A 114841-nucleotide genomic window follows, 5' to 3' on the forward strand; every position below is an offset into this window, starting at 1 on the left:
CGATCGGCGCCGACGATCGCCCGCGCGACCTCGGTGCGGCCGGCGCCCATGAGGCCGGCGAAGCCGAGGATCTCGCCGGCGTGGACGTCGAAGCTCACGTCGCGCAGCAGGTGCTTCGTCGAGAGGCCGCGCACCGAGAGCACCGGCTCGCCCTCGGGGGTGCGGGGCGCGGGGCGCTGCTCGCCCGAGATCTCACGGCCGACCATGAGCGAGATGATCTCGCTCGGCGCCGTCTCGGCCGTCACGCGCGTGCCGACGTACCGGCCGTCGCGCAGCACGCTGATGCGGTCGGAGATGCGCGCGAGCTCCTCCATGCGGTGGGAGATGTAGATGACGCCGGTCTCGGCCGTGCGGAACCGTTCGATCAGCTCGAACAGCACGTCGACCTCGGCGTCGTTCAGGGCCGCCGTCGGCTCGTCCATGATGAGGACCTTCGCGTCGAAGGACAGCGCCTTCGCGATCTCGACCATCTGCTGGCGGGCGACCGTCAGGTGCTCGACGCGCTCGGCGGGATCGAGCGCGAGCCCGAGCCGGTCGAAGAGCTCCTGCGCGCGCCGGTTGAGTGCCCGGTCGTCGAGGAACAGCCCGGCCTGGCGGTGCTCGCGGCCGATGAAGATGTTCTGCGCGACCGTGAGGTCGGGCATCAGGTTGAACTCCTGGTGGATGATCGAGATGCCGAGCTCCTGCGCGTGGCGCGGCCCCTCGATCGTCAGCTCGCGGCCGTTGAGGCGGAAGGTGCCGGCGTCGGGCGTGTAGATGCCGGCGAGCAGCTTCATGAGCGTCGACTTGCCCGCCCCGTTCTCGCCGACGAGCGCGAGCACCTCGCCGTGGCGGAGCTCGAGCTGCACGTCGGCGAGCGCCTGCACGCCCGGGAACCCCTTGCTGACGCCCTCGACCTCGAGGAGCGCCACGGTGCCGGCGGTCATCGCACGGCCCCGCTCGGCTCGTACTCGTTGACGACGCCCTTGCGGAGGATCAGATTGCCGTAGGGACGGAGCTCGCCGCTCCTGATGATCAGCCGGGCACCGGCCGCCCGGTCGTAGAACGCGAACCGCTCGAGCTCGTCGACGCGCTCGGCGGGCACGGCCGATGCCGCGATCAGCTCGTGCTGGACCGCGGGTCGCTCGTCGCCCTCCGCGGTCATGAGCAGCACCGAGGCCCCGTCGTAGGCGTCGGCGGGCACGACGGTGCGGACGGCCTCGACGACGCTCGCGGCGGAGAGGCCGGGTACCTCGACCACGACGGCGCCGAGCCGGTGCGCCGGGAAGTTCGCATCGGCGACGACGAGTTCGTCGCCGTGCCCGAGCCGATCGAGCGCGGCGAGCAGCTCGCCGTGGAGAATCGGGTGGATGCCGGTGAGCACGTGGTGCCTCTCTTCCTTGAGATGTGAATGAGTGTACTACTCATCCGATGTTTCAGCCCATATCAGGCGTGATCGTTGCGTTTTTGTGGCTGTCGGGGTCGATACATCAGATTACTCAAGGCGATACACCCGTTCCGCGGTGCCGCCGAGCACCGCGTCGCGATCCTTCGGCCCGAGATCGTCGAGGCACTCGCGCATGACGCGCCAGGTGGGCTGATAGCCCCCGTGCGGCACCGTCATCGGCCAGTCGCCACCGTACATGACGCGCTCGGGCGTGAATCGCTCGAGCGCGAGCTCCCAGAGCGGGCGCACCGAGTCGATCCCGAAGGTCGCGCCGGGCAGGTGGAGTCCCGAGAACTTGACGACCGTGTTCGGCAGCTCCGACAGCGCGACGAACTCGCGCGCCCACTCCGCGAACCCGTCGCGGCCGACCGGCGGCTTGGCGAGGTGGTCGATCACGACCGTGAGCTCGGGCAGCGACCCGGCGAGCCTGCGTGCCGCACCGAGGTGTCGCGGCCAGGCGTCGGGGACGTCGAACGCGAGTCCGCGCGCGGCGACCTCGGCGAGCGACGCCCGGACGGCGGGGAGATCGAGGAACTCGTCGCGCGGGTCGTCGTGCACGAGGTGGCGGATGCCGCGGAGCCGTCGCTCGCCGGCCAGCGCGTCGAGTGCGCCGAGCGCTGCGTGCGTGTCGTCGAGCGGCACCCAGCCGACGACGCCGAGCACCCAGTCGTTCGCCGCGGCCACGTCGAGCATGAAGCGCGTGTCGGCCGCCGAGTCCTCGGCCTGCACGAGGATCGCCCCGTCGATCCCGGCGGCGTCGAGCTCAGCGCGCGCCTCCTCGGGGCCGAAGTCGGCGTACAGCGGGCCGAGTTCCGGCGTGATCCACCGGTACTCGCCGACCGAGCGGTCCCAGAGGTGCAGGTGCGCATCGATGGTGCGCGGCCGGTCGCTCACGGAATGAGCCCCTGCTCGGCGAGGCTCGTCCAGAACGCCTCGGGCACCGTCTCCGCCATGCGGGCGAGGTTCTGCTCGACGCTCGCCGCGCGCGCCGAGCCGACGACGACCGAGCGCACGGCGGGGTGGCGCAGCGGGTACTGGATCGCGGCGACCGGGAGCTCGACGCCCTCGGCCGCGCAGGCCTCGGCCAGCCGCCGGGCGCGGGCCAGCACCTCGGCGGGTACCGCCGCGTAGTCGTAGCGCGCGCCCGCCTCGGGCGATGCGGTCGCGAGCAGGCCCGAGTTGAAGACCGCCGCGGCGACGACGCCGACGCCCCGCGCCTCGCACAGGGGCAGCAGCTCGGCGAGCGCCGGCTGCTCGAGCAGGGTGAAGCGGCCCGCGATCATGACGAGATCGAGGTCGCCCTCCCGCACCGCGCGCGCCGCGGCATCCGCGCTGTTCGTACCGATGCCGATCGCGCCGACGACGCCCTCGTCGCGCAGCTTCGCGAGCGCGGGCAGCCCCTCGGCGAGGCCGCGGTCGAGATCGTACGCGTCGGGGTCGTGGAGGTAGGCGATGTCGATGCGGTCGAGGCCGAGCCGCTCGAGCGAGTCCTCGATGCTCCGGCGCACGCCGGCCTCGCTCGGGTCGAACCGTCGCACCGTGCGGTTCGGCACGGCGTACTCGTGGGCCAGGTCGTCGCCGCCCGAGTAGTCGGGGTTCGGCTCGAGCACGCGGCCGACCTTGGTCGAGAGCACGTACTCGTCGCGCGGGCGGGTTCGGAGGAACTCCCCCATCCGCCGCTCGGACAGCCCGAGGCCGTAGTGGGGCGCGGTGTCGAAGTAGCGGATGCCGCCGGCCCAGGCCGCGTCGAGCGCCGCCTCCGCGTCGGCGTCCGCGACCTCCCGGTAGAGGTTGCCGATGGACGCCCCGCCGTAGCCCAGCCGGCCGAGGCCGGCCGGCGAGGCGGATCGCGCCGGGATGGTCACGCCGGCACCTCCGTGACGTGCGCGCCGCGCCAGGTGTAGCGGTCGATGGAGGCCTCGTGCATCTCGGTGCCGGCGCCGGGCGCGGTCGGCGTGAGATACCGGCCCCGCTCGACGACGGCCGGGGTGACGAAGTGCTCGTGGAGGTGATCGACGAACTCGACCATGCGGCCCTCCATCGTGCCGGACAGGGCGACGTAGTCGAACATCGAGAGGTGCTGCACCGCCTCGCAGAGCCCGACGCCGCCCGCGTGCGGGCAGACGGGCACGCCGTACTTGGCGGCGAGCACGAGGTTCGCGAGGTTCTCGTTGACGCCGCCGACGCGCGCGGCATCGATCTGCATGACGTGCATGCCGCCGGCCTGGAGCAGTTGCTTGAACACGATGCGATTCTGCACGTGCTCGCCGGTCGCGACGCGCACGGGCGCGACGCCCCGCGCGATGGCGGCGTGGCCGAGGATGTCGTCGGGGCTCGTCGGCTCCTCGATCCAGGCGAGGTCGAACCCGGCGAGCGCGCGCACCCACTCGATCGCCTCGTCGACGCCCCAGCGCTGGTTGGCGTCGATGGCGATCGGGAATCCCTCGCCGACGGCGGCCCGGGCGATGCCGAGCCGGCGCACGTCGTCGTCGAGCGAGGCGCCGACCTTGAGCTTGATCTGCGGGTAGCCGTCGGCGACGGCCTCGCGGCAGAGCCGCTCGAGCTTCGCGTCGGAGTAGCCGAGCCAGCCCGGGGTCGTCGTGTAGGCCGGGTAGCCGAGCTCGAGCAGCTTCGCCGTGCGCTCGGCGCGACCGGGCTCGGCGGCGCGGAACAGCTCGAGCGCCTCGGCCGGGGTCACGGCGTCGGAGATGTAGCGGAAGTCGATGAGCGAGACGAGCTCCTCGGGGCTGAGCCCGGCGAGCAGCTGCCAGAGGGGCAGGCCCGCGCGCTTGGCCTTGAGGTCCCAGAGGGCGTTGAGCGCTGCGCCGATCGCCATGTGCATGACGCCCTTCTCGGGGCCGAGCCAGCGCAGCTGCGAGTCGTGCGCGAGCAGCCGCCATGCCCCGCCCATGTCGTCGAGCAGCGCTTCGACGTCGCGGCCGACCAGGTGGGCGCGCAGCGCGTCGAGTGCGGCGACCTGCACGTCGTTGCCGCGACCGATGGTGAACACGAAGGCGTGCCCGGCGAGCCCGTCGGCGGCGTCCGTGCGGATGACGAGGTACGCGGCCGAGTAGTCGGGGTCGGGGTTCATGGCGTCCGACCCGTCGAGTTCGAGGGAGGTCGGGAACCGGATGTCCCGGGTATCAACGCTGACGATCGTGCTCATGACGTCCTTTCGTGGGGCGACACGAGCATAAACATCGGATGTCTCGACTGTCAACCGTGAACTTCTGTGCAAGAATCTCGGTGAAACCGGCCTGATCGCAGTGGATACTTCAGATGTTCACGCAGTGCCGCGAGTGGAAGGACCAGCGATGAGATTCGCCAGGCTCGGCGACCCCGGCTCCGAGATCCCCGTGCTCCTCGACGGGGCGCGCACCCTCGATCTCCGCGGCGTGACCCGCGACATCGACGCGGCGTTCCTCGCCGGCGACGGGCGCGAGCGCGCCGGCGCGGCCCTCGCGGCCGGCGAGCTGCCCGAGCTCGACGGCGCCGACGGACTGCGCATCGGGGCCCCCATCGCTCGGCCGGGCGCCGTGTACTGCATCGGCATGAACTACGCCGCGCACGCCGCCGAGTCGGGCTCGGCGCCGCCCGAGCACCTCGTGATGTTCATGAAGTCGCCGAACACGGTCGTCGGCCCGAACGACGACGTCGCGATCCCCCGCGGCAGCACCAGGACCGACTGGGAGGTCGAGCTCGGCATCGTGATCGGCCGTCGCGCGAGCGCGCTCGACTCCCCCGCCGACGCGCGGGCGCACATCGCCGGCTTCGTCACCGCCAACGACCTCTCGGAGCGCGACTGGCAGCTCGCCGTCTCGGGCGGCCAGTGGTCGAAGGGCAAGAGCGCACCGGGCTTCTGCCCCACCGGGCCCTGGCTCGCGACGCCCGACGAGCTCGACGCCGACGACGTGCGGCTGCGCAGCTTCGTCAACGGCGAACCCCGGCAGGACTCGCGCACGGGCGACCTCATCTTCGGCATCGACACGATCGTGTGGCAGCTGAGCCAGTACCTCGCCCTCGACCCCGGCGACCTCGTGCTGACCGGCACCCCCGAGGGCGTCGCCCTCTCGGGCCGCTTCCCCTACCTCGGCGCCGGCGACGTCGTCGAGATCGAGATCGACGGGCTCGGCCGCCAGCGCCAGCGCTACGTCGACGCCTGAACCCGCGATCGAGAGGAACACCATGAGCCAGCAACCCACCGGAACCGCCGAGTTCGACGGCCTCGTCGCCGTCGTCACGGGCGGCGCGTCGGGCATCGGCGCCGCCATCGCGGGGCGGCTCCGCAGCGGCGGGGCGCGCGTCGCCGTCTTCGACCTCGCCCCGGATGCCGCCCCGCACGCCGATCTCGCGGTCGCGGTCGACATCGCCGACGACGCGAGCGTGCGCGCGGGCGTGGATCGCGTCGTCGCGGAGTTCGGGCGGCTCGACGTCGTCGTCAACAACGCCGGCATCGGCGCCCAGGGCGACATCGCGGCGAACGACGACGACGAATGGCGCCGTGTGCTCGACGTCAACGTGCTCGGCACGGTGCGCGTGTCACGGGCCGCCCTGCCCCACCTCCGCGTCTCCCCCGCCGCGGCGATCGTGAACACCTCGTCGATCGCCGCGACGGCCGGCCTGCCCCAGCGGGCGCTCTACAGCGCGAGCAAGGGCGCGATCTCCGCGCTCACCCGGGCCATGGCCGCCGATCACCTGCGCGAGGGCATCCGCGTGAACGCCGTGAACCCCGGAACCGCCGACACCCCGTGGGTGGGGCGACTGCTCGACTCGGCCGACGACCCCGCGGCCGAACGCGCCGCGCTCGAGGCGCGCCAGCCGCACGGGCGCCTCGTCGACCCCGACGAGGTCGCCGGCGCCGTCGCGTATCTCGCGAGCCCGGCGTCGGGGTCGACGACCGGAGTCTCGCTCGCCGTCGACGGCGGCATGCAGGAGCTCCGGCTCCGCCCCGCGCCGTAGCGCGCTCGGTGCGCGGCCGGCGGTCGCTCCCCGGCCGCGCACCCTCCGGCCCCATCGCGGTCCCGCCGAGCTCGCACCGAGGCGCCCGTCGATTGTCGACACCGCGGCGTATGCGAACGCATTCGTTGTACATGCCGCACAGAGCGGTCGGAGACGGGCCCGCTAGCCTAGACAGGTGAAGTTCGCGCACCTGAGAGCCGAAGGCCAATCGACCCCTCGACTCGCGGTGGTCGTCGCGGAAGCCGCGCTCTTCCTCGACGAGATCATGGCCGAGGCGCCCCGCGACCTCCAGGACCTCATCGAGCAGGGCGACGAGGGGCTCGCCGCGGTCCGCCAGGCCGTCGACGCGGGTCTCGCCGCAGGCGCGGGCCTGACGCCCGTCTCCGAGCTCCGGCACTCCTCCGCCGTGCTCCGCCCGGCGCAGGTCATCGCCATCGGGGCGAACTACGCCGCGCACGCCTCCGAGCTGAAGCTCCGCTCCGAGACGGCGATGACGATCTTCTCGCTCTGGCCGAACTCGCTCGCGGCGCACGGCGCCACCACGACCTGGCCCGGCGACCTCGCCACCCAGGTCGACTACGAGGCCGAGCTCGGCGTCATCATCGGCAAGCCGGCCCGCGGCGTGCAGGCCCGCGACGCCCTCGACTACGTCTGGGGCTACACGGTCGTGAACGACATCACCGCCCGCGACATCCAGTTCAGCGAGGCGCAGTGGTCGCGCTGCAAGTCGTTCGACGGCTTCACGCCGACGGGCCCCGTCGTCGTCACCGCCGACGAAATCCCCGACCCGCAGGATCTCTGGCTCACCACGAACCTCGACGGCCGCATCCTGCAGGACGCGTCGACCAATGAGATGGTGCGCAGCGTGGCCGACATCATCGAGTACCTGTCGCGCTCGGCCACCGTGCCGCCCGGCACGCTCATCTCGACGGGCAGCCCCGGCGGCGCCGGCTACTCGCGCAACCCGCAGGTGTTCCTCCGCGACGGCTCGACCGTCACCGTGACGATCGAGGGCATCGGCTCGCTCACCACGCACTGCCGCGTGATCTGAGCCGGTCCTGCCGCGAACTGGCGAACCCCGCCCGCCGCGAGCGATGCCCCGGGGCGCCGCGCACCGCGACGCCCCGGGGCATCCGCCCTACTCGTGCGGTTCGGAGTGGAGCTCCTGCACCGGGATCACCGTCGTGATCGGCCGGATGCCCGAGAGCTTCGAGGGCTGCAGCTGGGCCATCACCTCGTCGCGGCTCATGAGCCCGGCCTCCACGACCAGGTCGGCGACCGGGCGGCCCGTGGCGAGGGCCAGCTTCGCGAGCTTCGCCGCCTCGGTGTAGCCGATGAACGGGATGAGCGCGGTGATCACGCCCACGCTCGACGCGACCATCTGCTCGAGCCGGTCGGTGTTCGCCGTGATGCCGTCGACGCAGTTGACCCGGAGGGTCCAGCAGGCCTGGCGCATCCAGGTGATCGACTGCAGCAGCGAGTGCGCAATCACCGGCTCGAAGGCGTTGAGCTGCAGCTGGCCGCTCTCCGCGGCCATCATGACGGTGACGTCGGCGCCGGCGACCGCGTAGGCCACCTGGCTCACGGCCTCGGGGATGACGGGGTTCACCTTGCCGGGCATGATCGACGAACCCGCCTGCATGGGCGGCAGGTTGATCTCGCCGAGTCCCGCCTGCGGGCCCGACGAGAGCAGGCGCAGGTCGTTGCAGATCTTCGAGAGCTTGATGGCGCTGCGCTTCAGCGCGCTCGAGAAGGTCATGAAGACGCCCGTGTCGCTCGTCGCCTCGATGAGGTCGGGCGCGGTCTCGAGGCGCAGCCCGGTGATGCCGCTCAGGTGCTCGACGACGGATGCCGCGTAGCCCGGGTCGGCCGTGATGCCGGTGCCGATCGCGGTCGCGCCGAGGTTCACCTCGCCGAGGAGCTTGATGGTCTCGCGCAGCCGGTCGATGTCCTCGCCGAGCGTCGTCGCGTAGCCGTGGAACTCCTGCCCGAGGGTCATCGGCACCGCGTCCTGCAGCTGCGTGCGGCCGACCTTCAGCACCTCGTGGAACTCGCGGCCCTTGCGGCTGAACGCGATGCGCAGCTGGTCGAGCTCGACGAGCATCGTGCGCAGCGAGAACGCCATCGCGATCTTGACCGCGGTCGGATAGGTGTCGTTCGTCGACTGGCTGCGGTTGACGTCGTCGATCGGATGGAGCACGTCGTAGCGGCCCTTGGGGTAGCCGGCGATCTCGAGCGAGAGGTTCGCGATGACCTCGTTCGCGTTCATGTTCGTCGACGTGCCCGCACCGCCCTGGATCACCCCGACGATGAACTGCTCGTGCAGCTCGCCGTCGATGATCCGCTGGCACGCCTCGTCGATCCACGCGGCCTTCTTCGGGTCGAGCACGCCGACCTCGCGGTTCGCCCGGGCGGCGGCCTGCTTCACCGAGGCGAGGGCGACCACGAGCTCGGGGTAGACCGAGATGGGCCGCTTCGAGATCGGGAAGTTCTCGAGCGCCCGCTTCGTGTGCACGCCCCAGTAGGCGTCGGCGGGCACCTCGACCGAGCCGAGCGAGTCGGTCTCGATCCGGGTCGCCGGGGTGGTCTCGGGCACGTGCATGTCGTTCCTCCACGGAGCCGTGCGGCGGCGTCATCGTTCGGACGCGCCGGAACCGGCCCCATCGCCTCAGTCGCGCGGGATCGCCGCGCGGTCGTCCCTTCGAGCCTATCCCGCGGGGCCGCCGCGAGGGCAGTCCGCGGGGCGGGCGAGGCGTCCGGTTCCCGCCCCCGGGCGGGACGCTCTGCACGGGACGGCGGCGGCGCACGACGAGCGGGGCCCGGGCCGTGCCCGGGCCCCCGCTCGGGGCGATCCCGCCGTGCCGCCTAGAGGAACGCGAAGGGCAGCAGCGCGAGGCCGAAGACCGCCGCGCCGAGCGCGACGAGCGTCGCCCCGGCGAGGATGACCGCGTTGAGCACGATGCCCCAGATCGCCATCGTGCGGGCGGCCGGCTCGCGCTTGAGCGCCATGATGCCGAGCACGAGGCCGACGATCGGCACGACGAAGCTGTAGCCCGCGACGATCGAGACGATGCCGAGCACGAGGCTCGCGATGCTGAACCCGCGCGACTCCGCGATCGGCGCGGCAGCGGGGTGCGGCTCCGCGTACGGCGCCCGGGTTGCGGTGTCGGTGACGGTGGTCATGAGATGGTCTCCTGTTCGTGAGTGCTGCCCGTTCGTGGGCATGAGACCACGCTACGGACGCGGCACGGCCTCCGACATGGGGCTATCCCCCCGGTACGATCTGAAGGATCCCACCCCTCGACTCCCGAACGGAGCAGCATGACCCTGCCCTGGACCCTGCACGGCGACGGCAAGAACGTCCGACCCGGTGAGGTCGTCGCCCCCGGCGAACGACTCAGCTGGCCCCGCACGATCGGCCTCGGCGCGCAGCACGTCGTCGCCATGTTCGGCGCGACCTTCCTCGTGCCGATCCTCACGGGCTTCCCGCCCGCGACGACCCTGTTCTTCTCGGGCCTCGGCACGATCCTCTTCCTCGTGATCACGAAGAACCGGGTGCCGAGCTACCTCGGCTCCTCGTTCGCGTTCATCGCCCCCATCACCGCCGCGATGGGCGCGGAGGGCATCGCCGACCCGATGGGCGCCGCGCTCTTCGGCATCGTCGTCGTCGGCGTGCTCCTCGCCCTCGTGGGCCTCCTCGTGCAGTGGGTCGGCACGCGCTGGATCGACGCGCTCATGCCGCCCGTCGTCGCCGGTGCGATCGTCGCCCTGATCGGGTTCAACCTGGCGCCCGCCGCGAAGAACAACTTCATGCTCGCGCCGCTGACCGCGCTCATCACCCTCGCCGCCGTGATCATCGCGAGCGTCGCCTTCCGCGGCATCCTCGGGCGCATGTCGATCCTCCTCGGCGTCGTGATCGGCTACGTCGCCGCAGCGATCCAGGGCGAGATCGACTTCGCCCGCATCGAGGATGCCGCGTGGATCGGCCTGCCGACCTTCCACCTCGCGGCGAACCCGTTCACGGATTCGGCGATCTGGGGCTTCCTCCCCGCGTTCCTGCCGGTCGTGCTCGTGCTCATCGCCGAGAACGTGGGCCACATCAAGGGCGTCGCCCAGATGACCGACCCCTCGGTGAACAGGTCGACCGGGCGCGCGCTCTTCGCCGACGGCCTCGCCACGACCGTCGCCGGCCTCTTCGGGGGTTCGGGCACGACGACCTACGGCGAGAACATCGGCGTGATGGCGGCGACCCGCGTCTACTCGACCGCCGCCTACTGGATCGCCGGCATCGTCGCGGTGCTCCTCGGCCTCTCGCCCAAGTTCGGCGAGGTCATCAACACGATCCCCCCGGGCGTGCTCGGCGGCGTCACCACGGCGCTGTACGGCCTCATCGGCATCATCGGCGTGAAGATCTGGCTCGACAACAAGGTCGACTTCTCGAAGCCGGTGAACCAGTTCACCGCCGCGACGGCCCTCATCATCGGCATCGCCGACTTCACCTTCGCCGTCGGCGGGGTCTCGTTCAACGGCATCGCGCTCGGCACGATCGCCGCCATCGTGATCTACCACCTCATGAACGGCATCGCGAAGGCGCGCGGCACGAACTGAGCGCCGCCACGAGAGACACGGATGCCCCTGGCTGCAGTCGCAGCCCGGGGCATCCCTCGTTCGCGCGGGATCAGGCGAAGAGCGCCTCGATCGGCCCGCGCGCGAAGTACAGCACGAAGCCGGCGGCGACGACCCACAGGAGCGGGTGGATGGTCTTGGCCTTGCCCGACAGCGCGTTGACGACGACCCAGCTCACGAAGCCCGCCCCGATGCCGTTCGCGATCGAGTAGGTCATCGGCATCACCGTGACGGTGAGGAAGACCGGCAGCAGCACGCGGTAGTCGGTGAAGTCGATGTGCTTGATCTGCGAGAGCATCATGGCCCCGACGAGCACGAGGGCGGCGCCGGCGATCGCACCGGGCACGAGCGAGGTGAGCGGCGTGAAGAACATCGCGAGCAGGAACAGGCCGCCCGTGACGACGTTGGCGAGGCCCGTGCGCGCGCCCTCGCCGATGCCCGAGCCCGACTCGACGAACACCGTCGCCGACGACGACGAGGTGCCGCCGCCCACGATGGCGCCGACGCCCTCGACGACGAGCGCCGACTTGATGCGCGGGAAGTCGCCCGTCGCGTCGGCGAGGTCGGCCTCCTTGGCGAGGCCGGTCATGGTGCCCATCGCGTCGAAGAAGTTCGAGAAGACGAGGGTGAAGACGATCATGACGAGCGCGAGGACCCCGACCTTCGAGAGGTCGAAGCCGAAGTCGACGGCGCCGATGAGGCTCAGGTCGGGCAGGCTCACGATGCCGCCGGCGAAGCCGAAGTCGAGCCCGAACGGCCAGATGGCGTTGGTCACCGCGGCGAGGACCGTGCCGCCGACGAGCGCGATGAGGATCGCCCCCTTCACACGGAGCGCGATCAGGATGCCGCCCGCGAGCAGCGTGATGACGAAGAGCAGGGTGGGCAGGCTCGCGACCGAGCCGCCGATGCCGAGGTCGACCGGCGGCGACGGGTTGCCGGTGGCCGTGACGAAGCCCGCGTTCACGAAGCCGATGAACGCGATGAAGAGCCCGATGCCGACGGTGATGGCGAGCTTCAGCTCCACCGGGACGGCGTCGAAGATCATCTTCCGAAGCCCCGTGGCCGCGAGCAGCACGATGACGATGCCGTTGATCACGACGAGCGCCATCGCCTCGGGCCAGGTGACCGAGCCCACGACCGAGAACGCGAGGAACGCGTTGATGCCGAGCCCGGCGGCGAAGGCGAACGGCAGGCGCGTGACGAGGCCGAAGAGCACCGTCATGACGCCCGCGGTGAGCGCCGTGGCCGCGGCGATCGCGGCGCCGTTCAGCGTGTTGCCGTCGACGTCGGGCGTCGACAGGATGATCGGGTTGAGGATGACGATGTACGCCATCGTCACGAAGGTGACGATGCCGCCGCGCACCTCGGTCGCGTAGTTGGAGCCGCGCTTCGTGATCTCGAAGAAGCGGTCGACGGCGCCGACCGGCTGCTTCTCGGCCGGGTCGGCGGGGTCGGTCGTCGGGGTGGTTGCAGTGGTCATCCGGGAACCTTCGATGAGGGACGAGCGCCGGGGGCGCACGACGGGTGGTCTGTCGAGTATGGAGTTGGGGTGGTGGAACGGGTGCGCGACGCGGTCAGCTGAACATCTTGATGATGTGGTCGCCGACGATCAGGTAGATGCCCACGAGCACGGCCACGCCGCTGAGCGCGAAGCAGGCCCACGCGCCGACGAGCGCGGCGCGCTTCTGGCCGTCGGTGAGGGGGCTCTTCTTGGCGGCCTTCTTCGCGCGCTTCTCGGCCTGCTTGATCTCGGCGGGCGTCACGATGGTGATCGCGTCGGTGAACTCGGCCGGCGTCACGATCGGGGTGCGCCCCGAGACGGTCAGCAGGCGGATGCCGAGCGAGTAGGCGGAGACGACGACGGCGGTGCCGATGAGCGCCGAGACGAACACGAGGAGGAATGCGAGCCAGTCGATCACGACGTCACCTTCTTCTTCGGCTTGGGGTTGCGCTTGATCTTCACGGCGCGGCCCGAGTGCGCGACCTCGCTGACGACGTTGTGGTGAGAGACCTCGCTGCGACGCGACCACAGGAAGATGCCGACGATGACGCCGACGCCGACGACGGTGTCGATGATGACGCCGACGACGCCCATGTGCGCGACGAGCGCGGCGAGCGCGCCGACGGCGCCCGCGGCCGGCAGGGTCAGCAGCCAGCCGACGCCGATGCGCCCTGCAGTGCGCCAGCGCACCTTGGAGCCGCGGCGCCCGAGGCCCGAGCCGATGACCGAGCCCGAGGCGACCTGCGTCGTCGAGAGCGCGAAGCCGACGTGGCTCGAGGCGAGGATGGTCGCGGCGGTCGCGGTCTCGGCCGCGAAGCCCTGCGCCGGCTTGACGTCGGTGAGGCCGGTGCCGAGCGTCTTGATGATGCGCCAGCCGCCCATGTAGGTGCCGAGCGCGATCGCGACCGCGCAGGTCACGATGACCCACGGGTACACGTCGCTGCCGGCGGGCTGGAGACCTGCGGCGACGAGGGTGAGGGTGATGACGCCCATGGTCTTCTGCGCGTCGTTCGTGCCGTGCGCGAGGGCGACGAGCGAGGAGGAGAAGATCTGCGCGTGGCGGAAGCCGTCGCGGCCGTCGGGCTTTCCGTCGTAGCGGCGCGTGATGGCGTACGCGAGCTTCGTCGCAGCGTAGGCGATGAGGCCCGCGGTCAGCGGGGCGAGGATCGCCGGCAGGATGACCTTCGACATGACGACGGAGAAGTCGATCGCGCTGACGCCGAAGCCGACGAGGGTGGCGCCGATGAGGCCGCCGAACAGGGCGTGGCTCGACGAGGAGGGCAGGCCCAGCAGCCAGGTGACCATGTTCCACACGATCGCTCCGATGAGGCCGGCGAAGATCAGCTCGGGCGTGATCAGCACGCCGCCGTCGCCCTCCTTGATGATGCCGCCCGAGATCGTCTTCGCCACCTCGGTGGAGAGGAACGCGCCGACGAGGTTCAGGAGGGCTGCGAGCGTGACCGCGGTCTTCGGCTTCAGCGCACCGGTGGCGATGGGCGTCGCCATCGCGTTGGCGGTGTCGTGGAAGCCGTTCGTGAAGTCGAAGAAGAGCGCCAGTGCGATGACCAGCACGACGATGAGGGTGAGATCCACCGGCGTCTTTCTTGCGAGAGGGAAGAGTTCACCTGGAGTTCAGGAACCCCGTCGATCCTACGCGACCGATCCGTGCTCCGTCACCACAGTGGCGAGATCCTCGCCGAACACGAAGGTGCGGCGCACCTCGCCGCCCGCGAGCACGCCGGGCAGCCACCGTTTCGCGTCGTCCCACATCTGCGCGTACGGCACCTCGGCGAGGGCGAACCACTCGGGGTCGAGCTCGTCGGATGCCACGGGGTCGCCCTGCCAGCGGCGGCCGACGAACACGGTCGACTCCTGGCTCCACGACTCGCGGTGCGGGAAGTGGTAGCTGAGGAGGCCGCGCGGCTCGAGGTCGCCGGCGACCACGACGAGGCCCGACTCCTCGAAGACCTCGCGCACCGCGGCATCCACCGCCTGTTCGCCGGGTTCGAGCTTGCCGCCGAGCCCGACGTAGTAGCCCTCGCCCAGGCCGTGCTTCTTGCGCCCGAGGAGCACCTCGGTGACCCCGTCGCGTTCGCGGAGGAGGTAGCAGACGCAGACCTGGTACATGGGTGGTTCCCGTCGACCGATCAGCCGAAGAGGATGCGCGCCTCGTCGTAGCGCGACTGCGGCACCCGGTTCAGGGTGCCGACGGCCTCGGCGATCGAGACGGTCTTGATGTCGGTGCCGCGGAGGGTGACCATCGAGCCCCACGCGTTGTCGTACACGGCGTCGATCGCGGCCATGCCGAGGCGGGTGGCGAGCACCCGGTCGTAGGCCGACGGCGCGCCGCCGCGCTGGATGTGGCCGAGCACGGTCGCGCGGGACTCGATGCCCGTGCGCTCCTCGATCATCGGGGCGAGGATGTCGGCGATGCCGCCGAGGCGCGGGCGGTTGAACGCGTCGAGGCCCTTGTGCGAGTGCGCCTCGTCCATGCCCTCGAGCGTGAAGCCCTCGGCGACGACCACGAGCGGGGAACGGCCGCGGTCGCGCACCGACTCGACCCACTCGCAGATCTGCTCGATCGACTGGGGCTGCTCGGGGATGAGGATCGCGTGCGCTCCCCCGGCCATGCCCGAGTGCAGGGCGATCCAGCCGACGTGGCGGCCCATGACCTCGAGCACCATGCAGCGGCCGTGCGAGTCGGCGGTCGTGCGGAGGCGGTCGATCGCCTCGGTCGCGATCTCGACCGCGGTGTCGAAGCCGAACGAGTAGTCGGTGGCGGCGAGGTCGTTGTCGATCGTCTTGGGGACGCCGACGACGTTGATGCCGCCCTCGTCGTGCAGCCGGCGGGCCGCGGTGAGCGTGCCCTCGCCGCCGATCGCGATGATCGCGTCGATGCCGTGCTCGTCGAGCATGCGCTGGATGTTCTCGGGGCCGCCGCCCTCGCCCTCGAAGGGGTTGGTGCGGCTCGAGCCCAGGATCGTGCCGCCCTGCTTCGAGAGGCCGCGCACGTCGTGGCGCGTGATGGGCATGATGTCGGCCTCGACGACGCCCTTCCAGCCCCAGCGGAAGCCGACGAACTCCGTCTCGTGCGAGATGACGCCCCGGAGGACGGCACCGCGGATGACGGCGTTCAACCCCGGGCAGTCGCCGCCGGAGGTGAGGATTCCGATCTTCATGACGCGTGGGACTCCTTGCACTGGGGGAAATCGTCGCTGGAGCCGCTTCATCGGGGCACGACGTTCGGAAGTCTAGCGAACCTCGACTCTGCTGAGACGGCTCGGGCGCCGCCGCGAATCAAGGTCGCCAGAAACCCGCAAGCATCGCGCCAGATGCAGGGCGTCCGAGACGATCCGCGCCTACAGCGCCCCGTCGAGCGCCTGCCGGAGCAGGTGCTGGAGGGCGTCGAGCTGCACCGAGTCAGCCGAGCCGGGCTCGACGTCCTGGCCGTCGAGCGCGCGGGCCGCGAGGCCCTGCTTCGAGTCGATGAGCTCGGCGATGCGAGCGTCGATCGTGTGGGCGGCGATGATGCGCCACGCGGTGACCGGCTCCTCCTGGCCGATGCGGTGCACGCGGTCGATCGCCTGGGTCTGCTCGGCGGCCGTCCAGCTGAGCTCGGCGAGCACGACGTTCGACGCGGCCTGGAGGTTCACGCCGACGCCCGCCGCGGTGAGCGAGCAGACGGCGACCGAGACCTCGGGGTCCTTGTTGAACGCGTCGATCGCGGCCTGGCGCTGCAGCGCGGTCTGGTCGCCGCGCAGCGACACGGTCCGCAGTTCGCGTGCGGCGAAGGCCGCCTCTGCCTGGTCCATGACGTCGATGTGCTTCGCGAAGAAGACGACCTTGCCGACCGAACGGGCGAGCTGGGCGGCGTAGTCGGCCGCGAGCCCGGCCTTCGCCTGGCCGATGCGGCGCACCATCGTGAAGACGTTCTCGCCCGACTTCGACGACTTCGACTCCTCGAGCTCGGCGCTCGCGACGGCCCGGATGAACTGGTCGCGGGTGTCCTCGTCGAGGTCGCCGACCTTCAGGTGGCGGGCCTCGACGAGCGCGCGGAACCGCGAGGCGAGGCGGTTGCCGAGCTCGCGCTCGGCGGCGCGCACCGAGCGGCCGAGCTCGTCGTCGAGCTCGACGGGCAGGTCGGCGATGCGCTTCGCAGGCAGGTCGGCCGCGACATCCACCTTGCGACGGCGCACGATGCCGAGATCGATGACGGTGCGCCGGGCCTCGGAGTAGAAGCCGGGCTCTGCGGGGGTGAGCCCGGTCTCCTCGAGCTTCGCGAGGAGCTCGGCCGAGGGCTTGTCGCCGTCGATCCAGCCGAGGAACTTCCAGATGGCGCGGAAGTCGTCGACGTCGTTGATGAGCGGCGTGCCCGTGAGGGCGAGCAGCAGCGGGTTGCCGCCGGGGGTCGACTTGCGGATGCGCTCGGCGAGCGCGAGCACGTTCTTCGAGCGCTGCGACTGCAGGTTCTTGATGAAGTGCGCCTCGTCGACGACCATGCCGCGGAAGCCGAGCGTCGACAGCCACGCCATGTGCCGGTCGAGCACGTCGTAGTTCACGATGACGACGTCGGCGAAGGCGTCGAGCGTGTCGCCGTCGCCGTGGATCACGGTGGCGCGGCGGTGCGGGGTCCACCGTTCGACCTCGCGCGCCCAGTTCATCTTCACGACGTTGGGCACGACCGCGAGCAGCGGGTAGGCGTTCGCGACGGATGCCGCGAGCACCGACTGGGCTGTCTTGCCGAGGCCCGGCTCGTCGGCGAGCAGGAACGCGCGGTGGCCCTCGCGGGCGCTCTCGATGAATCGGGCCTGGTGCTTCATGAGCTCGAGGCCGCGCGGCGAGAGGCGGTCGGCCTTGGGCGCCTCGGGCAGCTCCATCGAGGCGGCCTGGCCGCCCGAGCCCTGCTCGAACGACTTGAAGAGGGGGCCGAGCAGCTCCCAGTTGGCGAGCCGGCGCACGGGCACGAGCGGCGCGGCGGGCTTCGAGAAGTCGGGCGCGAGGAACGGGTTCGCGAGCTGGCGCGACTTCACCGAGGCGGGGATGACCTGGTTCTCGGAGACCTCGAGCTTCACCTCGGGCTCGCGCGTGATGATGAGCTCGTCGGGGCTCAGCTCGGCGCCCGACTCGAGCAGCCAGTCGCGGCGGAATCGCTGCGCGACCGTGGAGATCGAGGCGTCGGGCTCGAGCAGCTGGATGAGGCTCGTGTCGCGGGCGGCGGTCTTCGCGAGGATCTGCGCGATGCCGTCGAGCCGCTTCAGGAGCTCGGCGCGGGCCGCGTCGCCGATCTCGGCGTCGGCCTTGACCCGGGCGCGCTCCTCGCGCATGAGCAGCGCGATGACCTGGAACTTGGTGCGGTTCGTCGGGCCGAGCTTGCCCTTCTGCGCCTTCTGCTCGACCTCTCGCACCTTGCGGGCGAGGATCGGGATGATGGGTGCTTCGTCGTCGCGCGAACGCGTACGCTGCCGCTGCCTCGTCTGGGCCATGGTCCTCCCGTTTCCTTCGTGCCGTGCCCGGCACGCCCCCTCGGCACCACCTGGTGATCGAGCCCGCGCGCTGCGGCTCGGTGCCGCGCGGCGAGGTACGCCGAATCCCGAACCGAGCAGCGGCGAGCGGGGCTCGCACGGTCGGCCGAAGAACGGATTCGTCGGGCGCTTCCCCCATTCTAGCGGGCGAAGGGCCTCCGGCGTGAACCGCGTGTCACCCGACGACGTGCACGGCGTAGCTGAGCAGGAACCCCGCCGTCGCGAGCAGGCCCGTGAAGGCGTGCGCCGTGCGGAACGCCTCGGGGATCATCGTGTCGCAGATCATCGCGAGGATGGCGCCCGCCGCGATGGCCGTGATGAACGCCGTGAGCTCGCCCGGGGCGTCGTCGAGCAGCACGAACCCCGCGAGCGACGCGAGCGCGCTCGCGAGCGCGATGCCCGCCCAGAGCACGAAGACGTACGTGCGAGAACGCCCGCTCTCCTTCAGCGCCGCCGTCGAGGAGAGCCCCTCGGGGATGTTCGAGATCAGGATCGCGACGAACACCGGCACGCTCACTCCCCCGCCGCCGACCATGCTGAGCCCGAGCACCGCCGACTCGGGGATGCCGTCGAGGAGCGCCCCGACGGCGATGCCGGTGCCGGTGCCGGGGTCCTCCCCCGTACCGCGCGGGTTGCGCTTGTCGAGGCGGTCGAGCAGCTGGTTCGCGAACACGTAGACGATCGCTCCGACGGCGAACCCCCCGACCGTCGGCCAGAAGCCGCCCTCGTCCTGCGCCTCGAGCACGAGGTCGAAGGCGAGCGCCGAGACGAGCACGCCCGAGCCGAAGGCCATGATGGAGGCCACGACGCGCGTCGGCACCTTCACGTACCACGCGATGACGGCGCCGAGGAGGAGCGCGCCGCCGGCGAGGAGTCCGGCGATGCCCGCGAGGATCCAGTCGGCCATGCTGCGAGCATAGGGACCGGGGCTACCCGTTCGCCGCCGACGCGCCTACCCTTGAGACATGGACGAGCTCGCGGGGGCGGGCGCGGAGTTCGCGCCCGAGGACGACGATTTCACGGTCTCGCAGGACACCGAGTTCGACGAGGCCGACGAGGCGCACGACGACGACGAGCGCTCGCTCGACGACGTGCTCGACGAGGAGGTCGAGGGCCTCGACGCCGAGCGGAGGGTCGATCTCGGCGACGAGCGAGCGGCCGCGGCGAGCGAGGGCGGGTGACGGCTCGCCGGAGCGGGCGGCGCGGCCGCGACCATGCCTCGGCTCGCGACGAGGGCCGAGCCGAGCCGGGCCGGCCTAGACGCCCCCGCCGCCTCCGCCGCCGCCACCGCCGCCCGACGAGCCGCCGCCGCTCGAGCCGCTCGACGAGGAGCTCGCGCTCGACCCCGACCACGAGCTGTTCGACGAGCTCGAGAACGAGGCGACGCCCGCAGAGAAGTAGGCCGCATTGAACCCGCTGCTGCCCGAGTACCAGTCGGGCTGTCGGCCGAGCTGCTCGTAGAGCACCGCGAGCTCGCGGCTCCAGTCGCGCTCGAAGCCGAATAGCACGGCGTAGGGCAGCAGGCGCTCGTTGAGCTTCAGCACCTGGCCGAGATCGCTCGTGTCGATGCGGAGCGCGCCCTCCGGGCTCTGCAGCACCCGGATCCGGTCGGCCTCGGCGAGCCGGATGTACGTCCGCAGGCCCTCGAGGTGGTCTCGGAGCTCGCGGCCGCGCCCGGTGAGCGGACGCACCGACGCGACCGTCCCGATCGCGAGCAGCCCCGCGAGGATCGCCACGATGAAGCAGAGCGCGGGCCAGCCGCCGCCCATCACCGAGGTGAGCGCGATGACGCCGAGCACGAAGCTCGCGACCGCCGCGATGCCGGCCCCGATCGCGAGCAGGATGCGGAGGCCGTGGTCGGGGCTGCGCCGGAGCCCCGCCGCGACGACCCCGCTCGACACGCGCTGCCTGATCGCGAGCAGTCGCTTGCCGAGCGCGGTGTCGCTCGACTTCATCTCGCGCAGGGCGCCGGGCTGCGGCGGGCTGCCGAAGAGCGCCTCCATGACCGCCCGGGCGTGTTCGTCGCCCGCAGGCCCACCGCCGGTGAACTGGACGGCGTAGCGGCGGGACCCGGTCTCGACGACCCGGAGCTCCCCGGCGACGGCGCGCTCGAGCACGGTCGCGGTGACCCCCCGCGACATGCTGCCGACGAGCTCCGCGGCGACGAACGCGGAGACGCCCTCGGGCGGTTCGTACTGCGCGATGATCGTGCCCCGGCCGGGGTGGCTGCGCCACCGGCCGAGGCGCAGCGCGAGCGCGACGGCGGCGGCGACCACGGCGAGCGCCGCCGCGATCGCGCTGCCGACGGCGGCGGGCGACGACCAGAATGAGTCGTCGCGCGGCACGACCGTGCCCGGCTCGAACGCGACCGCGAAGCTGAGGTTCTCGTACGGCCCGAGCCCGGCGGCCTCGGCCACGACGACCGCCCCGCCGTCGACGGGCTCGCTCGTCATCGAGTCGCAGGGGTCGCTCGATCCCGACCACCCGCGGTAGCAGGCCATGTCGCCCGTCATCGCGTCGGCGAGCTCGGCCGAGAGGCGCAGCTCGCCGCGCACGACGCCGAAGGGCTGCGCCCACCCGGTGCCGTTGACGTCCCAGTAGATCTCGTCGATCGCCGCGTCGTCGGGCACGTGGGTGACGTTGCGCATGCGGTAGTGGAACACGTACGTCTGCTCGCCGTGCACGAAGCCGTCGGCACGGCTCGTGACGAGCAGGAACTCGTCGTCCTCGTCGGCCTCCGTCTCGAACGGCCGGGGCGCGCCCGAGGCATCCGTCACCGATTCGACGACCAGGTCGACCGGATGCCCGTCGTAGTTCAGCGGGATGGCCCGGCGGATGCCGTGGTTCTGGTCGAACTCGGGGAACACCGCGACGAGCGTCTCGGTGACCTCCATCACGGAGCGCCCCTCGTCGTCGAGCGAGAGCTCGTAGACCGCGTCGAAGGAGTCGAACACGAAGTCGTCGGGCCCGGCGCGCACGCCGAGCGGAGCGAGCGCCTCGGGCGCGGCGGCGGGCGGCCCGGCCGCCACGTCGAGCGGTCGGGATGCCCCGCGCTCCCCCGCGACGGCGGGCGCGGCACCGAGGGCGCCGACCAGGAGCAGGGCGGAGGATGCGGCCGCGAACGCGGCGGCGAGTCGTGCGACGACGGCGCGACGGGCGGGGCGACGGGGCATGCCCCAACGCTAGCCGCCGCCGCACCGGTTCGTCAGGTGCGTCGCGGGTCAGGCCCGACGCAGTCGGAGGCTGTTCAGCACGACGAAGATGCTCGAGAACGCCATCGCCGCACCCGCGATCATCGGGTTCAGGAACCCCGCCGCCGCGAGTGGGATCGCCGCGACGTTGTAGGCGAAGGCCCAGAAGAGGTTGCCGCGGATCGTGCCGAGCGTCGCCCTGGCGAGCGAGATCGCGTCGGGGATCGCCGCGGGCTCGTCGCGGGTGAGCGCGAGGTCGCTCGCGCTCGCCGCCGCGTCGGTGCCGCCGCCCATCGCGATGCCGAGGTCGGCCGCCGCGAGCGCTGCGGCGTCGTTGACCCCGTCGCCGACCATCGCGGTCTTGCGCCCCGCGGCCTGCAGCTCGGTGACGGCCGCGAGCTTGCCCTCGGGGCTGACCTCGGCGTGCACGCGCTCGATGCCGAGCTCGGCGGCGACGCGTTCGGCCGGGCGACGCGCGTCGCCCGTGAGCAGGATCGGCTCGAGTCCCTGGGCGCGCAGCCGGTCGACCGCCTCACGGGCACCGGGGCGGATCGAGTCGCCCACCTCGAGGAGCGCGCGCACCTCGCCGTCCCAGCCGACGGCGACAGCGGTGGCGTCGGAGGCGGCGGCCCGCTCGGCCAGCACCGCGGGCAGGGTCATGCCGAGCCCCTCGAGGAAGGCGGGACGCCCCACGGCCGCACGGACGCCGTCGACGCTCGCCGAGACGCCGAGTCCGGCATGCGCGCGGAACTCCTGCGCCTCGGGCACGACGACCCCGCGCTCGGCGGCGCCGTCGACGACGGCCCGTGCGATGGGGTGCTCGGAGCGCTGCTCGAGGGCGGCCGCGATGCGGAGCGCGGCGGCCGGCTCGGTGCCGTCGGTCGTGGTGACCTCGCCGAGGCGCATGCGCCCGGTCGTCAGGGTGCCGGTCTTGTCGAGCAGGATCGTGTCGATGCCGGCCGTGCGGTCGAGCGTCTCGGGCCCGGTGATCAGGATGCCCCGCTCGGCTCCGCGGCCCGTGCCGACGAGGATCGCCATCGGCGTCGCGAGCCCGAGCGCGCAGGGGCAGGCGATCACGAGCACGGCGACGGCCGCCGTGACGGCCTGCTCGACCGGGCTGCCGGTCGCGATCCAGACGATCGCGGTGCCGACGGCGATCGCGATGACGATCGGCACGAACACCGCCGAGATCCGGTCGGCGAGGCGCTGGGCCTTCGACTTGCCGAGCTGCGCGTCCTCGACGAGGCGCGCGATCTGCGCGAGCCGGGTGTCGGCGCCTACGCGGGCGGCGGTGACGACGATGCTGCCGCCGTGCACGATGGTCGCCGCGGTGACCGCGGTGCCCGCCGCGACGTCGACCGGCGCGGGCTCGCCCGTCAGCATCGACTCGTCGACGCTCGCCTCGCCGTCGGCGACCACGCCGTCGGCCGCGATGCGCTCGCCCGGCCGAACGACGAAGCGGTCGCCGGGCCGCAGCGCGCCGATCGCCACCCGCACCTCGGTCGGGGCCGCGCCGGCTCCGCCGACGGCGTTCGCTTCCCGCAGGACCGAGACCTCGCGCGGGGCGAGCTCGAGCAGGGTGCGCAGCGACCGGCCCGCGCGCCGCTTCGACTTGGCCTCGAGCACCCGCCCGAGCAGCAGGATCGTGATGACGCCCGCCGCGACCTCGAGGTAGATGTCGCCGCCCGGGGTGCCGCGCACCCCGAAGGACCACTCGTGGGTCATGCCCGGCATGCCGGCGTGCCCGAGGAAGAGCGCCCACAGCGACCACGCGAAGGCGGTGAGGGTGCCGAGCGAGACGAGCGTGTCCATCGTGAGGGCGCCGTGCCGCAGGTTCTGCCAGGCGGCGCGGTGGAACGGCCAGCCGCCCCAGACCACGACCGGGGCGGCGAGCGTGAGCGAGAGCCACTGCCAGTACGTGAACTGGAACGCCGGGATCATGGCGATGACCACCACCGGCACGGTGAGCACCGTCGAGACGACGAGCCGCGTCATGAGCGGGTCGGATGCCTCGCGGCGGGTGCCGGCCTCGAGCTCGGCCTGGTCTGACCGCACGGAGCTCTCGGCCGCGCCGGAGAATGCCGGCCGGTTGAGGTCGAGGTCGAGGTCGCGGTCGTCGGACGGCTCACCCGACACCCCGTCGAGGGCGTGGCCGGGCTCGGCGGGTCGCACCGGAGGTCCGACGACCGCAACCGGCGTCGCGGTGTAGCCCGCCTGCTTCACCGCCTCGACGAGCGCGTCGATCGAGGTCGACTGCGGGAAGGTGACCCGCGCTCGTTCGGTCGCGAGGTTGACCGCGGCCTCGACGCCGTCGAGGCGGCCGAGGCGTTGCTCGACGCGGCCCACGCAGCTCGCGCACGTCATGCCCTCGATGTCGAGGTCGATGGTGCGGACCGGTGTCGTCTCGAGCGTCGTCATGGGTTCGAGAGTACCCCCTAGGGGTATTCGGCGCAAACGGGGTATCCTGTGAGGGTGATCGAGGACATCAAGAAGCGCGCACTGCACCGCACGAAGATCATCGAGGGCCAACTGCGCGGCATCGAGAAGATGATCGAGAACGAGGACTACTGCGTCGACATCATCACGCTGTCGCTCGCCGTGCAGAAGTCGCTCGGCTCCCTGAACAAGCTCCTCGTCGAGAACCACCTGCGCACCCACGTCTCGCACATGTACGAGCAGGGCGGCGAGCAGCGCGACGAGGCGGTCGCCGAGCTCGTGCGCATCTTCGAGCTCTCGAACAACCGCAGCTGACCCTCGACGCGCTCAGGTGCCCGGCGAGGTCACCGCGAGCCAGGCGTCGAGCTCGCTCGGCTCGTCGGTGATGATGCCGTCGACGCCGAGCGCGTTCACCGCCTCCCAGTGCTCGTCGGTGTTGAGCGTGTAGCAGAGCACCGCGACGCCGGCCTCGTGCGCGAGGACGAGCGCGCCGGGCTCGGCCGTCACCGAGTCCACCGTCGTGCCGAAGCCGATGAGCCCGAGCCGCTCCGCGAGCGGCACCGGATCGGCCGGCAGCTCGCGGATGAGCATGATGCGCGGAAGGGTCGGGGCCACCGACTGCAGGGAGACGAGCGTCTCGAGGCTGAAGCTCTGCAGCACGACGCGCCCGCGGAGCCCGTGCCGGTCGACGAGGCCCGTCACCGCCTTCACCTCGTCGGGGGTCCAGTCGGCCTTCAGCTCGACGAGCGCACGGGCGTCGTCGCGTTCGGCGAGCGCGACGAAGAACTCCTCGAGCGTCGGGATGGGCGTGCCCGCGAACTCGGGGGCGTACCAGGCGCCCGCATCGAGCCGTGCCAGCTCGTCGAGCTCGAGCTCCCCCACCGTGCGGGGATCGCCGGTGACGCGCTCGAGGGTGACGTCGTGGAAGAGCACGGGCACGCCGTCGCGCGTGAGCTGCACGTCGGTCTCGACGAACGCGAGCTCATCCATCGCGAGCTCGAGCGAGGGCATGGTGTTCTCCGGCGCGGTCGCCCGGTCACCACGATGACCGACGGTGAAGGCGGGCTCGCCGGGTGCGCGGAGCGCGCCGAACACGTCGATGGCGTACACCGTCGGCGGCGTCTGCGCGACGAGCAGCACCGCGGCGAGGATCGCGACCGCGATCGCGGCGAGCGCCGCGCGGATCGCCCTGCGGGGCGGGATCGCGAGGGCGTCGAACAGTCGGGGGCGGGCGGGGGGCGTGGCTGCGACGGCACTCGGCCGCCGCCGCACGGTCTCGGGGTCGACCGTGCGGAAGGCGTGCTTCACGGGTTCGGGCCTTTCCACCGCGGGGCGCCGTTGCCCGCGCGGTGCACGCTACTCTAGCAACACCGTTACCGTTTCGTTACCGAATTCCGAGGAGAATCCTGCGCCCCCGACGGCACCGCCGACGCGCCGCGAAACCGCGGCACCGACGGCCCTGGCACGCTCGTCGCACCGACCCGACCGGCCGCCGTCAGCGCCGCTCGTTGCCGCGCCGGTAGTTGCCCGTCGCGCGGGCGAGCAGATGCTGCACCCGCTCGTCGTCGGCCGCCTGCAGCGCGGCGCCGAGCCGCGCGGCATCGCGGCCGCCGACCGTCGTCACGACCCGCCCGCCGCGCGACACGACCACCGCACCGTCCTTCGCGATGCGGTAGTCGAAGGGATCGGTGACGAGCCGGCCGCGCTCGTCGGAGGCGCCGTTGCGGCCCGCCACCGTCGCCCCTACCGCAGGCTCTTCGTGTGCCAGACGGTCTTCGTCTCGGTGAACGCCGAGATGCGACCGAGCGCCGGCGCCGCGGCGTCGGGCCCGTTCTCGGGGCGCAGCACCCGCTTGAGCGTGTCGGCCGCCGCGACCTCGAGCGAGATCCAGTCGAGCGCGCCGGCGCCGACCAGGTCGATCGCGTTGACGTCGGCGTGGCTCGCGAGCCAGGGCGCGATCTCGGCGGGCGACCCGGTCAGCACGTTCACGACGCCCCCCGGCACGTCGCTCGTCGCGAGCACCTCGGCGAGGCTGATCGCCGAGAGCGGAAAGGGCTCGCTCGCCACGACCACGACCGAGTTGCCGGCGACGAGCGCCGGCGCGATCGCCGAGACGAGGCCGAGGAGCGAGGTGTCCTGGGGGGCCACGATCGCGACGACGCCGGTCGGCTCGGGCACCGAGATGTTGAAGTACGGCCCCGCCACCGGGTTCGCGTTGCCCGCGACCTGGGCGAACTTGTCGGCCCAGCCTGCGTACCAGACCCAGCGATCGATCGCCTCGTCGACCTGGGCGGCGGCGACGGCCCGCGAGACGCCCTCGGAGTCCTCGATCTCGGCGACGAACTGCGCACGGCGACCCTCGAGGAGCTCGGCGATCCGGTACAGCACCTGGCCGCGGTTGTAGGCGGTCGCACCCGCCCAGCCCGGGACGGCGGCGCGCGCGGCGACGACCGCGTCGCGGGCGTCCTTGCGGGAGGCCAGCGCGGCGTTCGCGAGGAAGCGGCCGTCGGGCGCCGCGACCTCGTAGGTGCGCCCCGACTCGCTGCGCGGGAACTTGCCGCCGATGTAGAGCTTGTACGTCTTCGGCACGGCGAGGCGGGTCATCGCTTCGATCCCTTCGTGGTGGCCTTCTGCGATCGGCGGGGGCGCTTGGCGGTCGGCTCGGCCGCCGGGGCATCCGCCGCGATCGCCGACCTCGCGGCGGAACGCGTCACCGCTGCCTGCCCGATCGGCGCAGGGGCGAGGTACGCGGCGAGCCCGTGACGGCCGCCCTCGCGGCCGTATCCCGACTCCTTGAAGCCGCCGAACGGCGACGCCGGGTCGAAGCGGTTGAACGTGTTCGCCCAGATGACGCCGGCGCGCAGCTGGTCGGCGACCGCGAGGATGCGGCTGCCCTTGTCGGTCCAGATGCCGGCCGAGAGTCCGTACGGGGTGTTGTTCGCCTTCGCGATCGCCTCCTGCGGCGTGCGGAAGGTGAGCACCGAGAGCACCGGGCCGAAGATCTCCTCGCGGGCGATGCGGCTCGAGGTCTGCACGTTCGTGAAGATCGTCGGCGCGTACCAGAACCCGTTCTCGGGGATCTCGCACGGGGCGCTCCAGCGTTCGGCGCCCTCCTCGACACCGGCATCGCTCAGCATGCGGATGCGGTCGAGCTGCTCGCGCGAGTTGATCGCGCCGATGTCGGTGTTCTTGTCGAGCGGGTCGCCGAGGCGCAGCGTCGAGAGGCGGGTCTTCAGCCGCTCGACGACCTCGTCGTGGATGTTCTCCTGCACGAGGAGTCGCGAACCGGCGCAGCACACGTGCCCCTGGTTGAAGAAGATGCCGTTGACGATGCCCTCGATCGCCTGGTCGATGGGCGCGTCGTCGAAGACGATGTTCGCCGCCTTGCCGCCGAGCTCGAGCGTCGCCTTCTTGTCGGTGCCCGCGATCTGCTTGGCGATCGCCCGGCCGACGGCGGTCGAGCCCGTGAACGCGACCTTGTCGACGCCCTCGTGCGCGACGAGCGCCGCACCCGTGTCGCCCGCGCCCGTGACGATGTTCACGACGCCCGGCGGCAGCTCGGCCTGCTGCAGGATCTCGGCGAAGATGAGCGCCGTGAGCGGCGTCGTCTCTGCGGGCTTCAGCACGACCGTGTTGCCGGCGGCGAGCGCGGGCGCGATCTTCCACGCGAGCATGAGCAGCGGGAAGTTCCACGGGATCACCTGGGCGGCGACGCCGAGCGAGCGCGGGTCGGCGCCGAGGCCCGCGTGGTCGAGCTTGTCGGCCCAGCCCGCGTAGTAGAAGAACCACGCCGCGACGAGGGGCACGTCGACGTCGCGCGACTCCTTGATCGGCTTGCCGTTGTCGAGCGACTCGGCGACCGCGAGCTCGCGCGCCCGCTCCTGGACGAGGCGCGCGATTCGGAAGAGGTACTTGCCGCGATCGCGGCCGCTCATCTTGGACCACACGCGGTCGTACGCGCGGCGTGCCGCCGCGACGGCGTCGGCCACGTCGGCCTCGTTCGCGTTCGCGATCATCGCGATGCGCTCTTCGCTCGCGGGCGAGATGGTCTGGAACGGGGTGCCTCGGCCGTCGACGAACTCGCCGTCGATGAAGAGGCCGTAGCTGTCGCGGAGCGAGAGGATCGCGCGCGACTCGGGTGCGGGTGCGTAGTCGAGGAAGCTCATGTTCAGTCCAGTCAGTCGATCGTCACGTAGTCGGCGCCCGAGTAGTGCCCGCTCGTCAGCTTCTGGCGCTGGAGCAGCACGTCGTTGAGGAGGCTCGAGGCCCCGAACCGGAAGAGGTGGGGCACGAGCCACTCCTCCCCGACGGTCTCGGCGACGGTGACGAGGTACTTGATCGCGTCCTTCGACGAGCGGATGCCGCCCGCCGGCTTCACGCCGACCTTGTGTCCGGTGAGCCGATGCCAGTCGCGCACGACCTCGAGCATGAGGAGCGTCACGGGCAGGGTCGCCGCGGGCGACACCTTGCCGGTCGACGTCTTGATGAAGTCGCCGCCGGCGAGGATGGACAGCCACGAGGCGCGGCGCACGTTGTCGTAGGTCACGAGCTCGCCGGTCTCGAGGATCACCTTGAGGCTCGCGCTCGTGCCGTCGGGCCGGCGGCACGCCTCCTTCACCGCGACGATCTGGTCGAAGACCTCGCCGTAGCGCCCCGCGAGGAACGCGCCGCGATCGATGACCATGTCGATCTCGTCGGCCCCGGCGGCGACCGCCTCGGCTGTGTCGGCGAGCTTGATGGCGAGCGAGGAACGGCCGCTGGGGAACGCGGTGGCGACCGCGGCGACCGAGATGAGGCCGTCATCGGGGTCGCCGTGCGCGGCGCCCAGCGCCTCGACCGCGTACGGCACCATGTCGCCGTAGACGCAGACGGCGGCGACGCGCGGCGTCGCGGGGTCGGACGCGTCGGGCGTGAGCGCCTTCGCGACGAGCGAGCGGACCTTGCCGGGGGTGTCGGCGCCCTCGAGCGTGGTGAGGTCGATGAGCTCGATGATGCGGTCGAGCGCCCAGGCCTTCGACGTCGTCTTGATCGAGCGGGTGCCGAGGGCGGCGGCGCGCTGCTCGAGGCCGACGGCGTCGACCCCCGGGATGCCGTGGAGATAGCGACCGAGCGTCTGGTCGTCGGGCTCGCCGCCGAGCACGGCGAGCGCGCGCTCGCGCGCGGTGGCGAGGGCGGTGCCGGCGTTGACCGGTGCTGGCATGAGTTGGACCTGGCTTTCGTGTGGAGGACGGCGCTGGATCAGCCGTCGAGGAGATGGAGGGCGGTGGACTCGTCGGTGACGAGCACCGTGCAGAGCCGGCTGCGCACGACCGCGTCGGCCACGGCGTGCTTGGCGGGGCCCGCGACGACGGCGATCGCGAGGGGCGAGCTGCGGATCTCGTCGAGGGTGAGCCCGACGGTGCGGGCGTCGAGGGCGGGGTCGACGATGTTGCCGTCGGAGTCGATGTACCGGCCGACGACGTCGCCGACGGCGCCCTTGGCGACGAGGAGGTCGACGTCGCCGGGCGCGAGGTAGCCGCTCTCGACGTGGACCGAGTTGTGGTCGGCGGCACCGGCGCTGAACAGGTACGCGTCGGCCGAGCGGGCGAGCTCGATGACGCCGGCGACGACGCGGTCGGACTCGATGGCGTGCTTCGTCTCGAGCCGTTCGAGGATCGCGGGGCTCGGCAGGAGCGTCGCCTGGCCGCCGCCCTTCTGCGAGATCGCGACGGCGGTCGCCGCCGCGGTGCCCGCGCGACGGTTGAGGCTCACGCCGCCGTTGATCTGCACGACGTTGACGCCGGTCGCCCAGCCGTTGCGCAGGTGCTGGGAGATCTCGAAGAGGGTGCGCCCCCAGCTCACGCCGAGCGTGCGCGGTACCGGGCGGAGCGCGGTGAGGTAGTCGGCGGCGGCCTGCGCGGTGCGCGCCTGCAGCTCTTCTGCCGAGGCGACGCCCGCGGAGGAGACGACGATGGCGTCGGTGAGCCCGCGCTCCTCGCGGAGGCGCCGCTCGATCGGCAGCCGCCGCGCTCGCGGGTGCAGGATCTCGATGCGGATGAACCCGCGGTGCTTGGCCTGCGCCAGCAGGCGCCCGACCTTCCACCGGGTGAGATTCAGCGCCTGGCCGATCTCGTCCTGGGTCTTGTTCTCCTCGTAGTAGAGCTCGGCCGCCCTGATGGAGAGGAGTTCGTCGATCTCGTCCATGCGCCTCCGTCCGCCTCGACATCCAGCGTAGGCAGCCGGGTGCTCATCGGCAACACTCGCAGGGGATGCTGCTCATATGAGCAGATCGATGGCGGATGCTGCGCGCCTATGCTGGTGCAATGCCCACGCCCCTCGCGCTCGCCGTCGACTTCGGCGGCACCAAGGTCGAAGCCGCGCTCGTCGACGAGCACGGCACCCTGCTGGCCGGCTCCCGCCACCGGCGCCCGACCGGGCCGAGCGCGACCGCCGACGAGCTCGACCGGTCCGTCCGGGAGGTCGTCGAGGCGGCCATCGCCGCCCTGCCCGCCGACGCCGGTCTCGTCGGCGTCGGCGTCGGCTCGGCCGGCCCGATCGAGGTCGCCACCGGCCGCGTCTCCCCGCTCAACGTGCCGGCGTGGCGCGGGCACCCGCTTCGCGACCGGCTGAGCGAGATCCTTCCCGGAACGCCCGTCGTGCTGCGCATCGACGGCCTCTGCATCGCGCTCGCCGAGCACTGGGTCGGCGCCGGGGCCGGCAGTCGGGGCGAGAACCTCCTCGGCATGGTCGTCTCGACGGGAGTCGGCGGCGGGCTCGTGATCGGCGGCCGAGCCGTCGCGAGCCCCACGGGCAACGGCGGTCACATCGGCCACATCGAGGTCGGCGGGTTCGACGACCCGTGCACCTGCGGCGGCCGCGGCTGCCTCGAGGCGATCGCCTCCGGTCCGCGCACCGTCGCCTGGGCCCGCACACAGGGGTTCGCCGGCACGACCGGCGAAGACCTGGCGCACGCCCACGCCGCGGGCGACCCCGTCGCGATCGCGGCGGTCGAACGCTCGGGCACCGCGATCGGCCACGCCATCGCCTCGGCGACGAACCTGCTCGACCTCGATCTCGTCGCGATCGGGGGCGGGTTCTCACGGGTCTCCCCCGCGCTCTTCGACCACGCCCGCGCCGCGGTCGCCGAGCGCACCGGGTTCGCCTTCGCGACGCGCGTCGAGATCGTGCCCTCCGCGCTCTCCGACGAAGGCCCCCTGATCGGCGCGGCGGCGCTCGTGCACCGGCCCGACCTCATCGTCTGACCGCACGGGTCGACGGCTCCCGCCTCGTTCGGGCGCCCGTCGGGGTCGCCGTCCACGGCGAGGGCGGGTCGCGCCGGGCCCGCCTCAGAGCCCCAGGATGCCGCGGGTGCGTTCGACGTCGTCCCGGATCGTGTCGATGAGCGCCGGGATCGAGGTGAAGGCCACCATTCCGCGGATGCGGTCGACGAACTCCACGTCCACGACGTGGTCGTAGAGGTCGAGCTCGCGGTCGAGCACATAGGCCTCGACCTGCTTCTTCGGCACGCCCTCGAACGTCGGGTTGTCGCCGACCGAGATCGCCGCGGGGTACCGCGTGCCCGCGTCGGTGAGCCACCCCGCGTACACGCCGTCGGCCGGGATGAGCCCCTCGGACTCGGGCGTCAGGTTCGCCGTCGGGAACCCGAGCTCACGGCCGCGAGCCGCCCCGTGCACCACGATGCCCGACACGGTCGGCGTGTGCCCGAGCAGCTCGGTGGCCCGACGCACGTCGCCCTCGGCGAGGAGTTCGCGCACCCAGGTCGACGACACCCGTCGCTCACCGTCGGGTGCGACGTCGCCGACGACCTCGACGGTGAAGCCGAAGCGCGCGCCCAGGTCGACGAGCAGCGCGACGTCGCCGGCGCCCCTGGCTCCGTAGCGGAAGTCGCTGCCCACGAGGACGGCCTTCGCCTGCAGCGTGTCCACGAGCACCCGCTCGACGAACTCCGTCGCCGGCACCGAGGCGAGTGCGCGGTCGAACGGCAGCAGCACCGTGGCATCCACGCCCGTCGTCGCGAGCAGCTCGAGCTTCTGGCGCACGCTCACGAGCGACTCGGGGCACTTGTCGGGCGCGAGCAGCGCGAGCGGATTGCGGTCGAACGTCACGACGGTGGTGGCGAGGTGCTCGGCCGCGGCGATCTCGCGGAGTCGCGCGATGACCTCGCGGTGCCCGCGGTGCACGCCGTCGAACTTGCCGATCGTCACGGCCGAGGGCCCGAAGCCCTGCGGGACGGCTCCGAGGCCCTTGTACGTCTTCACTCGGCCTCCGCCGTCGGCCGGTGCTTCGCGAGCCACCACTTGCCGAGCACGGGCAGCACGAGCGGGATGAACAGGTAGCCGCGGCCGAACCACGACCACACCGTGTCGTGCGGGAACAGCGCAGGGTCGACGATGCTCAGCGTGCCCACCACGATGACGCCGGTGAACTCGAAGGCGATCGTCGCCCAGGCGACCCGGTACCAGACCACGCCGGGCCGCACGAGCGCGATCGTCGCGACGACGTACACCGCTGCGGCGAGAGCCGACAGGGCGTACGCGAGCGGCGCCTCGTCGTACTTCGAGACGATCTGCACGAAGGACCGACCGAGGGCGGCGAGCGCCAGCACGCCGTAGACGGCGACGAGGACGCGCCCGATACCGCTCATCTTCGTCGGCGTACGGGTCTCCGCCGGGGCGCTCTGCAGGCTTTCCATGTCGTTCGATTCTCTCAGAAGTGCGGCGCTCAGACGGACTGCACGGTCCAGATCTGCAGCATCCGATAGACCATCACGCCGACCGAGAGCGCGGCGACGCCGAGCACGACGGTCGACCAGCGGTTGCGTTCGAGCAGCGCCCAGAACGCGGCGGCGGGCGGCAGCAGGGCCGCCGAGACGAGGTAGACCCAGAACTCGAGCGGGCTGCCCGTGGGCGAGTTGCCGAACGCGGGCGCGGCGATGGCGACCACGACCTGCACGAGGAGCAGGAGCTCGACGAGCGCGAGCGCCCCGAGCGTGAGGTCGCTCGGCACGCGGCCCGCGAAGCCGAGCACCAGGCAGAGCAGACCCGCCGCGACGGCGACCGCGAGCTGCACCCAGGCGAACCACTCGATCATGCGCCGCCCTCCTGCGGGAATCCGGTGACGACCTTCCACTGCCCGCCGCGTCGCTCGACGATCGCCACGAGCCGTTCGCCGGGCGCGACGGCCGCGAAGGGCTCGCCACGGCGCTCGGCGGATGCCTCGTCGCCGGCGCCGCTCACGGGCACGCGCTTGCCGTGGCCGAGGTCGACGGCCTCGGCCTCCGTGAAATCGACGACCGGGAGCGCCCGGCGCGCGGCCGCGGTCGGCGTCATCATCGAGGCGGCGACGTCGAAGCCCTCGAGCTCGCCGGCCTCGTCGACGTCGAAGCGGCCGATGCGGCTGCGGCGGAGCGCCGTCAGGTGGCCGCCCGTGCCGAGCGCCGAGCCCAGGTCGCGCGCGAGCGCGCGGATGTACGTGCCCGACGAGCACTCGACGCGCACGTCGAGGTCGAGGCATCCCTCGCCGGTGCGCACGGCGAGCAGCTCGTACGCCGAGATCGTGACCCGGCGGGGCGCGATCTCGACCGCTTCACCGTCGCGCACCCGCTGGTACGCCCGCTTGCCGTCGATCTTCACCGCGCTCACCGCGCTCGGCACCTGCTCGATCTCGCCCGTGAAGGCGAGCATCGCCTCGCGGAGGCTCGACTCGCCCTGTGCGAGGGCAGCGTCGGTCATCTCGGGCGTCGCAGGCAGCGCGTCGCCCTCGGCGTCGTCGGTCGTCGTGCCCCAGCCGAGCCGGATCGTCGCGAAGTACTCCTTGTCGAGCCCGACGAGGTAATGCAGGAGACGCGTCGCGCTGCCGACGCCGAGCACGAGCAGGCCGGTCGCCATGGGATCGAGCGTGCCGGCGTGACCGATCTTGCGCGTCCCGGCGAGGCGCCGCATGCGGGCGACGACGTCGTGGCTCGTGATCCCCTGCGGCTTGTCGACGAGGAGGATGCCGCTGTTCACGCCCCTCAGGCTAACAGTCGCACGCACCCCGGCCGGCGCCGAGCCGTGCGGCGCGGCCCTACGCTGGAGCAGTGAGGATCGGCATCATCGGCGCGGGCGCGCTCGGCGGGACGTTCGCGGCGCTGCTGGCACGCGCCGGACACGAGATCGAGGTGACCGCGCGCGGCACGGGCCTCGCGGCGATCAGGGCGGACGGCATCCGGCTGAGCGGCGGCTACGGCGACGCCCACGCGCGGGTCGCGGCCGGCGAGTTGCTCACCGAGCGCCCCGAGCTCGTGCTCGTCTGCACGAAGGCGCAGGACGCCGAGGCGGCGATCACCGCGAACGCGGCGCTCGTCGACGGGGTGCCGGTCGTCGTCGTGCAGAACGGGCTCGACGGGGTCGCGACGGCCGAACGACTGCTCCCCCGCTCGCACGCCGTCGGGCTGCTCTCGATCATCGCCGCGAACTACACCGAGCCGGGCGTCGTCCGGGTGACGACGCCCGCGACGAGCTACCTCGGCCGGGGCGACGGCGCACCCGATGCCGAGTCGAGGCGACTCGCGGCGATCCTCTCCGACGCCGTGCCGGTCGTCGCGATCGCCGGGTTCCGCGGCGCCCAGTGGACGAAACTCATCGTGAACATGCTGAACGCCGTGCCGGCGATCGTCGGCAGGAGCGTGCAGGACGTCGTCGACGACCGCCGACTGCGCCGCGTCGTGGCGGCCTCGATGCGCGAGGCGGTGCGCGTCGGCATCGCGCGAGGCGTGCGCTTCGGAGCCCTGCAGGGCCTCGGCGATCGGCGGCTGCGGCTCTTCGCACGCCTTCCGCTCGCGCTCGGCCAGGTCCTCCCATGGCTCATGCGGGTGCGCATGGGCGGGGTGCCGAACCTCGGCTCGACCCAGCAGAGCGTGCGCCGCGGCCAGCCGACCGAGATCGACTTCCTGAACGGGGCCGTCGTGCGCGAGGCGGCGCTCGCCGGGCTCGACGCCCCGGTCAGCCGCGCACTCACCGCCCTCGTGCACGAGGTCGAGGCGAGCGGTGCCCCGCTCGCTCCCGAGCGGGTGCTCGCGGCCGTCCCCGCCTGACCGACGGCCCCGGACCCGCACCTGCCGAACGCCGGGCACACGGTCGCAGCGACGACGAAGGGGGCCCGGCGAACCGGACCCCCTTCGTGTGCTGCGTCAGGACTGCTTGCGGCGCAGGCGCGCGATCACGAGGAACGCGATGCCCGCGAGGACCACCACGCCCGCGACGATCGCGATCGTCGTGCCGGCGAAGCCGGTCGAGGCGAGGCCGTCACCGGCCGGGGTCGACGGCGTCTCGCCGTCGCCGCCCGGCGTCTCGGGCGCCGGCGGCGCCGCGATGCAGTCGGGCGTGGCCGGCGGGTAGCTCAGCGCCACCGAGAGCTCGGGGTTCACCACGAACGTCGCGCTCGTGAGGTTGCGGGTCCACGCGAAGTTGTCGTCGGTCTGGACCCACGTGCCGTCGCCGAGCTGCTTCCAGCCGGGCCATCCGGTGGCGTTGCCCTCGTCGTCGACGGAGGCGCCGGGCCAGAGGACGCGATCCTCGAGGACGCCCTCGTCGTTCAGCGTGCCGAGGGCGATCGTCTCGGTGTGCTCGCCGTCGCTCAGGACGAGCGAGACCTCGCGGCTGGTCGCCTGGTCGTCGGGGTCGGTCAGGGCGACCTTGTAGGAGATCCACGGCGCGTCGGCCTCGCAGACCCCGGTCGCGACCGAGCCATCGAGCGCGGGGGCGATGCAGGGCTCGTCATCGAGGGCCCAGGGGCCGAACACGACCTCGGACTTGCCGCCCTCGAACACGTAGCCCGCGGCCGGCTTCGCCGTCAGGGTGACCTTGCCGTCCGCGACCGACTCCGACCACACGACGCCCCGGAGCGACGTGTCGTACGCGAGCGACTCGTTGTCGGGGCCGCACGTGTCGGCGAAGGACGCCTGGGTCGGCACCGGGATCAACACGTCGCAGGGCTCCTGGTTGAGCGTCCACGGGCCGAACACGACCTCGGACTCGCCGTTCTCGAAGGCGTATCCCTCGGCCGGCTTCGCGGTCAGGGTGACCTTGCCGTCGACGAGCGACTCCGACCACACGACGCCCTCGAGCTTCTCGTCGTAGCTCAGCACGTAGTTGTCGACACCGCACTCATCGGTGAAGGTGGCGACGGGGGCGGCGATCTTCTCGTCGCAGGGCTCCTGGTTGAGCGTCCACGGGCCGAACACGACCTCGGACTCGCCGCCCTCGAACACGTAGCCCGCGGCCGGCTTCGCCGTCAGGGTGACCTTGCCGTCCGCGACCGACTCCGACCACACGACGCCCTCGAGCTTCTCGTCGTAGCTCAGCACGTAGTTGTCGACGCCGCACTCATCCGCGAACGACGCCTGGGTCGGCACCGGGACCAGCACGTCGCAGGGCTCCTGGTTGAGCGTCCACGGGCCGAACACGACCTCGGACTCGCCGTTCTCGAAGGCGTAACCCTCGGCCGGCTTCGCGGTCAGGGTGACCTTGCCGTCGACGACGGACTCCGACCACACGACGCCCTCGAGCTTCTCGTCGTAGCTCAGCACGTAGTTGTCGACACCGCACTCATCCGCGAACGACGCGGTCGGGACCGGGACCTTCACGTCGCAGGGCTCCTGGTTGAGCGTCCACGGGCCGAACACGACCTCGGACTTGCCGCCCTCGAACACGTAGCCCGCGGCCGGCTTCGCCGTCAGGGTGACCTTTCCGCCCGCGACGGACTCCGACCACACGACGCCCTCGAGCTTCTTGTCATAGCTCAGCACGTAGTTGTCGACGCCGCACTCATCTGCGAACGAGGCCGTCGGGACGGCGATCCTGGTGGGCGGCTTGGTGCAGTCCTCGTACTGGAGGAGGCTCTGGTCGCCCTGGGCGGGAACCGTGATCAGCTGGCCGTTCTTGCCGGGCTTCTTGTAGGTGAACGCCGGGTAGATGTCGCGGCGGTCCTGGTGGTCGATGTGCCCCGCGTTCAGGAAGGCGCTGACCGAGGTCGTGAGCCGCACGTAGGGGTTCGTGGCGCTGCCGGTCGCGTGGCAGAAGGTGATCTTCTTGACCGTGCTCTCGTTGCCGCAGTCGCCGGTCAGGCCCTCGATGCGACCGTCGGAGCCCTTCTTGTTGTTCTTGTCCCAGCTCGTGAAGGCGTACACCCACGGACCGTTGCCGACGGTGTCGCCGGGCAGGCTCTCGGTGCCGAGCGTGAGCGTGGTGTTTCCCTTCGAGGTGAGCGGCCCGCGGTCCATGCCATCGGCGTTCCTGGGCGTGCCGTCGAACTTCGACGTGCCGACCCGCCAGTTCGTGGTGCCGGTCTTGGCATCGGGCACGTTCGAGAGCTTCAGCGTGTAGGTGACGTCGTACTCGCCGGTCTCGACGTTGCAGACGGCCTTCGCCGTCAGATCGCCCGTGTGCGCGGAGGCGGGTGCGGCGACGCCGACGAGGGCGAGACCGGCACCGAGCACGAGGGCGGTGACCGCTGCCGCGAGACGGCGCAGCGGGTGGACGGACGAGGATCGCTTCCGTGCGCGGACGTCGCCGTCTGCAGCGTGCGCCAGACCGGCGCCGGGCTTGCTCATTCGGGTTCTCTCCAGGGATCGGCCCGGCTCGGCGGCGAAACGGAGAAACGCGAAGGCATGGCGAAGGCGCGCACGGGTGCAGTGCTTCGCGGGCGCTCGATCCGGCCTCGCGAGTGCGTGTTCGCACCTGCATGGCCGGATCGAGCGCACACAGCGACGATCGACGCGGAGGGGCCTCCGTGGCGATCAGCTTCGGGTATCGGGTGTTGCGGGTGGTGCTTCGGGTTTCGCTACTGCCGGGGGCTTGGCAATGTCCCCCATTATGTCCTCGAAATGGGGGACTTGTCAGCCCCTTTTCGGCACGAGGTACCAGATGTCCCCCGAAGTGGGGGACAAATCCCTGATCCGAGCCGAAGTGCATGCCTTCCGCCCGCGGAAGGGGCCCGGCGCCCGGGCCCCTCCGCATGCTGCGTCAGGACTCCGTGCGACGCCGCCGCGCGATCACGAGGAACGCGATGCCCGCGAGGACCACGACCCCCGCGACGACCGCGATCGTCGTGCCGGCGAAGCCGGTGTCGGCGAGCCCGTCGCCGGCCGGCGTCGAGGGCGAGTCGCCGTCACCGCCGCCGGGCTCGCCCGGCGTCACGGGCGGGGCGGCCAGGCAGTCGGGCGTGGCCGGCGGGTAGGCCAGCTCGACCTCGACCTCGGGGTTCACGACGAACTCCGCACTCGTGAGGTCGCGGGTCCAGGCGAAGTTCTCGTCGGTCTCGACCCACGTGCCGTCGCCGAGCTGCTTCCAGCCCGGCCAGGCGGTCGCGTTGCCCTCGTCGTCGACGGCGGCACCGGGCCAGAGGACCTCGCCCTCGAGCACGCCCTCGTCGTTCAGCGTCCCGAGCGGGAGCGTCTCGGTGTGCTCGCCGTCGCTCAGCACGAGCGAGACCTCGCGCGAGACGACGACGCCGTCGGGGTCGGTGAGGGCGACGTGGAAGTAGATCCACGGCGCGTTCGCGACGCAGACGCCGGCGGCGATGCTGCCGTCGAGCGTCGGCTGCGCGAGCTCGGTGGGCTTCAGGCCGAAGGTGTACTCGACGCAGCCGAGGGTGATCTTCGTGATGACGCCGTCGCCGTGCACGCCCGAGCCGAGCGAGTAGCCGATCGCCTCGACGATCGCGTCGGGGAACGCCTCGACCCACTCCGCGGCCGTGCCGAACCACTCGGAGCCGTTGCCGCCGCCCGTGTTCGGGGCGCCGTCCTTGAGCGCCTGCGCCGAGCCGCCGCTCAGCCACCAGTTCTCGCCGTAGACGGCCTCGCCGACCAGGATGCCGTCGCCCGCGCCGTCGCCGTCGACGTCGACGACGAGCTGCAGTCCCGGCTCGGGCCCGGTGGTCGCCGTGTAGTCGAGGGCGTCCGCGATCGAGGTGACCCCGATGCCGCTGAGCGGGAAGTTGGTGTCGTAGTAGCCGGCGGCCTTGTCGGTCGACGTCGCGCCCTCGGTCCAGACGCGGAGGCCGGTCGCGACGAGCTCGTTGTGACCGGTCGCGCGGGTCTGGCCGAGGTCCCACTTCGAGAGGTCCGTCGAGTGGTTCGACGAGAACGTCTCGCACCGGGTGAGCGGCGGGGTCTCGCACTCCTCGTCGGTGAAGACGTGCGAGAACTCGGCGGTCGGGTCGCCGCCGACGAAGGTCTGCTCCCCCTGCGCGGTCGCCGTGACCGTCTCGCGGCCTTCGGCGTCACGACCGCTCGTCGTCCAGACCACGTCGTCGGTGTCGTCGGGCAGCACGTAGCCGTCGTTCTCCACCCCGCACTCGTCGACCCAGGACGGCTCCGCCGGGATCGGCAGGCCCTCGGGGTCCTCGGGGTCCTCGGGGTCGTTCGGCACGTCGACGTAGCTCACCGAGTAGTGGCTCACGGAGTCCTTCGTCGGGTGGTCGATCACGACGGTCGCCTGCGGCGGCACCACGGGCACGAAGTACTTCGTCGTGCCGGCCTTGACGCAGTAGCCGTCGATGAGCTGCCCTTCGGGCGCCGTCACCGTGACGGTGGCCGGGTCGCCCGTCGTGTCGATCTTTCCCGAGTCGAGCGGTTCGCAGACGTACGACGGCTGCGTCGCCTGCGCGGGCAGCACGGCTGAGCCGAGGGTCAGCGCGAGCGCGCCGACGACGGTCGCCGCGATGCGGAGTGCACGGGTGGTCCTCATCGAATGGGTCTCCTGGAGTCGGCCCGGTCGAGGAGGAGCCCGCGAGCACGCGCCGGCGCACGAACGGCGACGAGCCGCCGGCGTCGAGCGGGGCTCGAACCGGGCGCTGCCGCACGTCGGCGATCGGCGCGGGCGCGTGCGCCGCGTCGGTCGACGTCGGGTGTTCGGGTGCTGCGGGTGGTGCATCGGGTATCGCTGCTGCCGGGGGCTGGCAATCAGCCAATTATGGTGATCGATCGCACCCGCGATCGGCGGATTCCCGCGATCGGGGTACAAAATGCCCCCCGGAATGGGGAATCCGACCGGGGTACAAACGCCTAGTTGCGGCGCGGGTCCGAGGGATCCTCGAGGTTCACGATCGCGTCGGCGAAGCGCCGCGGGTCGCGCTCGGCGTAGGCGAGCCGGTCGGCAGGATCGATCGGGTCGCCTCCGACGACGATCCGGTAGTCCCACAGCTCGTCGAGCCGCTCGCGGAGCACGAAGCGCCCGTCGAGGAGGAGGATGGCGTCGGCCGGACCCGTGATCCACCTGGGCTCGACCCACGCATCCCGTGCCGGATCGAGCACGCGCGTCACGAACGCCGTCGAGCCGCCGAGCCGGAACGGTTCGACGAGCACCCGTCGCAGCGCCGACTCGTCGAAGCCGTAGCGGTAGTAGCGCTCCGCGGTGTCGTCGCCGAAGTCGGCCTGCGCGGCGCGGGAGCGGTGGAAGCCCTCCATGCTCGCCCGGAACACCGTGTGGCCTCGCTCGCGGAGCACCTCGGCGAGGTCGTCGGCGAACGCCGTCTTGCCGCTCCGGAGCGGCCCGTCGACCGCGACGATCATGCGCCCGCGCCCGTAGTGCGCGATGATCTCGCCCGAGAGCTCGCGCAGGAACGTGACCCGGGGCGTCGTGACGAGGCGCATGCTGCGAGCATAACGCCGGGTCCTCCGCGGCGGCCTAGGCTGGTCGGATGCCCCGTCAGGCCGCCTCCGACCTCGCCACCGCCGTCAACGAGTGGTTCGCGGATGCCGCGCGGCCGCTGCCCTGGCGCGCCGCCGAGGTGTCGCCGTGGGCGGTGCTCGTGAGCGAGTTCATGCTGCAGCAGACGCAGGTCGACCGGGTGATCCCTCGTTGGGAGGCCTGGATGCGCCGGTGGCCCACCCCGGCGAGCCTCGCCGCCGAGCCCGCCGCGGAGGCGGTGCGCGCCTGGGACCGGCTCGGATACCCGCGGCGGGCGCTCTGGCTGCATCGAGCGGCCGTCGAGATCGTCGAGCGCCACGACGGCGAGGTGCCGTGCGAGCTCGACGAGCTCCTCGCCCTCAAGGGGGTCGGGCCGTACACCGCCCGCGCCGTGGCGGCGTTCGCCTTCGGCGTGCGGGTGCCCGTCGTCGACACGAACACGAGGCGGGTGATCTCCCGGGCGGTCGACGGCAATGCCGAGCCCGCTCCCCCGTCGACCACGAGGGACCTCGCCGCGATGTCGGCGCTGCTTCCCGATGACCCGCGCGCGGCGCGGGTGTTCAACGCCGCCGCCATGGAACTCGGGGCGATCGTCTGCACGGCCCGCGCTCCGCGGTGCGCTGACTGCCCGATCCGCGACCGCTGCGCCTGGCTCCGCGCAGGCTCACCGGCCTACGACGGACCGCGCAAGGCGAGGCAGGCCCGGTTCGAGGGCTCCGACCGGCAGGTGCGCGGGATCGTCATGCGCGAACTCCGTGCAGCGCACCGCCCGGTGACCGGCGACGAGCTCTCGGGGGTCTGGGGCGACGCCGCGCAGCTCGAGCGCGCGATCGCCGGGCTCGTCGCCGACGGGCTCGCCGTCGCGACCGCCGAGGGAATGACGCTGCCCGAGGCCTGACGGCCCCGGGCAGCTGTGCGTCGACCTCGGTCGACGCGAGGTCCTTCGCAAGGTCCTTCGCGACGTCGTCGCGCGCTCAGCGGGCCTCGACGTCGTCGAAGTCGTCCTCGTCGTCGTCGAGTTCGCGCGGCTTCACGTACGGGTCGGGGTCGCCGGCGTACTCGGCCTTCGCCGCGAGCGCCGACGTCTCCTCGTCGCGGGTGCGGGCCTCGCGCAGCAGATCGGCGATGTGCTGCGCGTTCTCGGGCACCGCGTCGGCGATGAACTCGAGGGTCGGCGTGAGCCGAGCCGTGATGTTGCGGCCGACCTCGCTGCGGAGCATCCCGGTCGCGGCCTTGAGCGCGAGCGCCGAATCGCGACGCTCCTCGTCGGAGCCGTAGACCGTGTAGAAGATGCTCGCGTGCTGCAGGTCGCCCGTGACGCGCACGTCGGTGATCGTCACGAAGCCGAGGCGCGGGTCGCGGAGACCCTTGTCGAGGCGCCGGGCGACGATCTCCTTGATGCGGTCGGCCATCTTCCTGGCGCGTGCCGGATCAGCCATGGGTGGTTCCCTTCCGAACGGACGGAGACGGGGGCGGCGGCGTGCCGCCGCCCCCGGTTCCGGCTACGCGCGAGGCTTCTCGCGCATCTCGATGGTCTCGATCTCGTCGCCGACCTGGATGTCGTTGTACTTGCCGAGGCCGATGCCCGCCTCGAAGTCCGTGCGGACCTCGGTGACGTCGTCCTTGAACCGGCGCAGCGACTCGATGGCCAGGTTGTCGCCGACCACGACGCCGTCGCGGATGACCCGTGCCTTGGCGTTGCGCGTGATCGTTCCGGAGCGCACGATGACACCCGCGATGTTGCCGAACTTCGAGGAGCGGAACACCTCGCGGATCTCGGCGACACCCGACTGGACCTCTTCGTACTCGGGCTTGAGCATGCCCTTGAGCGAGGCCTCGATGTCGTCGATCGCGTTGTAGATGACGTTGTAGAAGCGCACGTCGACGCCCTCGCGGGCGGCGCGCTCGCGCGCCTTCACGTCGGGGCGGACGTTGAACCCGATGACGATCGCGTTGTCGATCGTCGCCAGGTCGATGTCGCTCTCGGTGACGGCGCCCACACCGCGGTGGAGGATGCGCAGCTGCACCGAGTCGTCGACCTCGATCTTCATGAGCGACTCTTCGAGCGCCTCGACGGCACCCGACACGTCGCCCTTGATGATGAGGTTGAGCGCCTCGACCTTGCCCTCTTCCAGCGCGCGCGTGAAGTCCTCGAGCGAGATGCGCTTGCGAGCCTTCGCGAGCTGCGCGTTGCGCTCGGCGGCCTCGCGCTTCTCGGCGATCTGGCGGGCGGTGCGGTCCTCGTCGGTGACGAGGAAGGTGTCGCCCGCGCGCGGGACGCTCGAGAGGCCCTGCACCTGCACCGGTCGCGACGGGGTCGCGGCGGTGACGGCGTCGCCGTTCTCGTCGGCCATGGCGCGCACGCGGCCGTAGGCCGTGCCCGCGACGATCGCATCGCCGACCTTCAGCGTGCCCGACTGGATGAGCACGGTCGCCACGGCGCCGCGGCCCTTGTCGAGCTTCGCCTCGATCGCGACGCCGCGAGCCGCCTTGTCCGGGTTCGCCCGGAGGTCGAGCCCGGCGTCGGCCGTCAGCAGGACCGCGTCGAGCAGCTCCTGGATGCCGATGTTGTTGCGGGCCGAGACGTCGACGAACATGACGTCGCCGCCGTACTCCTCGGCGACGAGGCCGAACTCGGTGAGCTGCTGGCGCACCTTGCCCGGGTTGGCCTCGGGCTTGTCGATCTTGTTCACCGCGACCACGATCGGCACGTTCGCCGACTGCGCGTGGTTCAGCGCCTCGATCGTCTGCGGCATGATGCCGTCGTCGGCCGCGACCACGAGGATCGCGATGTCGGTGACCTGGGCACCACGGGCGCGCATGGCGGTGAACGCCTCGTGACCCGGGGTGTCGATGAAGGTGATCGCGCGGTCGACGCCCTCGTGCTCGGTGTGCACCTGGTACGCACCGATGTGCTGGGTGATGCCGCCGGCCTCGCCCTCGATGACGTTCGCGTTGCGGATCGCGTCGAGGAGTCGGGTCTTACCGTGGTCGACGTGACCCATGACGGTGACGACCGGGGGCCGCGGCATGAGGTCTTCGTCGGTCTCGTCCTCGAGCTCCTGCTCGAGGTCGATGTCGAAGCCCTCGAGGAGCTCGCGGTCCTCGTCTTCAGGCGAGACGACCTGGATCTTGTAGCCGAGCTCGGCGCCGAGCACCTCGAAGGTCGCCTCGTCGAGCGACTCGGTCGCGGTCGCCATCTCACCGAGGTGGAACAGCACCGTGACGAGCGAACCGGGGTTCGCGTCGATCTTGTCGGCGAAGTCGGAGATCGAGGAGCCGCGACGCAGGCGGATGACGGTGTTGCCGTCGCCGCGGGGCACGCTCACGCCGCCGAGCGACGGAGCCTCCCGCATCTCGAACTCGGCCCGCTTCGTCCGCTTCGACTTGCGCGCCTTCGACTTGCCGCCACCGCGACCGAATGCGCCCGCGGTGCCGCCGCCGGGGCCGCGACCGCGACCGCCGCCGCCCGCGGGACGCGGGCCGCCGAAGCCGGTGCCGGGAGCGCCGCCGGGGCGCTGGAAGCCGCCGCCGCCGGGACGACCGCCTGCGCCGGCCGGGCGCGGGGCGCCGGGGCGCGGCGAACCGGGGCGCGGGGCCTGCGGGCGCGGGATGTTGCCCGGGCTCGGGCGCTGACCCATGCCCTGCGAGCTCGAGAACGGGTTGTTGCCGGGGCGCGGCTGGGCGGGGCGGGAGCCCATGCCCTGCGAGCTCGAGAACGGGTTGTTGCCGGGGCGCGGGGCGCCGGGCTTCGGAGCCGGACGCGGCACCGCGCCGCCGGGCTTCGGAGCCGAGGCGCCGGGCTTGACGGCGTCGCTCGAGGCGGCGGGCGCCTCGGCGGCCTTCTCGGCGGCGGCCTGAGCCGCCTTCTCCTCCGCCTGCGCCTGGCGCTCGGCGACGGTGAGCGGCGCGTCGGCCGGGGCGGCGGGCGCCGGGGCGGGGGCCGGAGCCGCTGGAGCGGGCTCGGCGGGCTTCGGAGCCGGCTTGGGACCGGGCTTCGCGCCCGGCTTCGCCGCGGGCTTCGCCGGTGCGGCGGGGGTCGCTGCGGGCGCGGCCTGCGCGGCGGCGCCGGCGGCCTCGAGCGCCGCCTTCAGGCGACGTGCGACGGGGGGTTCGATGGACGACGAGGGTCCCTTGACGTACTCGCCCATCTCCTTGAGCTTCTCAAGGGCGATCTTGCTGTCGACACCGAGTTCGGATGCGATCTCGTGTACGCGTGGTTTGGCAGCCACTTCTCTCCTGTTCCGGGCCTGCGCCCGGACAGGGGCAGACCATCAATGGCGGACGGGACTCATTTCGAGCCGCTCATTAGTTGTCACTCATTGGTCATCACTTGTGGGTTCAGCCTGTTCTCTACGTTGCCGGTGTCCACCTCGCCGTGAAGACGGAGCGCTCGCCCGAAGGCGCGCTTCCGAACGGCGAGCCGGTAGCACTCGGGTGTCGGATGCAGCCACGCACCCCTGCCCGGAAGCACGGCCGTGACATCGGCCACGACGTGGGAGTTCTGGGAGACGACCCTCAGAAGCGAGGATCGCGGGGCGCGCGAACGGCAACCGATGCACGTTCTGACAGGTTCCATCTTACACTCTGCGCTCATGCCCGCCGACGCGACGGGCGGAGGTCGCGCTGACGACCTTCGGCGGATCAGCCCTGTTCGAGGATCGAGTCGGGCTGGATGTCGATCTTCGCCCCGGTGAGCTTGGCGGCCAGGCGAGCGTTCTGGCCCTCCTTGCCGATCGCGAGCGAGAGCTGGTAGTCGGGGACGAGCGCGCGGACGGCCCGCGTCGCCTCGTCGATGATGTAGGCGCTCGTCACCTTCGCCGGGCTCAGCGCACTCGCGACGAAGGTCGCGAGGTCGTCGGACCAGTCGACGATGTCGATCTTCTCGGCCCCCAGTTCGGCGGTCACGGCGCGCACGCGCTGCCCGAGCTCGCCGATGGCGGCCCCCTTCGCGTTGACGCCGGGCTGGTTCGCTCGGACCGCGATCTTCGTGCGGTGGCCGGCCTCGCGGGCGAGCGAGACGATCTCGACGACGCCGTTCGCGATCTCGGGGACCTCGAGGGCGAAGAGCTTGCGGACGAGCGCGGGGTGGGTGCGCGACACGGTGATCGACGGGCCCTTGGTGCCCTTCGAGACGCTCGTGACGTAGACGCGGATGCGCTGGCCGTGCGGGTACTCCTCGCCCGGCACCTGCTCCTCGGGCGGCAGCATCGCCTCGACGGTGCCGAGGTCGACGTGCACCATACGCGGGTTCGGGCCCTGCTGGATGATGCCCGCGACGATGTCGCCCTCGCGCCCGCGGAACTCGCCGAGCACCGCGTCGTCGGCGATGTCGCGGAGGCGCTGCATGATGACCTGCTTCGCCGCGAAGGCGGCGATGCGGCCGAAGTCGTTCGGGGTGTCCTCGCTCTCGCCGATGACCTCGCCCTCGTCGTCGAGCTCGGGCACGAAGATCGAGACGTGGCCCGTCTTGCGGTCGAGCTCGGCGCGGGCCCCCGTCGGGTTGGCGTGGCCGTGCACGGTCGGGTTCTGGTGCTTGAGGTAGGCCATCAGGATCGCCTGCTCGATGATCTGCACCAGTTCTTCGAACGGGATCTCTTTCTCGCGCTCCACCATGCGAAGCATGCTGAGGTCGATGTCCATCGCCGGCCTCCTCTATTCAGCTCTCGTGCCGCCACCCCTCGGAGCGGACACTCTACGGTACCGGATGCGGGGACCTCCGAGCACCCGCGGCGCGGGGTTCACCCGCCGGCGGCCGGCACTGCGGGCGGCGTCGCGTCGGCCGGGGCCGACGGCAGCGCGTTGAGCGCGCGGATGAGCCGGTGCAGCTCTCCGACGCGGTGCTGGTCGGGCTCGAGGATGACGCGGGGCAGCCCGAGCACGTCCTCGTCGTCCCGCTCGGGACGGAGGGGCTCGGTCCGCTCGATCCGGCCGGACGCGAGGAGCGCGCCGAACCGGTCGTTGAGCTCGTCGACCTCGTCGTCGGTCGGCTGCGCGTTGAGCCGCAGCACGAGCCGGTTCCCGACCCAGCGCAGCGAGTCGTAGTTCCGCCAGAACCCCGTGATCTCGGCGGCGGCGGCCTCGACCGAGTCGGTGATGAGCACGCGATCGAGGTCGTCCCGGTTGATGAGCCCCGCAGGCACGAGCGAGTCGTCCACGAAGCGCTGGAGGCCCTCCCAGAATCCGACGCCGGGCGCATCGAGCAGCACGATCGGCATCGGCTCGGCCTTGCCGGTCTGCTGCAGCGTCAGCAGCTCGAAGGTCTCGTCGAGCGTGCCGAATCCGCCCGGGAGGCAGACGAAGCCGCGCGACTCCTTGACGAGCATGAGCTTGCGGGTGAAGAAGTACTTCATCGCCACGCGACTGGCCGCGGCGATCGCCTCGTTCGGCGCCTCCTCGAACGGCAGGCGGATGGAGACCCCGAGCGCCCGCCCGGGACCGGCGCCCGTCGTCGCGGCCTCCATGATGCCGGGCCCGGCGCCGGTCACGACCATCCAGCCGTCGGCGGCGAGCGCGGCCGCCACGTCCTGCGCCTGGCGGTAGAGCGGGTCGCTCGGCGAGGTGCGCGCCGAGCCGAACACCGTGACCTTCGGCACGCGCGAGTAGGGCTCGAACAGCCGGAAGGCCGCGCGCATCTCCTCGAGGGCCGACGCGGTGATCTTCAGGTCGAGACGTCGCGTGCCGTCGGTCCCGAGCCTGAGGCCGGTGAGGAGGATCCGTTCGACGAGGCCTCGGTTCTCGCGGATGCCGGCCTCGTCGAGCAGGGCGTCGACGCGCTCGAGGATCTCGGCCGGAAGGGTCTCGTCGGCGCGACGGGCGGGCTGCGTGGTCATGCCTCCACCCTCCCACGGCTTCCCCGTGCGAAGGCGAAGCGGATGCCGCGCGGCCCCCGCCGCGCGGCATCCGTTCTCATCGCCGCGCCCCCGCGCGGCGTGGCCGGCGCCGCGCCCCCACGCGGCATCCGGTCGTCTCTCACTGCGTCGCGGAAGCCGACGCTAGCCGCGCCACACCTGCACGACGGACGGCCGCGGCGCGGCGAACGCGCCGGGTGCCGTCGATCCGTAGTCGGGGAAGAGCGAGGTCGGCGCGGCGAACGAGCCCTCCTCGCCGGGGTGCTGCACGGCGACGAACACCACGCCCTCCTCGGCGCGGATCACCGGGCCGCACGTCTCGGCCTCGCGGGGAACCGAGAGGAACTGCTGCACGTGCCCGCGCTCCGGCCCCTCGAGCGGCACCTTGAAGAGCCCGTCGTTCTTCCGGATCGTCGAGGGTGCGCCGTCGGTCGAGATCCAGAGGTTGCCCTCGGAGTCGAAGGCGACGTTGTCGGGGCACGAGATGGGCGAGACCTGCTCCTTCGGGTAGCCCGCGAAGTAGGTCTGCGTGATCGAGGCGGGGTCGCCGCAGAGCAGCAGGATGCTCCAGGCGAAGCGCTCGCCCGACTGCCCGCGCAGCTCGGTCAGCTCGATGACGTGCCCGTCGCGGTTCGTCGCGCGAGGGTTCGCCTCGTCGACCGGAGGGCGCCCGGCCGTGCCGCGCTGCGTGTTGTTCGTGCAGGCGACGTACACCCGGCCGCTCGTCGGGTGCGGCTCGACGTCCTCGCAGCGGTCCATCTTCGTCGCGCCGACGAGGTCGGCGGCGAGTCGGGTGTTCACGAGCACCTCCTCCACCGACATGCCCGGTACGACGCTCTCGCCCTTGCGGGTGAGGGCGACCCACTCCCCCGAGCCGTCGAACGCGCCGTCGGAGGGCAGCTTGCCGGTGCCGTCGATCTCGGCGGCCGGCGAGTTGCCGCTGAATCGCGCGACGAACAGGTCGCCCTCGCTCAGCAGGCGTCGGTTCTGTTTGCGCGCGCCGGGGTTGTCCTTCGGGTTGAACTTGTGCTTCGAGACGAACTTGTACAGGTAGTCGCCGCGCTCGTCGTCGCCCATGTACGCGACCGCCCGGCCGTCCTCGGCGATGCGCACGTTCGCGCCCTCGTGCTTGAAGCGACCCATGGCGGTGTGCTTCACGGGCGTCGACGTCGGGTCCTGCGGGTCGATCTCGACGATGTAGCCGAACCGGTTCCCCTCGTTCTCGTAGCCCGGGGCCGAGCCGTCGAAGCGCGGGTCCCAGGTCTCCCATCCCGTCGAGGTCGCGGCGTCGGCGAAGCCGTAGCGCTTGCGGGCCGCGGTGTCGGGCACCGCCCGGAAGTAGCCGTTGAAGTTCTCCTCGCCGGAGAGCACGGTGCCCCACGGCGTCGTGCCGCCGGCGCAGTTGCCGAGCGTGCCGTTGACGACCGTGCCGGTGGGGTCGCCGGCCGTCTGGAGCAGCGCCGAGCCCGCGGCGGGGCCCGTGAACGAGAACTCGCTCTCGACCGTGATCCGGCGGTTGCGCGCGCCGCCCTTCACGATGCGCCAGGGGCGGCCGATGCGGTCGCGGGCGACCTCCACGACGCTCATGCCCTGCGCGGCCTTGTAGATCTCGCTGCGCCGGCGGAGCTCGGCCGGGTCGCTCGACGGCGGGAACATGATGCCCGGGTTGACGTACTCGTGGTTCGTGACGAGCACCCCCGTGAGGCCGCCGCGGTCGGCGATCACGTCGAGGTAGTCGTTGTTGTAGCCGAACTGGCGGGCCTGCGCGGCGGCGCTCTGGTCGTGGAGGTCGAAGGCGGGCGCATCGGGGAAGATCGGGTCGCCCCAGCGCACGAGCGCCTGCCAGCGGTAGCCCGCAGGCACCGTGAACTCGTCGACGAGGTGCGAGACGGGGGCGATGGGCTCGAAGGGCAGCCGGGATGCCGCGGCGGCCCCCGCGCCTCGCCCTGCGAGAGCCTGAGCCTGCGCCGGCGCGGGCTTCAGCGCCCCCGCCGCGACGAGGGTGACCGCGCCGGCGGCGCCGAGGCCGAGCAGCGCGCGGCGGCTGAGGGCCGCCGAGGCGAGCGAGCGGAACTCGGGGTTGGCCGAGGTGTTGCACTCGGGGCCGAGGCAGGCGTCGGCGCACTTGAGCCGGCACGTCACGGGCGAGCGCTTGCCCCGCGCGTGGTCGACGATCGGCAGTGAACGGCGGGTCTGGTCGGCCAGGGTCATCGGGGGCGTCCTCACTCTCGGCGGCGTCTGCGTCGAGCGTCGCGCCACCGGAAGAAGCGTGCGGGTCGCCCCGGTGAACGGGAGGTGTCGCGCGCCGGAACGATGGCCCGTGCGCGACCCCGGTCAGCCTCGGAGCGCCGCGACCACTCCGTCGAGGGGCACCGGAGTGCGCTCCCCCGTCGCGCGGTCCCAGACCTCGACGACGCCCTCGGCGACGCCACGGCCGGCGATCACGATCTTCGGCACGCCGATGAGCTCGGCGTCGCCGAACTTCACGCCGGGCGAGACCTTCGGACGGTCGTCGTAGAGCACGTCGTAGCGCGCGGCCTCGAGGTCGGCGACGATCTTCTCGGCGGCGTCGAACACCGCCTCGTCCTTGCCGGTCGCGACCACGTGCACGTCGAACGGGGCGACGGCCGCCGGCCAGATGAGGCCCTTGTCGTCGTTGTGCAGCTCGGCGATGATCGCGAGGATCCGGGTGATGCCGATGCCGTACGAGCCCATGGTGACGGTCGCGAGCTTGCCGTTCTCGTCGAGCACCTTGAGCCCGAGCGCCTCCGCGTACTTGCGGCCGAGCTGGAAGACGTGCCCGATCTCCATGCCGCGGGCGAGCTCGACCGGACCCGAGCCGTCGGGCGCGGGGTCGCCGGCGCGCACGTCGGCGATGTCGATCACTCCGTCGGCGACGAAGTCGCGGCCCGCGACGAGCGAGAGCACGTGCTTCTCGTGCAGGTTGGCGCCGGTCACCCACTCGGTGCCGTCGACGACGCGCGGGTCGACGAGGAAGCGGATGCCGCTGGCCGAGTTCTCGCCGAGCACGGGGCCCGTGGGCGACCACGGGCCGATGTAGCCCTTGACGAGGACGGGGTGCTTCGCGAAGTCGGACTCCGTCGCGGCCTCGACCTCGGCGGGCGCGAAGGCCACCTCGGCGCGCTTCATCTCGACGTCGCGGTCGCCGGGCATGCCGACGACGACGAGCTCGCGCGTGCCGTCGAGGTGGGTGAGCGCGAGCACGACGTTCTTCAGCGTGTCGGCGGCGTGCCAGGCGCGGTCGGTGCGCGCCTGGTGCTCGTTGACGTGGTCGACGAGGCGCAGGATGGTCGGCGTGTCGGGCGAGTCGAACACGACGGGCTCGGGCTGGCCCTCGATCGGCAGCGACGCGGGGACGAGGGTCTGGAACGCCTCGACGTTGGCGGCGTAGCCGCCCGCCGAGCGCACGAAGGTGTCCTCCCCGACGGGCGTCGGGTGCAGGAACTCCTCGCTCTTGGAGCCGCCCATGGCGCCCGCGTCGGCCTTGACGATGACGTACTCGAGGCCGAGCCGCGTGAAGATGCGCTCGTAGGCGTCGCGCTGCGCCTGATACGAGGCGTCGAGTCCTTCGTCGCTGATGTCGAAGGAGTACGCGTCCTTCATCGTGAACTCGCGGCCGCGCAGGAGGCCCGCGCGGGGGCGCGCCTCGTCGCGGTACTTGTCCTGGATCTGGTAGATCGAGAGCGGGAGGTCCTTGTAGGAGCTGTAGAGGTCTTTCACGAGCAGCGTGAAGACCTCCTCGTGCGTCGGCGCGAGCAGGTAGTCGGAGCCCTTGCGATCCTGGAGGCGGAAGAGCGCCTCGCCGTACTCGGTCCACCGGTTGGTGACCTCGTAGGGCTCGCGCGGCAGCAGCGCCGGGAAGTGCACCTCGTGCGCGCCCGCGTTCTCCATCTCCTCGCGCACGATGCGCTCGATCTTCGCCTTCACGCGGAGGCCGAGCGGCAGCCATGCGAACACGCCCGGGGCCTGGCGACGGATGTAGCCGGCGCGCACGAGCAGCTTGTGGCTCGTGACCTCGGCGTCGGCGGGGTCTTCGCGGAGCGTACGGAGGAAGTAGTTCGAGAGGCGTGTGGGCACCCGACGATTCTACTGAGCACGATGGACGACTCCTGCCCTATCGTGCTGACATGGATCAGCGCCGCCCGTTCTCCGCCGTCGTGACGACGGGCGACTGGCACGACGCCGCCACCGCGTGGGCCTCGTCGGCGCTCGCCGCGAGCGAGGCGCGCGTCCGCGCCGTCGCCCAGCCGCGCGTGCGTCCGTGGTCGACGCAGCTCGTGATCGACACCGCGCAGGGCGGGCGCCCCGCCCGCTTCTGGTTCAAGGCGAACTGCCGCGCGCAGGCCTTCGAGCCCGGACTCCAGGCCTTCCTCGCGAGCGTGCTGCCCGACGCCGTCGCCGCCCCCGTCGCCGCCGACGCCGAGCGCGGGTGGATGCTCACCGCCGACCACGGTGCGACGCTCCGGGAGGCGCGGGGCGACTCGGGCGCGACCGCCGGGGACTGGCTCGAGGTGGTCGAGGAGTGGGCGCGGGTCCAGCGCGCGCTCGTCGATCGCACGGAGGAGGTCGTGGCCCTCGGGGTTCCCGACTGCTCCCCCGGCACGGTGCCCGCTCGCTTCGAGCTGATGCTCGAGCGGGTGCTGGGGCTCCCCGCCGGGCATCCCTCCTCCCCCGACGACGCGACGGCATCGGCGCTGCGCGACGCCCGCTCGCGGGTCGCCGGGGCGGCCGCGACGCTCGCCGCGAGCGGCCTGCCCTCGACGCTCCAGCACGGCGACCTGCACCCGGGCAACGTCTTCGCGACCGCGCCGGGCGAGCGCGGGCGGCTGCGGGTGTTCGACTTCGGCGACGCCCAGTGGGCGCACCCGGTCGAAGCGATCCTCATCCCGGCGGCGGTGATGGAGTACGGCGGGCTCGACCCCGCCCCGGTCGAGGCGGCGTTCCGCCGGGTGTGGGCGGAGCACGTTGCACTCGACGACGACCGCTGGGCCGAGCTCGTCGCCGCCGCCGAGGTCACCCAGGCCGTGAACCGCTCGCTCACCTGGTGGGACTGCCTCGCCGAGGCGAGCGACGCGGAGGCCGGGGAATGGGGCGAATCGGTGCTGCGGCACCTCTCGCGCGTGCTCGGCCGCCGCGACGGCTGACGAGCCGGCGAGCCGGCGGGGCATCCCGTCGTGAGCGCCTCGTAGGCTGGGGCGCATGCCAGCCCGCCGCCCGCACCTCACGGACTCCGTCGCGCAGAGCGAGCTGGCCGAGTCGCTCGCCGCGCTCCGCGCCTCGCTCGAGCTGCCCGAGGAGTTCGCACCCGAGGTGCTCGCCGAGGCCGAGGCCGCGTCGCCGGCCGCACCTGCGGCCGACCTCCGCGACCTCCCCTTCGCGACGATCGACCCCTCCGGCTCGACCGACCTCGATCAGGCGATGCACCTCGCCCGACGCGGCGACGGCTACCTCGTGCACTACGCGATCGCCGACGTGCCCGCGTTCGTCGCTCCGGGCGGCGCCGTCGACCGCGCGGCCCGCGAGCGCGGGCAGACGCTCTACGCCGCCGACGGCCGGATCCCGCTGCACCCGCCCGTGATCGGCGACGACCGCGCCTCCCTGCTGCCGGGTGCCGACCGTTCCGCCTTCGTCTGGCGCTTCGAGCTCGCGGGCGACGGCACGATCACGAGCACCCGCCTCGAGCGGGCGCTGATCCGATCGCGGGCGCGCCTCGACTACCGCGAGGCGCAGACGCTCGTCGACGCCGGCGACGTCGAGACGCCCGTCGCGTTGCTCGGCGAGATCGGCCGCGCCCGCATCGAGCAGGAGCGGCTCCGCGGCGGTGCGAGCCTCAACACCCCCGACGAGGAGATCGTGCGCCGCGACGGGGGCTACGACCTGCTCCGGCGCACGCCGCTGCCCGTCGAGGACTGGAACGCACAGCTCTCGCTCATGACGGGCATGGCGGCGGCCTCGATGATGCTCGACGCCCGCGTCGGGGTCCTGCGCACGATGCCCGCCCCCGACGACGAGCGCCTCACCGCGTTCCGCCGGCAGACGGAGGCGCTCGGGTGCCCCTGGCCCGGCGGGGTCTCGTACGGCGAGTACCTGCGCGGCCTCGACCGCGCCGACCCGCTCGCCCTCGCCGTGCTGCAGATCGCCGGAGGCCTCTTCCGCGGCGCCGGCTACGTCGCCTTCGACGGCGCCGCGCCCGCCGAGACCCTGCAGGCGGCCCTCGCGGCACCGTACGCGCACGTCACCGCGCCGATCCGCCGGCTCGTCGACCGCTGGGGGCTCGTCGTCTGCGAGGCGGTCGCCGCGGAGCGTGAGGTGCCGAGGTGGGTGCACGACTCACTCCCCGAGCTACCGCCGATCATGGCCGCCTCGGCGCAGCGCGCCGCCCAGCTCGACTCGGGGTCGATCGCCCGGGTGGAGGCGGCGCTCCTCCACGACCGCATCGGCGAGCGGTTCACGGCGACGGTGCTCGAACTGCGGGGCGAGCGCGCGGTGTTCCAGCTCGAGACGCCCGCGGTGACGGCGAGCTGCCCCGCGCCCGAGGGCGCCCGGGCGGGCGGCACGATCGAGGTCGTGCTCGAGGCCGCCGACATCGCCGACGGCTCGGTGCGCTTCACCGCGGCCTGAGGTCGGTCAGCGCCACGCGCTCCGCCGGAGGCGCATGCCTGGCCTGACTCAGACGCCCTCGACGTCCTCCTCGTCGCCTTCGGCGAACCGCTCGAGGTCACCCTCCGCCGCCTCGGCGACCTCGTCCTCGTCGGTGCCCTCGTGCAGGGTGCCCATCCCGTCGGGATAGCCGGCCGTATCGGGGTACTCGAACTCGCTGCCGTCACCGCTCATCGCGGTCTCCTCTCGCGACCGGATGCCTCGCGGCATCCTGCCGCCACCCTACGCCGGGCCGGCCGGGGCGGCTACGGTGCTCAGGACGCGGCGAGAATCGCGGCGGCGAGCGCCTCCGTCGGGGGCTCGGCATCCGCGTACTGCGTCGTGACGAACATCAGGTTGACGCCGTCGGTGGCCGCGATGCCATCCCCGAACATGTCGCCGGCATCGCCGGTGACGGCCGCGGCGAGCACCGCGCCGTCGACTTCGGTTGAGGTCGCCGCGCCGCTGCTCAGCAGCTCCTCGAGCGCCCATCCCGCGCCGGGCAGGAAGGTGACCGCGATGTCGCGCGCCGGATCACCGGCCCCAGGGCTGAGTACGCAGCGCCCCCAGCCGACGGCATCGTCGGCGGCGAACCCGACGTCCATGCCCGGACCGCCCGCCGTCGTGCGGTCGTACGCACCGGTCACTCCGTCGCCGAGCACCGTCGCGGCCGCCGCCGCGATCGGCGCGCATTCCGTGCGCGGCGCCCAGCTGCCGTCGGGAAGCGCGACGACGACGGGCGCGCTGCCGTCGGCGGCTGCGGCCAGACGGCTCGATGCCTCGGCGACCACCGCCTCAGGATCGAACGACGAAGCCGGAGCGGCGATCGCCCAGGCCGACATCGAGTATCCGCCGGTCTCCACCGTGGCCCAGCACTCGCGCTGCGGTCCCGCACCCGAGTCGGACTCGGAGCAGGTCGTCGCCTGGGCGGGGGCACGTCCGTCGAGCGCTGCGGTCGGGACGACCGTCATGCTCAGCGCGTCGCCGGCGATGGCGTCGCCGCCTGAGCAGCGGAAGCCGCCGAGGACCTCGATCGTGCGGGCCACGCCGATCAGCTCGTCCGCGACGATCGGCAGCGACGTCGCGCCCGCCGTGAACGTCGCGGCGCCGGCGTCCCCGAAGACGGCGGCGCAGTCCCCGTCGAACGCGACGGCGGGCCGCTCGACGACGGTCGGCGTCTCGACGCTCGGCGTCGCGCTCGGACTCGGCGATGCCGTAGAGGTCGCGGCGTTCGAGGCGACGGCGCACCCGGAGAGGGCGAGCAGGAGCACCACGGGGAGGATGACGGACGATGAACGTCGGAATCGGGTCACGTCGCCGACGCTATCGGAGTGTTTCGTCCGGTTGAATCCGCCGCAGTTCTCGATTCGATAACAGGCGACCCTCGCCCATCCAGGCGGGCTCGACGCCGCCGGTCAGGGAGTGACGACGGTGGGCGTGCCGACCGGGGCATCCGAGCCCATCTCGTCGGCGATGCGGTTGGCCTCGGCGATGAGCGTCGCGACGATCTCTGACTCGGGGACCGTCTTGATGACCTCGCCCTTCACGAAGATCTGCCCCTTGCCGTTGCCCGAGGCGACGCCGAGGTCGGCCTCGCGCGCCTCGCCGGGGCCGTTGACGACGCAGCCCATGACGGCGACGCGGAGCGGCACGCTCATGCCCTCGAGTCCCTCGGTGACGTCGTTCGCGAGCTTGTACACGTCGACCTGGGCACGGCCGCACGAGGGGCACGAGACGATCTCGAGCTTGCGTTCGCGGAGGTTCAGCGACTGCAGGATCTGCAGGCCGACCTTGACCTCTTCGACGGGCGGGGCGCTCAGCGAGACGCGGATGGTGTCGCCGATGCCCTCGCCGAGCAGGATGCCGAACGCGGTCGCGGACTTGATGGTGCCCTGGAAGGCGGGGCCGGCCTCGGTGACGCCGAGGTGCAGCGGCCAGTCGCCGCGCTCGGCGAGCATGCGGTACGCCTTCACCATGACGATCGGGTCGTTGTGCTTCACCGAGATCTTGAAGTCGTGGAAGTCGTGCTCCTCGAAGAGCGAGGCCTCCCACACGGCCGACTCGACGAGTGCCTCGGGCGTCGCCTTGCCGTACTTCTGCAGCAGTCGCGGGTCGAGGGAGCCGGCGTTGACGCCGATGCGGAGCGAGACCCCGGCCTCCTTCGCACGCCGGGCGATCTCGCCGACCTGGTCGTCGAACTTGCGGATGTTGCCCGGGTTCACGCGCACCGCCGCGCACCCCGCGTCGATCGCGGCGTAGACGTAGTTCGGCTGGAAGTGGATGTCGGCGATGACGGGGATCTGGCTCTTCTTGGCGATGATCGGGAGCGCCTCGGCGTCGTCGCGGCTCGGCACGGCGACGCGCACGATGTCGCAGCCCGATGCCGTGAGCTCGGCGATCTGCTGCAGCGTCGCGTTGATGTTCGTGGTGGGCGTCGTCGTCATCGACTGCACGCTGACCTGGGCGTCGCCGCCGACGAGCACCTTGCCCACCTTGATCTGGCGGGACTTGCGTCGCGGGGCCAGGACTTCGGGGATTTTCGGCATTCCGAGATTCACAGCAGGCACGACTCAAGTGTAGTTGCGCTCGGCGGGGTCCCGGCTGCGAGCAGCGGGATGCCTCAGCCCGCCATCGTCGTGGGGATCACGGTCACGGTCGCGACGGTCGCCCACCCGAACGGACGTTTCGAGGACGGTGTCATCATCCTGCTCTCAGTTCGGATGCGTGTTCGGGATGCATCAGGCGCAGCCGTCGGCAACCGCGAACGGCGCACCGATCCAGACGACGGCGGCGTCATCCGCCGGCGTCGCGTTCCAGCCGTCGTGGTGGAGGGCGACACCGTATTCTCGTTCGACCATGCCGCCCTGCAATTCGACGTACTCGTCGAGCGTGACGACATCGACCGCGCTGCCCACACACGTCCAGTCCTCAGGATCGAGTTCCGTCTCGAGGTCGGCGAAGGCGTCTCCCGCATGCACGCCCGACGGCGTCGTCAGTTCGACTCCGTCGTACTCTGGTGCGTCGAAGTAGACGGCGAAGCGGGGCCAGCTCAGGCCGATCTGCTCCGCCTCGCGCTGCTCCTCGTCGTAGTGCCGCACCTCGATCTCGACCTCGCCCCAGGTGTGCGCGGTCGACGGCGGGGTGTGGTTCGACCCCGGCCGTTCCTCGTCGACCGGGGCGGCATCGAAGACCTGCTCGATCGCGGCGAGCACCTGTTCGGGCTGGTCGAGGTAGGCGAACTCCTCGATGACCGCGCCCTCGGCGTCGACGAGCTGCAGCGAGGTCGCGGTCGCGACGAGCACGGTCACGCCCGAGAGCGGATCGACCGGGGTAGGCGCGCGCGTCGCGGACTGCGTCGGCGTCGGCGTCGGTTCAGCGCCCGTCGCGCCGGACGCGCACGCCGCGAGCAGACCGCTCACCAGTACCGCCCCGAGCACTGCTCCCCAGCTGCGAAGCCGCATCATCTCCCCCGCTCATCTCGCCGACCGTTCTCCGCAATTCTGGCGGACTGCCACACGGGGGATCAGCGGTCGAACACCACGAATCGGTAACGCTTGTTCACGCCGCGATGACGGCGAGCAGCGCCCCCAGGAACGCCTCGGGGTGCTCGAGGTGGGGCGAGTGGCCGCAGCCGTCGAGCTCGAGCTCGGTGACGGCACCGCCGCCCGCCGCGTAGCGGGCGAGCACGGCCCGGGTCTGCGACACCATCGGCTGCGGCGGTGCGACCTCGTCGCCCGGCCAGCCGGGGATGATGCCGGCCTTGCCGAGCATGTTCAGGTCGAAGAACGAGGCGTCGCCGACGATCGCATCCTGCGCGCCGTGGATCCAGAGCACGGGTGGCTTCGGGTCGAGGTCGACGATCGCCGACGTGTCGAAGTTCGTCGGCGCCATCGTGTTGAGCACCCCGCGGCCGCCCGGGGCGAACCCCGGCCAGTTCTCGGATGCGGTCGCGTCGCCCGGGTAGTTGTCGGGCCCGGTCGCCGTCGAGAGCATCGACTCGACCCAGATCGCCTCGTACTCCGAGGAGAAGCCGGGCGCGACGTAGCTCGAGCGGTAGACGGCGAGCGGCGAGGCGCCGGCCTCCTCGGTGCGGTCGCCGGCCTCGAGCCGGGCCACGAAGTCGGGGTTCGCGCCGCCGCCGCCCGTGCCCGCGGCATCCGCGACGAGCAGCGAGCCGTCGGCGGCCGTGCCGCCGAAGCCGTACGGCGACACCGTCGACTGCAGGGTGAGGCTCGCGATGAGTTCGGGCCGGTCGAGGAGGAGCTGCATGGCGACGCCGCCGCCCATGCTCCAGCCGACGAGGTGCACGGCGCCGAGCCCGAGTGCGTCGATCACGCTCGCGACGTCGTCGGAGAAGTCGCGGACGCCACGGCTCGCGTCGACCGGCAGCGTCTCGCTCGCCCCGAATCCGCGGAGGTCGATCGCGATCGCATCGACGTCGGCGGGAAGGGCCAGCATGATCGGCTGCCAGAACAGCGAGGAGGAGACGTTGCCGTGCACGAAGACCACGGTCGTCGACGGGGCGTCGGACCGCCGGCGCAGCACGCCCGCGCGGAGGCGGGGCGTCAGGACGGTCGCGGACTCGATGCCGGGGAGGAGGGTGTCGATCATTGCTGGGCCTTTCCGGGGTCGTCGAAGGCTCGGTGCGGGCCGGGTGGCCCGCACCGGGCCTCGGAGGTGGTGCGCTCGGAGCCGCGGGCTATGCGAGCCCGGCGGTGTCGAGCGGGGGTTCGGTCGCGGCGACGACCTCGTCGGCGGTGACGCCGGGTGCGAGCTCGACGAGCTTCAGCCCCTCGGGCGTGACGTCGATGACGGCGAGGTCGGTGATGATGCGGTGCACGACTCCGCGGCCGGTGAGCGGCAGCGAGCACTCGTGCACGATCTTCGGCGTGCCGTCCTTGGCGACGTGCTCCATGAGCACGATGACCTTGCGGGCGCCGTGCACGAGGTCCATCGCGCCGCCGGGCCCCTTCACCATCTTCCCGGGGATCATCCAGTTGGCGAGGTCGCCCGCGGCCGACACCTGCATGGCGCCGAGGATGGCCGCGTCGATCTTGCCGCCGCGGATCATGCCGAAGCTCGTCGCCGAGTCGAAGTAGGCGGCGCCGGGCAGCACCGTCACCGTCTCCTTGCCGGCGTTGATGAGGTCGGGGTCGACGGCGTCCTCCGTCGGGTACGGCCCGACGCCGAGGATGCCGTTCTCGGACTGCAGCACGACGGTGACGTCGTCGGGCACGTAGTTGGGCACGAGGGTGGGCAGGCCGATGCCGAGGTTCACGTACGAGCCGTCGGCGAGCTCGCGGGCGGCACGGGCCGCCATCTCGAGTCTGGTGAGCGCCATCGTCAGTTCCCCTCTCGCACGGTGCGGCGTTCGATGCGCTTCTCGATGTCGGGGCCGACGACGACGACGCGGTCGACGTAGACGCCCGGCAGGTGGACGGCGTCGGGGTCGAGCTCGCCCGGTTCGACGAGCTCCTCGACCTGGGCGATGCAGATGCGGCCGGCCATGGCCGCGAGCGGCGAGAAGTTGCGGGCCGACTTGTCGAACACGAGGTTGCCGTGGCGGTCGCCCTTCAGGGCGTGCACGAGGGCGAAGTCGGTGGTGATCGCCTCCTCGAGCACGAACTCGCGCGGCGAGCCCGCGAACTCGAAGGTCTGCACCGGCTTCTCGGGGCTCGCGACGGCGATCGAGCCGTCGGCGTGGTAGCGCCGGGGCAGCCCGCCCTCGGCGACCTGCGTGCCGACGCCGGTCTGCGTGAAGAACGCGGCGATGCCCGAGCCGCCCGCGCGGAGCTTCTCGGCGAGCGTGCCCTGCGGGGTGAGCTCGAGCTCGAGCTCACCCGAGAGGTATTGGCGCTCGAACTCCTTGTTCTCGCCGACGTACGAGGAGGTCATCTTGGCGATGCGCTGCTTCGCGAGCAGCACGCCGAGCCCCCAGTCGTCGACGCCGCAGTTGTTCGAGACGACGGAGAGCCCGTCGACTCCGGCATCGAGCAGCCCTTGGATGAGCACCATCGGGATGCCGCAGAGCCCGAACCCGCCGACGGCGAGACTGGCTCCTGAGGGGATGTCGGCGACCGCTTCCTGGGCGGACCCGACGACTTTGTCGAGTGTCACGTTGCACCTTCCTGTGTGTCGGCGGCCTCCATGCGGGCGCGGATCACAGGGATCACGCTACCCGTGCCGCCCTCCGTCATGAGGATCGTGTAGTGGTTGACGTCGGCGACCTCGTGGGTGACGAGCGCGGGCACCCGCGCGGCCCACTCGGCGACGAGCGCCTCGGGGTACAGCGGGTCCGCGTCGAGCAGACCCCGCGGTGCGCGGAACACGTCGACCGGTCCGGGCAGCGCCTCGAGGGCGGCCGTGTAGCCGCCGCGGCCGTCGAGCTCGACGGCGTTGACGGCGACGGCGTCGGCGTTCGCCGAGCTGCGCAGCTCGGGCTCGCGCCCGTCGAGGTCGTACTCGACGTAGGCCTCGATCGCCTCGTTCCAGTACGGGCCGAGGGCCGGATGCCTCCGCCAGAAGTCGAGGTAGGCCGCACGATCGGCGAAGGTCATCGAGAGACGCTCGAGCGCCGGCCCGAGCAGCAGCTTCGGCAGCTCCTCGGCGGCGACGCCCTCGGGGCTCGGCACGGGCAGCCCGCCGTCGACGAGCGCGAGCCCCGCGACCCGCTCGGGGTGGCGCTCGGCGAACCGGACCGAGACGAAGGCGCCCATCGAATGGCCGACGACGTACGCGCGCTCGATGCCGAGCGCGTCGAGCAGGTCCGCGAGGTCGTCGGCGTGCTGCTCGAGGCCGTACGGCGCGGGCAGGGCGTTGCTGCGGCCCCGTCCGCGGAGGTCGGGCGCGACGATGCGGCGCTCGGGCAGGGCCCGCGCGAAGAGGTCCCAGTTGCGGTGGCTCGCGGTGATGCCGTGCACCGCGAGCACGGGCAGCCCCGGCGCATCCTCATGCCACTGGCCGCCGGTGAGCAGCCCGCCGGCGACCGGCGCAGCGACCGCGGTGACCCCGGTGACGCTCATCGTGCGCTCCATCCGCCGTCCATCGTGTAGCTCGCGCCCGTCACCATGCCCGCATCGGGCCCGGCGAGCCAGAGCGCGAGGCTCGCGACCTCGGCGGGCTCGACGAGCCGCTTGACCGCCGACTCGGTGAGCATGATCTTCGGCAGCACCTCGGACTCGGGGATGCCGTGCACGCGTGCCTGGTCGGCGACCTGCTTCTCGACGAGCGGCGTGCGGACGTAGCCGGGATTGATGCAGTTCGACGTGACCCCGTGCGGGCCGCCCTCGAGCGCGGTCACCTTCGAGAGGCCCTCGAGGCCGTGCTTCGCGGCGACGTACGCCGACTTGAACGGCGAGGCGCGCAGGCCGTGCACGCTCGAGACGTTGATGACGCGGCCGATGCCGCGCTCGTACATGCCGGGCAGCACGGCGCGGATGAGGAGGAACGGCGACTCGAGCATGAGCCGCATGATGAGGGCGAATCGCTCGGGCTCGAAGTCCTCGATGGGCCGCACGTGCTGGATGCCCGCATTGTTCACGAGGATGTCGGCGTCGAGCGAGAGCCCGGCGAGCGCAGGGGTGTCGCCCAGGTCGACCGCCCAGGCCTCGCCGCCGAGTTCGCTCGCGACCCGCTCGGCCGCCTCCGCGTTGAGGTCGGCGATCACGACGTGCGCGCCCGCGGCGGCGAAGGCGCGCGCGCAGGCCTCGCCGATGCCGCTCGCTCCCCCGGTGACGACGGCGCGTCGCCCTGAAAGGTCGGTCACGATTCCTCCTTGTCGTCCGCGGCGGGCCGCGGGTCTGGTGCGAGCGCGGGGCGTCCGAGCGCACCTGCCGGGTCGGGTGCGGAGCGCACCTCGGCGACGAGCGCGGGGCGTCCGAGCGCCCCCGCGATGAAGCGCATCATCTCGTCGAGCACCTGCGCCGGCACCTCCCGGGTGCCGCTCGCCGTCGGATCGGCCGGGTCGCCGGGGGCTGCGTCGCCGTCGCCCCAGAGCACCCAGCGCATGCCGATCATCTCGCCGACGCCCATGAGCGCCCATGCGGCGACGGTCGGGTCGATGTCGCCGATCTCGCCCTCCTCGGCCGCGTCGCGGAGCCCGTCGATGTAGCCCTCGACGATGCGCGAGTAGTGCAGGCGCAGGGCGTCGGGCGAGACGAGCTCGGCCTCGCGCACGACGCGGTAGAGCGCCGGGTGCTCGGCGGTGAAGCGGAAGAACGCCGCGAACCCGGCGCGTTCGGCCTCGATGCGGCTCGCCGCACCGCGGGAGCCCTCGCTCATCGCCTGCCGCACCCGGTGGTTCAGGTCTTCGACGAGCTCGTTGAACACGTCGAGCTTGGTGTCGAAGTAGAGGTAGAACGTGCCCTGGCCGACGCCGGCGCGCTCGGTGATGCGCGAGACGGATGCCTCGTGGTAGCCGTGGGCCGCGAACACGTGCTCGGCCGCCTCGAGCAGGCGCCGCCGGGTCTTCTCGCCGCGGGCGGTGCGGGGTGCCGCGCTCATCGGGTCTCCTCCAGCTCAGGTCGGGTCGGCAGGTCGGGTCGGTCGCCCGTGCGTTCGGCGAGCGCGCGCCGCAGCACCTTGCCGGCTGCCGAACGGGGCAGCTCGTCGATGAACCGCACCTCGCGCGGGGCCTTGAAGTGCGCGAGCGATTCCCGGGCGAACGAGATCAGCTCCGAGGCATCCGTGACCCGCCCGCGGGCGGTGACCACCCACGCGACGCCGGCCTCGCCCCAGCGCTCGTCGGGGACGCCGACGACCGCGACGTCCGCAACCGCCGGGTGCGCCATGAGCGCGGCCTCGACCTCGGCGGGCGCGACGCCCTCGCCGCCCGTGATGTACAGGTCCTTCAGCCGGTCGACGATCGTGAAGTAGCCGTCGGCGTCGCGCCGGACGAGGTCGCCCGTGTACAGCCACCCGTCGCGGAGCGCCGCGGCGCTCGCCGCCTCGTCGCGGAAGTAGCCGGAGAAGACGCCGGGCCCCTGCACGAGCAGCTCCCCCTCGGCCGCCCCCGCGAAGCGCTCGCCCGTCACCGGGTCGGCGACGGCGACGTCGACGTGCGGGTAGGGCTTGCCGGCCGACCCGGCGCGCCGGAGCGCGTCGTCGTCGGGCAGGCACAGCACGTTCGGGGAGGCCTCGGTGAGCCCGTAGCCCTGGGTGAGCGCGACGCCGCGGGCGTGCCAGGTGCGCAGCAGGGCCGGCGGCATCGGCGCCCCGCCGACGATGGCGTGCTCGAGGCTCGAGAGGTCGGTCTCGCCGAAGGCGGGGTGCTGCGCGAGGAAGAGGTAGTTCGCGGGCACGCCCATCATCGTCGTGATGCGTCGCTCCTGGATGAGGTGGAGCACGCGGCCCGGGTCGAAGGTGCGTTCGAGCACGACCGTCGCGCCCGTCCACCAGGCGAGCAGGGGCTGGATGTTCCAGCCGCCGACGTGGTACTGCGGCATCACCGCGAGCACCGTGTCGGCCGCCCGCAGCTCGGCGATGCGCGAGAACGAGAGGTTCGTCCAGAAGCAGTTCGCGTGCGTGAGCACCGCCCCCTTCGGGGTCGCGGTGGTGCCCGAGGTGAAGATGATGAGCAGCGCGTCGTCGTCGAGCACCTCCGTGCGCTCGGATGCCACGGGCCCGCCGTCGCGGCCGGGCGCGGGCACCTCGGCCTCGACGCCGTGGGCGCCGAGCGCGGTGCTCGGGACGCGGCGCGCGAGCCGCGCGAGCGTCGCCCGGCCGAGCGAGTCGAACTCGTTCTCGACGAGGAGGAGCGCGGGCTCGGCGATCTCGAGCTGGGCCGCGAGCTCGCGCGGGGCGAGCCGCCACGACAGCGGCACGAGCACGAGCCCCGCCTTCGCGCAGGCGAAGAAGAGCACCACCTGGTCGGCGCTGTTGCCGGTGATCGTCGCCACCCGGTCGCCGACCGCGTAGCCCGCCGCCCGGAACGCCGCGGCCAGTCGCTCGGCCCGCTCGTCGAGCTCGCGGTACCGCACGACCACGCCGCGATCGTCGATCGCGATGCGCTCGGGCGTCGCGCGGGCCCGGTCGCGGGTCCACCGCCCGAGCGTGTGCCGTCCGTCAGGCATCCGCCACCTCTTCCGACTCGGCCGGGTGGCTCGCGCGCCCCGAGCGGATGCGCTGCGGGATGCCCGCGATCCCCCCGGGCAGGAACAGCACCACGAGGATGAAGAGCGTTCCCAGGATGAACAGCGGCTCGCTCAGCGGCACCCGGAGCACGGCCGGCAGCCCCGCGATGAACTCGGAGCCCGCGAGCGCCGTGAGCCGCTGGTCGAGCAGTGTGTAGACGATACCGCCGACGATCGCGCCCCAGCGATACCCCACTCCGCCGAGCACGACGATGACGAGGAGGGTCAGGGTGAAGTCGGCCGTGGCGACGCGCGGAGCGGCCCCCGACTGCAGGAGCAGGTAGCCCATGCCGGCGACCGCGGCGAGCACCGAGGCGACGACGAAGATGAGCAGCTTCACGTTGTACGGCCGGAGGCCGAGCACGCGCACCCGCAGCTCGTTCTCGCGGGTCGCGGCGGCGACATGACCGGCTCGGCTCTGCTCGACCCAGAGCACCACGAGGTAGACGAACACGAGCACCCCGAGCGCGACCCAGTAGAGGTTGCGGGTGTTGAGCACGCCGACGAGGGCGTCGGGCACGTGCTCGATGTCGAGGGCGAGGCCCTCGTCGCCGCCGGTGGCGCCGCCGGGGTTGCGGCGGATGAGCACCGACCCGGCCTGAGCGAAGGCCAGGGTCACCATCGCGAAGGAGATGCCGGTGACCCGGAGCGCGAGCGCGCCGACGGTCGCGGCGAGCACGAAGCCCGCGACGAGGGTGACGACGATCGAGCCCAGGAAGATCAGCTCGCTCGGCCAGTCGGCGGGGCCGAAGGCGTCGAGCGTCATGCCGAGCCCGTAGGCGCCCGCGGCGAAGAACAGCGCGTGCCCGAACGAGAGGAGGCCTGCGAGGCCGAACATCATGCGGTAGCTGAGCGCGAGGGCGGCGATGAGCATCGCGTAGGCGATGAGCTGCAGCGTGCCCGGGGTGTAGGTCGGGCCGGGCAGCACGCCCGGGATCTCGATGGCCAGGAGCGGCAGCACGGCGAGGAGCACCACGAGGAGCACGCCGCCTGCGGCGAGCCAGAGGGTCTTGTTCCGGGTCATGCGATCTTCCCCATGAGTCCTCGCGGGCGGATGAGCAGCACCGCGGCGAGCGCGACGACGACCACGAGGTCGCCGGTGCCGCCGAGGTAGTAGTTGGCGAACTGCTGGAGCACGGCCACGAGCACCGAGGCGACGGCGGCGCCCGTGAGCGAGCCGAGGCCGCCGATGACCGTCACGATGAACGCGAAGATGAGCAGCACGGAGCCCAGGTGGGCGGAGACGTAGCCGTAGTAGACCGAGGCGAGCACGCCGCCGAGGCCGGCTGCGGCGCCGCCGATCGCGAACACGAGGGTGAACGAGCGCCGCACGTCGATGCCGAGCGCGGTGACCATCTGCCGGTTCTCGACGCCGGCGCGGATGATGAGGCCGTAGCGGGTGCGCTTGAGGAAGAGCACGATGCCGCCGAGCACGATGACGGCGCAGGCGATGAGCAGGAACCGGTCGTTCGGGATCTTGGCCCCGAGGATCTCGGTCGTCTGCGTGAGCCAGTCGGGCCGGGCCGTGTAGATCGGGTCGGTGCCCCAGATGCCCTCGAAGAGCGCGACCGTCGCGAGCGAGAGCCCGACGGTGACGAGCGCCTGCTCGATATGGCGCTCGTAGAGCCGTCGGATGAGCAGGTACTCGGTGAGGGCGGCGACGATCGCGCCGACCGCGATGCCGACGATCGCTGAGATCGCGAGCCCCCACCAGGTGCCGTCGGAGACCCGGCGGCCGACCTCCCAGCCGAGGAAGGCCGAGATCGTGAGGAAGGAGCCGTGGGCGAAGTTCAGGACGCCCATGAGCCCGTAGATGAGCGACAGCCCGCTCGCGACGAGGAAGTAGAGCGCACCGAGCCCGAGTCCGGTGATGAGCAGCAGGACGATCGTCGACATCAGGCGGCCTCGCTCGCGTCGTGGACGCCGAGGTGGCGGTGGACGAGCTCGTCGTCGTCGAGGAACTCGGCGGCGCCGCCGGTGTGGACGACGCGACCCCCCGAGAGCACCACGACGCGCTCGGCGAGCCGGCGCACGACGCGCAGGTTCTGCTCGACGAGGAGGATCGGCACGGTCTGCGCCGCCTCGGCGAGCGCGACGGCGACCTCGTCGACGATGCGCGGGGCGAGCCCCTTCGTCGGCTCGTCGACGAGCAGCAGCCGGTTCTCGTTCACGAGGGCCCGCGCGAGCGAGACCATCTGCTGCTGACCGCCGGAGAGGGTGCCGGCGCGCTGCGCGCGCCGCGCGGTGAGGTCGGGGAAGAGCCGTTCGACGAGCTCGCGCCGGGGCGAGGCGTCGCGCTCGGCGAGGCGGAGGTTCTCGGCGACGGTGAGCTGGCCGAAGACCTCGCGGTCCTCGGGCACGTAGCCGACGCCGCGCGCCACGATGCGGTGGGTGGGCAGCGTCTCGATCCGCTCGCCGGCGAGACGCACCTCGCCCGTGCGTTCGATGAGCCCGAGGATCGACTTGATCGTCGAGGTCTTGCCGACGCCGTTGCGGCCGAGGAGGGCGGTGACGCCCGTGGCGGGCACCTCGAAGGCGACGTCCTCGATGACCTGCTGGCCGGCGATGCGCCCCGAGAGGCGGTCGACGACGAGGATGGGCTCGCGGCGGGTGGTCTCGCTCACATCGCCTCCCCGAGGTAGGCGGATTGCACGGTCGGGTTCGCCATCACGGCCTCCGGGGTGTCGACGGCGAGGAGCTCGCCGTGGTGCATGACCGCGACGCGGTCGACGAGGCCGAGGACGACCTCCATGTGGTGCTCGACCATGAGCACGGTGCGTCCGCCGCGGTGGAGCCCCCGGATGACCTCGGTGAGCGCGGGCACGTCGCCCGAGGCGACGCCCGCCATGGGCTCGTCGAGGAGGATCACCTTCGGGTCGGTGGCGAGGAGCATGGCGATCTCGACCTTGCGCTTCTCGCCGTGCGCCAGACCGGATGCCTCGGCGCCGGCCCGATGCTCGAGCCCGACCTCGGCCAGGCACTCGAGGGCGCGCTCGCTCGCCGCGTCGCTCGCCCGAGGGATGCGGACGAGGCTCGTCGCCCCGCCCGCGTGCGCCTGCGCCGCGAGTCGCACGTTCTCCAGCACGCTGAGCGCGGGGAACAGGCTCGAGGTCTGGAACGTGCGCCCGAGGCCGGCCGCGGCGCGCCGGTGGATCGGCTCACGGGTGACGTCGGCGCCGTCGAGGAGGACGCGTCCGGCGGTGGGCCGGACGACGCCCGAGACGACGTTGAAGAGGGTCGTCTTGCCGGCGCCGTTCGGGCCGATGACGCCGAGCATCTGCCCGGCGGGCACGTCGAGCGAGACGCCCTCGAGGATGCGGGCGCCGCCGATGCGGAGGCCGATCTGCTCGAGGCTGAGCATCGCGTGGTCGGTCATTGCTGCCTTCGGTCAGGGGTCGGGCGAGGAGGGCGGGCCGGCGGCGGCCGGATGGGGCGGCCGCCGGCCCCGATGGTCATTCGCCGGCGACCGGCGGTGCGACCTCGTCCGCGTCGATCGTGTCGACGAGCTCGGGGATCCAGGCGCCGCCGTCCTGGACGAGCTTCGCCTGGTACATCGGCTGGATCATGGCGTGGTCCTCGGCGCGGACGGTGATCTCGCCCTTCACCGAGTCGAACGTCCACCCCTCGAGGGCATCGATCATGCCGTCGACGGTGTCGCCGCCCTCGCGCACGGCCTGCACGATCATCTGCGCCGCGACGAAGCCGTCGGGCGAGAACAGGTCAGGCGTGGCGCCCGCGGCCTCGAGGTGCTCGATCATCGCGGCCTCGACGTCGGTGCCGGCCGCTCCGCCGAAGTAGTGGTTGAGGAACGAGATGTCGGCGGACGCCTCGCCGTACGCGCCGTACGTGGCGACGTCGCCGAGGCCGGTGACGACCGGGACGGCGTCGAAGACGCCCTGCTGCGAGAGCGCGGTCCACATCGCCCCGGAGGAGGCGCCGGCCCAGGCCACGAACACGAGGTCGGGCGCCGCGCTGATGAGCTGCTGCGCGAACGGCGTGAACTCGGTGGCGTCCTCGGCGACGAGCACGCCCTCGACGGCCGCCCCCTTGCTGCCGAGCACGGCCTGCACGCCGGCGAGGTTGCCCTGGCCGAAGGCGTTGTCCTGCGCGAAGACGACGACCTTCTTCCCCGCGGGGTCGCCGATGAAGGTGCCGGCGGTCGCGACGTCCTGGTAGGTCTGGCGACCGGAGCGGAAGGTGTACTCGTTGACGCCGGTGATGGCGTCGGCGGCGGCGGGGCCGGAGATGTAGAGGATCTGGTTCTGCGCGGCCTGCTCGGCGAGCGCGGTCGCGATGCCCGACGCTGCGGTCCCCGCGAGGATCTGGTAGCCCTGCCCGATGAAGTCCTTCGCCTTGGCGACGGCGGTGTCGGGGTTGCCCTGGTCGTCGGCCCACTCGATCTCGAGCTCGCGGCCGTCGACGGCGCCGGTGCCGTCGGTCGCATAGTCGAGGCCGGCCTCGAAGCCGGCGGTGTAGGCCTCGCCGTAGGCGGCGAGCGGGCCGGTCTGCGAGGTCAGCATGGCGACCTTCACCGGAGCGCCGGCGTCGCTCGCCGCGGGATCGGCGCCCGCGGTCGGCGCGCAGCCGACGAGAGCGAGGGAAGCGGCGGCGATGACGGCCGTCGCGAGGTACTTCTTCGTAGCCCGCATGGGTTCTGCCTCTCAACAGTGAATGGCTGGGAATGTGATGCTTCTCGGGAGAACCTGACATCTGGTTCAGGTCTCAGGAAAGTACAATAGGCTGCGAAGCGCAACGCTCGCAACCCGTACGAAGGAGTCCAGGAGACATGAGCATCCCCGACGTCGTCATCATCGCGGGGGCCCGCACCCCGTTCGCCCGCATCAACGGCAACCTCGCCGGGCAGAGCGCGGTCGAACTCGGCACGGTCGCCATCCGCGGGGCCCTCGCGAAGGCCGGCGTCTCCCCCGACGACGTCGACGCCGTGATCATGGGTCAGGTCCTCCAGGCGGGCGCGGGCCAGAACCCCGCCAAGCAGTCCGCCGTCGCCGCCGGCATCCCGTGGCGGGTGCCCGCGACCACCCTCAACAAGGTCTGCCTGTCGGGCCTCGTGGCGATCACCGACGCCGCGCGGCTCATCCGCCTCGGCGAGGCCGACGTCGTCGTCGCCGGCGGCCAGGAGTCGATGACGAACGCGCCCCACCTCCTGCCGGGCTCGCGGGCCGGGCACGTCTACGGCAGCGTCGAGCTCCTCGACCACGCCGCCCACGACGGCCTCACCGACGCCTTCGACCGCGAGTCGATGGGCGCCTCGACCGAGCGCTTCAACGGCCGCTACGGCATCGGCCGCACCGAACAGGACGAAGTGGCCGCCGCCTCCCACGTGCGCGCCGGCGCCGCGCAGGCCGACGGCGTCTTCGCCGACGAGATCGTGCCCGTCGAGATCCCGCAGCGCAAGGGCGACCCCGTCGTCGTCACCGACGACCAGGGGGTGCGCCCCGATTCGACGGTCGAGGTGCTCGCGAAGCTCCGCCCCGCGTTCAGCGCCGAGGGCACGATCACCGCGGGCAACTCCTCCCCCCTCTCCGACGGCGCCGCGGCGGTCGTCGTCGCGAGCCGCGAATGGGCGGAGTCGCGCGGGCTGCCCTGGCTCGCGCTCGTCGGCGCCGCCGGCCAGGTCGCGGGCCCCGACAACTCGCTGCACTCGCAGCCCTCCAACGCCATCGCGGCGGCCCTCGAGAAGGGCGGGCTCGAGGCATCCGCCCTCGATGTCGTCGAGATCAACGAGGCCTTCGCCGCCGTCTCGCTGCAGTCGGCGCGCGACCTCGATCTCGACCTCGAGCGCGTCAACGCGCACGGCGGCGCCATCGCGCTCGGCCACCCGATCGGCGCCTCCGGCGCGCGCCTCGCCCTGCACGCGGCCCTCGAGCTCGCGCGCCGCGGCAGCGGCAACGCGGCGGTCGCCCTCTGCGGCGGCGGCGGCCAGGGCGAGGCGCTCCTGCTCAGCCGCTGACCCCGGCCGGGGATGCCGCGGCGCCTCGCCGAGGCATCCCCTCGCCCAGCACCGTTTCAGGAGAACGTACGCCGCTCAGGACGTTCTCTGCGGAATCGTCCTGACGAGCGCGCGAAATCCTGAAACGATATGCGCATGACGACGTCAGCGCACCCGCCGCTCGACCACCGCCTCCGCCGGATGGTCGGGCGCGACCCGAGCGAGTCGCACCGCCCGGCCACGCCACTCGAGCTGCTCTTCGACCTCACCTTCGTCGTGGCGTTCAGCCAGGCGGGCACGCAGGCGGCGCACCTGCTCGAGCTCGGGCACTTCGGCTCGGCGATCATCGCCTTCTCGCTCGCGGTGTTCGCGATCTGCTGGGCGTGGATCAACTACACGTGGCTCGCGAGCGCGTACGACAACGACGACGTCTACGTGCGCGTCGCGACCATGGTGCAGATGGTCGGCGTACTCGTGATGGCCCTCGGCATGCCCGAGTTCTTCCACTCGATCGACGGCGGCGAGCACGTCGACAACGCCGTCATCATCGCGGGCTACGTGATCATGCGCCTCTCGACGATCGCCCTCTGGCTGCGCATCGCCCGGCACGACCCGGCGTCGCGCCGCACCGCGCTCCGCTACGCCGGCTACCTCGGCGTCGTGCAGCTCGCGTGGATCGTGCTCATCATCGTGAACCTGCCGTTCGCGCTCACGCTCTGGATCTGGGTGCTGCTCGGACTCTGCGAGATGGCGATCCCGCCGCTGGCCGAACGGCGCGGCGGCACGACGCCGTGGCATCCCCATCACATCGCCGAGCGCTACGGGCTGCTCGTCATCATCACCCTCGGCGAGGTCGTGCTCGGCACGATCCTCGCGATCTCCGCGGTCGTCGAGGAGGAGCACTGGTCGATCGACGCCGGCCTCGTCGCGCTCGGCGGCACCCTGCTCGCGTTCGGCCTGTGGTGGACCTATTTCACGATGCCGTCGGGCAAGCTCCTCGCCCGGTTCCGCCGCCGCTCGTACGTGTGGGGCTACGGGCACATGATCGTGTTCGGCTCGCTCGCGGCGACGGGGGCGGGTCTGCACGTCGCGGCGAACGCGATCACCGACGAGGCGCACATCGACGACGTCGCCGCCCTCGGCACGGTCGTCGTGCCCGTCGCGATCTTCCTCACGGCGCTGTTCACGCTCTACAGCTTCCTGATGGCCCGCTTCGACCCGTTCCACATCGGGCTCTTCATCGGCAGCCTCGCCGTGCTCGCGCTCGCGATCGTGGCGGTCGCGGCGGGCGCGAGCCTGCCCGTCGGCATCGTCGTCGCCGCCTGCTCGCCGATCGTCGTCGTGGTCGGCTACGAGACCGTCGGGCACCGGCATCAGAAGGCCGCGCTCGACGAGATCCTGCGCTGAGCGCACGGCACGACGCGGATGCCCCGGCACTCGGCCGGGGCATCCGCATTCGCTGCTCGGGGTCAGGCGTTCGGCCGGTTCGCGCGCAGCACCTCGAGACGGGCGCGGTACTCGGTCTCGTCGATGTCGCCGTTCGCGAAGCGCTGGCCGAGGGTCTGCTCGGCACTCGCGCCCCTCGCCCACGGAGGGCCGTATCCCTCGGGGCCGCCGTTCGCCCAGTACCGGCGGCGGTTGCGGCTCACGAGGAAGACGATGAGCCCGATGACGAGGAACCAGAAGATCGGGATGAGGAAGAAGGCCCATCCGAATCCGGCGGCCCAGGGGCCGGCGTGGGTGGCCGCGGTGGCGGCGAGGGTCGTGAACATGGGGTGCTCCCGGATGATTCGTGCGGTCGCGTCTCGACCGTCGAATCGAGTCTCGCGAGCACGGCGCCGCGGCGAATCCGCCCGGCGGAGGCACTTCGCCTGCTCCCCCGGGAGCAGGCCGGCCGCGGGCGCCGCTCGGGCCGGGAGCGCCCTCAGGGCCGACCGGTCTCGCCCTGCCAGCCGGGCGCGACGAGGCCCGACTCGTAGGCCACGACGACGAGGTGCACCCGGTCGCGGGCGTGCAGCTTCTGCATGATCCGCGAGACGTGGGTCTTCGCCGTGAGCGGGCTCAGCACGAGCCGACCCGCGATCTCCTCGTTCGTGAGCCCGAGGCCGACGAGTCGCAGCACCTCGCGCTCCCGCTCGGTGAGGGCGGCGAGTGCGGCCTCGTCGGGGGCGTCGCGGAGGCCGGTCGCCATCCGCTCGAGCAGGCGCTTGGTGACCCCTGGCGAGAGCAGCGCCTCGCCGGCGGCGACGACGCGCACCGCCCGCAGCAGGTCGACGGGCTCGGTGTCCTTCACGAGGAACCCGGCCGCACCGGCGCGCACGGCCCGCGCGACGTACTCGTCGAGTTCGAACGTCGTGACGATGACGACGTGGACGCCCGCGAGCGCCGGATCGGCGGCGATCTGCTCGGTCGCCCAGAGGCCGTCGCCGCCCGGCATGCGGATGTCCATGAGCACCACGTCGACCGGGCGCTCGCGCACGAGGGCGAGCAGCTCCTCGCCGGTGGATGCCTCGCCGACGACCTCGAGGTCGTCCTCGGCGTCGAGCAGCGCACGGAAGCCCGCCCGCACGAGCAGCTGGTCGTCGGCCAACGCGATCCGGATCATACGGCGTCGCTCCACGGGAGCCGCGCCGTCACGCGGGTGCCGCCGAGGGAGGACCCGCCGAGCTCGACCGAGCCGCCGAGGAGGGCGGCGCGCTCCCGCATGCCGAGCACCCCGCGACCCTCCGACGCGGCGTCGGCGCCGTCGACCGCGAACCCGCGTCCGTCGTCGTCGATCGTGACGACGAGCTCGTCGCCAGGGCGCTCGAGCACGACGGCGGCACGACTCGCCCCGGCGTGCCGCACGACGTTCGTGAGCGCCTCCTGCACGATGCGGTACGCGGCGAACTGCACCGCTCGCCCGGGCGGCGCCGCGAGCCGGTCGTCGAGCTCGACCGCGAATCCCGGTGCCGCGATCCCGCGTACGAGCCGTGGGAGCTCGGCGAGCTCGGCCTGCGGGACGAGCGGCGCCTCGCCGTCGCGGATGACGCCGAGCACGCTCCGCACCTCCTCCAGGGCGGTCTTCGAGGTCTCCTTGATGTGCACGAGCGCGGTGCGCGCCTGTTCGGCATCGCGATCCATGAGGTGGAGGCCGACGCTCGCCTGCACGTTGATCTGCGAGAGGGCGTGGCCGATGACGTCGTGGAGCTCGCGCGCGATGCGCACCCGTTCGCGCTCCTCGGCCGTCTGCCTGCGCCGCATCGCCTCGGCCCGCGCGGCGGCGAACCGCGCGCGGCGCGTGCGCGCGAACCAGCCGATGCCGAAGCACACGGCGAGCGCGAGCGTCGTGAAGGCGATGCGCAGCGGCGACCACGAGACCCCGACGAGGGGCCCGACGACGACCGCGACGAGCCACGCGGCGATGACCGACGCCGCGGCCCAGACCACCGCCCCGCGCGCCACGGCGAGCGCGATCGCGAAGAGCAGCGCGACGTACGGCGGACCGATGTCGGGCGCGAGGAGGAAGTCGGCGAGCGCCGCGAGCGCGACGACGGCGACCGTGGGGCCGGGATACCGGCGCGAGCCGAGGAGTGCGAGCGGGCCCGCCGCGGCGAGCGCGAACTGCGCGAGCCCGGCGGGCAGGCCGACCTCGTGCCAGATCGCCACGCCGATCGCGGCCGGCACCTGCACGAGCAGGCTGATCACGACGGGGGCGAGCAGCACGAACGCGGCTGGCGGGCGGCGGCGCTCGTCGCCGTCGGGTCCGACCCAGCTCGGCGGCCCCGCCCACGGCGGGCCGCCCCTCCAGCCGGGCTCGGGGCTGCGTCGATCGGGCACGGTCCGATCGTAGACCCGGCGCGCGGCGCGGCCGTCGCCCCGGCGTCGACTCATCGCCTACTCCCCCGGGAGTACGGAACCGCCGTCGGCATCAGAGCAGCGAGACCGGCTTCACGATGTCGGCGTAGATGAGCAGTGCGCTCATCGCACCGAAGATCACGACCACGCCGAGCGTGATCGGCATGAGCTTCGCGAGGTCGACGGGACCCGGGTCGGGTCGCCGGAAGAGCTTCGCGAACCCGCGCCGGATCGCCTCCCACAACGCCCCCGCGATGTGGCCGCCGTCGAGCGGCAGCAGCGGGATGAGGTTGAACACGAACAGCGCGACGTTGAGCGCCGCGAGGAGACCCACCATGCTCGCGGCCTTCGACGCGAGCGGGATCTCGTCGAGGCTCGCGATCTCGCCGGCGACGCGGCCGACGCCGACGACCGACATCGGGCCGTTCGGGTCGCGCTCCTCGGGTCCGAAGGCGGCGTTCGCGACGTCGACCATGCGCTGGGGCAGGTTGAAGATGATGCCGGTGACGCCGCTGATCTGCTGACCGACCGCGGGGAGCACCGCCGTCACGGGCTGCGGCACGGTCTCGGTCGCGGCACCGATGCCGACGAAGCCGGCCTGCACGGTGCGGGGTTCGCCCGAGGCATCCGTGACGACCTGGCCCTGCTCGTCGAGCACGTAGCGTTCGCTCAGCATCGGCGTGACCGTGAGCGCGACCTCCTCGCCGTCGCGGACGACGACGAACTCGACGGGCTCCTCCGCGTGCTCGCGGATGATCGCGGTCGACTCGGCCCAGCTGTCGATGGGCTCGCCCGCGACCGAGACGATGCGGTCGCCGGGCTCGATGCCGGCCGCCGCGCCGGGGGCGGCGGGGTCGCCCGGCTCGCACGTCTGGCGCTCGCTCGTGGCCGGCAGCGCGCACGCCGAGACCGAGCCGACCGTGGTCGAGGCCTGCGCCGTGCCGAAGCCCATGAGCAGCACCCCGAAGAGCACGACCGCGAGCAGCAGGTTCATGAACGGGCCGCCGAACATGATGATGATGCGCTTCCACACCGGGAGCCGGTAGAACGCCCGATCCTCGTCGCCCGCGCCGATCGACTCCGCGCTCGAGTCGCGCGCGTCCTGCACGAGGCCGCGGAAGAACCCCGTCGAGTCCTCGTGGGCCCGCTCGCCCTTGGCCGGCGGGAACATGCCGATCATCGCGATGTAGCCGCCGAGCGGGATCGCCTTCAGGCCGTACTCGGTCTCGCCCTTCCGGCGCGACCAGATCGTCGGGCCGAAGCCGATCATGTACTGCGTCACCTTGACGCGGAAGAGCTTCGCCGGAACGAGATGGCCGACCTCGTGCAGGCCGATCGAGACGGCGAGGCCGATCACAATGATGGCGACGCCGATCACGAATGCGAGCACGGAATCCACGTCGGACAGCGTACTGCCGCTCGCTCGGTGCGCGCTGGGTGCCGGCTATCGATCGGCTGAGCGCCGGGCGATGCGCGCGTCGGCGGCGCGACGGGCGCCCGACTCGGCCGCGGCGAGCGAATCGAGGGTCACGGCCCCGGATGCCTCGTGCTGCTCGACCACGTCGCGCACCGTGTCGACGATGTCGAGGAACCCGATGCGGCCCGCGTGGAACGCCGCGACCGCCTGCTCGTTGGCGGCGTTGAACACCGCGGGGTACTCGCCGCCCGCGCGGCCGACCTGCTTGGCGAGCGCCACCGCGGGGAACGCGGCCTCGTCGAGCGGCTCGAAGGTCCAGCTCTGCGCCCGCGTCCAGTCGAGCGGCCGGCCCGCGGCGGCGACCCGGTTCGGCCAGTCGAGGCCGAGCGAGATCGGCAGCCGCATGTCGGGCGGCGAGGCCTGGGCGATCGTCGAGCCGTCGACGAACTCGACCATCGAGTGCACGATCGACTGCGGGTGCACGACGACGTCGATGCGGTCGTAGTCGACGTCGAAGAGCAGGTGCGCCTCGATGACCTCGAGGCCCTTGTTCACGAGGGTCGCCGAGTTCGTCGTGACGACGAGGCCCATGTCCCACGTGGGGTGCGCGAGCGCCTCGGCGGGCGTCACGGCCTCGAGCGAGGCGCGGCTGCGGCCCCTGAACGGCCCGCCCGACGCGGTCAGCACGAGCCGGCGCACCTCGTCGTCGGTGCCGGAGCGCAGTGCTTGGGCGATCGCCGAGTGCTCGGAGTCGACGGGAACGATCTGCCCGGGCTTCGCGAGGCGGGTGACGAGGTCGCCGCCGACGATCAGCGACTCCTTGTTCGCGAGCGCGAGGGTCGTGCCGCGCTCGAGCGTCGCGAGCGTGGGGCCGAGGCCGACCGAGCCCGTGATGCCGTTCAGCACGACGTCGGCGTCGACGCTCTGCACGAGCTGCACGGCCTCGTCGATGCCGACGGCCGTGTGCTCGACGCCGAACTCCGCCGCCTGCTCGTCGAGGAGGGCGCGGTTCGAGCCGACGGCGAGGCCGACGACCTCGAACCGCCTCGAGTTCGCACGGATGACGTCGAGGGCCTGCGTGCCGATCGAACCGGATGAGCCGAGGATGATGACGTTGCGCACGAGTCCACTGTATGGCGCGGAGCGCCGCGGCATCCGGTCAGCCGAGCACTGCGACCGAGGCGACGACCGCGCCGGGCACGGCGAGGTCGTGGAACCGGACGCCGCGCCACCCGGGGCCGAACTCGGGCACGGTGCGCTCGATGCGTCCGATGCCCTCGTCGTCGCCCGGCATCGTGAGCGCGAGGGTCGAGGGCTCGGTGAACTCGGTGTGGCCGATCGCCCGCAGGAGCGCCGACTTGCGCGCCCACAGCATCGCCCGCGCCCGGGCCCGCTCGGGCGGGTCGAGCGCGGCGAGCGCGGCCCGCTCGCTCGCGTGGAGCGCTGCCTCGTCGACGCCCTCGAGGGCGGCGGCGCTCACGAGCTCGACGCCGACGCCCACCCGTCGCCGCGTCGCGGCCGCGGCGACGACGAGCTCGCCGGCGGCGCCCGCATCGACGAACCAGGGCGCGCCGGACGGCGTCGTCGGGTAGCCCACGGTCGGGCGCCCGTGGCGGCCGCCGCACGTCTCGCAGGACTGCACGAGCTCGACGTCGTCGGCCGGCACCCCGGACCCCGCGGCGACCAGGCGCCGCAGCAACTGCTCCGGTCCGGGGCCGGCGCCGCGGCGGCCGCGCGCCGCCGTCACCACGCGGGCGTCCCCGCCCGGCAACTCGACGATCTCGCCGTCGACGACCGCATCCATGACCCCAATCCTCCCCCATCGGGCCCGTCCGAGGCAGGCCGTGGATATTCCGCCCGTCGCATACCGGGGCTCGTAGGGTCGGAAGGTGAGTGAGATCGAGGCCGACGCCGTTCCCGCCCCCGCGGTCAAGCGGGGACCCGCCTACCGCATCTTCCGCGGCATGCTGAAGCCGATCGCCCTCCTCGTCTACCGGCCCACGATCACCGGCCGCGAGAACGTCCCGAAGCGCGGACCGGTCATCCTCGCCTCGAACCACCTGTCGTTCGTCGACAGCGTCGTGATCCCGCTCGCCTCCCCGCGACCCGTGCAGTTCCTCGCGAAGTCCAGCTACTTCACCGGCACCGGGTTCTCCGGCTGGCTCTCGCGCACCTTCTTCGGCGCGATCGGCGCCGTGCCCGTCGAACGCGGCGCCGGGGCTGCGGCGCAGGAGGCCCTCGAGGCCGGCCGTCGCATCCTCGAGCAGTCGGAGGCCTTCGCCCTCTACCCCGAGGGCACCCGCTCGACCGACGGGCGCCTCTACCGCGGCCGTACCGGCGTGGCTTGGCTCGCCCTCACCACCGGCGCGACGGTCGTGCCCGTCGGACTCGTCGGCACCCAGGAGATCCAGCCGATCGGCGCGAAGGTGCCGCGGGTGCGCCCCGTCACGGTGCGGTTCGGCGAGCCGCTCGACCTCAGCCACCACGGCCCGGCCACGAGCGGACGCGCTCGTCGCGCCGCGACCGACGAGATCATGGCCGCGATCCACGCCCTGACCGGGCAGGAGCTCGCCGGGCAGTACAACGAGGTGCCGCCGCAGGGCGCGCTCGCCCGGCTCGCCGACAAGGTCGTTCCGCGCGAGCGGGTGTGACCCGGCTCCCAGCGGGCGCCGAGGGGCACCCGCTATGGTCGCTTCGATGACTCCCGCGAAGCTCGCCGCCGCCGCCGCGTTCGCGACGGCCGCGCTCCTCGCCCTCGCCGCCTGCGCACCCGTATCACCCGGTCCGTCCGCCGAGGGCGCGCAGTGGCAGGGCGGCGCCGCCGTGCGCGCCGTCCCGACCCCCGAGTTCGAGATCCCCTCGGCGACCGCGGAGTTCGACCCCGGGCTCATCGTCAGCGACGACGCCTTCTACGACGCGAGCGCCATGAACGCCGCCGAGATCCAGCGCTTCCTCGAGGGCCTCGACTGCCGCCCGGCCGACGACGTGCCGTGCCTCGCCGACTACCGGCAGACGACCGAGACGCAGCCCGCCGTCGGCGGTCGCCACTGCGCCGCCTACGAGGGCGGCACCCGCGAACGGGCGAGCCGCATCATCCAGAAGGTCTCCGAGGCCTGCGGCATCAGCCCCCGCACCCTGCTCGTCCTCCTGCAGAAGGAGCAGTCGCTGCTCACCCGGCCGAGCGAGTCGGGCTACCTGCGGGCGACGGGGTACGGCTGCCCCGACACCGCCGACTGCGACACGAAGTACTTCGGCTTCTTCAACCAGGTGTACAACGCGGCCTGGCAGTTCCGGCAGTACACCGAGGAGCCGAAGCGCGCCTACCGCATCGGCACCGTCGACGTGCAGTTCCACCCCGACGCCGCGTGCGGGGCGACCAAGGTGACGATCCGCAACCAGGCCACGGCGAACCTCTACAACTACACGCCCTACCAGCCGAGCGCGGCGACGCTCGCCGCTCCCGAGACCGGCGACGACTGCTCGGCGTTCGGCAACCTCAACTTCTGGCGCCTCTGGCACCGCTGGTTCGGCGACCCGCAGTCCGAGCGCTACCCCGGGTTCCTGCCCGAGTGCAGCCGCCTCGTGGGCGGCCACACCTGCCCGCCCGGGCCGACCCTCCCCGCCCGCCCGGGCGCCTGAGTCAGTCCTCGCCGAGGACGACGACGGTCGCCTCGTGGCGGACCGGGAACGCGACCGAGGCGGCGATGAAGCACTTCTCGGATGCCTCGGCGTGGAGCTCCGCGGCGAGCCCGGCCATCGAGGCGTCGGCGACCACGACCGTGGGGCGCAGCACGACCTCGGTGAACGCGCCGCCGCCGCGGCCGTCCTCGACCATGGTGCCGCTCGCCGCATCGGCGTAGCCGCGCACGATCACCCCGTGGTTCGTGGCGACGTGCAGGTACGAGAGCATGTGGCACTGCGCGAGCGCCGCGATGAGCAGCTCCTCGGGATTCCAGCGCTCGCGGTCGCCGTGGAAGGTCCGGTCGCTCGACCCCTGGATGTCGTGCTCCTTGCCCGCCGCACGCACGACGTGCCTGCGACGATAGTCGCGGTATCCGCTCGTCCCGGTGCCCTGATCGCCCTGCCAGTCGATCGCGACCTCGTAGTGGTGCGTGCCGAGCATCGCGCAGCCTCCTCCTCGGTGCCGACGCCGAGCGGTTCCCGGCACCGTGCACCCTCCGATTCTGCCCGCTCCCGGGGGCCAGCGGCCCGGCGGCGACGGGCCCGGCGGCGATAAGGTGGAGGCACCATGACTGACTCCCAGATTTCCGCCCGGCCCGCCGCGCCCGCGTACTCCGTGCCGCAGGAGCGCAAGATCGTCACCGCCGTTCCCGGCCCCAAATCCCAGGCGCTCCAGGCCCGACGCCTCGAGGTCGTCTCGGGCGGCGTCTCGAGCGCCCTGCCCGTCTTCATCGAGCGCGCGAACGGCGCCATCCTCGTCGACGTCGACGGCAACCGGTTCATCGACTTCGGCGCCGGCATCGGCGTCACCACGATCGGCCACACCGACGCCCGCGTCGTCCAGGCGGCGACCGAGCAGCTCGGCGACGTCATCCACACCCTGTTCACCGTGACGCCCTACGAGGAGTACGTGCGCGTCGCCGAGCTCCTCGCCGAGCGCACGCCCGGCAACTGGAAGAAGAAGTCGGTGCTCGTGAACTCGGGCGCCGAGGCCGTCGAGAACGGTGTGAAGATCGCGCGCAAGCACACCGGCCGTCGCGCCGTCGCCGTGCTCGACCACGCGTACCACGGCCGCACGAACCTCACGATGGCGATGAACTACAAGGCGATGCCCTACGGCACCGGCTTCGGCCCCTTCGCCGGCGACGTCTACCACGCGCCGAGCTCGTACCCCTACCGCGACGGCCTCTCCGGCGTCGACGCCGCGGCCCGCACGATCGCCTACCTCGAGAAGGTCGTCGGCGCGAGCGACCTCGCCTGCCTGGTCGTCGAGCCCATCCAGGGCGAGGGCGGCTTCATGGTGCCCGCCGACGGCTTCCTGCCGACGCTGCAGGCCTGGTGCACCGAGCAGGGCGTCGTCATGATCGCCGACGAGATCCAGTCGGGCTTCGCCCGCACCGGCAAGTTCTTCGCGAGCGAGCACTTCGGGTGGGAGCCCGACCTCGTGCTGAGCGCCAAGGGCATCGCCGGGGGCTTGCCGCTCGCGGCCGTCACCGGCCGCGCCGAGATCATGGACGCCGCCCACGCGGGCGGCCTCGGCGGCACCTTCGGCGGCAACCCCGTGGCGTGCGCTGCGGCGATCGCCGTGTTCGAGTCCATCGAGGAGCACGACCTCCTCGCCGAGGGCCGGCGCATCGAGACGGCGCTGCGCTCGGGGCTCGAGCGGCTCGCCGAGCGCTACGACGTCATCGGCGAGATCCGCGGCAAGGGCGCGATGATCGCGATCGAGCTCGTCCAGCCCGGCACCGGCAGCACGACCAAGGCTCCGAACCCCGAGGCCGTCTCCGCGCTCGTCGCCTACGCCGCGCAGCAGGGCGTCCTCTTCCTCAGCGCCGGCACTTACGGCAACGTGCTGCGGTTCCTGCCGAGCCTCGCGATGAGCGATGAGCTCATCGACGACGGCCTGCGCGTGCTCGACGACGGCCTCGCGGCCCTCGGCTGAGCCGTGGCCGAGACGTTCTCCGTCGAAGACTCCGTCCAGCTCGCAGTGGTCGAACGAAGTGGTTTCATCGAGTCCAGGCACGCCGGTTCCGCCGTCGTGCTCTCCCCCGAGGGCGAGGTCGTGCGCGCGCTCGGCGACGTCGCGACGCCCGTCTTCCCGCGTTCGGCTCTGAAGCCGTTCCAGGCCGTCGCGGTGATGACGAGCGGCGTCACCCTGCGCGGCGAGGACGCGGCGATCGCGATGGCGAGCCACTCGGGCACCGCCGCGCACGTCGCGCTCGTCGACGGCCTCCTCGGCCGCGTCGGCCTCTCCGACGCCGCGCTCGGATGCCCCGCCACGGCCCCCGGCGATCGTGTGGCCCGCGACGAGCTCATCCGCCGCGGCGGCCCGAAGCGGCGCGGCTACATGACCTGCTCGGGCAAGCACGCGGCGATGCTCAACGCCTGCGTCGCGAACGAGTGGCCCGTCGAGGGCTACCTCGACCCCGAGCACCCGCTGCAGAAGCGCATCCTCGACGTGCTCGAGCGGCTGACCGGCGAGCGCCCCGCCGCCTCGGCGATCGACGGCTGCGGCGCTCCGGTGCACGCGATCACGCTCACGGCGCTCGCGCGCGGCATCCACAAGATCACGACGGCGCAGGCCGGCTCGCCCTTCGCGCTCTACCGCGAGTCCGCGGCGCTCACCGCCGCGGCGCGCGAGCACGGGTGGGCGGTCGCCGGTCCCGGCCAGCCCGACACCGTCGCGATCGACCGCCTCGGCGTCTTCGCGAAGTTCGGCGCCGAGGGCGTCATGGTGATGTCGGCACCCGACGGCACGACGACCGCCCTCAAGGTGCTCGACGGCTCCTCGCGCGCCTCGACCATCATCGGGCTGCGCCTGCTCGCCGCAGCCGGCGCGCTCGACGACGGCGCGATCGATGCGGTGCAGACCGAGCTCGACCTCTGGGTCATGGGCGGAGAGCACCGCGTCGGCGAGATCCGCGCCACGGTCTGAGCGGTCCACCCACGCGAACGACGGATGCCTCGGCGGGATCGCTCCCGCCGAGGCATCCGTCTCGGTGCGAAACCCCTTCGGGTCAGCTGAGCTTCGCGAGTCGCTTCGCCCGCGCCGCCCGGGACACCTGCGCGCCGACGACGAGCACGAGGGCGAAGAGGAACACGGCGGACGCGATGACGTTCGCCTCGGCGGGGATGCCGCGCGACGCGGAGATGTAGATGTACTTCGGGAACGTCGACACGGAGCCCGAGTTGAAGTTCGTGATGATGAAGTCATCGAAGCTCAACGCGAACGACAGCAGTGCCGCGGCGAGGATGCCCGGCATGAGCAGCGGGAACGTGACCCGCCAGAACACCTGGGCGGGCGTGCCGTAGAGGTCGCGCCCGGCCTCCTCGAGCGCCGGGTCGAGGCTCGCCACGCGCGCCTTCACGGTCACCACGACGAAGCTGATGCAGAACATCGTGTGCGCCAGGATGATGGTCGTCATGTCCTTCGCGACGCCGACGGCGAGGAACTGCGCCGCCAGACCGGCACCGAGCACGACCTCGGGGGTCGCCATCGGCAGGAACAGCAGGAGGCTGATCGCCGAGCGCGCCCGGAACCGGTAGCGCACGATCGCGATCGCGATCATCGTGCCGAGCGTCGTCGCGATGACCGTCGCGACGAGGCCGATCACGATGCTGTTGCCGAACGCCTGGCACACCGCGCCGCCCTCGACGTTGCAGACGTTCAGCCACTTGTCGAAGGTGAACCCGCGCCAGGCGATGTTCGACTTGATCGAGTCGTTGAACGAGAACACGAAGGTGTACGCGATCGGGATGAGCAGGAACACGAACGCGATGACCGTGTAGGCCGGCAGCAGCCAGTCGCCGAGGCCGAGCCTGCGCGGACGGACCCTGCCGCCCGGACGCTGCTCGTCGAGCTGCTCGCTCTCGCTGAGGCCGCCGAGCACGGCGGCCGCCTGGACTTCTCCGCTCACAGCAGGTCCTCCGTTCCGGAGCGCTTCACGTAGATGCCGACGAGCACGAGGATCGCGGACATCAGGATGATCGACAGCGCCGCCGCTGCCGGGTAGTTCAGCAGCACGAGGAAGTTCGCCTCGATCACGTTGCCCATCATCTGGGTGTCGGGGCCGCCGAGGAAGTCGCGACTCGCGTTCACGTAGTCGCCCGCGGCGGGGATGAACGTGAGCAGCGTGCCCGCCACGATGCCCGGCATCGACAGCGGGATCGTGACCTTGCGGAACACCGTGAACGGGTTCGCGTAGAGGTCGCTGCCCGCCTCGAGGTAGCGCAGGTCGAGCCGCTCGAGCGTCGTGTACAGCGGCAGGGTCATGAACGGGATGAAGTTGTACGTCAGGCCGAAGATGACCGCGAACGGCGTGCCCGTGAAGTGCGCGTCGGGCGCCATCAGCGACAGCGCCTTCAGCGAGGTGATGATGAACGACTCGTCCGACAGGATCTGCTTCCATGCGAGGGTGCGCAGCAGGAAGCTGATGAAGAACGGGGCGATCACGAGCACGAGCATCAGGCTCTGGAGGAGCGGCCAGCGCCGGGCCTTCACGCCGATGAAGTACGCCAGCGGGTAGCTGAACGCGAGCGCGAGCACCGTCGCCGCGAGGGCGTAGCCGAACGACCGCAGGATGTGCGGCCAGTACGCCTCGACGACGTCGACGTAGTTCTGCCAGTTGAACGCGTAGTCGTACTGGCCGATGTCGCCGAACTCGGCGGGCGCCTGCAGCGACGTCAGCACGAGCGACACCAACGGCGTCAGGAAGAAGAGCACGAGGTAGAGGATGCCGGGCAGCAGGAGGAAGAGCGCGATGCGGCTCTTCTTCCTGGGTGCCTGCGGCTGCGCCTCCGCCGTCGCGAACGCTGCGAAGGCCATGGTCAGTGCTCCTCGAGCTCCGCGACGAGCGCATCGCGCCGCTGGGCGGCGATCGACCGGGTGTCGGTGTCGGCCGGGAACCGGCCGGCCTCGCTCGGCACGTCCTCGAGGCCGAAGCCGTGCTCGACCTCCCAGCTGAGCCACACCTCGGCGCCCTCGGCGGCGACCGGCCCGAAGCCGACGTTCTGTGCGAACACCGTGAGCGTGCCGATGCCGGGAACCGCGACGAGGTACTGGGTGCTCACACCCGAGAACGAGACGTCGATGACGCGGCCCGGGCCGATGAGGTTGCGCTCGGAGGAGGAGGCGGGCGCCTCGCGGTGGAGCGCCACCTTCTCGGGGCGGACGCCGATCGTGACCTCGCCCTGGTGACGTGCGGCGCGTGCCGTCGGCACGACCACCCGGGTGCCCTGCACGTCGACCGAGATCGCGGTGTCGGTGGTGCCGACGACCTCGCCCGTGAAGAGGTTGGACTGGCCGAGGAAGTTCGCGACGAACGCCGTGCGGGGCAGTTCGTAGAGCTCCTCGGGGGCGCCCATCTGCTCGATCGCTCCCTTGTTCATCACCGCGACGGTGTCGGCCATGGTCATGGCCTCCTCCTGGTCGTGGGTGACGTGGAGGAAGGTCAGGCCGACCTCCTCCTGGATGGACTTCAGCTCGAGCTGCATCTGGCGGCGCAGCTTCAGGTCGAGCGCGCCGAGCGGCTCGTCGAGGAGCAGCAGCGCCGGCCGGTTCACGATCGCCCGGGCGAGCGCGACGCGCTGCTGCTGGCCGCCCGAGAGCTGGGCGGGCCGACGCTGCGCGAGGTGGTCGAGCTCGACGAGCCGGAGCGCCTCGTGAGCGCGCGCCTCGGCGTCGGAGATGCGTCGGCGCTTCAGTCCGAAGCCGACGTTCTCGAGGATCGACATGTGCGGGAAGAGGGCGTAGCTCTGGAACACCGTGTTGACCGGACGCTGGTGCGCCTTCGTCGAGGTGACGTCGGTGCCGCCGATGAGGATGCGGCCCTTCGTGGGCTCCTCGAGGCCGGCGACCAGCCGGAGCGTCGTCGTCTTGCCGCAGCCCGACGGGCCGAGCAGGGCGAAGAACGACCCGGCGGGGATGGTCAGGTCGAGCTCCTCGATCGCCGTGAACCCCGGGAAGCGCTTCTGGATGCCGACGAGCTCGAGATCCGCGCCGCGTTCGGCGAATTCTCGGATCGACACCGTCACGACCCCAGCAGGATGGACTGGAACTCGGCCTGGTACTTCTGCTCCTCGGCGCCCGAGAGCGTGCGGAAGATGTGGGCCTGCGACAGCGTCTCCTCGTTGGGGAAGATCAGCTGGTTCTCGGCGAGCTCGGGATCCATGGCCGTGGCGGCCTCCTTCGCGCCGACGACGGGGGTGATGTAGTTCACCCAGGCCGCGACCTCGGCGGCGACCTCGGGCTCGTAGTAGTAGTTGATGAGCGTCTCGGCGTTGGTCTTGCGCGTCGAGCCGACGGGAACGAGGAAGTTGTCGTTCCACAGCGTGCCGCCCGCGGACGGGAGCGCGAACTCCCACTTGTCGCCGGCCTCGGCGTTCAGCACGGTGATGTCGCCCGACCACACGATCGCGGCGAGGGTGTCTTCGCTCTTCAGGTCTTCGAGGTACGAGTTGCCCTTGATGTTGCGGACCTGGCCGTCCTCGACCTGCTGGCGCAGGACCTCGATCGCGGCGGAGTACTCCTCGTCGCCCCAGTCGCCGGTGATGTCGACGCCCATGTCGAGCATGATGCAGCCCATCGTGTCGCGCATCTCGGAGAGCACGCCGATGCGCCCCTTGAGGGACGAGTCCCAGAGGTCGGAGACGCTCGTGAGGCCGCCGGGGATGGCCTCCTTGTTCCAGGCGATTCCGGCGAAGCCGCCCTGCCACGGCACCGAGAACTTGCGACCGGGGTCGAAGTCGGGGTCGGCGAGGGCGGGAGTGAGGTTCGCGAGGTTCGGGATGTTGTCGTGGTTCAGCTCCTGCGTGTAGCCGAAGCGGATCCAGCGGCCGACCATCCAGTCGGTGAGGCAGACCGTGTCGGCGCCGATGTCCTTGCCGAGGGCGAGCTGGTCCTTGACCTTGCCGTAGTAGGTGTTGTTGTCGTCGACGGCGACCTCGTAGTTGACCTCGATGCCGGTCTCTTCGGTGAACCGGACGAGCGTGGGGTAGTTGCCGTCGTCGTCCTCGTCGATGTAGGCGGCCCAGTTGGCCCAGTTGAGGGTCTTGTCGGTGGCGGACGTGTCGGCCGCGGGGGTCGGCTTCGCCTGGCCGCCGCCGGTGGAGCACGCGGCGAGCGCGAGCGCGGTCGCGCCGGCTCCGGCGCCGGCGAGGAGGGTGCGACGATTCAGCTGCGACTGGCGCGCCTGTGCGATCAGCGAGCGGATCATCGGGTCTTGGGGCAGGGGCCGTGTGCTCACGAGGGACTCCATTTCGGTTGCAAGCGCATGCGGGGTGGGAAGATACTGACACACTGCATGGCGTCCACGCACCAATTGATGTCCGAATCGTTAATTTCTCGGAACGATCTGTACGGATTCCGTTTCCAATCGGGACTTACACGGCGGAATCGGTTGCCGCTGCCACGAAAGGCCACGTCCGTCGCACGGTCGCCCCGCCCGGCGCCCTCAGCCACAGCTGCGACGCGCCCTCGTCGAGGAGGGGCGGCAGCGACCGGTCGGCGATGAGCGCGCGGTACTCGGGTGCCCCGCCGCGCACGAGGATCGTCGCGGTCTCGCGGATCGTCGGCAGGAGCGACCACTGCGCCGACCACGCCTCGGGGCTGCCGACCGCGACCACCGCGGCCCCCGGACGGGCGAGGGCGGCGAGCGCCGCGGCGTCGGCGTGCGGCCCGAGCAGGACGGGCGCGTGGCCCGCGCCGCGCAGGAGTTCGGCGTCGGCGCTCGGGCTCGCCGTCACCAGCGCGACACGCGCGGCCGGCTCGAGCTCGAGCGGCGGGATCCGCGCCGCGAGTCGCGCCGGCGCCGGCCCGCTCGGTCGCTGCGCGTCGACGACCTGCACGCGCCGCCCCCGCCACTGGCCCGAGCCGGCCACCTCGGCCGGCCGCCACAGCTCACCCGCTCCCCCGGCCTGCACGAGTTCGGCGCGCGTCGCGTGGCGCAGCAGGAGGCGGATGCCGAACGCGTCGCGGAGCGCGTGCGGGACGCCGAGCCACTGGGTCGCCGAGGCGGCCACGGCGAGCCCGCGGGCGCGCCCCGCGCGGAGCAGCGCCTCGAGCCGCTCGAGGGCGAGCGCCCGGTGGTCGTCGGGCCACGAACGGAACCGGGTGTCGAGTTCGTCGACGACGAGGAGCCGCACGGCGGAACCCATGCCCGGATCACCGGCGAGCGAGTCGATCGCGTCCCAGACGGCGCTGCGCGGCCCCTCGAGCACGGCGACCGACGAGTCGCCGTGCTCGGCGCGCACGAGGGCGGCGATCGCTTCGAGGGCGGTCGTGCGGCCGCTGCCCGGCATCCCGGCGACGAGCAGGTGGCCGTCGACCGCCGGATCCCACGCTGCCGCCGAGCGCCGCTGCCGCTCGGGCTCGTCGACGAGCCCGAAGCCGCGCGAGCCCACGCCCGCGCCGGCGAGCGCCGACCCCGACTGCGTCGAGCCCGGCGGCGGGCCGCCGGGGTCCGCGTCGATGAGCCCGTCGAGCTCCTCGGGGCCGACACGGGACGGCAGCGGATCGACCCAAGGCCGGCGCGGCCGCACCAGGCCGGCGCTCGCCACGCGCGCGCCGAGCACGGCCGCCTCGTCGGCGATCGCCGACTGGAACCGCTGCGGCCGGCCGTCCCCGCGGTCGACGACCGCCCGGCCCGGAGCGTCCGGCGCGATCTCGGCTGCCTCCGCGGTGCCGACCACCGCGAGGCTGTCGACCCGTTGCATCACCCGCAGTGAGACCCGGATGGCGCAGTTCGCGGTGACCTGCTCGCGCACGACGCCGTTCGGCCGCTGCGAGGCGAGCACGAGGTGCACGCCGAGCGAACGGCCGCGCGACGCGATGTCGGCGATGACCTCGCCGAGCTCGGGGAACCGCTGGATCATGGCCTGGAACTCGTCGACCACGATCACGAGTCGCGCGAGCTGCACCTCCTCTCCGAGTTCGCGGAGGTCGCGGGCGCCGACCCCGGCCAGCACGGACTCGCGGTGCCGGAGCTCGGCTCGCAGGCTCTCGACCGCCCGCAGCGCCTCGGCCTCGTCGAGGTCGGTGACGACGCCCGCGACGTGCGGGAGCCGGCGGATCGGCTCGAAGGCGGCCCCGCCCTTGAAGTCGACGAGGAGGAACGAGACGAGGGCCGGCGGATAGGCGCGGGCGAGCGCCGTGAGCCAGGCGAGGAGGAACTCGCTCTTGCCGCTGCCCGTGGTGCCCGCCACGAGCGCGTGCGGACCGTGCTCGACGAGGTCGAGCACGAGCGGCCCCTCGACGGTCGTGCCGACGGCGACGGCGAGCGAGGTGCGGGCGTGCGCCCCGTCGATCGCGGCGGGCAGTGCTGTGAGCGCGACCCTCCGCGGGAGCGGCGCGTCGCCGCCGAGGTCGAGCTGCGCCGCGACGCCCGCCACGGTGTCGCCCCATCGCGTCGCCTCGACGAGACCCACGAGCGCCGGTGCGATCACGGCGGGCGCTGCGCCGTCGCGGTGGACGACCGCCGCCCGCGGTCCGGTGATGCGGACGACGGTCGCGAGCCCCGGCGGAAGGCGCCGCACCTCCTCGGCGACGACGAGCCGGTACGGGTCGGCCGGCTCGCCCCGGTCGGAGCGGCGCGGACGCGCGCCGACCGGACCTCCGGCTCGCCCGCCGCGCGCGGGGGGCCCCGCAGGCGCGACGGCGGCGCCGCCGGCTGGCGTGAGGGCCGCCGCGGCGTCGGTCTCGGACGCCGCGTCGAGGAGGAGCAGGCGCGGCGCCGGGCCGGCTGCCGCGGAGCCCGCCGAACCGCCGGCGTGCGGCAACCGCAGCACCCACTCCCACTCGGGGCCGGTCGACGCGGTGATCGCGATCGCCCGCGGATCGACGCGGCAGGCCAGTTGGACGAGCGCGGCGCGGGCAGCCGAGCGCGCCAGTGCGAGCGGCCCGACGAAACCGATCCCGCTCGTGGGGTCGGCGAGCACGGGCGCCTCGGCGAGCAGGGCCGCCTCCTCGAGCACGGCGCGGTCCCGTGCGTCGCTCGGCATCCCGTCGACCCGGACGGCACTGCGCGCGACCCCGGCACCGATCACGATCGGCGGCGGCCTCCGATCGGTCCAGGTGGGCCGCGCGCCGCCCGACACGATCGACGACGGCGACGGCGTCAGCCGCCACGCCGCCCGAAGCTCGTGCTCATGACGCGCCGAGATCTCACCGCGGAGCTCGTCGAGGCGCGCGTCGCGGTCGGTGGCGGCCCGGCGGCGCCGACGTCGCGCCTGCCGCCGGGCGTCGAGCATCGAGGCGATCGCGACGACCGGCCCGAGCACGGCGAAGACGAGCGAGAACGGCGAGCCGGTGATCGCCCACAGTGCGAGCGCCCCGCCGATCGGAGCGAGCGTCGCGAGCACGGGGAACCCCGGTCGCTCGGGCTCGGGCGAGGCCTGGGGCAGCGCAAGCGGCAGCGGGAGGGGACCGGGGCCGGCGTCGTCGGAGGGGTGCACCGGGACATCCGATCACCCCTGGTGCGCGCTCGTGCCGGCCGCACTCGCGCCGTGGACGGGTGCGCACCGCGCCCCGCTGTGGAGGAACGGACTCAGGCGACGACGAAGGACTGCTCGGCGAGCTCGACCCTGCTGCCCCGCGGCACGAGGTAGCGTCGGCCCGGCTCGCAGCGGAGTGCGCCGTCGTCGGGCCGCCGCACGACGGTGCCGTTGCCCGAGAACCGGTCGGCGACCCACAGCACGCCGTCGTGCTCGCCGAACTCGAGGTGGGTCTTCGAGACGGAGAGCGTGCGGTCGGCGATCTGCACGAGGTGGTCGAACTCCTCACCCGGCTGGGGCAGCGGCCGTCGGCCGATGAGGCCGGTGCCGAAGACCGTCAGCGTCTCGCCGGTGCTGAAGCGCAGCGTGAAGCGCGGTGCCGCCGGCTGCTCGACGGCCGGCGCTGCGGGCCGCTCGGCCACGGCCTCTGCTCCCGACTCGGGGAGGGGCACGGGCGCAGCGAACCCCTCCACGGGCACGCTGATCACGCCGCTGTTGCGCTGGGAGGCGCGCAACCGGTCGACCACCGTCGTGTCGCCGGGTCGCGGGTCGGCACGCCGCCGGGACTCGGGCGTCGCGCTCGTCGAGCTGCCGCATTCGCCGCAGAACATCGCCTCGGCGGGCAGCTCGGCACCGCAGATCCGACACCTCACGAACGTGCTCCTCTCCGGGTCACAGCGTACCCGCCGAGCGAGCGCAGCGAGATCGCCGCCCGCAGACGGTCGATCGGGCGACGCGTCTCGCTGAGGCGCCGCTGCAGTTCGTCGACCGTCTCCCACACCCGGCGATCGTCGCCGTCGTCGGGCCCGCCCGGCGCGAAGACGGCGCGGTCGACGACCGACGCGAGCACGAGCGGGCCGAGCCCGCCGACCATCGCCGCCTGCTCGGCGCGCGTCGCATTGGGCACGATCGCATATCCGTAGTCGCTCGCGGTGTCGGCGAACTCGCGCCAGCCGCCCTCGATGCGTTCGACGGTGGTGCCGGCGTGACGGCGCAGTCGGCGCCGCCGGAGCTTCGCGACCATCACGGCGAGGAAGGGGCTGAGGATCGCGGCGAGGCCGAGGACCACCACTCCCGAGACCTCGAGCACCGCGAGGAGTGCGGCGAGCCAGCCTGCTCCGCCGTCGGACGGGTCGTCGGCTGAGGCATCCGGCTTCGTGGCGTCGTCGTCGACGGGCGTGAGCTCGGCGGGCGGCGGGAGGGCGGACTGCGGTCTCGACACGCTCTGGGGCTGGTCGGGCTCGGGAGGGGGGATCGGCCGCAGCGGCGGGTTGGGATCGACGGCGACCCACTCGCCGTGGGAGTCCTGCACCTCGATCCACGCCTGCCGGTCCTGGCTGCGGAACCGCACCACGTCGGACTCGACGTCGTACTCGGTGCCGGGCTGCCGCAGGTACCCGACGACGACCCGTGCCGGGAACCCGATCCGGCGGGCCATGAGGGCCGCGGCGACGGCGTACTGCTCGCCGTCCCCGACCATCGGCCGCTCCGAGGCGAGCTCGGCGATCCGGTCGAGCGCGTGGCCCGACCGGCTCCGCTCGCCGTCGAGCCCGTGACTCACGTACCCCTCGCGGTGGAAGCCCTCGATGACCGCGGCGAGGCGCTGCCCCTCGGCGTTCGCGGGCGGCGCCCACTCGTCGAGGAGGTCCTCGAGCTCGTCGGGCAGTTCGGGCATCGGGGGCAGCACGGTCGTGCCGGGGCGCAGCACGGAGACGTCGCGCGGCGGAGCGGGCACCATCGAGGTCGCGGTGTACCGGTCGCCGTCGCGGAGCCCCTGCTGCACGGCCGCCGTGCCGGTCACGTCGTTGTAGAAGAACCGCTCGGCGAGCTCGTCGGCGCGCGGCCCCCCGAAGTCGATGCGCTCGAGCCGCCCGATGCCGGGCACCCACACGTCGTCGTAGCCGAGGATCGAGACGTCGATCCGTTGCGACTCGCCGTAGTCCTCGGGCTGGTCGAGGCGGTACGGCACGCGGCTGAACCTGCCGGAGAGCCCGTTGCCGTCGTCGCCGCCGACCGAGTACACGATGCCGTCGTAGCTGTCGAGCACCGCCACCCTGAGGCCGGCCTGCGGCGGGAGGCCGCGCACCTCGAGCATCGCCTCCTCGGCGACCTCGTCGCCGAACGCGGTGCGGAACCCGGCCAGCGGGCTGTCGTGCTGCTGCGGTTCGAACGGCGGCTGCAGCTCCGAGCGCACCACGGTGCGCGCGGGCACCGGCAGCACGACGGCGGCGGCCGTCGCCCCGACGAGGGCGACCGCGATGAGGGCGGATGTCCCGACGACGCGCCGCGCATCGGCGAGCGTCGCCTCGACCGGCCGGCCGCTCGGGATCCGGCGTCGCTGGGCGATCCTGATGCGGGCGAACCACGCCACGGCGGTCACGAAGAACGCGAGGCCGGCCTCGAGGGCGAAGGTCGAGTGCACGACGCCGAGCGCGATGCCGGCGAGGAGGAGCACCGCGGGCGGCAGCACCGCGAACGCCGGACGGCGGGACCTGAGCGCGATCGTCACGGCGCTCGTCGAGGCCACGAGGCCGAGCAGGAACGGCGGCACGAGGAGCGCCTGGTACGAGCCGACGGGGACCGCGATGGTGACGAGCTGCTTCCACGACAGGGCGGCCCCGGACACGAGCTCCGCGAGCCCGGCGGGGGTCGGGAGGAGGCCGAACAGCGCTCGGTCGGGGACGGCGACGGCCACGCCGAGCACGAGGTACGCGGCCACGACCGCGAGCACGACCACCCAGGCCGGGGCCCGGAACCGGGCGCCGGCGACGCCGATCGCCGCACCCGCGACGATCGCGGCGCCCGCCGCGGTGAAGAACGCCGGGCTCTCGTACGTCGGCCACCACGGGATCATCGCGGCGGCGAGCATCGCCAGCACGAGCGCGACGCTGATCGCCGTCGACCATGCCCGCCCCGCGGCGGGTGCGCTCCCCTCGCGGGCGGTCATGCGACCGACGCCGATCTCGCGAGCATCGCGCGGAGGTCCTCGAGGTAGCCGATGCCGAACACGGTGAGGCCCGCGACGGTCCGGGCGGTGGGCTCGCCCTCCGGCGAGCACTGCACGGCGACGACGTCGACCCCTGCGGGCACCCGGCTCGCGGCCGAGCGCAACGGGCCGATGCCGCGCGCGGTGCCCGTGACGAGCACCGCGAGCGAGAGGCCGTGGAGCGACTCCGCGGCGCTCCGGGCGACGTCGGGAAGGAGGGCGACGCGCTCCTCCCGCTCGACGACGCAGAGCGCATCCACCAAGCGGTCGCGTGAGACCGTCGGGAGCTCGCGCATCGAACCCGTGCGGCCGGACTGTCGGCCCGAGACGACGAAGGAGACGCTGCGCGCATCGCGGATCGCGCGCGACCCCACCGAGGCCGCGGCGCTCACGGCGAGCTCGAACTCCGCCTCGCTCGCGTATGCCCCTGTGTCGAGGTCGAGCACCACCATCAGCCGGCTGCGGCGGGACTCCTCGAACTGGCGCACCATGAACGTGCCGGTCTTCGCCGAGCTCTTCCAGTGGATGTACCGCCGGTCGTCGCCGGGGACGTACTCGCGCAGCGCGTGGAACGCGATGTCGCTCGAGGTGAGGTCGCGGGTCGGCGAGCCCTCGAGGTCGCGGATGAACCCGCTGCTGAGCGCGGCGATCGGCACCGTGCGCGGGTGCACCTTGAGCTCGGCGGTCTCGGACCAGACGATCTCACGGCGCATCAGGCCGATGGGGTCGGCGCGGACCGTGCGCGCCGGACCGATCGGCACGATGCCGCGACGGTCGGTCGGGATGCGGAACTGCACCTCGTACTCGCCGCCCCTGGCCAGCCCGGGGAGCACCCGTTCGACGACTGCGGCCCCGACGGGCAACTCGAGCTGCACGCCGCCGAACCGACGCCGGCCGGGGTTGACGGCGACGAGGCGCGCCTCGGCGTGCTCGCCGACGACGACCCTCGGGATCGGCACGACCAGGCGCACCTGGCCGGCGCCGCGGCCGACGAGCCAGAGCGCGGCTGCGGCGAGCAGCACGACGAAGGCCCACCCGAGCGCGATCACCTCGAGCAGGCCGAACCCGTAGCCGACCACGAGCGCGAGCACCGCTGCGGCGAGCACGCACCACCCGAGCGGGGTCACGACGCCCTGCACGGCCCGCGCCGACCCGGCGGCGAACGCCGCGGCCGCGGCGGCCGCGCGAACGGCGCGCCCGATGACGACCGCCAGGAGGCCCTCGTTGCGGGCCTCCTCGGGGATCGTCGTCCGGGTGGGGCCGAGGGTCACATCGCCTGCCTCGTGGAGGGCGGCGGCGTCTCGATGAGCACCTGCGCGATCATGTTCGAGGCGGTGACTCCGTCGAACTCGGCTTCGGGGTCGAGGATGAGCCGGTGCGCGAGCACGGGCTCGGCGAGGGCCTTGACGTCGTCGGGCACCACGTAGTGCCTGCCGCGGCCGGCGGCGTGGGTCTTCGCCGTGCGGATGAGGGCGAGCGCACCGCGCACGCTCACCCCGAGGCGCACCTCGCGAGCGGTGCGGGTCGCGTCGACGAGCCTCGAGACGTAGTCGTGGATGGTCGGGTCGACGAACACGGTGCGGGCGAGCGCGGCGAGCTCGATCACCTCGGCGGCATCGACCTGCGGCTCGACCCGGTGGTCGTGGGCCCGCTGGTCGGCGCCCTCGAGGATCCTGATGGTCGACGCATGGTCGGGGTAGCCGATCGAGGTGCGCATGAGGAAGCGGTCGAGCTGCGCCTCGGGCAGCCGGTAGGTGCCGGCCTGCTCGACCGGGTTCTGGGTCGCGATCACCATGAAGGGATGCCCCACGGGGTGCGACTGCCCGTCGACCGTGACCTGCGCCTCCTCCATCACCTCGAGCAGGGCCGACTGGGTCTTCGGGCTCGCCCGGTTGATCTCGTCGGCGAGCACGACGTTCGCGAACACGGGCCCGGCGTGGAACTCGAACAAGCCCGAGCGCTGGTCGTAGACCGTCACCCCGGTGATGTCGCCGGGCAGGATGTCGGGGGTGAACTGCACCCGGTTGCTCGTGCCGGAGACCGACTGCGCCATCGCCCGCGCGAGCGACGTCTTGCCCGTGCCCGGCACGTCGTCGAGCAGGAGGTGCCCCTCGCTGAGCAGCGCGGTGAACGCGAGCCGCACGACCCTGTTCTTGCCGAGCAGCACCTCCTCGACGGCGCCGACGAGGCGGTCGAGGGTCGCCGCGAATCGCGCGGCGTCATCGGGGGACATCGTCATGACGGCTCCTTACTCGTCGCCACGTACCGGGCGGTCACACCGGCGACCTCAACATCCAACCAGACCCGGTCCCCGGGTCCGACGCCGGAGATCTGGCAGCTCGTGGGCGTCTGGGCCCGCCGGCCGCGCTCGCCCTCGATGCCGCAGCTGAACGTCGCTGGGAGGCCCGAGTTGTCGGGCGGGCTCGTCCACGACCAGCTCGCGCCGCGGTCGTCCCAGAGGCGGCTCGGCAGCGCGAAGGTGAGCGTCGGCGACGAGCCGGCCGGCAGCACCTTCGACCACGCGCCGCAACTGCCCCAGACGCTGCATCCGCGCACCTGGAAGCGGCCGGTCTCGCCGAACGCGAACCGTCCGTCGAGCAGCTCGCGCAGCCAGCCCGAACCCCGGAACTCGCGTGTGGACCCGGGCACCTGGATGCCGTTCTCGTCGACGGCGACGATCTCGAGGCGCGGCGCGTCCGCCTCGACGCCGTCGATGTAGCGGTCCCAGGTCTCCGGGCCGTTCCAGCCCATCCGGCTGTCGACGGCGCCCACGTCGCCCGGCGCCGGCCGCACGACGGTGCCGACGACCGCGGTGTGCGCGCACCCGGCGCGGTTGTAGCCCCAGACGATGAAGGAGTAGCGCGCCGACTCGGTCGCCGTGCCGGTGAAGCGGACGCTCGAGGTGTCGGGGCCGACGCCGATCGTCTCGGCGACCGTGCCTCCCGTCGAGGGCGGCACGACCGAGCCGGGCGCCGGCGCGGTGACCGAGCAGGCCTGCGCTCCGCCGGGCACGCCGGTCTCCCCCACGACGAGTCGCTGCACGAAGTAGCCCGCGATGGCGTCGCCGTTGCCCGAGAACGGCGCCCACGTCACGGTGACCGTGCCGGCCGCGGCGTCGCCGGCGACATCGAGCGACCCGGCGATGGGTGCGCCGAACGGCGTCCCCGACGTGGTCGCCTCGGTCCAGCTCGCGAGCGCCGGGTAGGCCTGGTTGCGGGCGCTCACCGCGACGGGGACCCGGCTGCCGTTGGCGATCGCCTGCGAGTCGACGGTGCAGAGCGAGGCCGTGCAGGCTGAGGCCGCGGAGACCTCGCTCGAGACGCCGGCCACGGTCACGACGTACGAGCCGACGGCGCTGCCCGGCCCGCCCGAGACCGGGTTCCATTCGAGGCGCAGCCGCCCATCGCGCGGGAGGGCGCGGAGGCCGTCGGCGGGCGGCGGGACCACGTCGGACCAGACCGTTCCCGGCACCGTGACGGGGTCGGAGAGCCCGATCCCGTTGCGGGCCCTGACCTCGACGATCACCGCGTTCGACTGGCCGTTGCCGGGCGTCGCGATCGTGCAGCTCGTCGCCTCGCACACGGTGGTGCCGAGCACGTCGCGCGAGTTCGGGTCGATCTGCGCGAGCTCGTAGCCCGTGATCGGCGAGTTGTTGAAGGCGCCGGCGCCGAACGCGATGTCGAGGGTGCCGTCGCCGAAGCCGGTGAGGAGCGGCGAGATGACCGGCTCGGGTCGGTCCTGCACCGAGATCGTCACGGCGGCCCAGGCCCGGCGCGAGGGCTCGCCCGTGGCATCCTCGACCTGGTACCTGACCGTGGTGTTCACCGGAGCCGCCGTCGCCGAGACGGTGACCGCGAGGGTCGCGCGGTCGTCGCTCGGCGAGATCGCGACGCCGGGCGGCAGGTCGCTCAGGTCGACGGCGACGACGCGGAGCGGCACGTCGGGGAAGGGGTTGGCGGCCTCGTCGTTCGCGAGGACGTCGATCGAGGTCGTGCGGCCCCTGGCCGCGATCGCGAGGTCGTCGGCTGGGCGCGCCACCGGCTTCGTCGACGGCACCACCCGCAGCACGATCCGCCCGCCGCTGCCCTCGCCCGACTCGTCGGAGACGCCGATGGAGACGGAGGACTCGGTGCCGAGCGCGGTCTCCGAGCGGGCGGTGATCGTCAGCTCGCTGCCGTCGAGCGCGACGTCGAAGCCCTCGGCCTCGGGCGGCAGCACCTCGTAGTCCAGCTCGTCGGCATCCGCGGATCCGGCGGGGAGCGTCAGTCTGCCCAGGTCGATCGTCTTCCGCTCGCCCGGTTCGAAGTCGAGGACCCCGCCGGCGAATGCGGGCGGCTCGTCCGCATTCGAGCGGACCTCGATCGGGATGACGATCGTGCCGGTGCGCGCATCGGGATCGTCCGCCTCGCCGTCGGTCGCCGTGAACGAGATCGACGCGGGTCCGACGTAGCCCGGCTCGCTCTGGAACCGGAGCGTGTCGCGGTCGACGACGAGCGGCGAGCCGTCGCTGTGGGAGGCGAGGACGCTGGCCTCGTCGGTGATGCGGACGGGCCGGCCGGAGGCGGCGATGACGTAGTCGTCCAGCTCGAGCTCGATCGACTCTCCGCTGCGCACCTCGACGTCGGGCGCGTCGGCGCGGAGCTGCGGCAGCGCGTCGTCTCGGCCCGGCACCCACACGAACGCGTACGCGGTGACCTCGGGGTCCTCGGGGTGGGACACCACGAACGGGATGATGCGTCGGCGGTCCTCGACCGCGACCCGGATCGAGCCGTCGCCGAGCACCTCCGCCCCCGCGCGGTAGCCGTCGACGAGGTCGACGCCGAGCTCGCGCTCGTCGCCGTCGGCGAGGAACACCCCCCGCAGCACCGGGACGTCGACGGAATCGACGCCGACGATGTCGGTGAGGGTGAGCACCGTGTCGGATGCCTCGGGGCGGGCGAGCGGCGCGTCCTCGCTCGCGACGACCGTGAGGTAGCTCGAGGCCCGGCCGAGGGTCTCGTTCTCGATCGTGTAGACGAACCCGAACTCCCCCTCCGCCGCGGGCACGTCGACCTCGAGACGATCGCCCACGACGCGCGCCTCACCCCCGCCCTGTGCCACGACGTCGACGATTCCGAGCCCGCCGCCGGCCGGGTCGAAGTCGTTGTCGAGCACCGGGACCGTGATGGTGCGGTCGGGCCGCACCGTGATGACGTCCTCGACCGCCACGGGCGCCGCCGGCCGCTCGCTCGGCGGTGCGATGCCGATGCGCACCGTGCCCTCCGCGCGGCCGCCGAGCGCGTCGATGACGGCGTAGGCGAAGGTGTCAGTGCCCGCCGAGTAGTCCGCCGCGCGATAGTCGAGCCAGTCGGGGCCGGTCGCCTCGACCGCGCCGCGCTCGGTGTTCGACTGCTGCCCAAGCAGCTGCACCGAGTCGCCGTCGGGGTCGATGCCCCCGAGCGGGATGCGGACGCGCACCGTCGCACCCGCGATGACCCGCGCGTCGACGGCCTCGGGCACCGGGACCGCGTTCGTCTCGGGGTCGGCCTCGTTGACCGAGATCGACACGGTCGCGTTCACGGACTGGCCGCGCTCGTCCTCGACGCGATAGAGCGCGGTGTACGTGCCCGGCGCCTCGGGAGCGAAGTAGCGGAGGCGGTCGCCCGAGGCGAACAGCAGCCCCTCCTCGGGCTTCGACGCGAGTTCGGGCGACAGCAGCAGCGGGAGTCCGTCGGGGTGCTCGTCGTTCTCGAGCACGGGGATGTCGATCACGTCGCCCGTGCGCACCGAGACCGAATCGTCGGCGGCGACCGGGGGCTGCGGGAGCGCCGGCTCGGGCACCTGGACCAGCGTGACCTCGCCCTCGGCCTCGGCGATGCCGTTGCTCACGCGGTAGGCGAAGCTCGTCGATCCCGACTCGAGCGGCGCCGTCAGGGTCACCCGCAGCAGGCGGTGCTCGACGACCTCGATCTGCGCGCCGGGCAGGTCGCGTGCGGCGTCGGTGAGCACGAGCACCCCGCCGGTCGGGTCGATGTCGGTGGCGAGCACGTCGACGTCGGCCGGATCGCCCACGCGCAGGAAGGCCGTGTGCGGCACCGTGATGGGCGTCGGATCCCGATCGGGCGGCGGCTGCACGTCGACGCGGACGACGCCGGTCACGGGCGCCCCGCCGTCGCTGACCGTGTACTCGAGGTGATGGGTGCCGATCGCGAGGCTCGAGAAGCGGAAGGTGCCGCCGTCGAAGTCGGGCGTGATCTTCACCTCGGGCTTCGCCGGCACCGCCGTCAGGCCGACCTGTCCCGTTCCCCCGTGCACGTGCCTGAGCGGGTCGATCCGGATCTCCTCGCCGGCGGTCGCGAGCGCGATGAAGGGCTCGGCGAGGATCGGCACCTCGCCCGCGGGGTGGACGGTGATCTCGAGCGTGCCCGACCCCTCGGCGCGGCCGTCGGAGACGATGAGCGGCACGACGCGCTCGCCGGTGATGCCCTGGCCCTCGTGGAAGACGACGGCCCCCTCGGCCGACCATGAGACCCGGTCGGGCGCGTCCGCCGAGGACTCGGCGAGGAACACGGGGTCGCCGTCGGGGTCGACCCAGTCGCCGAGCACCGGGGCGGTGAGGCGGCCGTCGACGGCGACGTCGTCGTGGATGCGCCTGCGCTGCTCGGGCGCCGCGTTCTCGTCGTCGCCGCGCACGGTGACCTCGACCTCGGCCGTGGCGCTGCCGCCGTGTCCGTCGCCGACGCGGTAGGCGAAGCGCAGCACCCCCGCCGCCTCGTCGGCGAGCGTGAGCTGCAGCTGCTGGTTGTCGGACACGAGGTCGAGCCGCGCCCACTCGGGCAGCTGCTCCTCGGGCTGCTCGAGCATCAGCACGTCGCCGTTCGCGTCGTAGTCGTTGAGCAGCACCGGCAGCAGCGTCGACCGGCCCGGGCGGGCGCCGAACACGTCGTCCTCGGCGACCGGGTCGACGCTGCGCTTCTCGATGGTCGGCCGGTCGTCGGGATCGTTCTGCTCGAGCTGCTCGTCGTCCTGCTCGAGGTCGAGCAGGTCCTTCCAGTTGTCGATGCGCTGGTACTCGCGGCTCGCCGCCCAGGTGCGCCCGTTGCCGCGGTCGTTGAGCACGAGGGCGGTGCCGTTCGCGAGGTAGTCGAGGTCGTCGCCGGTGGCGCCCTCGAGCGGGAAGATCTCGCCGGCCGCGCCGTCGCACGAGCGCCATGCGCCGTCGCCGGCCCAGGCCGCGTGCACGCATCCGTCCTCCACCGCCGGGGCGACGGGGGCGCCGGAGCGGTCGGCGATCGCGCGGCGCACCGCACCGCTGTCGGGGTCGACGGCGAGGAGGGCCCGACGTGTGGCGACCCAGATCTCGCCGGGCGCCGACGACGCGGCCTGCAGGCGCACCTCGTCACCCGCCCCGATCTCGTTCGAGAGGTCGACCGGTCTCGAGTCGACGGTGAGCAAGCCGGTGTCGACGTCGAGGACGGCCCAGCGTCCGCCCGCGGAGGTGATCTGCACCTCGTGATCGGCCGCCGGTGCGATCCGCCACTCGGACGAGACCGTCCCGCTCCCGGCCGCGTCGACCTCGACCACCTCGCCGGTCGAGGGAGTGACGGCGAACATCAGGCCATCGGGATCGACCGAGATCACCGCGTCCGCGCCGAAGTTCAGCGCCGCGTCGGAGTCGGCCTCGAACTCGGCGAACTCGGCGAGCGGCGTGCGCCAGACGTCGCCGTTCGCGGCGATCACGACCTGTGGGCCGGCGAGCGCGAGCGTGGTGACCTCGGGCGGCACGGCGACCGGCTGGGTCAGCTCGCTCGTCGCCGCGTCGACGATGCCGACGCTCGAGCGATCCGAGTCGAGGACGAGCACCGTCGACCCGCGCTGCACGATGCTCGCACCCCCGCCCGTCTCGACGACCGAGTTCAGCTCCAGCGCCGCGGTGCTCGCACGGCCGACCGACTGCGCGCCCTCGTTCGCGACCCACACCGCGGCGTCGCCGAGGTCGACCCGCTGCGAGGCGTAGCCGCCGCTCGTGACCGCGATCGTGCCCACGAGACCGACCACCGCGGCCACCGAGACGCCGGTGATGACCGCTGAGCGGTGACGGCGCGGGATCGCGAGCCGCATCAGCCGACGCCTTCCACCTCGACGCACCGCTCGGTGCTCGACGCACCCGATTTGCCGTCGCGCGTGACCGTCACGCTCGCGCAGACGCGGTCGCGCTCCCCCGCGTCGACCGAGTAGCTGGTCTCCCGCTGCATCGGCGAGGCGGCCCCGTCGACCCTGACGATGTAGGCGTCACCCGACTGGAGGCCGGGGTCGACCCACTCGAACGTGACCTCGGCGCCGACGGCGCTGCCGCTGACCTCGGTGACGACCGGGATGGAGCGTGTGTTCTGGATGACCGTGACGACGCCCGCACCGACGAGCGCGAGCAGCAGCACCGCCACGATCGAGACCCCCCAGGCGAGCCGACCGGCGGTCGGCGGCGAGCTGCGCCCCCGCGAGCCGGTCGTCTCAGCGAGGCCGGTCCGGGAGGACGTCGACGGCCGCTGCACCGCTGCGCGACGGCGGCGCCGTGCGAGCTCCGCGGTCGGCCGCGCCGGATTCACCCTGGTGCGCTCGTCGAGGTCGACCGCGGTCGCCAGCGCCCAGTCGTCCATCGCGACCTCGATCGGCGTCTGCGGGAGCCCGAGCTCCTCCTCGACGGCCTGCAGGTCGCGGATGAACTCGAGCGCGCCGCTCTGCCTGGCCTTCGGCTGCTTCGACATCGCCCGGGCGAGCACCGCCTCGAGGCTGGCCGGCACGTCGACCCGCCCGGTGGGCGGGAGCTTGCCCTTCGAGATGCGCGAGATGAGGGCCTGCGCCTGGTTGTCGCCCCCGATCACCTCGAACGGGCTGCGCCCGGCGAGGAGCGAGTAGACGGTCGCGCCGAGCGACCAGACCTCGCTCGCGACCGTTCCGGAGATCTCGTCGCGGAGCACCTCGGGCGCCGACCAGGGGATCGAGAGGCCCATCGGGTCGGAGGTCTCGGCCTGGCCGAGCGTGGCCGCGATGCCGAAGTCGGAGAGCACGGGGTGGCCGTACGCCGTGGTGAGGATGTTCGAGGGCTTGATGTCGCGGTGCAGCACTCCCGAACGGTGCGCCGTCTCGATGGCGCTCGCGATCCTGACGCCGATCGACAGCACCTCGCCGAGGGGCAGCTGTACGGCGCGGTACCGCTGGCCGATCGAGGCCGAACAGTACTCCATCACAAGGTACGGGCGTCCGTCGGCGGCGACGCTCGCCTGGTAGACGGTCAGGATCGACGGGTGCGAGCTGAGTTGGGCCATGAGGTTCGCCTCGGCCTGGAACATCTGGCGGAGGTCGTCGTTCACGACGCCCGCGAGCAGCACCTTCACCGCGACGAGCCGGCGCGGCATGTTCTGCTCGTAGAGGAACACGTCGGCGAACCCGCCGGAGCCGAGCACCCGGATGAACTCGAAGCCCGGGAGTGTCGGCGGGGTGGATGGAAGACGTCGCGTCACGATCCTCCCTGTGCTCCTCGGGTCGTCTTCGGCAGGGTCGGTGGAGACGTGGCCCGGTGCCCACCATTGTAGGCTTCCGGCGCCGCAGGGCATCAGGCTCGGCCGGCCCGGAATCGGCCCGTCGTCAGGCCCTCGCCGCCTCGCCGCCCTCGCCGTCGAGCTCGGGGTCGGCACCCGCCTCGGGGCGCACGACCTTCAGCACGTCGACGACGATCACCGTGATGTTGTCGCGCCCGCCGTTGCCGAGGGCGGCGTCGACGAGCTGTGCGGCGGCCTTCTCGGCGTTCGGGTTCGCGAGGAGGAAGTGGCGGATGCCGTAGGAGGTCAGCTCCTTCGTGAGCCCGTCCGAGCAGATCAGCAGCCGCATGCCCGCCTCGACGGCGATCGCACGGTAGTCGGGGATCGGCGCCTCGTGGAAGCCGACGGCCCGCGTGATCACGTTGGAGTGGGGGTGGGTGTCGGCCTCCTCGCGGGTGATCTGCCCCGCGTCGACCAGTTCCTGCACGATCGAGTGGTCGACGGTGAGCTGCTCGAGCACCCCGCCGACGAGCCGGTAGACGCGGGAGTCGCCGATGTTGAAGACGATCCAGGCCGGCTCGTCGGAGATGGTGCCGAGCGCCGCGCCGGTGACGGTCGTGCCGCTGCCCTCGTCGGTGACCCCGGCGCCGCGGCCCATGTCCTGCACGGCGTGATGGAGCGAGGCGTCGATCTCGGGGGTGCCGATCGCGGCCTTCCCGCCGTGCTCGGCGAGTCGCGTGACGACCGCCGCGCTCGCGAAGTCGCCGGCGGCGTGGCCGCCCATGCCGTCGGCGACGGCGAACACGGGCGACTGGGCGACGTAGCTGTCCTCGTTGACCTCGCGGCGCAGCCCGGTGTCGGTGATCGCGGCCCAGGCGAGGGTGACCTCGGTGCCGTCGGGCAGCGCGACCCGGTGGCGGGCATTGCCGTTGCCTATCTGCGTCACGTGTTCGGCCTGCTGTCTGCTCTGAGCGTCGGATCGACTCCCGGGGGTCGGAGGATCTCGATGATCGTATCGTCTCCGAGGTCGAGCCTCATGCCCGGAACCACCACGATGGACTCGCCCGCCCGCAACCGGCGGACGCCGTTCGGGCCGAGCACGGTGGTGCCGTTCGTCGAGCGGAGATCGCTCGCGACGAGCCGCACGCCCTCGACCCGCAGCTCGAGGTGGGTCGACGACACCACCCGCCCCGGCGACTCCACGCGCACGAGCTGCGGCGCGGGGCCGTCGGCCGAGACGATCCGCGGCGCGGCGGGCCTCCGGCCGACGAAGACCGGGCCGGAGGGCGTGAACGGCGCACCCCCCGCGATCCGGACGCTCGGCACCGCGCGATCGAGATCTCCGGCGGCCCCGTCGACGACCGCGCTCGGTCCGCTCGGCGGGCCCGACGCGTCGTCGCGCCTCGCGGTGAGCACGGTGTCGACGTCGGCGGCCGGATGCCTCGTGTGGACCGTGTCGACCTCGCCCGCGGCCGGCTCGGGCTCGGTCGCGTCGCCGCGACGCCACTCGATCGCGGACGCCCGCAGGCTGGCTCGGGCGTGGCCGACGACGGTGCCGCCGCCGAGGGGTGCGAGGGGTGCGCCGGCCGCCGTGAGGCGGATCCCGTCGACCTCGCGGAACTCCGCGAGGTGCCAGGGTCGGATGCCTCGGGCGTCGAACCGGCGGCTGCCGCCCGGTGAGTCGAGGTCGACGACCGCATCGCCCCGCGCGACCGCGGTCACCTCGCCGAGGTCGCCCCCGCCCCACCACACGAGGGCGAAGTCGCCGCCCGCCTGGTCGAGCGGCGCCGGGATGAACGAGATGAGCCGTTCCAGGCTCGGTCGCGGGTCGCCCGCCGCCTCGGCGAGCGCATCCAGCACGCGCGGGTCGGCCGGCGCGCGGAGCACCGCGATGAAGCGTTCGCCGACGATCGAGTCCCAGGCCGGGGCGCCGGCGGTCGCGAGACTCGTGACCGACCCTGGAAGCATGTCGCCAGTCTGGCACTGCACGGTGCTCCCTGCGAGCCCGATCTGCACAGCGAAACGGAGCCGAATGCATGGAATCCGTTGTGCAACACCCAGAATTCGACGGATTCGCTTGCCAGAGGCATCCTTCACTGTCACAATCGAGTCCATGACGAACGCAAGTCGTTCCAACGGGCATCGGCCGGTGCAGCTCGATGAGGTCTCGAAGGCGATCATCGAGCAGCTGCAGGCCGACGGCCGACGCTCGTACGCCGACATCGGCAAGGCGGTCGGCCTCTCCGAGGCTGCCGTGCGCCAGCGCGTGCAGCGACTGACCGAGTCGGGCGTGATGCAGATCGTGGCGGTGACCGACCCGATGCAGCTCGGCTTCACCCGCCAGGCGATGATCGGCGTCCGCGCGTCGGGCGACACCCGGGTGCTCGCCGAGCAGCTGGCCGAGATCCCCGAGATCGACTACGTCGTGCTCACCGCGGGCAGCTTCGACCTGCTCGCCGAGGTGGTGTGCGAGAACGACGAGGAGCTCATCTCCCTGCTGAACTCGCGCATCCGCAACCTCGAGGGCGTGAACTCGACCGAGACGTTCGTCTACCTCAAGCTCCAGAAGCAGTTCTACAACTGGGGCACTCGCTAAGAAGGGAAGATCATGACCGACACGGTCTACGACAACGGCGCACTGCAGCAGAAGGCGAAGGACCATCTCTGGATGCACTTCGCGCGGCAGTCCACGATGGAGACCTCGGGCGTGCCGATCATCACCCGCGGCGAGGGCCACCACGTCTTCGACATCAACGGCAAGAGCTACATCGACGGCCTCGCCGGCCTCTTCGTGGTGAACGCCGGCCACGGCCGCAAGCGCCTGGCGCAGGCCGGCGCGAAGCAGGCCGAGGAGCTCGCCTTCTTCCCGATCTGGTCGTACGCCCACCCGAAGGCGATCGAGCTCGCCGACCGTCTCGCCGACTACGCGCCCGGCGACCTGAACCACGTGTTCTTCTCGACCGGCGGCGGCGAGGCGGTCGAGACCGCCTACAAGCTGGCGAAGAACTACTGGAAGCTCATGGGCAAGCCGAGCAAGTACAAGGTGATCTCGCGGGCGCTCGCCTACCACGGCACCCCGCAGGGCGCCCTCGCCGTCACCGGCCTGCCGATCAAGGCGCCGTTCGAGCCGATCACCCCCGGCGGCCTGCGCGTGCCGAACACCAACTTCTACCGTGCGGCCGACATGGGCGCCCCCACGGGCAGCGAAGAGGAGTTCGGCATCTGGGCGGCGAACCGCATCGAGGAGCAGATCCTCATGGAGGACCCCGACACCGTCGCGGCCGTCTTCCTCGAGCCGGTGCAGAACTCGGGCGGCTGCTTCCCGCCGCCCCCCGGCTACTTCCAGCGCGTGCGCGAGATCTGCGACAAGTACGACGTGCTGCTCGTCTCCGACGAGGTCATCTGCGCCTTCGGCCGCATCGGCCACATGTTCGCGTGCGACGAGTACGGCTACGTGCCCGACATGATCACCTGCGCGAAGGCCATGACCTCGGGCTACGCCCCCATGGGCGCGACGATCATCAACGAGCGCATCTACGAGCCGTTCTCGAAGGGCGACACGACCTTCTACCACGGCTACACCTGGGCGGGCCACCCCGTTTCGGCGGCCGTCGCGCTCGAGAACCTCGACATCTTCGAGGAGGAGAACCTCCTCGAGCACGTCCGCGACAACTCGCCGCTGTTCCGCGCCGAGCTCGAGAAGCTCAACGACCTGCCGATCGTCGGCGACGTGCGCGGGGCCGGCTACTTCTTCGCCGTCGAGCTCGTGAAGGACAAGGCCACGCGCGAGACGTTCAACGAGGACGAGTCGGAGCGCCTGCTCCGCGGCTTCCTCTCGACCGCGCTGTTCGACGCGGGGCTGTACTGCCGTGCGGACGACCGCGGCGACCCCGTGATCCAGCTCTCGCCGCCGCTCACCATCGGCGTTCCCGAGTTCCAGGAGATCGAGCAGATCCTGCGCAGCGTGCTCACCGAGGCGTCGAACCGCCTCTGATCGCACCACCCCCTCTGCGTTCGCGACGTCGCGGCGTCGCCCAGTTCACCCGTGATCATCGTGCGTTCGCGTCCGCCTCCGGAGGACGCGCGAACGCCCACTCCGGGAGCGCGCCGCTGCCGAGGTGGCGGAGGAGCAGTGTCGCCATGGTGTGGCCGGGATCGAGGTCGAGGGCCGTGTCGAGGATCGCTCCGGCCGCCGAACCGCGCCCGAGCGCCCAGAGCAGCCAGGCCAGGATGCACAGCGGCCCCGCCCGATGCGACTCGGGGGCGTCCGCGACGAGACGCCGGACGACGTCGGCCGCCCGCTCGACGCGCGGCCGCGCGGGGCGGAGGTTCGTCTGCCCGAGCAGGAGCCGCGCGAGGATCTCGGCGACCGGCTCCCCCGCTCCGTCGGCGGGCTCGACGACGAGGAGCTCGTCGATCGACCTGCCGCGGTGCTCCGCGCGCTCGACGGTCTCCGCGGCGTCGTCGTGCGCGGCAGCACCCACCAGCGGCCCGAATGCGAACTGCAGCATCATCCCGTCGCGGAACATCGGCCGTGCCGCGAGATGCAGGAACCACGCCGCCGCACGAGCCGGCACCGCGCCCGGTTCGAGGAGGTGCTCGACGAGTTCGACGGGATCGAGATCGTCGCCGAGCCGGGTGAGCTCGGCTCCGCTCGGGCCCGATGCCTCGAGCCGGTCGAGCGCCCGTGCGACGGCTGCGGCCCTGCGGGGGTCGCTGTCGGGGATGCGGGCGTGCCGCGCGGGGTCGTGCCTGCGGTCGTCGACGTCGGGCACCGTCACGACCGCGGCGGAACGCTCGATGAGCGTGAGCGGATGCCCCGTGGCCGGCAGCGCCGGGTCGAGATAGGAGCCCCAGCCGTCGTTCGCCACGCAGAGCCCGTCGCGGACCGCGAACCCCGCCTCGCTCGCGCGCGCCGTGAGCAGCTCGACGAGCCGACGCTCCGGCGCGTCGGAGTGATCGGCGAACCCCGCCCCCGTGTAGACGATCGGGACCACCCCGTCGACGCCGGGCATGCGGCAGAGGGCGGCGACGACGACCGCGGCCAGCGCGTCGCGGTCGCGCGGGCGCCTCGGGAGGTCGTGCCGGAGCACCCCGACGGTCCGGGTGCCGTCGAATGCCACGCAGACGAGCGAGCAGGAGGGCGCGAAGCCCGCGATGCTCGGCACGAGGGCCAGGAACTCTTGCGCCGATCCGGCGCGGATGATGGTGGTCATGGCCAGAGCGTGCCCCGCGCAGCGGGCTCCGGCGTCGCCACGGGGGCCCGACCGCGAGGTTCGCCGAGCCGCGCGGGCTGTGGAGGAGCGGTCGTCCACTGGTCGACCGGATCGGCCGCCACTCCTCCTCCACAGCATCGCGTGCGCCGCCTCCGGCGCGATGTCCGAATCTCGCGAGAACGTGTCGGCGGCCCGGGCTACGCTCGGTGCATGACCAACGTCTTCCTCATCCGACTCGACAGCCCGATCGGGCGCATCGAGGTCGTCGCCGACGACGACGCCGTCACCGGTCTCTCGATCGAGCGCGACGGCGTCCTCCCCCACGACGACTCCCCCGAACGCCCCAACGCCGTGCTCGAGCGGGCCCGGGTCGAGCTCGACGAGTACTTCAGGGGCGACCGCACCGACTTCGACCTCCCGGTCCGACTCGAGGGCACCGACTTCCAACGCGCCGTCTGGGCCGAGCTCGCACGACTGGGCTGGGGCGAGGCGATCTCGTACGGCTCGCTCGCGGCGGCCGTCGGCCGCCCGGGGTCGGCGCGCGCGATCGGCGGCGCGGTCGGCGCGAACCCCGTTCCGATCATCGTCGGCTGCCACCGTGTGCTCGCCTCCGACGGGCGCATCACCGGGTACTCCGGCGGCGAGGGTGTTCCCACGAAGCTCTGGCTCCTGGGCCACGAGCGCATCGGCTTCGCCGCGTGAGCGTCATCCCCCGGCCCGACACGGTCGTGGGCGACGACGGCGTCGCTCGGTGCGCCTGGGGCGCCGCCGACCCCGAGTACCGTCGCTATCACGACGAGGAGTGGGGCACGCCGCAGCACGATCCGCAGCGTCTCTTCGAGAAGGTGTGCCTCGAGGGCTTCCAGGCCGGGCTCTCGTGGATCACGATCCTCCGGCGGCGACCGGCCTTCCGCGAGGTGTTCCACGGGTTCGATCCGCACCTGGTCGCCGCGATGACCGACGCCGACGTCGAGCGCCTCCTCGGCGATGCCCGCATCATCCGCCACCGCGGCAAGATCCGCGCGACGATCACGAACGCGCGTGCGACGCTCGAGCTCGAGGTGCCGCTCGACGAGTTGCTCTGGGGCTACGCACCGCCGGCGCGACCCGCTCCGCCCGCGTCGTTCGCCGAGGTCCCGGTGACGACGCCCGAGTCGACCGCGATGAGTCGTGAGCTCCGTCGTCGCGGTTTCGCCTTCGTCGGACCGACCACCATGTATGCGCTCATGCAGGCCGCCGGAATGGTCGACGATCACGTCGCCGGCTGCTTCCGGGCGTCGCCGTCCAGCGGCACCTGACGCCGACGCGCGACGCCCGGGCTCGCTCCCGAAAATCCTTGACACCGTCGAATCGCACCCGCTACGTTTGTGCCCACTTCGGGGGGTAGGCAACGGTGCCCATCCGCGCACCCGGAGCCCGGTCGCCGCCCAGGCGAACGGAGATCGCTCAGAAGGAGCACTACATGCGATTCAGAAGAACACTCGCGCTCGCCGCCACCGCGGCAGCCGCGCTCGCCGTCGGCACGGCAATCCCGGCCGCCGGTGCACTCACACTCGATGATTCCGACGTTCCCTCCTACCAGGAGTTCGCGGCATCGACCTACCGAGACGTCGACGGCGGCTACATCGTCAACGGCGACGAGCTGATCTCGGGCCAGAGCGACCTGCGCTCGTTCTACGAGCAGCTCGTCGGCCCCGAGACGCCCACCGACGGTCTCATCGTCAACACGGTGAACGGCGCAGACGACAAGTGGTCGGCCTCGCAGGTGGGCAATCTCACCTACTGCGTCAGCACGAAGTTCGGCACGCGTCACGCCGACGTCGTCAGTGCGATGGCGAGCGGCGCGGCCCTCTGGGAGGCCGCATCGTCGAAGGTGAACTTCGTGTACGTGAGCAGCGCCGACGGCCAGTGCACGACGCGCAACAAGTCCGTCGTCTTCTCGGTCGAGCCGGTGCAGACCTCGCAGTACATCGCGCGGGCGTTCTTCCCGAGCTCGCCCGACCGTCAGCAGAACGTGCTCATCGACGACTCGATCTGGAGCTCGGGCTCGTGGACGCCCACGAACATCCTGGGCCACGAGCTCGGCCACACGCTGGGCTTCCGGCACGAGCACACGCGCCCCGAGTCGGGTACCTGCTTCGAAGACAACAACTGGCGCGCGCTCACGCCGTACGATTCGTCGTCGATCATGCACTACCCGCAGTGCAACGGCTCGTCCGACGACCTGTCGATGACGAGCAGCGACCGGGCCGGCGTCGTCGCCCTGTACGGCAACTGATGCTCCTGTTGAGCTGAGCTCTCGCTCGGAGTCCACTGGGTCCGGTCGTCGTCGACCGGGCCCAGTGGCCTGTCCGGTGTCAGGCGACGAGCTCGACCTCGCGTGGCAGTGTCGCCGCCCGCTCCTCGCCGAGTCGCATCGAGAAGCCCTGCGAGTCGGCCCAGTCGAGCAGGTCCTCGACGCCGGCGAGCTCGGGGCGTCGCTCGAGCACCGCCCTCGTGAATCGTCCCTTGGCCTGCTTGTTGAAGTGGTTCAGGGCGCGCCGGCGGCCGTCGCCGTCGATCGAGACGACGCGCACGTAGACGCTGCCCGGCCGCGCCGGGGCGGGCCCGAGCTCGGCGTAGCCTTCCGAGCGGAGGTCGATGATCAGCCCCGCCTCGTCGTCGAGCACGCGGGCGATCGGCTCACGCCAGTGGGCCTTCAGCCGCAATCCGGGCAGCTTCGAGTCGTGCGAGAGCCGGTACGCCGGGACCGGATCGAGCGCGCCGACGAGGCCGAGCAGCGCGGAGTGCACGGCGACGGTTCGGCCGGCGAACGCCCGAGCCTCCGCATCGAGCGACGGGGCCTCGAGTGCGTCGAACAGCACGCCCGTGTAGCGGTCGATCGCCGCCATCGTCGGAGCGGCCGGAATCGCGCGATTGCGGTCGACCTCAGCGGTCTGCCGTGGCCCCAGCTTCAGCGCCCGCATCATGGCCGCGCCATCGGACGACAGCTCGCCCAGCGCGGCGAGCGTCTGCTCGCGTGCCGCCGAGAGCGAGGGGAACGAGAGCGCCTCGAGCGCGAGCGGCGCGTCAGCACCGCCGTCGCGCTTCGTCTCCGACGGCGGAAGGAGGATGCGCACTACGAGCCGATGAAGGCGAGCGCCGCGTCGACGTTCGTGCCGAGCGTCTCGATGCTGTCGATCGTGACGCGCGGCAGCGCCGATGACGGGCCCGTCCACGCGGCATAGCCCTCGAGACTCTGCTCGACGGCGCGCCAGGTGGTCTCCTCGAGGTGCGGCAGCTTGCGCTCCCGCTTCTCGAGTCGGGCTCGGTGCAGCTCCTCGTCGGAGCAGACGACCTCGATGACGCGAAGGCGCACGTCGGCGCGCTCGGCCAGGTTGCGCCACTGCAGGCGCGCGGCCTCTGCGGCGTTCACCGCATCGACGATCACCGTACGGCCGGAGTCGAGCTCCTTCTCGGCGATCTCCTCGGCGACGAGGTAGGCCGCGAGACCCGTGGGCTGGTCGGCGTCGATCCCGGCGCGCAGGATCGCCGACTCGATCGGGTCGACCGACACGACCGTGGCGCCGAGGCGGGCGCCGACGATCTGTGCGATCGTCGACTTTCCCGCACCCGGCAACCCGGCCATGACGATGAGTTGGGTGACGCTCAGGTCACCGAACTGGCGGTCGAACGGCTGCTCCCCCTGCATCCGCTGCTCCTCAGGAGAGTTCGGCGCGAGACGCGACGACCTGCACCGAGTTGGACTGCACGGAGAGGAACCCGTCCTCGGCGCTCGCGGTGATCTTCTCACCGCCGGGCAGGGTGACGCGCACCTCGCCGCCGGCGAGGATCGCTAGCATCGGCTCGTGGCCCGGCAGGATGCCGATCTCGCCTTCGACGGTCTTCGCGACCACCATGGCCGCCTCGCCCGACCAGACTTCCTGGTCGGCCGAGACGACGCTCACGTTGAGGGCGGCCATGCTCAGCCGTTCTCCTTCTGGATGCGTGCCCACTGCTCTTCGACGTCGGAGATGCCACCGACGTTGAAGAAGGCCTGCTCGGCCACGTGGTCGAAGTCACCGCGGGCGATGGCGTCGAACGACTCGATGGTGTCCTTCAGGGGGACGGTCGAGCCCTCGACACCGGTGAACTTCTTCGCCATGTAGGTGTTCTGCGAGAGGAACTGCTGGATGCGGCGCGCGCGGGCGACGGTGATCTTGTCCTCTTCCGAGAGCTCGTCGACACCGAGGATCGCGATGATCTCCTGGAGCTCCTTGTTCTTCTGGAGGATCTGCTTGACCGTGGTCGCGACGCGGTAGTGGTCTTCGCCCAGGTAGCGGGGGTCCATGATGCGCGACGTCGAGGTCAGCGGGTCGATCGCGGGGTAGAGACCCTTCGACGCGATCTCGCGCGAGAGCTCGGTCGTCGCGTCGAGGTGCGCGAAGGTGGTCGCCGGCGCCGGGTCGGTGTAGTCGTCGGCGGGCACGTAGATCGCCTGCAGCGAGGTGATCGAGTGGCCGCGCGTCGAGGTGATGCGCTCCTGGAGGATGCCCATCTCGTCGGCGAGGTTCGGCTGGTAGCCCACCGCGGAGGGCATGCGGCCGAGCAGCGTCGACACCTCGGAGCCCGCCTGCGTGAAGCGGAAGATGTTGTCGATGAAGAGGAGCACGTCCTGCTTCTGCACGTCGCGGAAGTACTCGGCCATGGTGAGGGCCGAGAGGGCGACGCGCAGACGCGTCCCCGGCGGCTCGTCCATCTGGCCGAAGACGAGGGCGGTCTTGTCGAAGACGCCCGCCTCCTCCATCTCGTGGATGAGGTCGTTGCCCTCACGGGTGCGCTCGCCGACACCGGCGAACACCGACACACCACCGTGGTCCTGCGCGACGCGCTGGATCATCTCCTGGATGAGGACGGTCTTGCCGACGCCGGCGCCGCCGAAGAGGCCGATCTTTCCACCCTGCACGTACGGGGTCAGGAGGTCGATCGACTTGATGCCGGTCTCGAAGAGCTGGGTCTTCGACTCGAGCTGGTCGAAGGCCGGGGGCTTGCGGTGGATCGGCCAGCGCTCGGTGACCTCGATGGTCTCGCCGGGCTCGAGGTTCAGGACCTCGCCGATGACGTTGAAGACCTTGCCCTTGGTGACGTCGCCGACGGGAACCGAGATCGGCGAGCCGGTGTCGCGCACCTCCTGGCCGCGGACGAGGCCGTCGGTGGGCTTGAGGGCGATGGCACGGACGACGTCGTCGCCGAGGTGCTGGGCGACCTCGAGGGTCAGCGTCGAGGTCTCGTCGCCGATGGTGATCTCGGTCTGGAGGGCGTTGTAGATCTCCGGGATCGAGTCGTGCGGGAACTCGATGTCGACGACGGGGCCCGTCACGCGGGCGATGCGGCCGACGGCGACGGTCTGGTCGGCGACCGTCTCGATGGTGTCAGTCATTCTGCTCACTCTTTCTGGATTTACTTGGCGGCGACGAGCGCGTCCGCGCCGCCCACGATCTCGGAGATCTGCTGCGTGATCTCGGCCTGGCGCGCGTTGTTCGCCAGGCGGGTGTAGTCGGTGATGAGCTTGTCGGCGTTGTCGGAGGCCGACTTCATCGCCTTCTGCGTGGCGGCGTGCTTCGCGGCGGCCGACTGCAGGAGGGCGTTGAAGATGCGGCTCTCGATGTACACCGGCAGCAGCCCGTCGAGCACCGTCTCGACGTCGGGCTCGAACTCGTACAGCGGCTGCACCGTCGCGTCGGGCTCTTCGACGCCCTCGACGACCTCGAGCGGCAGCAGGCGCACGACCGTGGGGGTCTGCGTCATCATGCTGACGAAGGTGTTGTAGACCACGTGGATCTCGTCGACGCCACCGTCGGCCGCATCGCGGAGGAAGGACTCGAGCACCGCGTCGGCGATCTCCTTGGCGAGCTCGAACTCGGGGTTCTCGGAGCTGCCCGTCCACTGCCGCTCGAACTCGCGGTGGCGGAACTGGAAGTACCCGACCGCCTTGCGCCCGACGAGGAAGTACACGACCTCCTTGCCCTGCGAGCGGAGGAGCTCGGCGAGCTCCTCCGACTCACGCAGGACCTGCGAGTTGAATGCGCCGGCGAGGCCGCGGTCGCTCGTGAGGATCACGATCGCCGCGCGCTCGATCTTCTCGGGCTCGGTCGTCAGCACGTGGTCGACGTTGGAGTACGTCGCCACGGCCGAGACGGCACGGGTGATCGCCCGCGAGTACGGCGTCGAAGCCGACACCCGTGCCTGCGCCTTCTGGATGCGCGAGGCGGCGATGAGCTCCATCGCCTTGGTGATCTTCTTCGTCGTCTGGGCAGACTTGATCTTCTGCCGGTAGACCCGAAGTTGCGCTCCCATGTCTCTCCTGTATCCCTAACGTCAGCGGTTCAGATCGTCAGGCGCCTAGCGGCGAGCCTTGACGATCTTCTCCTGGTTGACGTCTTCCGCGGCGATGGCCTCGAACTGCTCCGACCCGACCGAGGCGAGCGGCTTGCCCTCGCCGGTCTGGAACTCGGTCTTGAAGGTCGCGACCGACGACTCGAGCTTCTGGATGGTCTCGTCCTCGAGCTTGTTCGTCGCGCGCAGCACGTCGAACACGTCGGTGTTGCGACGCAGGTAGTCGAGGAACTCGCTCTCGAAGCGCAGGATGTCCTCAACGGGCACCTCGTCGAGGTGGCCCTTCGTGCCGGCCCAGATCGAGACGACCTGGTCCTCGACGGGGAAGGGCGAGTACTGCGGCTGCTTGAGCAGCTCGGTCAGGCGCGCACCGCGTGCGAGCTGACGACGGCTCGCGGCGTCGAGGTCGGACGCGAACATCGCGAAGGCCTCGAGCGAGCGGTACTGGGCGAGCTCGAGCTTCAGCGTGCCCGAGACCGACTTGATCGACTTGACCTGCGCGTCACCACCGACTCGCGAGACCGAGATGCCGACGTCGACGGCCGGGCGCTGGTTCGCGTTGAAGAGGTCGGACTGGAGGAAGATCTGGCCGTCGGTGATCGAGATCACGTTGGTCGGGATGTACGCCGAGACGTCGTTGGCCTTGGTCTCGATGATCGGCAGACCCGTCATCGAGCCGGCACCGAGCTCGTCGGAGAGCTTGGCGCAACGCTCGAGCAGACGCGAGTGCAGGTAGAAGACGTCACCGGGGTACGCCTCGCGTCCCGGCGGACGACGGAGGAGGAGCGACACGGCGCGGTACGCCTCGGCCTGCTTCGACAGGTCGTCGAAGATGATGAGGACGTGCTTCGAGTCGTACATCCAGTGCTGGCCGATGGCCGAGCCCGTGTACGGCGCGAGGTACTTGAAGCCGGCGGGGTCGGAGGCCGGAGCGGCGACGATGGTGGTGTACTCCATCGCACCGGCGTCTTCCAGGGCGCCCTTCACCGAGGCGATGGTCGAGCCCTTCTGGCCGATCGCGACGTAGATGCAGCGGACCTGCTTGTTGACGTCGCCCGACTCCCAGTTGGCCTTCTGGTTGATGATCGTGTCGATCGCGATGGCCGTCTTGCCGGTCTGGCGGTCGCCGATGATGAGCTGACGCTGGCCGCGGCCGACGGGGATCATCGCGTCGATGGCCTTGATGCCGGTCTGGAGCGGCTCGTGCACCGACTTGCGCTGCATGACGCCGGGCGCCTGGAGCTCGAGGGCGCGGCGGCCCTCGATGCCGGTGATCTCGCCGAGGCCATCGATCGGGTTGCCGAGCGGGTCGACGACACGGCCGAGGTAGCCCTCGCCGACGGGCACGGAGAGGACCTCGCCCGTGCGGGTCACCTCCATACCCTCTTCGATGCCGGTGAA

Annotated in this window: 101 protein-coding genes (1 of these 101 cut by a window edge); 22 read left to right on the forward strand and 79 right to left on the reverse strand. The window is 72.2% G+C overall.

The annotated features are described in order from the left end of the window. From ACFVTH_RS17465 to ACFVTH_RS17485, 5 genes are all read right to left on the reverse strand, one after another. Nucleotides 1-926 (reverse strand): sugar ABC transporter ATP-binding protein (locus ACFVTH_RS17465; protein ID WP_387093692.1); only part of this gene is annotated, 926 nt, incomplete at its 3' end. Then, nucleotides 923-1363: an RbsD/FucU family protein gene (locus ACFVTH_RS17470; protein WP_387093694.1), complete on the reverse strand. Its 441-nt coding sequence runs from the start codon at nucleotides 1361-1363 to the stop codon at nucleotides 923-925. The genes ACFVTH_RS17465 and ACFVTH_RS17470, both read right to left, overlap by 4 nt. 111 nt (nucleotides 1364-1474) lie before the next feature. Next, nucleotides 1475-2320 (reverse strand): amidohydrolase family protein, encoded by an 846-nt coding sequence (locus tag ACFVTH_RS17475; protein ID WP_387093697.1) that lies wholly within the window; start codon nucleotides 2318-2320, stop codon nucleotides 1475-1477. After that, nucleotides 2317-3291, reverse strand: a complete 975-nt coding sequence (locus tag ACFVTH_RS17480) for an aldo/keto reductase (RefSeq protein WP_387093700.1) — start codon at nucleotides 3289-3291, stop codon at nucleotides 2317-2319. Before ACFVTH_RS17480 ends, ACFVTH_RS17475 begins: the two co-directional genes overlap by 4 nt. After that, entirely contained in the window at nucleotides 3288-4592 is a 1305-nt protein-coding gene (locus tag ACFVTH_RS17485; RefSeq protein WP_387093703.1) for an L-fuconate dehydratase, read from the reverse strand. Before ACFVTH_RS17485 ends, ACFVTH_RS17480 begins: the two co-directional genes overlap by 4 nt. Nucleotides 4593-4740: 148 nt before the next feature. Between ACFVTH_RS17485 and ACFVTH_RS17490 the strand changes: the two genes are divergently transcribed. From ACFVTH_RS17490 to ACFVTH_RS17500, 3 genes are all read left to right on the forward strand, one after another. Continuing rightward, nucleotides 4741-5589, forward strand: a complete 849-nt coding sequence (locus tag ACFVTH_RS17490) for a fumarylacetoacetate hydrolase family protein (RefSeq protein WP_387093705.1) — start codon at nucleotides 4741-4743, stop codon at nucleotides 5587-5589. A 22-nt stretch (nucleotides 5590-5611) separates the two neighbouring features. Then, on the forward strand, nucleotides 5612-6385 hold the full coding sequence (locus tag ACFVTH_RS17495) for an SDR family NAD(P)-dependent oxidoreductase (protein ID WP_387093707.1): 774 nt from the start codon (nucleotides 5612-5614) through the stop codon (nucleotides 6383-6385). A gap of 175 nt (nucleotides 6386-6560) precedes the next feature. Then, entirely contained in the window at nucleotides 6561-7436 is an 876-nt protein-coding gene (locus ACFVTH_RS17500) for a fumarylacetoacetate hydrolase family protein (protein ID WP_387093709.1), read from the forward strand. Between the two features lie 87 nt (nucleotides 7437-7523). On the opposite strand, the gene ACFVTH_RS17505 is transcribed toward ACFVTH_RS17500, so the two are convergent. Beyond that, nucleotides 7524-8987, reverse strand: coding sequence for an aspartate ammonia-lyase (locus tag ACFVTH_RS17505; RefSeq protein WP_387093712.1), 1464 nt, complete (start codon nucleotides 8985-8987; stop codon nucleotides 7524-7526). Between the two features lie 263 nt (nucleotides 8988-9250). Beyond that, nucleotides 9251-9568 (reverse strand): DUF4190 domain-containing protein, encoded by a 318-nt coding sequence (locus ACFVTH_RS17510; RefSeq protein ID WP_386942031.1) that lies wholly within the window; start codon nucleotides 9566-9568, stop codon nucleotides 9251-9253. Between the two features lie 138 nt (nucleotides 9569-9706). Here ACFVTH_RS17510 and ACFVTH_RS17515 point away from each other — a divergent pair, with 138 nt between their 5' ends. Next, complete coding sequence (locus tag ACFVTH_RS17515) at nucleotides 9707-10993, forward strand: uracil-xanthine permease family protein (protein WP_387093714.1); 1287 nt, start codon at nucleotides 9707-9709, stop codon at nucleotides 10991-10993. A gap of 70 nt (nucleotides 10994-11063) precedes the next feature. Here ACFVTH_RS17515 and ACFVTH_RS17520 read toward each other — a convergent pair whose 3' ends face one another. From ACFVTH_RS17520 to ACFVTH_RS17550, 7 genes are all read right to left on the reverse strand, one after another. Beyond that, nucleotides 11064-12491, reverse strand: a complete 1428-nt coding sequence (locus ACFVTH_RS17520; protein WP_387093717.1) for an NCS2 family permease — start codon at nucleotides 12489-12491, stop codon at nucleotides 11064-11066. Nucleotides 12492-12585: 94 nt separating this feature from the next. Continuing rightward, nucleotides 12586-12930, reverse strand: coding sequence for a peptidase (locus ACFVTH_RS17525; RefSeq protein WP_387093720.1), 345 nt, complete (start codon nucleotides 12928-12930; stop codon nucleotides 12586-12588). Continuing rightward, nucleotides 12927-14105 (reverse strand): anion permease, encoded by a 1179-nt coding sequence (locus tag ACFVTH_RS17530; protein WP_387093723.1) that lies wholly within the window; start codon nucleotides 14103-14105, stop codon nucleotides 12927-12929. Before ACFVTH_RS17530 ends, ACFVTH_RS17525 begins: the two co-directional genes overlap by 4 nt. Nucleotides 14106-14162: 57 nt before the next feature. Then, nucleotides 14163-14639: an 8-oxo-dGTP diphosphatase gene (locus ACFVTH_RS17535; RefSeq protein ID WP_387093725.1), complete on the reverse strand. Its 477-nt coding sequence runs from the start codon at nucleotides 14637-14639 to the stop codon at nucleotides 14163-14165. 20 nt (nucleotides 14640-14659) lie between these two features. Continuing rightward, complete coding sequence (locus ACFVTH_RS17540) at nucleotides 14660-15691, reverse strand: 6-phosphofructokinase (RefSeq protein ID WP_387093728.1); 1032 nt, start codon at nucleotides 15689-15691, stop codon at nucleotides 14660-14662. A gap of 180 nt (nucleotides 15692-15871) precedes the next feature. Next, complete coding sequence (locus ACFVTH_RS17545) at nucleotides 15872-17995, reverse strand: DEAD/DEAH box helicase (RefSeq protein WP_387093731.1); 2124 nt, start codon at nucleotides 17993-17995, stop codon at nucleotides 15872-15874. A gap of 214 nt (nucleotides 17996-18209) precedes the next feature. Next, nucleotides 18210-18941 carry a ZIP family metal transporter gene (locus ACFVTH_RS17550; protein ID WP_387093733.1) on the reverse strand — a complete coding sequence of 244 codons (732 nt, stop codon included), beginning with the start codon at nucleotides 18939-18941 and terminating at the stop codon, nucleotides 18210-18212. 58 nt (nucleotides 18942-18999) lie between these two features. Between ACFVTH_RS17550 and ACFVTH_RS17555 the strand changes: the two genes are divergently transcribed. After that, complete coding sequence (locus tag ACFVTH_RS17555; protein ID WP_387093736.1) at nucleotides 19000-19215, forward strand: hypothetical protein; 216 nt, start codon at nucleotides 19000-19002, stop codon at nucleotides 19213-19215. A gap of 75 nt (nucleotides 19216-19290) precedes the next feature. Here ACFVTH_RS17555 and ACFVTH_RS17560 read toward each other — a convergent pair whose 3' ends face one another. Next, nucleotides 19291-21207: a DUF2207 family protein gene (locus ACFVTH_RS17560; RefSeq protein WP_387093739.1), complete on the reverse strand. Its 1917-nt coding sequence runs from the start codon at nucleotides 21205-21207 to the stop codon at nucleotides 19291-19293. Between the two features lie 48 nt (nucleotides 21208-21255). Then, nucleotides 21256-23643 carry a heavy metal translocating P-type ATPase gene (locus tag ACFVTH_RS17565; protein ID WP_387093742.1) on the reverse strand — a complete coding sequence of 796 codons (2388 nt, stop codon included), beginning with the start codon at nucleotides 23641-23643 and terminating at the stop codon, nucleotides 21256-21258. Between the two features lie 54 nt (nucleotides 23644-23697). On the opposite strand from ACFVTH_RS17565, the gene ACFVTH_RS17570 reads away from it, so the two are divergent. Beyond that, the gene (locus ACFVTH_RS17570) at nucleotides 23698-23976 is read left to right on the forward strand and encodes a metal-sensitive transcriptional regulator (protein WP_157422625.1); all 279 of its coding nucleotides are present in this window, start codon (nucleotides 23698-23700) and stop codon (nucleotides 23974-23976) included. A gap of 12 nt (nucleotides 23977-23988) precedes the next feature. Here ACFVTH_RS17570 and ACFVTH_RS17575 read toward each other — a convergent pair whose 3' ends face one another. The 6 genes from ACFVTH_RS17575 to ACFVTH_RS17600 all read right to left on the reverse strand — a co-directional run bounded on the left by ACFVTH_RS17575 (nucleotide 23989) and on the right by ACFVTH_RS17600 (nucleotide 29844). Next, nucleotides 23989-24969 carry a glycerophosphodiester phosphodiesterase gene (locus tag ACFVTH_RS17575; protein WP_387093745.1) on the reverse strand — a complete coding sequence of 327 codons (981 nt, stop codon included), beginning with the start codon at nucleotides 24967-24969 and terminating at the stop codon, nucleotides 23989-23991. Between the two features lie 187 nt (nucleotides 24970-25156). Further along, nucleotides 25157-25396, reverse strand: coding sequence for a hypothetical protein (locus ACFVTH_RS17580; RefSeq protein ID WP_387093748.1), 240 nt, complete (start codon nucleotides 25394-25396; stop codon nucleotides 25157-25159). Nucleotides 25397-25404: 8 nt separating this feature from the next. Beyond that, nucleotides 25405-26265 carry an aldehyde dehydrogenase family protein gene (locus ACFVTH_RS17585; protein WP_387093751.1) on the reverse strand — a complete coding sequence of 287 codons (861 nt, stop codon included), beginning with the start codon at nucleotides 26263-26265 and terminating at the stop codon, nucleotides 25405-25407. After that, on the reverse strand, nucleotides 26262-27827 hold the full coding sequence (locus tag ACFVTH_RS17590) for an aldehyde dehydrogenase family protein (RefSeq protein ID WP_387093754.1): 1566 nt from the start codon (nucleotides 27825-27827) through the stop codon (nucleotides 26262-26264). The genes ACFVTH_RS17585 and ACFVTH_RS17590 overlap by 4 nt, the downstream gene beginning before the upstream one ends. Before the next feature lie 11 nt (nucleotides 27828-27838). Continuing rightward, entirely contained in the window at nucleotides 27839-28861 is a 1023-nt protein-coding gene (deoC, locus tag ACFVTH_RS17595; protein ID WP_387093757.1) for a deoxyribose-phosphate aldolase, read from the reverse strand. A gap of 38 nt (nucleotides 28862-28899) precedes the next feature. Then, nucleotides 28900-29844: a sugar-binding transcriptional regulator gene (locus tag ACFVTH_RS17600; RefSeq protein WP_386942013.1), complete on the reverse strand. Its 945-nt coding sequence runs from the start codon at nucleotides 29842-29844 to the stop codon at nucleotides 28900-28902. A gap of 119 nt (nucleotides 29845-29963) precedes the next feature. On the opposite strand from ACFVTH_RS17600, the gene ACFVTH_RS17605 reads away from it, so the two are divergent. Continuing rightward, complete coding sequence (locus ACFVTH_RS17605) at nucleotides 29964-30902, forward strand: ROK family protein (protein WP_387093760.1); 939 nt, start codon at nucleotides 29964-29966, stop codon at nucleotides 30900-30902. 84 nt (nucleotides 30903-30986) lie between these two features. Here ACFVTH_RS17605 and ACFVTH_RS17610 read toward each other — a convergent pair whose 3' ends face one another. From ACFVTH_RS17610 to truB, 4 genes are read right to left on the reverse strand one after another with little or no spacing between them, the layout of a single operon-like run. Next, a complete protein-coding gene (locus ACFVTH_RS17610) occupies nucleotides 30987-31919 on the reverse strand; it encodes a bifunctional riboflavin kinase/FAD synthetase (protein ID WP_387093762.1) in 933 nt (310 codons plus the stop codon). After that, a complete protein-coding gene (locus ACFVTH_RS17615; protein WP_387093764.1) occupies nucleotides 31916-32353 on the reverse strand; it encodes a hypothetical protein in 438 nt (145 codons plus the stop codon). The genes ACFVTH_RS17610 and ACFVTH_RS17615 overlap by 4 nt, the downstream gene beginning before the upstream one ends. A gap of 29 nt (nucleotides 32354-32382) precedes the next feature. After that, on the reverse strand, nucleotides 32383-32751 hold the full coding sequence (locus tag ACFVTH_RS17620; RefSeq protein WP_386942007.1) for a hypothetical protein: 369 nt from the start codon (nucleotides 32749-32751) through the stop codon (nucleotides 32383-32385). After that, nucleotides 32748-33668, reverse strand: coding sequence for a tRNA pseudouridine(55) synthase TruB (gene truB, locus ACFVTH_RS17625; RefSeq protein ID WP_387093766.1), 921 nt, complete (start codon nucleotides 33666-33668; stop codon nucleotides 32748-32750). Before truB ends, ACFVTH_RS17620 begins: the two co-directional genes overlap by 4 nt. Before the next feature lie 71 nt (nucleotides 33669-33739). Here truB and ACFVTH_RS17630 point away from each other — a divergent pair, with 71 nt between their 5' ends. Next, entirely contained in the window at nucleotides 33740-34735 is a 996-nt protein-coding gene (locus ACFVTH_RS17630) for a ketopantoate reductase family protein (RefSeq protein WP_387093769.1), read from the forward strand. A gap of 96 nt (nucleotides 34736-34831) precedes the next feature. On the opposite strand, the gene ACFVTH_RS17635 is transcribed toward ACFVTH_RS17630, so the two are convergent. The 3 genes from ACFVTH_RS17635 to ACFVTH_RS17645 all read right to left on the reverse strand — a co-directional run bounded on the left by ACFVTH_RS17635 (nucleotide 34832) and on the right by ACFVTH_RS17645 (nucleotide 40294). Further along, nucleotides 34832-37252 carry a hypothetical protein gene (locus tag ACFVTH_RS17635; protein WP_387093772.1) on the reverse strand — a complete coding sequence of 807 codons (2421 nt, stop codon included), beginning with the start codon at nucleotides 37250-37252 and terminating at the stop codon, nucleotides 34832-34834. Nucleotides 37253-37664: 412 nt separating this feature from the next. Continuing rightward, nucleotides 37665-39389, reverse strand: coding sequence for a hypothetical protein (locus ACFVTH_RS17640; RefSeq protein ID WP_387093774.1), 1725 nt, complete (start codon nucleotides 39387-39389; stop codon nucleotides 37665-37667). A 317-nt stretch (nucleotides 39390-39706) separates the two neighbouring features. Continuing rightward, entirely contained in the window at nucleotides 39707-40294 is a 588-nt protein-coding gene (locus ACFVTH_RS17645; RefSeq protein WP_387093777.1) for a hypothetical protein, read from the reverse strand. 47 nt (nucleotides 40295-40341) lie between these two features. Between ACFVTH_RS17645 and ACFVTH_RS17650 the strand changes: the two genes are divergently transcribed. Continuing rightward, a complete protein-coding gene (locus ACFVTH_RS17650; RefSeq protein WP_387093780.1) occupies nucleotides 40342-41229 on the forward strand; it encodes an A/G-specific adenine glycosylase in 888 nt (295 codons plus the stop codon). A gap of 76 nt (nucleotides 41230-41305) precedes the next feature. Here the strand turns inward: ACFVTH_RS17650 and rbfA are convergent, their stop codons facing one another. From rbfA to ACFVTH_RS17685, 7 genes are all read right to left on the reverse strand, one after another. Then, complete coding sequence (rbfA, locus tag ACFVTH_RS17655; RefSeq protein WP_386942000.1) at nucleotides 41306-41770, reverse strand: 30S ribosome-binding factor RbfA; 465 nt, start codon at nucleotides 41768-41770, stop codon at nucleotides 41306-41308. 63 nt (nucleotides 41771-41833) lie between these two features. Further along, nucleotides 41834-44563, reverse strand: a complete 2730-nt coding sequence (gene infB, locus ACFVTH_RS17660; protein WP_387093783.1) for a translation initiation factor IF-2 — start codon at nucleotides 44561-44563, stop codon at nucleotides 41834-41836. Between the two features lie 83 nt (nucleotides 44564-44646). Then, nucleotides 44647-44928: a YlxR family protein gene (locus tag ACFVTH_RS17665; RefSeq protein ID WP_387093785.1), complete on the reverse strand. Its 282-nt coding sequence runs from the start codon at nucleotides 44926-44928 to the stop codon at nucleotides 44647-44649. A 47-nt stretch (nucleotides 44929-44975) separates the two neighbouring features. Further along, nucleotides 44976-45974, reverse strand: coding sequence for a transcription termination factor NusA (gene nusA / locus ACFVTH_RS17670; protein ID WP_386941997.1), 999 nt, complete (start codon nucleotides 45972-45974; stop codon nucleotides 44976-44978). A 98-nt stretch (nucleotides 45975-46072) separates the two neighbouring features. Further along, complete coding sequence (locus ACFVTH_RS17675) at nucleotides 46073-47164, reverse strand: TIGR00730 family Rossman fold protein (RefSeq protein WP_387093788.1); 1092 nt, start codon at nucleotides 47162-47164, stop codon at nucleotides 46073-46075. 162 nt (nucleotides 47165-47326) lie between these two features. Next, nucleotides 47327-49393, reverse strand: coding sequence for a PhoX family protein (locus tag ACFVTH_RS17680; RefSeq protein WP_387093790.1), 2067 nt, complete (start codon nucleotides 49391-49393; stop codon nucleotides 47327-47329). 123 nt (nucleotides 49394-49516) lie between these two features. Next, on the reverse strand, nucleotides 49517-51280 hold the full coding sequence (locus ACFVTH_RS17685; protein WP_387093793.1) for a proline--tRNA ligase: 1764 nt from the start codon (nucleotides 51278-51280) through the stop codon (nucleotides 49517-49519). 50 nt (nucleotides 51281-51330) lie between these two features. Between ACFVTH_RS17685 and ACFVTH_RS17690 the strand changes: the two genes are divergently transcribed. After that, entirely contained in the window at nucleotides 51331-52347 is a 1017-nt protein-coding gene (locus tag ACFVTH_RS17690) for a phosphotransferase (protein WP_387093796.1), read from the forward strand. Nucleotides 52348-52402: 55 nt separating this feature from the next. Continuing rightward, nucleotides 52403-53824 carry an RNB domain-containing ribonuclease gene (locus ACFVTH_RS17695; RefSeq protein ID WP_387093799.1) on the forward strand — a complete coding sequence of 474 codons (1422 nt, stop codon included), beginning with the start codon at nucleotides 52403-52405 and terminating at the stop codon, nucleotides 53822-53824. Between the two features lie 48 nt (nucleotides 53825-53872). On the opposite strand, the gene ACFVTH_RS17700 is transcribed toward ACFVTH_RS17695, so the two are convergent. The 16 genes from ACFVTH_RS17700 to ACFVTH_RS17775 all read right to left on the reverse strand — a co-directional run bounded on the left by ACFVTH_RS17700 (nucleotide 53873) and on the right by ACFVTH_RS17775 (nucleotide 68621). Continuing rightward, entirely contained in the window at nucleotides 53873-54037 is a 165-nt protein-coding gene (locus ACFVTH_RS17700) for a hypothetical protein (RefSeq protein WP_387093802.1), read from the reverse strand. 80 nt (nucleotides 54038-54117) lie between these two features. Further along, a complete protein-coding gene (locus ACFVTH_RS17705; protein ID WP_387093804.1) occupies nucleotides 54118-55155 on the reverse strand; it encodes a hypothetical protein in 1038 nt (345 codons plus the stop codon). A 102-nt stretch (nucleotides 55156-55257) separates the two neighbouring features. Then, entirely contained in the window at nucleotides 55258-56388 is a 1131-nt protein-coding gene (ispG, locus tag ACFVTH_RS17710) for a flavodoxin-dependent (E)-4-hydroxy-3-methylbut-2-enyl-diphosphate synthase (RefSeq protein WP_387093806.1), read from the reverse strand. 192 nt (nucleotides 56389-56580) lie between these two features. Continuing rightward, the gene (locus ACFVTH_RS17715; RefSeq protein WP_387093809.1) at nucleotides 56581-57306 is read right to left on the reverse strand and encodes a hypothetical protein; all 726 of its coding nucleotides are present in this window, start codon (nucleotides 57304-57306) and stop codon (nucleotides 56581-56583) included. A gap of 94 nt (nucleotides 57307-57400) precedes the next feature. Then, nucleotides 57401-58453 (reverse strand): alpha/beta fold hydrolase, encoded by a 1053-nt coding sequence (locus tag ACFVTH_RS17720; protein WP_387093812.1) that lies wholly within the window; start codon nucleotides 58451-58453, stop codon nucleotides 57401-57403. Nucleotides 58454-58541: 88 nt separating this feature from the next. Then, a complete protein-coding gene (locus tag ACFVTH_RS17725) occupies nucleotides 58542-59183 on the reverse strand; it encodes a CoA transferase subunit B (protein ID WP_386941987.1) in 642 nt (213 codons plus the stop codon). Nucleotides 59184-59185: 2 nt separating this feature from the next. Continuing rightward, nucleotides 59186-59959 carry a CoA transferase subunit A gene (locus ACFVTH_RS17730; RefSeq protein ID WP_387093814.1) on the reverse strand — a complete coding sequence of 258 codons (774 nt, stop codon included), beginning with the start codon at nucleotides 59957-59959 and terminating at the stop codon, nucleotides 59186-59188. Then, on the reverse strand, nucleotides 59956-60864 hold the full coding sequence (locus ACFVTH_RS17735; protein ID WP_387093816.1) for an alpha/beta fold hydrolase: 909 nt from the start codon (nucleotides 60862-60864) through the stop codon (nucleotides 59956-59958). The genes ACFVTH_RS17730 and ACFVTH_RS17735 overlap by 4 nt, the downstream gene beginning before the upstream one ends. Continuing rightward, complete coding sequence (locus ACFVTH_RS17740) at nucleotides 60861-61607, reverse strand: 3-hydroxybutyrate dehydrogenase (protein ID WP_387093818.1); 747 nt, start codon at nucleotides 61605-61607, stop codon at nucleotides 60861-60863. The genes ACFVTH_RS17735 and ACFVTH_RS17740 overlap by 4 nt, the downstream gene beginning before the upstream one ends. Beyond that, nucleotides 61604-62344: a TetR/AcrR family transcriptional regulator gene (locus tag ACFVTH_RS17745; protein ID WP_387093821.1), complete on the reverse strand. Its 741-nt coding sequence runs from the start codon at nucleotides 62342-62344 to the stop codon at nucleotides 61604-61606. Before ACFVTH_RS17745 ends, ACFVTH_RS17740 begins: the two co-directional genes overlap by 4 nt. Beyond that, nucleotides 62341-63912 carry a class I adenylate-forming enzyme family protein gene (locus tag ACFVTH_RS17750; protein WP_387093823.1) on the reverse strand — a complete coding sequence of 524 codons (1572 nt, stop codon included), beginning with the start codon at nucleotides 63910-63912 and terminating at the stop codon, nucleotides 62341-62343. Before ACFVTH_RS17750 ends, ACFVTH_RS17745 begins: the two co-directional genes overlap by 4 nt. Then, complete coding sequence (locus ACFVTH_RS17755) at nucleotides 63905-64996, reverse strand: branched-chain amino acid ABC transporter permease (protein WP_387093825.1); 1092 nt, start codon at nucleotides 64994-64996, stop codon at nucleotides 63905-63907. Before ACFVTH_RS17755 ends, ACFVTH_RS17750 begins: the two co-directional genes overlap by 8 nt. Next, nucleotides 64993-65868, reverse strand: a complete 876-nt coding sequence (locus tag ACFVTH_RS17760; RefSeq protein WP_387093828.1) for a branched-chain amino acid ABC transporter permease — start codon at nucleotides 65866-65868, stop codon at nucleotides 64993-64995. Before ACFVTH_RS17760 ends, ACFVTH_RS17755 begins: the two co-directional genes overlap by 4 nt. Next, nucleotides 65868-66596 carry an ABC transporter ATP-binding protein gene (locus ACFVTH_RS17765; RefSeq protein WP_387093831.1) on the reverse strand — a complete coding sequence of 243 codons (729 nt, stop codon included), beginning with the start codon at nucleotides 66594-66596 and terminating at the stop codon, nucleotides 65868-65870. Before ACFVTH_RS17765 ends, ACFVTH_RS17760 begins: the two co-directional genes overlap by 1 nt. Beyond that, nucleotides 66593-67348 (reverse strand): ABC transporter ATP-binding protein, encoded by a 756-nt coding sequence (locus tag ACFVTH_RS17770; protein ID WP_387093834.1) that lies wholly within the window; start codon nucleotides 67346-67348, stop codon nucleotides 66593-66595. The genes ACFVTH_RS17765 and ACFVTH_RS17770 overlap by 4 nt, the downstream gene beginning before the upstream one ends. 76 nt (nucleotides 67349-67424) lie before the next feature. Then, nucleotides 67425-68621 carry a substrate-binding domain-containing protein gene (locus ACFVTH_RS17775; protein WP_387093836.1) on the reverse strand — a complete coding sequence of 399 codons (1197 nt, stop codon included), beginning with the start codon at nucleotides 68619-68621 and terminating at the stop codon, nucleotides 67425-67427. A 137-nt stretch (nucleotides 68622-68758) separates the two neighbouring features. On the opposite strand from ACFVTH_RS17775, the gene ACFVTH_RS17780 reads away from it, so the two are divergent. After that, nucleotides 68759-69943, forward strand: a complete 1185-nt coding sequence (locus ACFVTH_RS17780; RefSeq protein ID WP_387093839.1) for an acetyl-CoA C-acetyltransferase — start codon at nucleotides 68759-68761, stop codon at nucleotides 69941-69943. Between the two features lie 135 nt (nucleotides 69944-70078). Next, nucleotides 70079-71329, forward strand: a complete 1251-nt coding sequence (locus tag ACFVTH_RS17785; RefSeq protein WP_387093841.1) for a low temperature requirement protein A — start codon at nucleotides 70079-70081, stop codon at nucleotides 71327-71329. A 62-nt stretch (nucleotides 71330-71391) separates the two neighbouring features. Here the strand turns inward: ACFVTH_RS17785 and ACFVTH_RS17790 are convergent, their stop codons facing one another. The 6 genes from ACFVTH_RS17790 to ACFVTH_RS17815 form a co-directional block, all read right to left on the reverse strand. Beyond that, entirely contained in the window at nucleotides 71392-71694 is a 303-nt protein-coding gene (locus tag ACFVTH_RS17790) for an SHOCT domain-containing protein (RefSeq protein WP_387093844.1), read from the reverse strand. A gap of 152 nt (nucleotides 71695-71846) precedes the next feature. Further along, the gene (locus tag ACFVTH_RS17795; RefSeq protein WP_387093846.1) at nucleotides 71847-72527 is read right to left on the reverse strand and encodes a response regulator; all 681 of its coding nucleotides are present in this window, start codon (nucleotides 72525-72527) and stop codon (nucleotides 71847-71849) included. Beyond that, complete coding sequence (locus ACFVTH_RS17800) at nucleotides 72524-73741, reverse strand: sensor histidine kinase (RefSeq protein WP_387093848.1); 1218 nt, start codon at nucleotides 73739-73741, stop codon at nucleotides 72524-72526. Before ACFVTH_RS17800 ends, ACFVTH_RS17795 begins: the two co-directional genes overlap by 4 nt. 91 nt (nucleotides 73742-73832) lie before the next feature. Next, nucleotides 73833-75158: a M50 family metallopeptidase gene (locus ACFVTH_RS17805; protein ID WP_387093851.1), complete on the reverse strand. Its 1326-nt coding sequence runs from the start codon at nucleotides 75156-75158 to the stop codon at nucleotides 73833-73835. A 45-nt stretch (nucleotides 75159-75203) separates the two neighbouring features. Beyond that, the gene (gene dxr / locus ACFVTH_RS17810; protein WP_387093853.1) at nucleotides 75204-76298 is read right to left on the reverse strand and encodes a 1-deoxy-D-xylulose-5-phosphate reductoisomerase; all 1095 of its coding nucleotides are present in this window, start codon (nucleotides 76296-76298) and stop codon (nucleotides 75204-75206) included. Nucleotides 76299-76335: 37 nt separating this feature from the next. Further along, nucleotides 76336-76980, reverse strand: a complete 645-nt coding sequence (locus ACFVTH_RS17815) for a 4'-phosphopantetheinyl transferase family protein (protein WP_387093856.1) — start codon at nucleotides 76978-76980, stop codon at nucleotides 76336-76338. Nucleotides 76981-77065: 85 nt separating this feature from the next. Between ACFVTH_RS17815 and ACFVTH_RS17820 the strand changes: the two genes are divergently transcribed. Both ACFVTH_RS17820 and ACFVTH_RS17825 read left to right on the forward strand, forming a co-directional pair. Then, a complete protein-coding gene (locus tag ACFVTH_RS17820) occupies nucleotides 77066-77827 on the forward strand; it encodes a lysophospholipid acyltransferase family protein (protein WP_386941968.1) in 762 nt (253 codons plus the stop codon). Between the two features lie 46 nt (nucleotides 77828-77873). Continuing rightward, nucleotides 77874-78815, forward strand: a complete 942-nt coding sequence (locus ACFVTH_RS17825; protein ID WP_387093858.1) for a hypothetical protein — start codon at nucleotides 77874-77876, stop codon at nucleotides 78813-78815. A gap of 1 nt (nucleotide 78816) precedes the next feature. On the opposite strand, the gene ACFVTH_RS17830 is transcribed toward ACFVTH_RS17825, so the two are convergent. Beyond that, complete coding sequence (locus ACFVTH_RS17830) at nucleotides 78817-79299, reverse strand: OsmC family protein (protein ID WP_387093861.1); 483 nt, start codon at nucleotides 79297-79299, stop codon at nucleotides 78817-78819. 126 nt (nucleotides 79300-79425) lie between these two features. Here ACFVTH_RS17830 and gabT point away from each other — a divergent pair, with 126 nt between their 5' ends. Further along, a complete protein-coding gene (gabT, locus tag ACFVTH_RS17835) occupies nucleotides 79426-80799 on the forward strand; it encodes a 4-aminobutyrate--2-oxoglutarate transaminase (protein WP_387093864.1) in 1374 nt (457 codons plus the stop codon). A 3-nt stretch (nucleotides 80800-80802) separates the two neighbouring features. Beyond that, nucleotides 80803-81792 carry an asparaginase gene (locus ACFVTH_RS17840; protein WP_387093867.1) on the forward strand — a complete coding sequence of 330 codons (990 nt, stop codon included), beginning with the start codon at nucleotides 80803-80805 and terminating at the stop codon, nucleotides 81790-81792. A gap of 82 nt (nucleotides 81793-81874) precedes the next feature. On the opposite strand, the gene ACFVTH_RS17845 is transcribed toward ACFVTH_RS17840, so the two are convergent. From ACFVTH_RS17845 to ACFVTH_RS17905, 13 genes are all read right to left on the reverse strand, one after another. Beyond that, complete coding sequence (locus tag ACFVTH_RS17845; protein WP_387094229.1) at nucleotides 81875-82657, reverse strand: ABC transporter permease; 783 nt, start codon at nucleotides 82655-82657, stop codon at nucleotides 81875-81877. A gap of 113 nt (nucleotides 82658-82770) precedes the next feature. Then, nucleotides 82771-83682 carry an ABC transporter permease gene (locus tag ACFVTH_RS17850; protein WP_387093870.1) on the reverse strand — a complete coding sequence of 304 codons (912 nt, stop codon included), beginning with the start codon at nucleotides 83680-83682 and terminating at the stop codon, nucleotides 82771-82773. 2 nt (nucleotides 83683-83684) lie between these two features. Beyond that, on the reverse strand, nucleotides 83685-84884 hold the full coding sequence (locus ACFVTH_RS17855; protein WP_387093873.1) for an ABC transporter ATP-binding protein: 1200 nt from the start codon (nucleotides 84882-84884) through the stop codon (nucleotides 83685-83687). Between the two features lie 2 nt (nucleotides 84885-84886). Next, on the reverse strand, nucleotides 84887-86101 hold the full coding sequence (locus tag ACFVTH_RS17860; protein ID WP_387093876.1) for a PotD/PotF family extracellular solute-binding protein: 1215 nt from the start codon (nucleotides 86099-86101) through the stop codon (nucleotides 84887-84889). A gap of 136 nt (nucleotides 86102-86237) precedes the next feature. Next, nucleotides 86238-89306, reverse strand: a complete 3069-nt coding sequence (locus ACFVTH_RS17865) for an FtsK/SpoIIIE domain-containing protein (protein WP_387093878.1) — start codon at nucleotides 89304-89306, stop codon at nucleotides 86238-86240. A 92-nt stretch (nucleotides 89307-89398) separates the two neighbouring features. Further along, nucleotides 89399-89998: a hypothetical protein gene (locus ACFVTH_RS17870; protein WP_387093881.1), complete on the reverse strand. Its 600-nt coding sequence runs from the start codon at nucleotides 89996-89998 to the stop codon at nucleotides 89399-89401. Further along, entirely contained in the window at nucleotides 89995-92292 is a 2298-nt protein-coding gene (locus ACFVTH_RS17875; RefSeq protein ID WP_387093883.1) for a transglutaminaseTgpA domain-containing protein, read from the reverse strand. Before ACFVTH_RS17875 ends, ACFVTH_RS17870 begins: the two co-directional genes overlap by 4 nt. After that, a complete protein-coding gene (locus tag ACFVTH_RS17880; protein ID WP_387093886.1) occupies nucleotides 92289-93602 on the reverse strand; it encodes a DUF58 domain-containing protein in 1314 nt (437 codons plus the stop codon). Before ACFVTH_RS17880 ends, ACFVTH_RS17875 begins: the two co-directional genes overlap by 4 nt. Next, a complete protein-coding gene (locus ACFVTH_RS17885) occupies nucleotides 93599-94570 on the reverse strand; it encodes an AAA family ATPase (RefSeq protein WP_387093889.1) in 972 nt (323 codons plus the stop codon). The genes ACFVTH_RS17880 and ACFVTH_RS17885 overlap by 4 nt, the downstream gene beginning before the upstream one ends. Then, on the reverse strand, nucleotides 94567-100431 hold the full coding sequence (locus ACFVTH_RS17890) for an Ig-like domain-containing protein (RefSeq protein ID WP_387093892.1): 5865 nt from the start codon (nucleotides 100429-100431) through the stop codon (nucleotides 94567-94569). Before ACFVTH_RS17890 ends, ACFVTH_RS17885 begins: the two co-directional genes overlap by 4 nt. Beyond that, nucleotides 100431-101831: a serine/threonine-protein kinase gene (locus ACFVTH_RS17895; protein WP_387093895.1), complete on the reverse strand. Its 1401-nt coding sequence runs from the start codon at nucleotides 101829-101831 to the stop codon at nucleotides 100431-100433. The genes ACFVTH_RS17890 and ACFVTH_RS17895 overlap by 1 nt, the downstream gene beginning before the upstream one ends. A gap of 124 nt (nucleotides 101832-101955) precedes the next feature. Further along, the gene (locus ACFVTH_RS17900; protein ID WP_387093898.1) at nucleotides 101956-102795 is read right to left on the reverse strand and encodes a PP2C family protein-serine/threonine phosphatase; all 840 of its coding nucleotides are present in this window, start codon (nucleotides 102793-102795) and stop codon (nucleotides 101956-101958) included. Then, on the reverse strand, nucleotides 102792-103817 hold the full coding sequence (locus tag ACFVTH_RS17905; RefSeq protein WP_387093901.1) for an FHA domain-containing protein: 1026 nt from the start codon (nucleotides 103815-103817) through the stop codon (nucleotides 102792-102794). Before ACFVTH_RS17905 ends, ACFVTH_RS17900 begins: the two co-directional genes overlap by 4 nt. Nucleotides 103818-103962: 145 nt before the next feature. Between ACFVTH_RS17905 and ACFVTH_RS17910 the strand changes: the two genes are divergently transcribed. Next, nucleotides 103963-104445: an Lrp/AsnC family transcriptional regulator gene (locus ACFVTH_RS17910; protein ID WP_386941951.1), complete on the forward strand. Its 483-nt coding sequence runs from the start codon at nucleotides 103963-103965 to the stop codon at nucleotides 104443-104445. 12 nt (nucleotides 104446-104457) lie between these two features. Beyond that, nucleotides 104458-105843, forward strand: coding sequence for an aspartate aminotransferase family protein (locus ACFVTH_RS17915; RefSeq protein ID WP_387093904.1), 1386 nt, complete (start codon nucleotides 104458-104460; stop codon nucleotides 105841-105843). A 55-nt stretch (nucleotides 105844-105898) separates the two neighbouring features. Here the strand turns inward: ACFVTH_RS17915 and ACFVTH_RS17920 are convergent, their stop codons facing one another. Then, nucleotides 105899-107065, reverse strand: a complete 1167-nt coding sequence (locus ACFVTH_RS17920; RefSeq protein WP_387093906.1) for a DUF4192 family protein — start codon at nucleotides 107063-107065, stop codon at nucleotides 105899-105901. A 210-nt stretch (nucleotides 107066-107275) separates the two neighbouring features. On the opposite strand from ACFVTH_RS17920, the gene ACFVTH_RS17925 reads away from it, so the two are divergent. The 3 genes from ACFVTH_RS17925 to ACFVTH_RS17935 all read left to right on the forward strand — a co-directional run bounded on the left by ACFVTH_RS17925 (nucleotide 107276) and on the right by ACFVTH_RS17935 (nucleotide 109343). Next, nucleotides 107276-107767: a methylated-DNA--[protein]-cysteine S-methyltransferase gene (locus ACFVTH_RS17925; protein ID WP_387093909.1), complete on the forward strand. Its 492-nt coding sequence runs from the start codon at nucleotides 107276-107278 to the stop codon at nucleotides 107765-107767. A gap of 5 nt (nucleotides 107768-107772) precedes the next feature. Further along, nucleotides 107773-108363, forward strand: a complete 591-nt coding sequence (locus ACFVTH_RS17930) for a DNA-3-methyladenine glycosylase I (protein WP_387094232.1) — start codon at nucleotides 107773-107775, stop codon at nucleotides 108361-108363. A 164-nt stretch (nucleotides 108364-108527) separates the two neighbouring features. Beyond that, nucleotides 108528-109343 carry a M57 family metalloprotease gene (locus ACFVTH_RS17935; RefSeq protein ID WP_387093912.1) on the forward strand — a complete coding sequence of 272 codons (816 nt, stop codon included), beginning with the start codon at nucleotides 108528-108530 and terminating at the stop codon, nucleotides 109341-109343. A gap of 79 nt (nucleotides 109344-109422) precedes the next feature. Here ACFVTH_RS17935 and ACFVTH_RS17940 read toward each other — a convergent pair whose 3' ends face one another. The 6 genes in view from ACFVTH_RS17940 to atpA are tightly spaced (at most 45 nt apart) and all read right to left on the reverse strand, a layout consistent with a single transcriptional unit that may run on beyond the window. Continuing rightward, entirely contained in the window at nucleotides 109423-110184 is a 762-nt protein-coding gene (locus ACFVTH_RS17940) for a YaaA family protein (protein ID WP_387093914.1), read from the reverse strand. Then, entirely contained in the window at nucleotides 110184-110756 is a 573-nt protein-coding gene (locus ACFVTH_RS17945; protein WP_387093917.1) for an AAA family ATPase, read from the reverse strand. Before ACFVTH_RS17945 ends, ACFVTH_RS17940 begins: the two co-directional genes overlap by 1 nt. Nucleotides 110757-110766: 10 nt before the next feature. Continuing rightward, complete coding sequence (locus ACFVTH_RS17950) at nucleotides 110767-111027, reverse strand: F0F1 ATP synthase subunit epsilon (RefSeq protein WP_386941944.1); 261 nt, start codon at nucleotides 111025-111027, stop codon at nucleotides 110767-110769. A gap of 2 nt (nucleotides 111028-111029) precedes the next feature. Further along, the gene (atpD, locus tag ACFVTH_RS17955; RefSeq protein ID WP_387093920.1) at nucleotides 111030-112484 is read right to left on the reverse strand and encodes a F0F1 ATP synthase subunit beta; all 1455 of its coding nucleotides are present in this window, start codon (nucleotides 112482-112484) and stop codon (nucleotides 111030-111032) included. A 20-nt stretch (nucleotides 112485-112504) separates the two neighbouring features. Next, nucleotides 112505-113401 (reverse strand): F0F1 ATP synthase subunit gamma, encoded by an 897-nt coding sequence (locus ACFVTH_RS17960; RefSeq protein WP_387093922.1) that lies wholly within the window; start codon nucleotides 113399-113401, stop codon nucleotides 112505-112507. A gap of 45 nt (nucleotides 113402-113446) precedes the next feature. Beyond that, nucleotides 113447-114841 carry the 3' portion of a F0F1 ATP synthase subunit alpha gene (gene atpA / locus ACFVTH_RS17965; RefSeq protein ID WP_387093925.1) on the reverse strand. 246 nt of this gene lie beyond the right edge of the window, so 1395 of the gene's 1641 nt are visible here — the last part of the coding sequence; the start codon falls outside the window, past its right edge; the stop codon is at nucleotides 113447-113449.

It is taken from the genome of Agromyces sp. NPDC058104 (genome assembly GCF_042884835.1).
GTDB lineage: Bacteria > Actinomycetota > Actinomycetes > Actinomycetales > Microbacteriaceae > Agromyces.

Coding starts and splice junctions, on each gene's coding strand:
- ACFVTH_RS17550 (WP_387093733.1), bottom strand. CDS start 18,941: ATGGCCGACTGGATCCTCGCGGGCATCGCCGGACTCCTCGCCGGCGGC.
- ACFVTH_RS17490 (WP_387093705.1), top strand. CDS start 4,741: ATGAGATTCGCCAGGCTCGGCGACCCCGGCTCCGAGATCCCCGTGCTC.
- ACFVTH_RS17720 (WP_387093812.1), bottom strand. CDS start 58,453: ATGATCGACACCCTCCTCCCCGGCATCGAGTCCGCGACCGTCCTGACG.
- ACFVTH_RS17830 (WP_387093861.1), bottom strand. CDS start 79,299: ATGCTCGGCACGCACCACTACGAGGTCGCGATCGACTGGCAGGGCGAT.
- ACFVTH_RS17585 (WP_387093751.1), bottom strand. CDS start 26,265: ATGACCCGCCTCGCCGTGCCGAAGACGTACAAGCTCTACATCGGCGGC.
- ACFVTH_RS17850 (WP_387093870.1), bottom strand. CDS start 83,682: ATGGCCTTCGCAGCGTTCGCGACGGCGGAGGCGCAGCCGCAGGCACCC.
- deoC (WP_387093757.1), bottom strand. CDS start 28,861: ATGCCAGCACCGGTCAACGCCGGCACCGCCCTCGCCACCGCGCGCGAG.
- ACFVTH_RS17565 (WP_387093742.1), bottom strand. CDS start 23,643: ATGACGACGCTCGAGACGACACCGGTCCGCACCATCGACCTCGACATC.
- ispG (WP_387093806.1), bottom strand. CDS start 56,388: ATGCCGAAAATCCCCGAAGTCCTGGCCCCGCGACGCAAGTCCCGCCAG.
- ACFVTH_RS17785 (WP_387093841.1), top strand. CDS start 70,079: ATGACGACGTCAGCGCACCCGCCGCTCGACCACCGCCTCCGCCGGATG.
- ACFVTH_RS17950 (WP_386941944.1), bottom strand. CDS start 111,027: ATGGCCGCCCTCAACGTGAGCGTCGTCTCGGCCGACCAGGAAGTCTGG.
- ACFVTH_RS17790 (WP_387093844.1), bottom strand. CDS start 71,694: ATGTTCACGACCCTCGCCGCCACCGCGGCCACCCACGCCGGCCCCTGG.
- ACFVTH_RS17635 (WP_387093772.1), bottom strand. CDS start 37,252: ATGAGCAAGCCCGGCGCCGGTCTGGCGCACGCTGCAGACGGCGACGTC.
- ACFVTH_RS17665 (WP_387093785.1), bottom strand. CDS start 44,928: ATGAGCGCAGAGTGTAAGATGGAACCTGTCAGAACGTGCATCGGTTGC.
- ACFVTH_RS17910 (WP_386941951.1), top strand. CDS start 103,963: ATGACGAACGCAAGTCGTTCCAACGGGCATCGGCCGGTGCAGCTCGAT.
- ACFVTH_RS17825 (WP_387093858.1), top strand. CDS start 77,874: ATGACTCCCGCGAAGCTCGCCGCCGCCGCCGCGTTCGCGACGGCCGCG.
- ACFVTH_RS17780 (WP_387093839.1), top strand. CDS start 68,759: ATGAGCATCCCCGACGTCGTCATCATCGCGGGGGCCCGCACCCCGTTC.
- atpD (WP_387093920.1), bottom strand. CDS start 112,484: ATGACTGACACCATCGAGACGGTCGCCGACCAGACCGTCGCCGTCGGC.
- ACFVTH_RS17590 (WP_387093754.1), bottom strand. CDS start 27,827: ATGAGCTTCCTCGACTACGCACCCGCACCCGAGTCGCGCGCGATCCTC.
- ACFVTH_RS17615 (WP_387093764.1), bottom strand. CDS start 32,353: ATGGAAAGCCTGCAGAGCGCCCCGGCGGAGACCCGTACGCCGACGAAG.
- ACFVTH_RS17640 (WP_387093774.1), bottom strand. CDS start 39,389: ATGAGGACCACCCGTGCACTCCGCATCGCGGCGACCGTCGTCGGCGCG.
- ACFVTH_RS17650 (WP_387093780.1), top strand. CDS start 40,342: ATGCCCCGTCAGGCCGCCTCCGACCTCGCCACCGCCGTCAACGAGTGG.
- ACFVTH_RS17555 (WP_387093736.1), top strand. CDS start 19,000: ATGGACGAGCTCGCGGGGGCGGGCGCGGAGTTCGCGCCCGAGGACGAC.
- ACFVTH_RS17690 (WP_387093796.1), top strand. CDS start 51,331: ATGGATCAGCGCCGCCCGTTCTCCGCCGTCGTGACGACGGGCGACTGG.
- ACFVTH_RS17715 (WP_387093809.1), bottom strand. CDS start 57,306: ATGATGCGGCTTCGCAGCTGGGGAGCAGTGCTCGGGGCGGTACTGGTG.
- ACFVTH_RS17725 (WP_386941987.1), bottom strand. CDS start 59,183: ATGGCGCTCACCAGACTCGAGATGGCGGCCCGTGCCGCCCGCGAGCTC.
- ACFVTH_RS17485 (WP_387093703.1), bottom strand. CDS start 4,592: ATGAGCACGATCGTCAGCGTTGATACCCGGGACATCCGGTTCCCGACC.
- ACFVTH_RS17920 (WP_387093906.1), bottom strand. CDS start 107,065: ATGACCACCATCATCCGCGCCGGATCGGCGCAAGAGTTCCTGGCCCTC.
- ACFVTH_RS17935 (WP_387093912.1), top strand. CDS start 108,528: ATGCGATTCAGAAGAACACTCGCGCTCGCCGCCACCGCGGCAGCCGCG.
- ACFVTH_RS17775 (WP_387093836.1), bottom strand. CDS start 68,621: ATGCGGGCTACGAAGAAGTACCTCGCGACGGCCGTCATCGCCGCCGCT.
- nusA (WP_386941997.1), bottom strand. CDS start 45,974: ATGGACATCGACCTCAGCATGCTTCGCATGGTGGAGCGCGAGAAAGAG.
- ACFVTH_RS17495 (WP_387093707.1), top strand. CDS start 5,612: ATGAGCCAGCAACCCACCGGAACCGCCGAGTTCGACGGCCTCGTCGCC.
- ACFVTH_RS17600 (WP_386942013.1), bottom strand. CDS start 29,844: ATGGACGAGATCGACGAACTCCTCTCCATCAGGGCGGCCGAGCTCTAC.
- ACFVTH_RS17700 (WP_387093802.1), bottom strand. CDS start 54,037: ATGAGCGGTGACGGCAGCGAGTTCGAGTACCCCGATACGGCCGGCTAT.
- ACFVTH_RS17890 (WP_387093892.1), bottom strand. CDS start 100,431: ATGCGGCTCGCGATCCCGCGCCGTCACCGCTCAGCGGTCATCACCGGC.
- ACFVTH_RS17755 (WP_387093825.1), bottom strand. CDS start 64,996: ATGACCCGGAACAAGACCCTCTGGCTCGCCGCAGGCGGCGTGCTCCTC.
- ACFVTH_RS17535 (WP_387093725.1), bottom strand. CDS start 14,639: ATGTACCAGGTCTGCGTCTGCTACCTCCTCCGCGAACGCGACGGGGTC.
- ACFVTH_RS17875 (WP_387093883.1), bottom strand. CDS start 92,292: ATGACCGCCCGCGAGGGGAGCGCACCCGCCGCGGGGCGGGCATGGTCG.
- ACFVTH_RS17945 (WP_387093917.1), bottom strand. CDS start 110,756: ATGCAGGGGGAGCAGCCGTTCGACCGCCAGTTCGGTGACCTGAGCGTC.
- ACFVTH_RS17885 (WP_387093889.1), bottom strand. CDS start 94,570: ATGACGATGTCCCCCGATGACGCCGCGCGATTCGCGGCGACCCTCGAC.
- ACFVTH_RS17925 (WP_387093909.1), top strand. CDS start 107,276: ATGACCAACGTCTTCCTCATCCGACTCGACAGCCCGATCGGGCGCATC.
- ACFVTH_RS17515 (WP_387093714.1), top strand. CDS start 9,707: ATGACCCTGCCCTGGACCCTGCACGGCGACGGCAAGAACGTCCGACCC.
- ACFVTH_RS17645 (WP_387093777.1), bottom strand. CDS start 40,294: ATGCGCCTCGTCACGACGCCCCGGGTCACGTTCCTGCGCGAGCTCTCG.
- ACFVTH_RS17815 (WP_387093856.1), bottom strand. CDS start 76,980: ATGGATGCGGTCGTCGACGGCGAGATCGTCGAGTTGCCGGGCGGGGAC.
- ACFVTH_RS17770 (WP_387093834.1), bottom strand. CDS start 67,348: ATGACCGACCACGCGATGCTCAGCCTCGAGCAGATCGGCCTCCGCATC.
- ACFVTH_RS17510 (WP_386942031.1), bottom strand. CDS start 9,568: ATGACCACCGTCACCGACACCGCAACCCGGGCGCCGTACGCGGAGCCG.
- ACFVTH_RS17540 (WP_387093728.1), bottom strand. CDS start 15,691: ATGAAGATCGGAATCCTCACCTCCGGCGGCGACTGCCCGGGGTTGAAC.
- ACFVTH_RS17520 (WP_387093717.1), bottom strand. CDS start 12,491: ATGACCACTGCAACCACCCCGACGACCGACCCCGCCGACCCGGCCGAG.
- ACFVTH_RS17605 (WP_387093760.1), top strand. CDS start 29,964: ATGCCCACGCCCCTCGCGCTCGCCGTCGACTTCGGCGGCACCAAGGTC.
- ACFVTH_RS17545 (WP_387093731.1), bottom strand. CDS start 17,995: ATGGCCCAGACGAGGCAGCGGCAGCGTACGCGTTCGCGCGACGACGAA.
- ACFVTH_RS17695 (WP_387093799.1), top strand. CDS start 52,403: ATGCCAGCCCGCCGCCCGCACCTCACGGACTCCGTCGCGCAGAGCGAG.
- ACFVTH_RS17905 (WP_387093901.1), bottom strand. CDS start 103,817: ATGCTTCCAGGGTCGGTCACGAGTCTCGCGACCGCCGGCGCCCCGGCC.
- ACFVTH_RS17750 (WP_387093823.1), bottom strand. CDS start 63,912: ATGCCTGACGGACGGCACACGCTCGGGCGGTGGACCCGCGACCGGGCC.
- ACFVTH_RS17735 (WP_387093816.1), bottom strand. CDS start 60,864: ATGAGCGTCACCGGGGTCACCGCGGTCGCTGCGCCGGTCGCCGGCGGG.
- ACFVTH_RS17620 (WP_386942007.1), bottom strand. CDS start 32,751: ATGATCGAGTGGTTCGCCTGGGTGCAGCTCGCGGTCGCCGTCGCGGCG.
- ACFVTH_RS17915 (WP_387093904.1), top strand. CDS start 104,458: ATGACCGACACGGTCTACGACAACGGCGCACTGCAGCAGAAGGCGAAG.
- ACFVTH_RS17680 (WP_387093790.1), bottom strand. CDS start 49,393: ATGACCCTGGCCGACCAGACCCGCCGTTCACTGCCGATCGTCGACCAC.
- ACFVTH_RS17760 (WP_387093828.1), bottom strand. CDS start 65,868: ATGTCGACGATCGTCCTGCTGCTCATCACCGGACTCGGGCTCGGTGCG.
- ACFVTH_RS17675 (WP_387093788.1), bottom strand. CDS start 47,164: ATGACCACGCAGCCCGCCCGTCGCGCCGACGAGACCCTTCCGGCCGAG.
- ACFVTH_RS17960 (WP_387093922.1), bottom strand. CDS start 113,401: ATGGGAGCGCAACTTCGGGTCTACCGGCAGAAGATCAAGTCTGCCCAG.
- ACFVTH_RS17795 (WP_387093846.1), bottom strand. CDS start 72,527: ATGATCCGGATCGCGTTGGCCGACGACCAGCTGCTCGTGCGGGCGGGC.
- rbfA (WP_386942000.1), bottom strand. CDS start 41,770: ATGGCTGATCCGGCACGCGCCAGGAAGATGGCCGACCGCATCAAGGAG.
- gabT (WP_387093864.1), top strand. CDS start 79,426: ATGACTGACTCCCAGATTTCCGCCCGGCCCGCCGCGCCCGCGTACTCC.
- ACFVTH_RS17560 (WP_387093739.1), bottom strand. CDS start 21,207: ATGCCCCGTCGCCCCGCCCGTCGCGCCGTCGTCGCACGACTCGCCGCC.
- ACFVTH_RS17505 (WP_387093712.1), bottom strand. CDS start 8,987: ATGCACGTGCCCGAGACCACCCCGGCGACCCGGATCGAGACCGACTCG.
- ACFVTH_RS17745 (WP_387093821.1), bottom strand. CDS start 62,344: ATGAGCGCGGCACCCCGCACCGCCCGCGGCGAGAAGACCCGGCGGCGC.